Annotated in this window: 99 protein-coding genes, 1 tRNA gene, 5 pseudogenes and 1 CRISPR repeat array (1 of these 106 running past the window's edge); of the genes and pseudogenes, 54 read left to right on the forward strand and 51 right to left on the reverse strand. The window is 41.4% G+C overall.

The annotated features are described in order from the left end of the window. Positions 1–1,313 (forward strand): YadA family autotransporter adhesin (locus tag ABFV72_RS08875; RefSeq protein ID WP_347163260.1); only part of this gene is annotated, 1,313 nt, incomplete at its 5' end. A 345-nt stretch (positions 1,314–1,658) separates the two neighbouring features. On the opposite strand, the gene truC is transcribed toward ABFV72_RS08875, so the two are convergent. After that, positions 1,659–2,432 (reverse strand): tRNA pseudouridine(65) synthase TruC, encoded by a 774-nt coding sequence (gene truC, locus ABFV72_RS08880; protein WP_347163261.1) that lies wholly within the window; start codon positions 2,430–2,432, stop codon positions 1,659–1,661. A 50-nt stretch (positions 2,433–2,482) separates the two neighbouring features. On the opposite strand from truC, the gene ABFV72_RS08885 reads away from it, so the two are divergent. Continuing rightward, positions 2,483–2,830: a pirin-like C-terminal cupin domain-containing protein gene (locus ABFV72_RS08885; RefSeq protein ID WP_347163475.1), complete on the forward strand. Its 348-nt coding sequence runs from the start codon at positions 2,483–2,485 to the stop codon at positions 2,828–2,830. A gap of 227 nt (positions 2,831–3,057) precedes the next feature. Here the strand turns inward: ABFV72_RS08885 and ABFV72_RS08890 are convergent, their stop codons facing one another. Together ABFV72_RS08890 and ABFV72_RS08895 are read right to left on the reverse strand one after the other, a co-directional pair. After that, positions 3,058–3,336, reverse strand: coding sequence for a peptidylprolyl isomerase (locus ABFV72_RS08890; protein ID WP_102078430.1), 279 nt, complete (start codon positions 3,334–3,336; stop codon positions 3,058–3,060). Between the two features lie 273 nt (positions 3,337–3,609). After that, positions 3,610–4,245, reverse strand: coding sequence for a TetR family transcriptional regulator C-terminal domain-containing protein (locus ABFV72_RS08895; protein WP_347163264.1), 636 nt, complete (start codon positions 4,243–4,245; stop codon positions 3,610–3,612). Positions 4,246–4,732: 487 nt separating this feature from the next. On the opposite strand from ABFV72_RS08895, the gene rutA reads away from it, so the two are divergent. The 9 genes and pseudogenes from rutA to ABFV72_RS08940 all read left to right on the forward strand — a co-directional run bounded on the left by rutA (position 4,733) and on the right by ABFV72_RS08940 (position 12,966). After that, a complete protein-coding gene (gene rutA / locus ABFV72_RS08900) occupies positions 4,733–5,836 on the forward strand; it encodes a pyrimidine utilization protein A (RefSeq protein ID WP_191114005.1) in 1,104 nt (367 codons plus the stop codon). 14 nt (positions 5,837–5,850) lie between these two features. Beyond that, a complete protein-coding gene (gene rutB / locus ABFV72_RS08905; RefSeq protein ID WP_347163266.1) occupies positions 5,851–6,570 on the forward strand; it encodes a pyrimidine utilization protein B in 720 nt (239 codons plus the stop codon). Between the two features lie 74 nt (positions 6,571–6,644). After that, positions 6,645–7,028 (forward strand): pyrimidine utilization protein C, encoded by a 384-nt coding sequence (rutC, locus tag ABFV72_RS08910; RefSeq protein WP_057761062.1) that lies wholly within the window; start codon positions 6,645–6,647, stop codon positions 7,026–7,028. Between the two features lie 133 nt (positions 7,029–7,161). Beyond that, a complete protein-coding gene (gene rutF, locus ABFV72_RS08915; protein WP_191114002.1) occupies positions 7,162–7,743 on the forward strand; it encodes an NADH-dependent FMN reductase RutF in 582 nt (193 codons plus the stop codon). 35 nt (positions 7,744–7,778) lie between these two features. Then, positions 7,779–9,137, forward strand: a complete 1,359-nt coding sequence (locus tag ABFV72_RS08920) for a solute carrier family 23 protein (RefSeq protein ID WP_347163269.1) — start codon at positions 7,779–7,781, stop codon at positions 9,135–9,137. 39 nt (positions 9,138–9,176) lie between these two features. Next, positions 9,177–10,676, forward strand: a complete 1,500-nt coding sequence (locus tag ABFV72_RS08925) for a CoA-acylating methylmalonate-semialdehyde dehydrogenase (protein WP_347163270.1) — start codon at positions 9,177–9,179, stop codon at positions 10,674–10,676. 109 nt (positions 10,677–10,785) lie between these two features. Next, positions 10,786–11,463 (forward strand): annotated as a pseudogene (gene ribB / locus ABFV72_RS08930) (3,4-dihydroxy-2-butanone-4-phosphate synthase); the annotation flags it as partial. A gap of 111 nt (positions 11,464–11,574) precedes the next feature. Then, the gene (rutD, locus tag ABFV72_RS08935) at positions 11,575–12,351 is read left to right on the forward strand and encodes a pyrimidine utilization protein D (protein ID WP_347163271.1); all 777 of its coding nucleotides are present in this window, start codon (positions 11,575–11,577) and stop codon (positions 12,349–12,351) included. An 18-nt stretch (positions 12,352–12,369) separates the two neighbouring features. Beyond that, a complete protein-coding gene (locus ABFV72_RS08940) occupies positions 12,370–12,966 on the forward strand; it encodes a malonic semialdehyde reductase (RefSeq protein WP_347163273.1) in 597 nt (198 codons plus the stop codon). A 445-nt stretch (positions 12,967–13,411) separates the two neighbouring features. Here ABFV72_RS08940 and ABFV72_RS08945 read toward each other — a convergent pair whose 3' ends face one another. The 5 genes from ABFV72_RS08945 to ABFV72_RS08965 form a co-directional block, all read right to left on the reverse strand. Further along, positions 13,412–14,185, reverse strand: coding sequence for a sulfite exporter TauE/SafE family protein (locus ABFV72_RS08945; protein WP_347163274.1), 774 nt, complete (start codon positions 14,183–14,185; stop codon positions 13,412–13,414). A 185-nt stretch (positions 14,186–14,370) separates the two neighbouring features. Further along, the gene (locus ABFV72_RS08950) at positions 14,371–15,876 is read right to left on the reverse strand and encodes a tripartite tricarboxylate transporter permease (protein ID WP_347163275.1); all 1,506 of its coding nucleotides are present in this window, start codon (positions 15,874–15,876) and stop codon (positions 14,371–14,373) included. 5 nt (positions 15,877–15,881) lie between these two features. After that, complete coding sequence (locus tag ABFV72_RS08955) at positions 15,882–16,337, reverse strand: tripartite tricarboxylate transporter TctB family protein (RefSeq protein WP_347163277.1); 456 nt, start codon at positions 16,335–16,337, stop codon at positions 15,882–15,884. Between the two features lie 116 nt (positions 16,338–16,453). Beyond that, complete coding sequence (locus ABFV72_RS08960) at positions 16,454–17,467, reverse strand: Bug family tripartite tricarboxylate transporter substrate binding protein (protein ID WP_191113994.1); 1,014 nt, start codon at positions 17,465–17,467, stop codon at positions 16,454–16,456. 578 nt (positions 17,468–18,045) lie between these two features. Continuing rightward, positions 18,046–19,335: an SLC13 family permease gene (locus ABFV72_RS08965; RefSeq protein ID WP_347163279.1), complete on the reverse strand. Its 1,290-nt coding sequence runs from the start codon at positions 19,333–19,335 to the stop codon at positions 18,046–18,048. 337 nt (positions 19,336–19,672) lie between these two features. On the opposite strand from ABFV72_RS08965, the gene ABFV72_RS08970 reads away from it, so the two are divergent. Continuing rightward, positions 19,673–20,398, forward strand: coding sequence for a GntR family transcriptional regulator (locus ABFV72_RS08970; RefSeq protein WP_347163280.1), 726 nt, complete (start codon positions 19,673–19,675; stop codon positions 20,396–20,398). Between the two features lie 271 nt (positions 20,399–20,669). Here ABFV72_RS08970 and ABFV72_RS08975 read toward each other — a convergent pair whose 3' ends face one another. Beyond that, entirely contained in the window at positions 20,670–21,101 is a 432-nt protein-coding gene (locus ABFV72_RS08975) for an Lrp/AsnC family transcriptional regulator (protein WP_057761040.1), read from the reverse strand. A 168-nt stretch (positions 21,102–21,269) separates the two neighbouring features. Here ABFV72_RS08975 and ABFV72_RS08980 point away from each other — a divergent pair, with 168 nt between their 5' ends. From ABFV72_RS08980 to map, 5 genes are all read left to right on the forward strand, one after another. Then, positions 21,270–22,364, forward strand: coding sequence for an ornithine cyclodeaminase (locus ABFV72_RS08980; RefSeq protein ID WP_347163282.1), 1,095 nt, complete (start codon positions 21,270–21,272; stop codon positions 22,362–22,364). 29 nt (positions 22,365–22,393) lie between these two features. Further along, positions 22,394–23,410, forward strand: coding sequence for an arginase (locus tag ABFV72_RS08985; protein WP_347163284.1), 1,017 nt, complete (start codon positions 22,394–22,396; stop codon positions 23,408–23,410). A 96-nt stretch (positions 23,411–23,506) separates the two neighbouring features. Continuing rightward, the gene (locus ABFV72_RS08990) at positions 23,507–24,910 is read left to right on the forward strand and encodes a YjiH family protein (protein ID WP_347163286.1); all 1,404 of its coding nucleotides are present in this window, start codon (positions 23,507–23,509) and stop codon (positions 24,908–24,910) included. Between the two features lie 216 nt (positions 24,911–25,126). Then, positions 25,127–25,333 carry a ParD-like family protein gene (locus ABFV72_RS08995; RefSeq protein WP_347163287.1) on the forward strand — a complete coding sequence of 69 codons (207 nt, stop codon included), beginning with the start codon at positions 25,127–25,129 and terminating at the stop codon, positions 25,331–25,333. Further along, on the forward strand, positions 25,326–26,099 hold the full coding sequence (gene map / locus ABFV72_RS09000) for a type I methionyl aminopeptidase (protein WP_347163289.1): 774 nt from the start codon (positions 25,326–25,328) through the stop codon (positions 26,097–26,099). The genes ABFV72_RS08995 and map overlap by 8 nt, the downstream gene beginning before the upstream one ends. 185 nt (positions 26,100–26,284) lie before the next feature. Here map and ABFV72_RS09005 read toward each other — a convergent pair whose 3' ends face one another. Beyond that, positions 26,285–27,943: an isovaleryl-CoA dehydrogenase gene (locus ABFV72_RS09005; protein ID WP_347163290.1), complete on the reverse strand. Its 1,659-nt coding sequence runs from the start codon at positions 27,941–27,943 to the stop codon at positions 26,285–26,287. A 179-nt stretch (positions 27,944–28,122) separates the two neighbouring features. Here ABFV72_RS09005 and ABFV72_RS09010 point away from each other — a divergent pair, with 179 nt between their 5' ends. Then, positions 28,123–28,926, forward strand: coding sequence for a PaaX family transcriptional regulator (locus ABFV72_RS09010; RefSeq protein ID WP_347163292.1), 804 nt, complete (start codon positions 28,123–28,125; stop codon positions 28,924–28,926). Positions 28,927–29,120: 194 nt separating this feature from the next. Here the strand turns inward: ABFV72_RS09010 and ABFV72_RS09015 are convergent, their stop codons facing one another. After that, positions 29,121–29,345: a hypothetical protein gene (locus ABFV72_RS09015; RefSeq protein ID WP_347163293.1), complete on the reverse strand. Its 225-nt coding sequence runs from the start codon at positions 29,343–29,345 to the stop codon at positions 29,121–29,123. A gap of 79 nt (positions 29,346–29,424) precedes the next feature. Beyond that, on the reverse strand, positions 29,425–30,093 hold the full coding sequence (locus tag ABFV72_RS09020; RefSeq protein WP_347163294.1) for a GntR family transcriptional regulator: 669 nt from the start codon (positions 30,091–30,093) through the stop codon (positions 29,425–29,427). Positions 30,094–30,392: 299 nt separating this feature from the next. Here ABFV72_RS09020 and madL point away from each other — a divergent pair, with 299 nt between their 5' ends. From madL to ABFV72_RS09075, 11 genes are all read left to right on the forward strand, one after another. Further along, positions 30,393–30,800 carry a malonate transporter subunit MadL gene (madL, locus tag ABFV72_RS09025; RefSeq protein ID WP_347163295.1) on the forward strand — a complete coding sequence of 136 codons (408 nt, stop codon included), beginning with the start codon at positions 30,393–30,395 and terminating at the stop codon, positions 30,798–30,800. 67 nt (positions 30,801–30,867) lie between these two features. After that, on the forward strand, positions 30,868–31,626 hold the full coding sequence (madM, locus tag ABFV72_RS09030) for a malonate transporter subunit MadM (protein ID WP_201578663.1): 759 nt from the start codon (positions 30,868–30,870) through the stop codon (positions 31,624–31,626). Between the two features lie 21 nt (positions 31,627–31,647). Then, a complete protein-coding gene (mdcA, locus tag ABFV72_RS09035; RefSeq protein ID WP_347163297.1) occupies positions 31,648–33,303 on the forward strand; it encodes a malonate decarboxylase subunit alpha in 1,656 nt (551 codons plus the stop codon). 27 nt (positions 33,304–33,330) lie between these two features. Beyond that, positions 33,331–33,648: a malonate decarboxylase acyl carrier protein gene (mdcC, locus tag ABFV72_RS09040; RefSeq protein ID WP_201578661.1), complete on the forward strand. Its 318-nt coding sequence runs from the start codon at positions 33,331–33,333 to the stop codon at positions 33,646–33,648. Continuing rightward, complete coding sequence (locus ABFV72_RS09045) at positions 33,641–34,528, forward strand: biotin-independent malonate decarboxylase subunit beta (RefSeq protein WP_347163299.1); 888 nt, start codon at positions 33,641–33,643, stop codon at positions 34,526–34,528. The genes mdcC and ABFV72_RS09045 overlap by 8 nt, the downstream gene beginning before the upstream one ends. Before the next feature lie 4 nt (positions 34,529–34,532). Next, the gene (gene mdcE / locus ABFV72_RS09050; RefSeq protein WP_347163301.1) at positions 34,533–35,249 is read left to right on the forward strand and encodes a biotin-independent malonate decarboxylase subunit gamma; all 717 of its coding nucleotides are present in this window, start codon (positions 34,533–34,535) and stop codon (positions 35,247–35,249) included. A 64-nt stretch (positions 35,250–35,313) separates the two neighbouring features. Continuing rightward, positions 35,314–36,048, forward strand: a complete 735-nt coding sequence (gene mdcG / locus ABFV72_RS09055; protein ID WP_347163303.1) for a malonate decarboxylase holo-[acyl-carrier-protein] synthase — start codon at positions 35,314–35,316, stop codon at positions 36,046–36,048. After that, the gene (mdcB, locus tag ABFV72_RS09060; protein ID WP_347163304.1) at positions 35,972–36,862 is read left to right on the forward strand and encodes a triphosphoribosyl-dephospho-CoA synthase MdcB; all 891 of its coding nucleotides are present in this window, start codon (positions 35,972–35,974) and stop codon (positions 36,860–36,862) included. The genes mdcG and mdcB overlap by 77 nt, the downstream gene beginning before the upstream one ends. After that, positions 36,840–37,763, forward strand: a complete 924-nt coding sequence (gene mdcH / locus ABFV72_RS09065; protein ID WP_347163306.1) for a malonate decarboxylase subunit epsilon — start codon at positions 36,840–36,842, stop codon at positions 37,761–37,763. The genes mdcB and mdcH overlap by 23 nt, the downstream gene beginning before the upstream one ends. A gap of 115 nt (positions 37,764–37,878) precedes the next feature. Continuing rightward, positions 37,879–38,682 carry a sulfite exporter TauE/SafE family protein gene (locus tag ABFV72_RS09070; RefSeq protein ID WP_347163307.1) on the forward strand — a complete coding sequence of 268 codons (804 nt, stop codon included), beginning with the start codon at positions 37,879–37,881 and terminating at the stop codon, positions 38,680–38,682. 1,192 nt (positions 38,683–39,874) lie between these two features. Then, positions 39,875–40,054 (forward strand): hypothetical protein, encoded by a 180-nt coding sequence (locus tag ABFV72_RS09075; protein WP_347163308.1) that lies wholly within the window; start codon positions 39,875–39,877, stop codon positions 40,052–40,054. Between the two features lie 223 nt (positions 40,055–40,277). On the opposite strand, the gene ABFV72_RS09080 is transcribed toward ABFV72_RS09075, so the two are convergent. From ABFV72_RS09080 to ABFV72_RS09095, 4 genes are all read right to left on the reverse strand, one after another. Further along, positions 40,278–40,823, reverse strand: coding sequence for a hypothetical protein (locus ABFV72_RS09080; RefSeq protein WP_347163309.1), 546 nt, complete (start codon positions 40,821–40,823; stop codon positions 40,278–40,280). A gap of 138 nt (positions 40,824–40,961) precedes the next feature. Further along, a complete protein-coding gene (locus tag ABFV72_RS09085) occupies positions 40,962–42,635 on the reverse strand; it encodes an amidohydrolase (protein WP_347163310.1) in 1,674 nt (557 codons plus the stop codon). 133 nt (positions 42,636–42,768) lie between these two features. After that, the gene (nhaC, locus tag ABFV72_RS09090) at positions 42,769–44,193 is read right to left on the reverse strand and encodes a Na+/H+ antiporter NhaC (RefSeq protein ID WP_347163311.1); all 1,425 of its coding nucleotides are present in this window, start codon (positions 44,191–44,193) and stop codon (positions 42,769–42,771) included. Positions 44,194–44,355: 162 nt separating this feature from the next. Beyond that, complete coding sequence (locus ABFV72_RS09095; RefSeq protein ID WP_347163313.1) at positions 44,356–45,432, reverse strand: ornithine cyclodeaminase; 1,077 nt, start codon at positions 45,430–45,432, stop codon at positions 44,356–44,358. Between the two features lie 239 nt (positions 45,433–45,671). Here ABFV72_RS09095 and ABFV72_RS09100 point away from each other — a divergent pair, with 239 nt between their 5' ends. Next, entirely contained in the window at positions 45,672–46,550 is an 879-nt protein-coding gene (locus ABFV72_RS09100) for a LysR family transcriptional regulator (RefSeq protein ID WP_347163314.1), read from the forward strand. 264 nt (positions 46,551–46,814) lie between these two features. On the opposite strand, the gene ABFV72_RS09105 is transcribed toward ABFV72_RS09100, so the two are convergent. Next, positions 46,815–47,249: a PACE efflux transporter gene (locus tag ABFV72_RS09105; protein ID WP_347163316.1), complete on the reverse strand. Its 435-nt coding sequence runs from the start codon at positions 47,247–47,249 to the stop codon at positions 46,815–46,817. 91 nt (positions 47,250–47,340) lie between these two features. On the opposite strand from ABFV72_RS09105, the gene ABFV72_RS09110 reads away from it, so the two are divergent. Then, positions 47,341–48,219, forward strand: a complete 879-nt coding sequence (locus tag ABFV72_RS09110) for a LysR family transcriptional regulator (protein ID WP_347163318.1) — start codon at positions 47,341–47,343, stop codon at positions 48,217–48,219. Positions 48,220–48,240: 21 nt separating this feature from the next. Further along, positions 48,241–48,563: pseudogene (locus ABFV72_RS13110) on the forward strand (SDR family NAD(P)-dependent oxidoreductase). A gap of 67 nt (positions 48,564–48,630) precedes the next feature. Here ABFV72_RS13110 and ABFV72_RS09120 read toward each other — a convergent pair. Both ABFV72_RS09120 and ABFV72_RS09125 read right to left on the reverse strand, forming a co-directional pair. Beyond that, a pseudogene (locus tag ABFV72_RS09120) lies at positions 48,631–49,264 on the reverse strand (IS3 family transposase). 65 nt (positions 49,265–49,329) lie between these two features. Next, positions 49,330–50,241, reverse strand: a complete 912-nt coding sequence (locus ABFV72_RS09125) for a LysR family transcriptional regulator (protein WP_347163321.1) — start codon at positions 50,239–50,241, stop codon at positions 49,330–49,332. Between the two features lie 392 nt (positions 50,242–50,633). On the opposite strand from ABFV72_RS09125, the gene ABFV72_RS09130 reads away from it, so the two are divergent. The 10 genes and pseudogenes from ABFV72_RS09130 to ABFV72_RS09175 all read left to right on the forward strand — a co-directional run bounded on the left by ABFV72_RS09130 (position 50,634) and on the right by ABFV72_RS09175 (position 64,352). Next, a complete protein-coding gene (locus ABFV72_RS09130; protein ID WP_347163323.1) occupies positions 50,634–51,989 on the forward strand; it encodes a YjiH family protein in 1,356 nt (451 codons plus the stop codon). A gap of 209 nt (positions 51,990–52,198) precedes the next feature. Further along, positions 52,199–52,819, forward strand: coding sequence for a cysteine hydrolase (locus ABFV72_RS09135; RefSeq protein WP_347163324.1), 621 nt, complete (start codon positions 52,199–52,201; stop codon positions 52,817–52,819). A 29-nt stretch (positions 52,820–52,848) separates the two neighbouring features. After that, a complete protein-coding gene (locus ABFV72_RS09140; protein ID WP_347163325.1) occupies positions 52,849–53,211 on the forward strand; it encodes a RidA family protein in 363 nt (120 codons plus the stop codon). Between the two features lie 2 nt (positions 53,212–53,213). Further along, positions 53,214–54,161 carry an ornithine cyclodeaminase family protein gene (locus tag ABFV72_RS09145; RefSeq protein WP_347163327.1) on the forward strand — a complete coding sequence of 316 codons (948 nt, stop codon included), beginning with the start codon at positions 53,214–53,216 and terminating at the stop codon, positions 54,159–54,161. A gap of 113 nt (positions 54,162–54,274) precedes the next feature. Further along, positions 54,275–54,465, forward strand: a pseudogene (locus ABFV72_RS13115) (DDE-type integrase/transposase/recombinase); the annotation flags it as partial. 269 nt (positions 54,466–54,734) lie between these two features. Then, positions 54,735–55,829 carry an urea transporter gene (locus tag ABFV72_RS09155; RefSeq protein ID WP_347163328.1) on the forward strand — a complete coding sequence of 365 codons (1,095 nt, stop codon included), beginning with the start codon at positions 54,735–54,737 and terminating at the stop codon, positions 55,827–55,829. Positions 55,830–56,184: 355 nt separating this feature from the next. After that, positions 56,185–56,430, forward strand: a pseudogene (locus tag ABFV72_RS09160) (integrase core domain-containing protein); the annotation flags it as partial. Between the two features lie 582 nt (positions 56,431–57,012). Then, positions 57,013–57,807: a class I SAM-dependent methyltransferase gene (locus ABFV72_RS09165; RefSeq protein WP_347163331.1), complete on the forward strand. Its 795-nt coding sequence runs from the start codon at positions 57,013–57,015 to the stop codon at positions 57,805–57,807. A gap of 964 nt (positions 57,808–58,771) precedes the next feature. Continuing rightward, positions 58,772–61,141 carry a hypothetical protein gene (locus tag ABFV72_RS09170; RefSeq protein ID WP_347163333.1) on the forward strand — a complete coding sequence of 790 codons (2,370 nt, stop codon included), beginning with the start codon at positions 58,772–58,774 and terminating at the stop codon, positions 61,139–61,141. A 1-nt stretch (position 61,142) separates the two neighbouring features. Further along, positions 61,143–64,352 carry a site-specific integrase gene (locus ABFV72_RS09175; protein ID WP_347163334.1) on the forward strand — a complete coding sequence of 1,070 codons (3,210 nt, stop codon included), beginning with the start codon at positions 61,143–61,145 and terminating at the stop codon, positions 64,350–64,352. Positions 64,353–64,682: 330 nt separating this feature from the next. Here the strand turns inward: ABFV72_RS09175 and ABFV72_RS09180 are convergent, their stop codons facing one another. The 12 genes from ABFV72_RS09180 to ABFV72_RS09235 all read right to left on the reverse strand — a co-directional run bounded on the left by ABFV72_RS09180 (position 64,683) and on the right by ABFV72_RS09235 (position 79,880). After that, positions 64,683–66,071 (reverse strand): GntP family permease, encoded by a 1,389-nt coding sequence (locus tag ABFV72_RS09180; RefSeq protein ID WP_347163335.1) that lies wholly within the window; start codon positions 66,069–66,071, stop codon positions 64,683–64,685. A 718-nt stretch (positions 66,072–66,789) separates the two neighbouring features. Continuing rightward, positions 66,790–68,379: a CRISPR direct-repeat array (repeat unit 28 nt; unit sequence TTTCTAAGTCACCTATGCGGTGAGGAAG). A gap of 178 nt (positions 68,380–68,557) precedes the next feature. Continuing rightward, complete coding sequence (gene cas6f / locus ABFV72_RS09185; protein ID WP_347163336.1) at positions 68,558–69,163, reverse strand: type I-F CRISPR-associated endoribonuclease Cas6/Csy4; 606 nt, start codon at positions 69,161–69,163, stop codon at positions 68,558–68,560. Positions 69,164–69,166: 3 nt separating this feature from the next. Continuing rightward, positions 69,167–70,177, reverse strand: coding sequence for a type I-F CRISPR-associated protein Csy3 (gene csy3 / locus ABFV72_RS09190; RefSeq protein WP_347163337.1), 1,011 nt, complete (start codon positions 70,175–70,177; stop codon positions 69,167–69,169). 67 nt (positions 70,178–70,244) lie between these two features. Continuing rightward, the gene (gene csy2 / locus ABFV72_RS09195) at positions 70,245–71,216 is read right to left on the reverse strand and encodes a type I-F CRISPR-associated protein Csy2 (RefSeq protein WP_347163339.1); all 972 of its coding nucleotides are present in this window, start codon (positions 71,214–71,216) and stop codon (positions 70,245–70,247) included. After that, positions 71,213–72,592, reverse strand: coding sequence for a type I-F CRISPR-associated protein Csy1 (gene csy1 / locus ABFV72_RS09200; protein WP_347163340.1), 1,380 nt, complete (start codon positions 72,590–72,592; stop codon positions 71,213–71,215). The genes csy2 and csy1 overlap by 4 nt, the downstream gene beginning before the upstream one ends. A gap of 90 nt (positions 72,593–72,682) precedes the next feature. After that, positions 72,683–72,916: a DUF2188 domain-containing protein gene (locus ABFV72_RS09205; protein ID WP_192524384.1), complete on the reverse strand. Its 234-nt coding sequence runs from the start codon at positions 72,914–72,916 to the stop codon at positions 72,683–72,685. A gap of 262 nt (positions 72,917–73,178) precedes the next feature. Continuing rightward, positions 73,179–76,661, reverse strand: coding sequence for a type I-F CRISPR-associated helicase Cas3f (cas3f, locus tag ABFV72_RS09210; protein ID WP_347163341.1), 3,483 nt, complete (start codon positions 76,659–76,661; stop codon positions 73,179–73,181). A 3-nt stretch (positions 76,662–76,664) separates the two neighbouring features. Beyond that, positions 76,665–77,657 carry a type I-F CRISPR-associated endonuclease Cas1f gene (gene cas1f / locus ABFV72_RS09215; RefSeq protein ID WP_095570167.1) on the reverse strand — a complete coding sequence of 331 codons (993 nt, stop codon included), beginning with the start codon at positions 77,655–77,657 and terminating at the stop codon, positions 76,665–76,667. A gap of 176 nt (positions 77,658–77,833) precedes the next feature. Next, positions 77,834–78,154, reverse strand: a complete 321-nt coding sequence (locus ABFV72_RS09220; protein WP_347163343.1) for a hypothetical protein — start codon at positions 78,152–78,154, stop codon at positions 77,834–77,836. Positions 78,155–78,164: 10 nt separating this feature from the next. Beyond that, a complete protein-coding gene (locus tag ABFV72_RS09225) occupies positions 78,165–78,455 on the reverse strand; it encodes a hypothetical protein (RefSeq protein WP_095570169.1) in 291 nt (96 codons plus the stop codon). After that, a complete protein-coding gene (locus tag ABFV72_RS09230; protein WP_102090996.1) occupies positions 78,442–79,653 on the reverse strand; it encodes an Arm DNA-binding domain-containing protein in 1,212 nt (403 codons plus the stop codon). Before ABFV72_RS09230 ends, ABFV72_RS09225 begins: the two co-directional genes overlap by 14 nt. 11 nt (positions 79,654–79,664) lie before the next feature. Beyond that, positions 79,665–79,880, reverse strand: a complete 216-nt coding sequence (locus tag ABFV72_RS09235; RefSeq protein WP_075107543.1) for a hypothetical protein — start codon at positions 79,878–79,880, stop codon at positions 79,665–79,667. Between the two features lie 150 nt (positions 79,881–80,030). Between ABFV72_RS09235 and ABFV72_RS09240 the strand changes: the two genes are divergently transcribed. Next, the gene (locus ABFV72_RS09240) at positions 80,031–80,255 is read left to right on the forward strand and encodes a helix-turn-helix domain-containing protein (RefSeq protein WP_095570171.1); all 225 of its coding nucleotides are present in this window, start codon (positions 80,031–80,033) and stop codon (positions 80,253–80,255) included. A gap of 241 nt (positions 80,256–80,496) precedes the next feature. Here ABFV72_RS09240 and ABFV72_RS09245 read toward each other — a convergent pair. Further along, positions 80,497–80,573, reverse strand: a tRNA-Val gene (locus ABFV72_RS09245). Between the two features lie 310 nt (positions 80,574–80,883). Between ABFV72_RS09245 and ABFV72_RS09250 the strand changes: the two genes are divergently transcribed. Then, a complete protein-coding gene (locus ABFV72_RS09250; RefSeq protein ID WP_347163345.1) occupies positions 80,884–81,861 on the forward strand; it encodes a glutathione S-transferase family protein in 978 nt (325 codons plus the stop codon). A 90-nt stretch (positions 81,862–81,951) separates the two neighbouring features. On the opposite strand, the gene hemB is transcribed toward ABFV72_RS09250, so the two are convergent. The 5 genes from hemB to ABFV72_RS09275 all read right to left on the reverse strand — a co-directional run bounded on the left by hemB (position 81,952) and on the right by ABFV72_RS09275 (position 91,561). Next, a complete protein-coding gene (gene hemB / locus ABFV72_RS09255; protein WP_347163347.1) occupies positions 81,952–82,959 on the reverse strand; it encodes a porphobilinogen synthase in 1,008 nt (335 codons plus the stop codon). A gap of 268 nt (positions 82,960–83,227) precedes the next feature. Next, on the reverse strand, positions 83,228–85,042 hold the full coding sequence (locus ABFV72_RS09260) for an efflux transporter outer membrane subunit (protein WP_347163348.1): 1,815 nt from the start codon (positions 85,040–85,042) through the stop codon (positions 83,228–83,230). Further along, positions 85,039–88,269 carry an efflux RND transporter permease subunit gene (locus tag ABFV72_RS09265; protein ID WP_347163349.1) on the reverse strand — a complete coding sequence of 1,077 codons (3,231 nt, stop codon included), beginning with the start codon at positions 88,267–88,269 and terminating at the stop codon, positions 85,039–85,041. Before ABFV72_RS09265 ends, ABFV72_RS09260 begins: the two co-directional genes overlap by 4 nt. Before the next feature lie 34 nt (positions 88,270–88,303). Beyond that, on the reverse strand, positions 88,304–89,707 hold the full coding sequence (locus tag ABFV72_RS09270; RefSeq protein WP_347163350.1) for an efflux RND transporter periplasmic adaptor subunit: 1,404 nt from the start codon (positions 89,705–89,707) through the stop codon (positions 88,304–88,306). Positions 89,708–90,535: 828 nt separating this feature from the next. Next, complete coding sequence (locus ABFV72_RS09275) at positions 90,536–91,561, reverse strand: polyprenyl synthetase family protein (RefSeq protein WP_347163351.1); 1,026 nt, start codon at positions 91,559–91,561, stop codon at positions 90,536–90,538. Between the two features lie 569 nt (positions 91,562–92,130). Here ABFV72_RS09275 and rplU point away from each other — a divergent pair. The 3 genes from rplU (at position 92,131) to lolA (ending at position 93,889) form a co-directional block, all read left to right on the forward strand. Further along, positions 92,131–92,442, forward strand: coding sequence for a 50S ribosomal protein L21 (rplU, locus tag ABFV72_RS09280; RefSeq protein ID WP_057761012.1), 312 nt, complete (start codon positions 92,131–92,133; stop codon positions 92,440–92,442). A 91-nt stretch (positions 92,443–92,533) separates the two neighbouring features. Next, the gene (gene rpmA / locus ABFV72_RS09285; protein ID WP_021813611.1) at positions 92,534–92,791 is read left to right on the forward strand and encodes a 50S ribosomal protein L27; all 258 of its coding nucleotides are present in this window, start codon (positions 92,534–92,536) and stop codon (positions 92,789–92,791) included. Positions 92,792–93,202: 411 nt separating this feature from the next. Then, positions 93,203–93,889, forward strand: coding sequence for an outer membrane lipoprotein chaperone LolA (gene lolA / locus ABFV72_RS09290; protein ID WP_347163353.1), 687 nt, complete (start codon positions 93,203–93,205; stop codon positions 93,887–93,889). A 118-nt stretch (positions 93,890–94,007) separates the two neighbouring features. Here lolA and scpB read toward each other — a convergent pair whose 3' ends face one another. The 8 genes from scpB to mrdA form a co-directional block, all read right to left on the reverse strand. Then, positions 94,008–94,568: an SMC-Scp complex subunit ScpB gene (gene scpB, locus ABFV72_RS09295; RefSeq protein ID WP_347163476.1), complete on the reverse strand. Its 561-nt coding sequence runs from the start codon at positions 94,566–94,568 to the stop codon at positions 94,008–94,010. Between the two features lie 124 nt (positions 94,569–94,692). Further along, entirely contained in the window at positions 94,693–95,511 is an 819-nt protein-coding gene (locus tag ABFV72_RS09300; RefSeq protein ID WP_347163478.1) for a segregation and condensation protein A, read from the reverse strand. A 180-nt stretch (positions 95,512–95,691) separates the two neighbouring features. Next, on the reverse strand, positions 95,692–96,777 hold the full coding sequence (locus ABFV72_RS09305; RefSeq protein WP_347163354.1) for a tryptophan--tRNA ligase: 1,086 nt from the start codon (positions 96,775–96,777) through the stop codon (positions 95,692–95,694). A 108-nt stretch (positions 96,778–96,885) separates the two neighbouring features. Continuing rightward, a complete protein-coding gene (locus ABFV72_RS09310) occupies positions 96,886–97,974 on the reverse strand; it encodes a lipid A biosynthesis acyltransferase (protein WP_347163356.1) in 1,089 nt (362 codons plus the stop codon). A gap of 332 nt (positions 97,975–98,306) precedes the next feature. Continuing rightward, a complete protein-coding gene (gene rpsI, locus ABFV72_RS09315) occupies positions 98,307–98,693 on the reverse strand; it encodes a 30S ribosomal protein S9 (protein WP_021813618.1) in 387 nt (128 codons plus the stop codon). A 10-nt stretch (positions 98,694–98,703) separates the two neighbouring features. Beyond that, positions 98,704–99,132: a 50S ribosomal protein L13 gene (gene rplM / locus ABFV72_RS09320; RefSeq protein WP_057761004.1), complete on the reverse strand. Its 429-nt coding sequence runs from the start codon at positions 99,130–99,132 to the stop codon at positions 98,704–98,706. A gap of 210 nt (positions 99,133–99,342) precedes the next feature. Next, the gene (gene rsmD, locus ABFV72_RS09325) at positions 99,343–100,029 is read right to left on the reverse strand and encodes a 16S rRNA (guanine(966)-N(2))-methyltransferase RsmD (protein ID WP_347163358.1); all 687 of its coding nucleotides are present in this window, start codon (positions 100,027–100,029) and stop codon (positions 99,343–99,345) included. 69 nt (positions 100,030–100,098) lie between these two features. Further along, positions 100,099–102,084 (reverse strand): penicillin-binding protein 2, encoded by a 1,986-nt coding sequence (mrdA, locus tag ABFV72_RS09330; protein WP_165597007.1) that lies wholly within the window; start codon positions 102,082–102,084, stop codon positions 100,099–100,101. A 493-nt stretch (positions 102,085–102,577) separates the two neighbouring features. Here mrdA and ABFV72_RS09335 point away from each other — a divergent pair, with 493 nt between their 5' ends. The 6 genes from ABFV72_RS09335 (at position 102,578) to adk (ending at position 109,727) form a co-directional block, all read left to right on the forward strand. Further along, positions 102,578–103,912, forward strand: a complete 1,335-nt coding sequence (locus ABFV72_RS09335) for a hypothetical protein (protein WP_347163360.1) — start codon at positions 102,578–102,580, stop codon at positions 103,910–103,912. 280 nt (positions 103,913–104,192) lie between these two features. Further along, positions 104,193–106,223, forward strand: coding sequence for a heme lyase CcmF/NrfE family subunit (locus ABFV72_RS09340; RefSeq protein WP_179798394.1), 2,031 nt, complete (start codon positions 104,193–104,195; stop codon positions 106,221–106,223). 1 nt (position 106,224) lies between these two features. Continuing rightward, a complete protein-coding gene (locus ABFV72_RS09345) occupies positions 106,225–106,902 on the forward strand; it encodes a DsbE family thiol:disulfide interchange protein (protein WP_347163361.1) in 678 nt (225 codons plus the stop codon). A 65-nt stretch (positions 106,903–106,967) separates the two neighbouring features. Further along, the gene (locus ABFV72_RS09350; protein WP_431192095.1) at positions 106,968–107,456 is read left to right on the forward strand and encodes a cytochrome c-type biogenesis protein; all 489 of its coding nucleotides are present in this window, start codon (positions 106,968–106,970) and stop codon (positions 107,454–107,456) included. Beyond that, positions 107,453–108,733, forward strand: a complete 1,281-nt coding sequence (gene ccmI, locus ABFV72_RS09355; protein WP_298807164.1) for a c-type cytochrome biogenesis protein CcmI — start codon at positions 107,453–107,455, stop codon at positions 108,731–108,733. The genes ABFV72_RS09350 and ccmI overlap by 4 nt, the downstream gene beginning before the upstream one ends. 340 nt (positions 108,734–109,073) lie before the next feature. After that, positions 109,074–109,727: an adenylate kinase gene (adk, locus tag ABFV72_RS09360; RefSeq protein WP_180952604.1), complete on the forward strand. Its 654-nt coding sequence runs from the start codon at positions 109,074–109,076 to the stop codon at positions 109,725–109,727. Positions 109,728–109,919: 192 nt separating this feature from the next. Here the strand turns inward: adk and secB are convergent, their stop codons facing one another. The 4 genes from secB to rsgA all read right to left on the reverse strand — a co-directional run bounded on the left by secB (position 109,920) and on the right by rsgA (position 112,968). After that, a complete protein-coding gene (gene secB, locus ABFV72_RS09365; RefSeq protein WP_057760989.1) occupies positions 109,920–110,372 on the reverse strand; it encodes a protein-export chaperone SecB in 453 nt (150 codons plus the stop codon). 192 nt (positions 110,373–110,564) lie between these two features. Continuing rightward, positions 110,565–110,828, reverse strand: coding sequence for a glutaredoxin 3 (gene grxC, locus ABFV72_RS09370; RefSeq protein ID WP_021813631.1), 264 nt, complete (start codon positions 110,826–110,828; stop codon positions 110,565–110,567). A 359-nt stretch (positions 110,829–111,187) separates the two neighbouring features. Further along, positions 111,188–111,643, reverse strand: a complete 456-nt coding sequence (locus ABFV72_RS09375; RefSeq protein WP_057760987.1) for a rhodanese-like domain-containing protein — start codon at positions 111,641–111,643, stop codon at positions 111,188–111,190. Positions 111,644–111,864: 221 nt separating this feature from the next. Continuing rightward, positions 111,865–112,968, reverse strand: coding sequence for a ribosome small subunit-dependent GTPase A (gene rsgA / locus ABFV72_RS09380; protein WP_102093737.1), 1,104 nt, complete (start codon positions 112,966–112,968; stop codon positions 111,865–111,867). Positions 112,969–113,198: 230 nt separating this feature from the next. Here rsgA and orn point away from each other — a divergent pair, with 230 nt between their 5' ends. Continuing rightward, the gene (gene orn, locus ABFV72_RS09385; RefSeq protein ID WP_057760984.1) at positions 113,199–113,786 is read left to right on the forward strand and encodes an oligoribonuclease; all 588 of its coding nucleotides are present in this window, start codon (positions 113,199–113,201) and stop codon (positions 113,784–113,786) included. Positions 113,787–113,926: 140 nt separating this feature from the next. Here the strand turns inward: orn and ABFV72_RS09390 are convergent, their stop codons facing one another. Then, the gene (locus tag ABFV72_RS09390) at positions 113,927–114,796 is read right to left on the reverse strand and encodes a UDP-2,3-diacylglucosamine diphosphatase (RefSeq protein ID WP_347163364.1); all 870 of its coding nucleotides are present in this window, start codon (positions 114,794–114,796) and stop codon (positions 113,927–113,929) included. A 123-nt stretch (positions 114,797–114,919) separates the two neighbouring features. After that, positions 114,920–115,343, reverse strand: the 3' portion of a protein-coding gene (locus ABFV72_RS09395; protein WP_057760980.1) for a peptidylprolyl isomerase. The gene runs 92 nt beyond the window's last position; 424 of the gene's 516 nt are visible here — the last part of the coding sequence; its start codon lies off the right edge, out of view; the stop codon is at positions 114,920–114,922.

Here is a 115,343-nt window from a genome sequence, read left to right on the forward strand (position 1 = left end):
GCGACATCACTAACGGCGGCAATATCGCTAACACAGGTACTTTAACGAATACTGGCGCTACTGAACTACAAAATACATTAAGCGTTGCGGGACAATCGACTACTAACGGTATCGGTAACACAGGTGATATAGCTAACTCAGGCGACATCACTAACGGCGGCAATATCGCTAACACAGGTGATTTAACTAACGGCGGTAACTTATCTAATACGGGCACTCTAACGAATACTGGTGCAGCGACTTTAGGTAGTACACTAAGTGTTGCAGACCAAACTAGCACCAACGGTTTGGATAACACTGGTCTGCTAGCTAACGATGGTAACATCACAAACACAGGCGATCTAACCAATACTGGCGCTGCCACATTAGGAAGTACGCTAAACGTTGCAGGTCAATCGACTACCAATGGTATTGCTAATACGGGTAATATCAGCACGGATAGCTTGACTACTACTGATTTTACTACTACTAATTTGACAGCAACAGGTCAAACGACTACCAATGGTATCGCTAACACGGGTGCTATCAGTACAGATAGTTTGACGACGACAACTTTGACAGCGACAGGAACCACTACTACCAATGGTATTACCAACACTGGCGCTATCAACACGGATAGTGTGAATACGACTAACCTGACAGCCACAGGAACCACTACTACAAGCGGTATTGGTAATACAGGTGATATAGCCAACTCAGGTGACATCACTAACGGTGGAGATATCACTAACACAGGTCTCTTAACCAATACTGGTGCGGCGACTTTAGGAAGCACTCTAAACGTCGCAGGTGCAACTACAATAGGTACTAGTACTCAGAATGCTGATCTAACAGTAAATGGTAATATCATTACTACTGGTACTTTTATGCCTGATGATATCAGTACGCAAAATCTAGCAGTTTCACAGTCACTTAATGTCAGTCAGGGTGCTGCAGTCAATATGGGCGGTAACGTGGTACAAGGTGTAGCGGCAGGTCAGATTTCTGCTGGCTCAACCGATGCTGTGAACGGTGGTCAATTATTCCAGAGTCAAGCTGCAGCATTTGGCTATACAGATCGTGAGATTAACTCATTAGAAGATCGTCAAAACAAAGGATTGGCCTCGTCATTAGCATTTGCTGGTCTTAAGTATTCAACTGTTCCAGGTAAGTTCAGTGTTGGTTTAGCAGGTGGCACTTGGTCTGGTGAAACTGGTTATGCGCTAGGCGTTAACTACACAACTATAGACGGTAAATTCGGATTCAATAGTGCGTTTGGTGGTAATAGTGACGAGCAAGGTGGTAACGTAGGTTTATCTTTCCTTATTAACTAAGAGTTACTTTTATTGATTAAAGCTAATAGTTTCTAAGCCTAATAGTTAATTGTGCAGAAAATCTAACACTTGACTATTAGGCCTGAACCTAGACTAGCGAAGAATGAGTAAAATAATTTAATCAAACTCTAAAAATGGTGTTGCATATCTTTTAAGTTATGATTGCAGCGCCATTTTTACTATTGCAAATCACACTTATATTTTGTAGTAGTACTATTTAATCTGATACTTATGGTTGTTTGCCTCTAATATTAGTGTTACTTCTATTTGTTTTCATAACGATTGCTGATCAGTTCTTAATCGTTTGATATGACCTTCTAAGATAAGCGCTAAACTTTGCGCGACTTAAACCTCAACACTATCTTCCCAAGAGAACTCTTCTAAGATACGCATCCATTGATTGTCTAATCCCGCTTTTAGTACTAGTGGCTCACCAGTGACGGGGTGGCTGAGTGCCAAAGTCTGAGCATGCAGCAACATACGCGTGCAATCATAGTGAGTACGAAAAAATCGTGTGTGACGTATATCGCCGTGACTGGTATCACCCACGATATGATGGAATACATGTCTCATATGCCGACGCAACTGATGTTTGCGTCCAGTTTCAGGCGTTAAGCGCACCAGACTGTAGCGGCTAGTGGCATGCTTTTTTGATACTGCAAATGGCAGCTCAATTTGTGCCAAACTCTGCCAGTGGGTCACTGCTTCTTGAGCAGGTTTATCTAAGTTGGCAAATTTATCGGCAATGGCATCAGGCTTAAAGCTTAACGCATAGTCAACAGTACCTTGCTCAGACATAAAGCCACGCACCACTGCCAAATATTGCTTGGTCACTTTGCGTTCAGTAAACGCTTCGGTAAGGCTACGTGCCACGGCTGAACTCTTGGCAAACAACAATACACCTGATGTAGGTTTATCTAACCTATGTACTGGAAACACATGGCAGCCTACCGCGTCACGAGTAAGCTGCATGGCAAAGCGTGTCTCACCTTTGTCCAGCCAACTGCGATGCACCAACAGACCAGCTTCTTTATTAATCGCTACTATATACTCATCTTCATAGATAATTTCTATTTGATCAGCAGTATTGCCTTCGATATCCATGTTTTCATTGCTCATATTTTAGATGCGTTAATTATATATTCTTTTGTTAGACCTGTAGTGGCATAATAAATTTAGAGCCAAACTTTGAGTACGGTATTTTGGTTTCAGAAGGGGAAGTAGAGTCCGAAGGCAATATTTGCAAGCAAGACCAGTTATTCCGTTTTCATAATAGCGATATTGCTAATAACAAAAGTATTAAGTTGGCTGCTAAAAAGGGCACACGTATCATGTTCATCGGCGGCGAACCGCTGAATAACCAAGTACTAATGTGGTGGAACTTCGTAGCTGATAACAAAGCTGAGATTGAACAATCTATTGTTGATTGGAATAATGGTCATGAGCGTTTTGGTAATGTTGACTCTGATATGAAGCGCTTGCCCGCGCCTGAATTACCTAAAGGTTTGAAAGGTTGATTACAACTTATCTCGCCCCTCACTATTTGACCTTAACTCGTAGAAAACTGCTTAAGTAAAATACTGCTTAAATAAAACAAGGGGAGTTTGACGTAAGGATTAGAAGGGGTAGGTCGACCAAACATCAAATCCTGATTCGCACATAATTACCACGATATTAAAGCATATGTGAATCAGGACGACATTTGAGATATAGCTCAGGTGGCTTACAATCAGAGCTTCAACGCTTAAGTTCTATAAAGGACTTTTACGACATGCCAGCCAAATTTGGTCTTTACTAAATGCGGGGTAAATAGTTCGCCGGTAAAGCAAACTTTATCGAATGGCCCTACCATATCACCTTTGCCAAACTCGCCTAAGCTGCCACCTTTCTTACCTGATGGGCAGGTTGAGTATCGCTTGGCCAGTACATCAAACTTAGCGCCTTTTTTAAGCTTGGCAATAATGTCCTCAGCTTGTTCTTTATGTTTTACTAAAATGTGCAATGCGCTAGCGGTACGAGCCATAATGTAACCCTTTCATAAAATATCAATTATCAGGACATTATATCACTACTTACCTTGGTTGCTAACCTCACTTGTAGGTGCTGAGTTCTCCCAAGTCATCCTTATATAATCGTGACTATAGGGATTGGAGAAAAGAAGTCTTAGTCATGTAGTGTTTTATTTAAACTATAGTCTTTATTTAAACTACAGCCCTTAAATGACGGACATAAAAAAAGCCTCAATCTTTAGATTGGGGCTTTTCGAATTGGGGATCTGTACTTTACTCATCTCAAATTACGGAATCAAACTATCTACCAAAAGCTGAGTACTAGTGTTTAATGCCTCATTAGCGAACTTTTTATTTCTCAAGCTATGATTACACACTGCTTCAGTTTGCGTAGAAAAATCAGAGTAGTGCTGAGTCACCGCCCAAATATGAAAAATCAAATGGATGGCAGACACGGACTTAATCTTGTTATCTGCAATCCAGCCATCAATCACTGCCACCTTTTCACGAACCAAAGACCTTAAAGGGCCTTTTAATACGGCCATCAAATGAGGTGCCCCTTGTATAATCTCTAACGCATACAGTCTCGATGCTGCAGGCGATTTTTTTGAGATTTTATATTTTTCTTCAATATAGGTCTTAAGGGCAACCCTTGGATCTTGGTTGGCGTTAATCTCACTCAAAGGCGATAGCCACTTACTCAGCACCTTTTCTAAAACAGCAACATACAGAACTTCTTTACTTTGGAAGTAATAAAATATATTCGATTTAGATATGTCAGCTTCTTCGGCAATTTGCTCCATGCGCGCGCCATTCAACCCCTCTTGGGAAAATACGATCAATGCAGCATTAATGATATGTTCTTTCTTTTTTAATATTTTTGCACTCGTCTCTGTCTCTTCTTTTAGTGCGTATTCTTTCACTATATTTTCCCTCATCGTAAAGCCATATGAACCTAATTTTAAATGATAGTTGATTCAATTTAAAAAAGGGTAGAAGTAACCAAATGCAGATGCTATTGGTTAATTAAAACAGATATGCCAACTACTCCAACAGCGAGCAATACCATATCGGTTTACAGGTTCACTGACTAAAGCAACCTGCTGTTGACCAGTCTTTTCTGCTGCTTATTCCACCTTATCTTCATTCAGACCACCATCAAAATGCACTTATAAACAATTTATACATTTGTGCACTATTTTATAACACTTTGCACCAATTTATAACAGCCCGCACTATTTCTCTGCATATTTTTAGACCATATGGTTTAATAATTTTTGTATGGAAATAACATAAGTATTTGATAAATAAGTATTAATTAATTTGGCATAAATTATGCTACATAAAAAACATGAAATAATCTTTATTTCTTTTATCGCTCTTTTCTTCCTCAAACGTATAGGTGAAATCATGGAAATAGGTATTTTTTGTCCGATTGGCAACAACGGCTGGTTAATTTCAAAAAACGCGCCGCAATACAAGCCAACATTTGAGCTAAATAAACAGATTGTGCAACGTGCTGAGCACTATGGTTTTGATTTTGCGCTTTCGATGATCAAACTGCGCGGTTTTGGCGGAGAAACTGAGTTTTGGGATTACAACCTCGAGAGCTTTACCTTGATGGCAGGACTTGCGGCAGTCACGTCTAAGATAAAAATCTATGCTACATCGGCGACGTTGGTTATGCCACCTGCGATCGTAGCGAGAATGGCATCAACGCTTGATAGCATCTCAAACGGGCGTTTTGGATTGAATGTCGTGACTGGCTGGCAAGAAGCAGAATATGGACAGATGGGAATGTGGCCAGGCGATGATTATTTTGGTAAGCGCTATGACTACCTATCTGAATATGTCCAAATTTTGAGAGATCTTTGGGCGACAGGCCAATCTGATTTGAAGGGTGAGTTCTTTCAGATGAATGACTGTCAGGTGAAGCCTATTCCAAAAGCGGATATGAAGATTATCTGTGCAGGTCAATCAGATACAGGCTTGGCGTTCTCTGCAAAATACGCTGACTATAATTTTGTCTTTGGTAAAGGTCTGAACACGCCAACTGCCTATGCCGGTATCAATGATCGCTTAAAAGTACATACGGATCAGACGGGTCGTAACGTTCCGACCTATGTCCTCTTTATGGTCATTGCAGATGAGACCGATGAAAAAGCCCAAGCAAAGTGGCAATCATACAATGATGGCGCGGATTTTGAAGCCATTGATTGGCTGCAGTCACAAGGTGGTAAGGACAAAACCTCAGGCAAAGATACCAACGTTCGCCATATGGCCTCAAGTGTTTCACCAGTCAATATCAACATGGGTACGCTGGTTGGCTCTTTTGAAAATGTCGCCAGTATGTTAGACGAAGTCGCTGAAGTACAAGGTACGGATGGCGTTCTATTGACCTTTGATGATTTCGTGCAAGGCGTGGAAGATTTTGGTAGCAGAATTCAACCACTGATGCAGAGCCGCATCAATGTTGATACACCAGTGGCCAGCCAAGCTGTCAGCGAAGCCTAATAAAAGGAGCAGATATGAATTCGGTTAATACAATTTGTGCAGACTTTACCAAGGAATCATCTCCCGTTTTAAAGTCTTTGCCTGAACCTATCAAGTTAGATCCATCCCAGACGGCGCTGATCGTCGTGGACATGCAAAATGCGTATGCCAGTCAAGGTGGTTATCTAGATTTGGCTGGGTTTGATGTCACAGCGACCAAACCCGTCATCGATAAGATAAAGCAAGCCGTGGATATTGCGCATCAATCTGGCATACAAGTTATCTACTTTAGAAATGGCTGGGACAACAAATATGTGGAGGCTGGTGGTAGCGGATCGCCCAATTATCACAAATCAAATGCCTTAAAAACCATGCGTAAGAATCCTGAAATTGAGGGAACGCTATTGGCAAAAGGTGGCTGGGATTACGAGTTAGTCGACGAGCTTAGCCCTGCGCCTCAAGACATCGTTATAGATAAACCTCGATATAGCGGCTTTGCGAACACCAATTTCGATAGCGTATTGCGATCACGTGGCATACGTAACTTATTGCTCACTGGTATCGCGACCAATGTCTGTGTTGAATCTACGCTTCGAGATGGGTTCTTCCTTGAGTATTTTGGGGTGTTATTAGATGACGCTTGTTATCAAGCAGGACCAGTAGAGGCTCATGACGCCACACTATATAACGTAAAAACCTTTTTTGGTTGGGTGTCTGATGTTGCCAGCATGCAGCAGTGTTTTTCAAATAGTTAATGTTTTACTTAGCCAGCTTTTAGCATCTAAACCAAGAGCTTCATACTTAACCTAACCGCAATAGGAATGTAGATATGTCTAAACAAGTGATTATCCCTGAAGGTACCAGCAAACCATTAGCCCCTTATGTACCAGCGACTAAGGCCGACAACATCGTTTATGTCTCTGGCACTTTGCCTTTCGATGAAAACAACGATGTCGTACATGTGGGTGATGCCGCTGCTCAAACTCGCCATGTGTTAACAACGATTCAAAACGTTATTCAAACCGCTGGCGGCGATATGGATGATGTGACCTTTAATTCGATCTTTGTAAAAGATTGGGCAGATTATGACGCGGTCAATCAAGTCTATGCAGAGTTTTTTCCCAATGAAAAGCCAGCAAGATTTTGCATCCAATGTGGATTGGTAAAACCAGATGCTTTGGTCGAAATCGCGTCCATAGCGCACATTGGATAAAAACCTGTTTAAAAATGACTGCAGTTAGTGAATTTAAAGTTACCTGACATCGAACCCCCCTAGCATTGGACTGTAGTAGGGCGCTTTAGTTGACTACACATGTGGCGGAATATTGTTTAAAAGGAAATGACAGATGAATACAGTAATTAAAGAAAGCCAAGTAACGCAATCCTCATTAATGAAACATAAGTCTAAAGAATCATTCACCTCTACGGCAGGAAACTTAACCGACATGCAGCAGTCTTTTAGAGATGCAATGAGCAAGTTGGCTGCTGCAGTGAACATTATTACCACTGAAGGTCCAGCAGGGCGCGCAGGATTTACAGCCTCGGCGGTGTGCAGTGTCACTGACGAACCGCCAACTCTATTAGTGTGTTTAAACAGAAGCGCTTCTGTGTACAAGTTTTTTAAAGAAAATATGGTGCTATGCGTCAACACACTTGGTCTTGAACATAAAGATCTAAGCGGTGTGTTCGGTGGTAAAAAGGCGCTGGAAGAAAGATTTGAGCAAGGGAATTGGTCCACGCTGTCAACCGGATCGCCTGTGTTAGAGGATGCCAGTATCTCTTTTGATTGCAAAATCAAACTCATCAGCTCGGTGGGGACCCACGATATTCTTATTTGTGAAGTATTGGATATCAAACACAAGCCTGATTGCGAAAGTCTCATCTATTTCAATCGAGACTACCATCAATTAAGTAAGTGCAAAAACTAAGTATCACACCTCTACTTTTTTTAAGGATATTCAAAATGGATAAATGGTTTGTGAAATGGCGTCCCTACACCGGGAACCTAGAAACGACACCGGTAGGTATCAATGAATACTTACCAATGGGTAAAAGTGTGGTGTTAGGCGCACAGCACTCATTCGCAATGTTTGGTGCGACAATCTTAGCTCCCTTACTGATGGGCTTTGATCCTAGCTTGACCATGCTGATTACTGGTATAGGTACGATACTTTTCTTTCTGATTACTGGCGGTCACGTACCCAGTTATTTGGGCTCTAGCTTCGCATTTATTGGAGCGGTCGCAGCAGTGACAGGGTATAGCGGTACTGGTATCAATCCAAATATTGGCATTGCGCTTGGGGGCACACTGGTCTGTGGGGTTTTATACGCATTGATGGGTCTGCTGGTGATGAAGACAGGTGCAGGGTGGATCGAGAACTTGATGCCACCTGTGGTCACTGGGTCCATTGTGATGATTATTGGGTTGAACCTAGCGCCTGTCACCATACAAAGCGTCATTGGCAGTAGCTTTGATTCTTGGATGGCGTTAGTCACCGTATTATGTATCTGTTCAGTCGCCGTCTTTACTAAAGGTATGGTCAGACGTTTGTTACTGTTGATAGGACTAGTCGCCGCCTATTTTATTTATTTCCTATTAACGAATGTGATGGGTATGGGCAAGCCTATTGATTTTGCTCCAATTGCGAATGCCGCGTGGTTCGGTATGCCAACCCTTTACTCTCCTGTCTTTGAGACCAGTGCCATATTAGTGATTGCACCCGTCTTTATCATCTTAATCGCTGAAAACCTTGGTCATTTCAAAGCAGTAGAGGCCATGACTGGCAAAAGTATCTCACCTTATATGGGTAGAGCGTTCTTCGCTGACGGTCTTTGTACCACGCTTTCGGCTTCGGTAGGCGGCACTGGTATGACGACTTATGCAGAAAACATCGGCGTCATGGCAGCGACCAAAATTTACTCTACAGTCGTCTTTGTCATAGCAGGTGTTTTCGCCATTCTATTGGGCTTATCCCCTAAATTTGGCACCTTGGTAAGTACCATTCCTGTGCCTATTTTGACCGGTGCTTCAATCGTTGTCTTTGGTTTAATCACGATCGCTGGTGCGCGTATTTGGATGAATGCAAAAATTGATTTTAGTAAGAATGGCAACATGTTGGTAGCAGCCGTCCCAGTAATCCTAGGCACTGGCAACTATTCACTAAATATTGCCGGCTTTGATTTGGGCGGCATCGGTACTGCTACGTTTTTAGCCATTCTTATGAACCTCGCTTTCAATTTTAAAAACAAACAAAAAGAGGTGAGCGTGACCACTGAGAGAGAAATCGCTACATCAGAGCCGCTCTTAAAACTCAATCCATAAATTTAAACCCTATTTGATATTACCTTAAGGAATCGTGTCATGAATACAGAACCACGCAGCGTACAACAATTGATCAATGGCGAATTTACCGAGTCAACTACCACAGAATGGATTGATATCACCAATCCAGCCACGCAAGAAGTTATCGCCAAGGTACCACAATCAACACCTGCGGAAATCGAGCAAGCTATCAAAACGGCATCTGAGGCTTTTCAGAGTTGGCGTGTCACACCTATCAGTAAACGAGCTCGTGTTTTCTTAAAGTATCAACAACTGATACGTGAAAATATGGATGAGCTGGCAGCGCTACTGACTGAAGAACAAGGTAAGACACTGGCAGATGCTAGAGGTGATGTATTTAGAGGTCTTGAGGTCGTAGAGCACGCATCAGGTATCGGTAACTTGCAACAAGGTGGCTACATCGAAAACGTCGCCAGTAGTGTCGATATGTATACCGTGCAGCAACCAATAGGTGTCTGTGCAGGTATTACCCCCTTTAACTTTCCTGCCATGATTCCCCTATGGATGTTTCCAATGGCCATCGCCACAGGTAACACGTTCATCTTAAAACCTTCTGAACAAAATCCAATCGTTACCATGAGATTGGTCGAGTTGGCGCTTGAGGCAGGTATACCAAAAGGAGTATTAAGTGTCGTTCATGGTGGTAAAGATACAGTGGATGCGCTGTGCGATCACCCTGACATAAAAGCAATATCTTTCGTTGGTTCGACAGCAGTTGGTAAGCATGTCTATGATCGAGCCGGTCAGGCTGGCAAACGTGTGCAATGTATGATGGGTGCGAAAAACCATGCCGTTATCATGCCTGATGCCAATAAAGAACAAAGTCTGAATCAGTTAGCAGGCGCAGCATTTGGTGCAGCAGGTCAGCGATGCATGGCACTGTCTGTCGTGGTATTGGTTGGGGAATCTAAACAGTGGGTTGATGAAATTGTAGAAAAATCAGCACAGCTAGTCGTTGCCGCTGGCAAGGATGACAAGGATTTGGGACCTCTAATATCTAAGCAAGCCAAAGCCCGTGTCGAGCGCTTAATTCAAGCTGGCATAGATGAAGGTGCGCATCTAAGACTAGATGGCCGTGGTTGTCAGGTAGAAGGTTATGAAGAGGGTAACTTTGTTGGTCCAACTATCTTAGATCATGTAACCACTGATATGAGCTGCTATACCGAAGAGATCTTTGGTCCTGTCCTATGCATTATGTATGCCGACACGCTTGAGGAAGCCATTGAGATTATCAATACCAATCCAAATGGTAATGGCACTGCCATTTTTACCCAGTCTGGCGCCCATGCACATAAGTTCCAACAAGATATCGATGTTGGACAAGTTGGCATTAATTTACCAATTCCAGTACCGCTACCTATGTTTTCGTTTACAGGGTCTAGAGCCAGTAAGCTCGGTGACTTAGGTCCTTATGGCAAGCAAGCGGTGCAGTTTTATACACAGACTAAAACAGTGATATCACGTTGGTTTGATGAAGATGCTAGTGAAGGCGTAAATACTACTATCTCTATGAAGTAGCTATACGGCCGTATCAAACGTAGGACGTTATGTAGAGCGTGTGATTAATTGACAACAGGCTCTACATAACAACATACAAAAGCAAATATAAATGCAAATGGTGGATTTTATGAATATCAATACAATACCAGAAATCATTGAAGATATTAAAGCAGGCAAGATGGTCATAATCATGGATGATGAGGATCGGGAAAATGAAGGTGACCTGATTATGGCAGCCAGTTTGGCCAAACCTGATGATATTAATTTTATGATTACACATGCCAGAGGTTTGGTTTGTTTGACCTTGACCTCCGAGCGTTGCAAAAAATTAAAACTACCTCTCATGTGCAAAGACAACCAAGCACCTTATAGTACAAATTTCACCGTTTCCATTGATGCAGCAGAAGGGGTAAGTACCGGTATATCAACGGCAGATAGAGCTCAGACCATCAGAACTGCCGTGTCTCAAGACGTTACCTTTGATGATGTTGTAACCCCAGGACATATTTTTCCATTAGTTGCTAAACAAGGCGGTGTTTTAGAGCGGGCTGGGCATACCGAAGCAGGTTGTGACCTAACGAGACTGGCTGGTTTAGAGCCTGCTGCGGTTATTGTAGAGATTATCAACCAAGATGGTGAAATGGCTCGTAGAAATGATCTGATGAAATTCGCCGATACTCATAATCTAAAGGTCGGCACCATAGACGCGCTAATTAAATATATTAAATCTCAAGAGACCATCGAAAGTAAAGGTGAAAGCGAAGTCGAAAATTTCGAAGAAACTGTAACGTATGAATATGATGAAAGCGATGAGCGTACCGTTGAATTGATTTAATAAATTTAATTTAGCTTGATTTTATAAGCTATTAGATACTTTTACCACAATTTGAATTTTACTAAAATTGGATGAAACCCTATGTTAGTTAAAAAATATCCTTGTAAGAACGACACGACAGAAACGATCGTATTTAGTTCAGGTTTAGGCGGGCATGCTGATTTTTGGTTACCTCAAATTGAGAGTTTTACCGAGCATTATAATGTGATTTGTTATGAACAAGAGGGCGTATCGTCTGATAGTGATCTCTTACCCGATGACTATTCTATGCAAGATTTAGCGGATCAATTAATTGAAATCTTAAAACAAGAAGGGCTGTCTAACTGTCATTTTGTTGGTCACGCACTTGGCGGATTCATTGGTATGGAAGTCGCTTATAAAGCGCCAGAGTTGTTAGATAAACTGGTCATCTTAAATGGTTGGGAAAGCCTCGATCCTCACACTATTAAATGTTTTCATATGCGAACCAGTTTGCTACAAGATACAGGGGTAGAGGCATTTGTACGTGCCCAAGCGATATTTTTGTACCCACCGATCTGGATCTCAGACAACATAGAAGCACTCACGCAAAAAGAAGATAAAGCCATCGCTCACTTTGCGCCAGTCGAGAACGTCTCAACGAGACTAAAAGCCTTGCAGGCTTATCAGCCCCTGATAAATGCCAAGCATATCAAAAACAAAACGCTAGTTTTAAGCAATCTTGATGATGTTTTGGTGCCATGGCAACGCGGTCTGGCTTTGGCCAATAATATGCAGAATGCTCAATTTGAGTTGATGGTGACAGGTGGCCATGCTAGTACAATCACAGAAACCTGCTCAACCAATAGCAAAATCCTTCAATTCTTATCCAAAAATTAATATCAATTAGGACGTACTATGACTGACTCCCTATCGTTATCCTCAGAAGGTCTTGATCAGCTGTTTGGTAAAGCCAGATCTTTTAATGCTTGGCAGAAAAAAGACGTGCCAGATGCACTACTTGAAGAGATCTATCATTTAGTTAAAATGGCGCCTACCTCAGCCAATTGTTCACCGGCACGGTTTGTATTTCTCAGATCTGATGACGCCAAAGCACGCTTAGAGCCAGCACTGTCATCAGGTAATATCGAAAAAACAATGACAGCACCTATCACAGTGATTGTCGCTCATGATAATGAATTTTATGAACAACTTCCCAAATTATTCCCACATACGGATGCCAGATCATGGTTTAACTCTAGCCCTGAACTTATACAAGAGACGGCGTTTAGAAACAGTTCTATGCAAGCAGCTTATCTGATTTTGGCTTGTAGAGCCTTGGGTTTAGACACGGGCCCAATGTCTGGATTTAATAATGAATTGGTAGATAAAACCTTTCTTAAAGATAGTAAATGGACCTCAAATCTACTCATTAATATAGGGTATGGCCAAGAAGATCACTTGTACAGCCGTCTGCCAAGATTGGACTTTGATGAGGCTTGTCAGCTCTTATAAAAACAAGCGATTCATCCATGTGAAAGGGTAGCTGCTTTCGACTGGGTTATTAAGTGAACCATGATGACGTTTAATAACCATTTTTGTTTAAAGATCTCTAAAAATAAAGGTTTTCCGCTACAGCTCTTTTATTGCAGGTACAAAAAAAGCTCCAATTTTCACGATTGGAGCTGTTTAAATTTGGCAAACATAATATGATTCGAACCAATGATCTCTACTATTTTAAAGTAGGTCAACTGAATGTTATGGAGTGACAATATCTTACATGTATTGATTCTATCGAATTATAGGTATTATATGGTTGAACAACAACAATGTAAGTTGTAAGGCAATTAATAAAAATACTGTACGCAGATGTTCAATCGGTAAAAATATATGAGGTGAAAATACTGTCATTGTTTATGAAAATGTACTGTGAATAGTTATGGCATAGAATGGAAATGCTCTAGAACAGCACATTAATATTTCTTACTATCATTATTAAGCCACTGATGACCATTAATATCAGCAGCATGATTCTAAACTGGCTAATACTAATGCCTGCCAAAAAGCGTTTGCCAATAATATTACCAATCACGGCGCCCAGTCCTAATACAAGACCATACGCGCATATCTTGACGGTGAGTATCCCAAAAAAGGTGTAGCTGATGATTTGTACAATACCTACAAAGAAAGAATTAGCTGTTTTGGTCGCAATAAGGCTTTCTTTTTCTAGTCCAGCATTCATATAAAAAGGGTTAAGAATAGGGCCGAGGCCACCCACCAAAGTGCTCATAAAGGCAATGACAAAGCCCACAGGCACAAAACCTACTTTTGGCATATCAAATGTTTTACTTACTTTACCAAACTTGTATTGGAAAATAGTCGAGACTAAAAATGCGCCAACCAATAACTGAATCCAGCCTGCGTCCAAACGACTAAACACCAATGCGGCTAGCCATGCACCTACGATAGCGCTTGGGACATAATATTTGGTCAATGACCAATCAATATCATGCCAAAATAGATAAAGTCGCGAGGCATTACTCAGAAAGGTAGCCACGTTGATCACAGGTGGTGCAATCGCTGTCCCTACCATCGAAGAGGTAACTGGTATCAGCAACATAGCGCCGCCACCACCAGATATAGTGGAGATAATAAAAGCGACCATGCCAGCGATGAACAAACCTACTAAATGCCAAGTTGGAATGGTTTGCAATAAATCTAAAACAAAGAGCACTATAAAATCCTATTTCATAAGTGACATCAAGTAGTGATGTTTTGCTAATTTTGGACAGCTGACAAAAGAGTTAGGAGTATTAAATAACTGTTGCAAGTAGGGTGAAAGTATCTCTAAAAAAACGGTGGCCATACATAGAGTATAACCACCGCCGGAGAGACATTTAGAGACGAACTAGCAAGAACTTATGCAGCAGTCCTCTTAAAGCGCTTACGATACATTTTACGAATGATTGGCATGAATATCATGACAACTACCAGACCCCATAGTGATACGGTGATTGGGCTACTCCATAGAATAGACATTTCACCTTGAGAAATAGACAAGGCACGTCTGAGGTTAGACTCCATTAGCTCTCCTAGTACATAACCTAGAATAAGGGCTGATAGAGGGAAATGTAGTTTGCGTAAGAAGTAACCAAATATCCCAAGTCCTACCATGAATACCATATCAAAGGTCGTGCTGTTGATAGAGTAAACACCAACGAAACTGATAGCAGCAATAGATGGTATCAAGATATAGTTTGGTACATTAAGTAGCTTAGAAAACACACCAACCAAAGGAATATTCATTACTAACAAGATAACGTTACAGATGAATAATGAAGCGATAAGACCCCAAACGATGTCTGGCTGTTCGGTAAATAGCTGCGGACCTGGCGTGATATTATATAAAGTCAACGCACCCATCATGACCGCTGTCGTACCAGAACCAGGAACACCCAAGGTCAACATCGGTACAAATGAACCACATGCTGATGCGTTGTTAGCCGCCTCTGGAGATGCTAAACCACGAAGATCGCCTTCACCAAATTTGCCACTGTCGCCAGCAATTTTGCGTTCACTAGCATAGGTCATCGCACTCGCGATAGTCGCACCTGCACCAGGCAAAATACCAACGAAAAAGCCCATTATGCCACTACGTACCATGGCGCCAATGGTAAAGAGAAATTCTTTTAGGTTGAATAAGCTACGCTTACCTTGCGCGATAATTTTCCCACCAGTACTGGTTCTTTCAAGCAAAATCAAAATTTCACTAACACTGAAAAAGCCAATAACGATCGTTGTGAACTGAATACCATCAGATAAGTTGACTGAATCAAAGGTATAGCGATAGATACCTGTGACCGCATCGACACCAACAGTAGCCAGACCCAAGCCAATTAACGCTGACACTGCTGTTTTGATAGGCTGATCACCAACCAAACCACTCAAACAGCAAATCGCGAATACCATCAATACGAAGTATTCAGCAGGTCCAAACGACACCGCCCAGTTAGCCAATAAAGGTGCGAACAAGACCACACCAATGGTCGCAATCGTAGAACCGATAAATGAAGCAACCGCAGAGATGGACAAGGCGATGCCAGCCTTGCCTTGAACCGCTAGCGGGTTACCATCCAATGAGGTCATAACCGCCGCGGCAGATCCCGGCACGTTCAGTAGAATGGCAGAAATACGACCGCCATATTCGCAACCAAGATAGACAGCCGCTAGTAAGATAAGTGCACTCTCGGGTGGTAGACCAAGGGCAAAGGCAAAAGGCAATAGAATTGCCACACCATTAATAGGGCCAAGGCCAGGCAACATACCGACAACCGTACCAATAAAAGCGCCAATGAGTGCAATCAGTAAGTTTTTGGGCAACATCGCTACGCCAAAACCCTGCATTAAAAAGTCAAAAGTTTCCATAATAGCTATCCCATTATTCCTGATAATATTCCAAGTGGCAGAATCACATCCAAAGCCATGTCAAATAAGACATACAAGGCGATACTGATCACAACTGAAAAGATAAGGCTTTTAATAGGATTTCCGGCAAATAATAAACCAACCGCAAAACACATCAGTGTGGTAGCAACCACAAAACCTAAAGGCTCAAAAATTAAGCTATAAATCAATAATGCGCTGACACACAGCACAAGATTTCTAAGCACTATGTTGTTATAGCCTAAATCGATGACTTTCGTAAATCGTGCTGGACGAAAGGCAATAACCAAGGTCAAAAGTGCCGTAAGTGAGAAAATCAAAATAGGATAGGGTCTAGGGCCGATAGGATCATAGGCAATAGGAGCAACGTAACCAATAGCTAAGTAGACCAAAAATAAGCTAAACAGCCCCATTAATCCAGAAAATGCACGTTCCATTGTCATAGAAGTATTCCTTAAATTCCAAAATAAGAAGGTTGATAGATGTCTCATCTGTCAACCTTCGATAAATACTGTAAAAATCAGTATTCAATCATTAAGGGGATATGATCTGTGTAATGCTACTTAGCTGCAGCATCAACAAGACCGTACTCAGCAGACAACTCACGTAGCTCACCGGTACGTTTATAAACGTATGCTTCTAGCTCATCACCAGTCATAGAGAATGGTAGTAGCTCTTGCTGCTCGCGTAACTCAGCGAATTTTGGATCCGCAAGCATATTATCAAAGCTTGCTTTCCACCAGTCATAAGCGGCAGGACTGACATCTGGACCCATGTAATAACCACGCATGACAGGCCAAGTAACGTCATAGCCTTGCTCTACAGCAGTAGGAATATCGGCCATAGTGCCGCCCAGTCTTTCATCTGCGAATACGGCCAATACACGTAATTTGCCAGCAGTGGCTTGTGGCATGATCTCAGCGATACCAGCACTTACGACAGTCACATGGTTACCCATTACCGCTGTAATAGCCTCGCCGCCACCTTCCATCGCAACATAAGTCATATCGCTAGGATTAACACCAACCGCTTTAGCTAAAATAGCTGTCTGCATCCAGTCCTGACCACCAACACTACCACCAGCGGCGAAACTGATTGCTTTTGGATTTGACTTAAGCTCAGCAACCAATCCTGCTAAATCTTTGATAGGTGAGTCTGCATTGACAGCGATAGCACCATAATCAGTACCAACGGCTGCTAGCCATTTCACGTCTTTTTCAGTGAATTTACCAAATTTACCTTGCGATAGATTTAGGATAGAGCCAGTAGAGAAAGCAATGATTGCATCGTTATTAGCACGATCATTGGCAACGATTTTGTTATAAGCAACAGCACCCACACCGCCTGGCATATAAGTGACTCGCATTGGATCTTCTAATAGGCCAGTATCTCTTAAGCCAGCTTGAGCAAGTTTACAAGTCAAGTCAAAGCCACCGCCTGGTTTTGCTGGGGCGATACATTCTGGACGTGAAGGGGCGTCATAACTGGCATCAGATGCTGCCGTATCAGATTTATTACATGCGGTAAGGGTGAGTACAGAAAGGCCAAGAGCCAAATAGGATAGTTTGTTCACACGACACTCCTTGTGTGTATTTTTAATGAATAGCTCAATAGAATTCTGAGCAAAATAATTAAGTGATGACAGATGAAGTTCAGATCATCCTGACAATAACTACTAAACTTCATAAAAGTAGAGTTTTTAGCGTTTTGCAAAAGTAACAGAATATTATAGAAATAACAAGAAACATATGTATGTATACATGAATTTTATTTTAAGGTACTATCGCAATGACTGATACAAAATTACTTATTGTCTCAATATCAAGAAAGAGATAAGACAGCAAAACCTTCAGAATACAAGATGTTTATTTCAATAAAAACTAATTAATACAATGATTTATAGATATTGGTAATTATGAGAGGTACATTGAAAACGTGCTAGGATATATTGCTGTGGATAAGGAGAAGAGCTAACTCGGTAGATGAAGTCAGTGAGATGAGATTAAGCGCCATGACGGACAATTCATTAGGTATTTAAGAAGTTTGGTTGTATATGTCAGTCAAAAGACAGCTGCTTCAAAACTGTCTTTTGGGAGGGGTTTGCTTAAGGGTAGAGCGTGTTCCCATTCTCAACATAAGAATACATGTTAGTTAAAACAGCAGCTGGATAATGAAAATAGCTAATATACCAATACCAATATCTAAGGGTACCGCTTTGAATAATAGCGCATTAAACAGCTTGTTTTTTTCTATAACTACTTGAGACGCGCCCAACATTAGACTGCCTCCTGATGAGAAAGGAGAGAGTGATGAGCTTTGTGCTCCCACTACAATACAGGTAAATAACAATAGAGGGTTAAGTCCAGAGGCGACGGCTAAAGGCAGCACCATAGGAAATAGAGTAGGAGCGACCACGCCAAGTGTACTAGCAAAGATTGACATGATTGCGCTAATAACAAATACCAAAATTGGTATCATCCAGATAGGAACGTTGGTACTTAGCCATTCTGTTAGCTCGTAAATTATACCGATCTCAACGCCAAGGCCGATTAGCATGCCGACCCCACAAATCATAATAAGTGTATTCCAAGGAATTAAGGCAATTACTGTTTTTTCGTCCCCTAATTTTAATAATAAACTGATTAAGGCAAAAATAATGGCGATAAAACCAATGTCAATCCGAGCGTTTAAAAACTGAATTGCTTCTATGTTAGGCATTAGTAGATTTAAGATGGGTACAATAAGCACGATAGCCATCATTATAAAAATCAGCATAATAGATTGTTTTTGCTTATTATCGAAAGGCTCTGGTACTATCGTTTGAATCGCAATTTTGCTATTTTTGGCATTAAAAAAGCAATAGATACCTAGGACGATCACTGGCATGAGAAAGGTAACTGCGAAGACACCTAAAACATAAGTAAAGGTATTATCATTTGCAACGCCGGCCCCGCGCATCAGCTCTCGAAAGATAACCCCACTTTGTGAGGTGATAAAGTTAGCACCAGCCAATGCACCATAGTTAACAGATAAAGTAGCAATGACAAGATTCAAATTAGTACGTTTAGACAATAACAGAATCATAGGTGCCATCGTGGCTAAGACGGTGTAATAACCAGCTCCTAAGCCAGCAACGATGGTAGCAGCAAAGAAAATAACCAAGGGTAAAAACTCGGGAAAATGACGGCATCTATAGATCAAATGATTCGATAGTTTTTCTAAAGCGCCATTCGCTAAAGGAAAATTATAGAAGAGAGTAACGGCAAAAATAACAAAGAAAATTTTGAGAGGCCACAGCTCAACAATTTCATAAGCGCTCATTCCCATACCGAAACAGCCAATGAGGTATGAAAATGCAATAGCAAATAGACCAATATTGATCTTGGTGGTATAGCCCAAAATAATACATATTACTATTGCGGCTAGAATATAAAGAGTCATTACTGTCCCTTGAGCTTAACTACATGAATTCTATAGAGAACTGTATTAACTTCTATAGGTAAAGAGCATTACGAGAATATTGACAAACAACTTTCTAGATTACAGAATCGTATAAGCCTGAAATGCACGTATAAATAAGTGGAATAATAGCAAAAAAAGTAATATGAATTAGATAAGATTGCCCACAAAGTGCCAGACAGTCGTTAGTATTGCAATGATATATAAGGTTTTCTTAGCGCTTAAGATAGAGTACTCCGTTGTATCCCAATCTCTAGAATGATAACAATGCTTAAAAACAGTCAAACAATTCATAAACCCCTTAAATTGTGGTGAAATAATGCTAAAAAATTTAGAAAAATTTAAAATACCACGGTATGAGCAAGTGCGATGGCACATTTTGACTTTACTGACAGAAAGTAAATGGGACGAAAACACACCTTTACCGACTGAGCAAGAGTTTGCAGATAAGTATCAAGTATCAGTCGGAACCGTTCGAAAAGCGGTTGCAAAGCTGGTCGACGATGGAGTATTAACCAAATATCAAGGCAGAGGTACCTTTCTAAAGCGTCCAGATTTTGAAAGCTCATTATTACGGTTTTTTAAATTTCGTGATAAAGATGCGTGCTATGCGACACCGACAGGCGTGGTCAAAAAGGTCATGGTAATAGAGGGTATTGAAGAGATTAATGAAAAGCTAGATATTGGTAAGAATAAAGCGCTTATTTATATAGAACGTGTGCGCATTATTGAAGGCAAAGTTTCGCTGAGTGAAAAAATTTGGTTACCTAAGAGTCGTTATCAAGCCTTTGTAAATCTAGAGCCTGAAGATTTTGAGAATTTGCTATATCCGTTCTACTATACAAAGTGTGGCCAGTTTGTCTCATCTGCCGTAGAGACACTATTTTTTGTAGCCAATCACGTAGACCCTTATTTAGATAATAATGAGCAAGAAAACCTAGTGAAGGTATGCCGTATTGCTAAGAGTCTAGAAGGTGATCCTATCGAATATAGAGAGTCATATGGAATGGCAGAGAAGTTCAGCTATGAAGTTAATATTATTTAATGAATAGTAAGCTATTAGTAGGTTTCTTGTCTTAAGCTAAGATAAGCTATCGTCTAAGTTAAAGATACCATCGTGTTCTCATACTAAAGAACGTAGTAAAAGATACGTTCTTTAGTTTTATTGTACCAGTCAAATAAAGATTAAAAAATATAGGTTATAAAACGTCAATATATTCTTTTTACGCTTACCTTCAGGCGGCTTAATCACAACATCCTAAGTTAATATCTATCAGATAAACAGCATCGCTTATGTGATTGTGAGTTCAATTACATTACAAACTCGACAGCAGAACACTTGTTTCGCTATTCAAAATGCCATCAATCTCTCTGACTTGGCGCAGCACTTCATCAAATTCCCTCAAGCTTGTCGTGTGTATCTCTCCTACCAAGTCCCACGCCCCGTTGGTTGTATGTAACTTAATCAATTGCGGGATACCTCGCAGTTTCCTAATTACTTGTGAAGTAGACTTTCCTGTTACTTCAATCATCATCATCGCTTTGACTGTTTCTTTATCTAGTGCCTCATGCACTCGAATTGTAAATCCTAAAATAGCACCGTTGTGAATCAGTCTATCCAATCTGTTTTGGACAGTGGCACGAGAGACTTTGAGTTTTTTAGCCAGGTTTGAGATGGTTGCTCGACCATCTTGTCGAAGTTCAGATATCAATTCGCTATCTAGAGAGTCATAAGTGTAATACGCCATAAAAATGCTTCCTTCATTGGATTTTGACATTATGCTAAGTAGCACCTAACAATATGTCAAAAAAATGTCCATATTTGGTAAATTATTGACATTTTAACTGACAATTATAATTGGTAGCATATTAATTGTCGGTTAAATAAATAATATTCATGGAATGGAGCAAAATTAATGTCTAAATTTATCGTATCACAGAAGCAGGGTGTGCCATTTGTTAGCGTACAGGCGATGGCTGAAATCATTAGTAATTATGGTATAGAACAGACGATAAAAGAATTGGTAGATGCTTTAGAACAAGATTTTTCTCGTTGGGATAGTTTTGAAAAATCCAGTCGTTTTGCTTCTCATTCCAAAGACGGCGTCATAGAGTTGATGCCTGTCAGCGATGGTGAAATGTTTGCGTGTAAATATGTCAATGGTCATCCGATCAACACCAAGCGCGATTTGCAGACGGTAGCCGCTTTTGGCTTATTGTCTGATGTCGATACCGGCTATCCCATTCTGCTGACAGAAATGTGTATTTTAACCGCCTTACGTACTGCGGCGACTTCTGCATTGGTTGCCAAACATTGTGCACCCAAAACCGCCCAGACTTTAGCGCTCATCGGTAATGGTGCTCAGGGTGAGTTCCAAGCAATGGGTATGAAGGCAGTCGTGGGTATCTCAAAAGTGCGTTTATATGATGTCGACCCAGCCGCATCTGAAAAAGTAGCGCGTAACCTTGCCGATTCAGGTCTAGAGATTACTATTTGCAAAACGGTAGAAGAAGCGGTGGAAGGTGCAGATATCATCACTACTTGTACCGCAGATAAGAAAAACGCGACCATTCTTCGTGATGATATGGTCAAAAAAGGCGTTTATATCAATGCCATCGGTGGTGACTGCCCTGGCAAAACAGAGCTGGATGCCAACATCCTGTTAAGAGCCGATCATGTGATTGTAGAGTTTGAACCGCAAACCCGTATTGAAGGCGACATTCAACAGCTCTCTCAAGATTTCCCTGTGACAGAGTTTCACCGTATCGTAAACGGTGAAAAAGAAGTACGCACCAATGAAAATAACTTGGTTGTATTTGATGGTGTTGGTTTTGCCTCAGAAGACTTTACGGCTTTGGTATTTTTGCGTGATTTGATCAAAAAGCAGGATGCATATGAGCTGCTTGACTTGATTCCTCAGCAACAAGACCCTAAAAACCTCTATTCGGTCGTAAAAGCTCATAGCAAAGATCGTAGCCTAGAGACGGATGAAGCGATGGCTGCATCATAAGTAATTTAAATATAGAAAATAGAAGTTCAATGCCAGATTTGGACTCAAATGATGAAAAAATTGTTTTATTTAATAGAGACAAAATAATGAATGATTTAATGAAAAACGTGCGAATAGTAGAAGTTTATTCAGACGTCGCAGGGCATAAAAAAGGCGCGTCACTAGGAATCGATGCGTTGCGCGCGTCATCAAAAGAAATGAACGCAGATTACTATGAAAAATTGCAACTTGATAGTATAAAAAATGAATATATACATGAAGAAGAGTCGCCATTTAAGCATGCAAAATACGCTGATGTGATTGAACCTGTTATTTCTAAATTGGCTCATAAAATCAAAGATATAAGAAATGAGAATCAATTTCCGATTGTTATCGCAGGTGATCATTCTAGCTGTGCAGGCACGATGCATGGCCTAAAAATGGCGCATCCTGATGCTGAAATTGGCGTGGTTTATATAGATGCACACGCCGATTTTCACTCACCATATACCAGTGGATCAGGAAATATGCATGGCATGCCTTTGGCAATGGCTTGTGCCATTGATAATTTGGAATGTCAGCGTAACGATCTTTCTGAGAAAGAAAAAGAGTATTGGGAAAAATTGAAGTTTATGGCATCAAGCGAGCCATCAATTAAGCCAGAAAATGTGGTTTTTTGTGCGGTTAGAGACTATCAAGAAGAAGAGATGGATCTAATTAGAAGACATAAAATCCCTTTATATAGCGTGGCTGAGATAACCCAAAAAGGTATCAGTTCTACTGTAGAGGAAATCTTCAAAAAACTAGAATACTGTGATCATATCTATGTGTCGTTCGATGTTGATAGTGTCGACCCTTTATATGTGCCAGGAACCGGTACGCCTGCAATGAACGGCCTGTCATACGAGCAAGCGATGCAACTTAACATAGAGCTGATCAAGAACAAGAAAGTATGCTGCTGGGAAATGGCAGAGATAAATCCTTTGTACAATAACTCAAAAGATGACTCGACCAGAATATTTAAGATTTTAGAAAAAGTGACCCACACACTTTTGAGCAATTACTAGTACTGAATATTCAAAATGAGTAAAAGAAGCTAGCCTAAAGGGATTCGTTAAAACCTTCTTTAGGTTGGTTAAAAAGGGACTGCGAGTAAAAATAATATGGACATTATTAAAGCCAGCGCTGCAAGTCGAGATATTAGCGGTATCAATATCAGACAGTTTTTGAAGTTCTTTATACCCTCTATTATAGGTTTGATGCTTTTCGTATTTCCAATTCCCTATGTGGATGGTAAGTTTGTCACCTATGCAGAAGGGTTTACCATTCCTATATCTGTATTAAAGGATTATATACAGGGTTATATCGGTGACCTTTTGCCGCTATTGGTTGTCACCTCAATCATGATTACCTTGTGTTGTACCTTATATACTAAAATCATGAAACCTGCATTTATTGTAAATAATGCGTTTCTAAATAATTTATTAAACGTTACAACGCCTTGGCTTATTATTAGGATGCTTGGTGCATTTTTCGTTGTCGTGACCTATTTTAAATTTGGGTTTGAGGCAATATATTCAGACAATATTGGCGGCTTAATATTATATGAATTAATGCCAATACTTTTTATCGTGTTTTTCTTGGCTGGACTGCTGCTACCGTTATTGCTTGATTTTGGCTTATTAGAATTTTTTGGGGTTCTACTAAGCAAAGTAATGAGACCTTTATTTGGTTTACCAGGTAGGTCATCTGTAGATTGTCTAACGTCATGGTTGGGCGATGGCACTATCGGTGTCTTATTAACCGATAAACAATTGGAAGGTGGGTTCTATACTAAAAAAGAAGCGGCAATTATCGCTACAAGTTTTTCAGCAGTATCGATTACATTCTGTTTGGTTGTCATCTCTCAGGTTAAGCTCGAAAGCTACTTTATCAATATGATTGGGGTTGTTGCTTTATGCGGAATTGTTTGTGCGCTAATAGTACCAAGGTTATTACCTTTATCTAGAATTGAAGATACTTATACTATCGAAAACAGTGATAGAGATCATGAAACCATTCCCGAAGGAAAAACACTATTTACCCACAGTTTACATAAAGCCGTTCAAAAAGCAGACAAGAGTCCAAGTTTTCTTACTTTCTTAAGAGATGGCCTAAAAAATATTTTGGATATGTGGATTGGGATACTGCCTGTCGTTATGGCAATCGGCACTATGGGATTAATCGTTGCAGAAGAAACACCTGTATTTGATTATTTAGGTATGCCTTTTATTCCATTCTTAGAGTTATTGAACATACCTTTTGCTGCAGAAATGTCAAAAACGATTATGGTAGGTTTTGCCGATATGTTCTTACCGGCTATTATCGGTTCTTCAATCGAGTCAGAGTTAACGCGATTTGTTATCGCTTGTTTGTCAGTGTCTCAATTGATCTATATGTCAGAAGTCGGCGGATTGATTTTAGGGACAAAAATCCCAGTGAGCTTTTTTCAACTATTAGTCATTTTTCTACTAAGAACAATCATCTCATTACCGATCATTGCGGTATGTGCTCATATGATTTTCTAAATAGAACTTATTAAAAGTTAGCTACACCACGTTTGAACAGAGAGTCAGCAGCAAAAAACCACCTTGATAGGTGGTTTTTTACTATCAGTATTAAGCTATAGTTTAGCTCAAATAATTTCAATATAAGGAAATCGAGTTCAAGCGATATATTATTTCTTGCAACCATACAAAAATAGATATACGATTCATATACGTTTCGTATATTAAGGTGTTTTTATGGGTATTGTTAAAATTGATGATGAACTGCATGAAGATATTCGTAAAGCAAGTGCCGTCATGGTGCGCTCCATCAACGCACAAGCTGAATATTGGGTGAAGATAGGCATGCTCGCTGAAGCCAACCCTAATATGTCTTACAACCAAATTATCAATGAGCAGATGCGACAAGCTGATGTCAATGTAAGGAACCTTATAGATGGATAAGGTCATACTTAAAAGCGCAGCGGAATTGGAAATCATGCGCGAGTCTGGAAGACTTCTAGCCTCTGTCTTTGATTATCTTGATGAACAAATTACAGTCGGTATTTCTACGATGGACATCAATAACCTTGCTGAGCATTATATTGTCGATCAGTTAGGTGCACGTCCAGCCAGTAAAGGTCAGTATGGTTATCAGTATGCATTGAATACTTCAGTGAATAACGTGGTCTGTCATGGTATTCCTTCAGATCATCAAATACTCAAATCGGGTAATATTGTAAATGTGGATATTACCCTAGAACAAGGGGCTTTTATCGCTGATTCTAGCAAAATGTATTTGATAGGTGAGGTGTTGCCCCTTGCAAAACGCTTGGTTAATCAGACCTATGAAGCCATGTGGGAAGGAATACAAGTGGTGAAACCTGGAGCAACGCTGGGTGATGTTGGTCATGCCATCCAAAGTTACGCTGAGCAGCAAGGCTACTCTGTAGTGAGAGAGTATTGCGGCCACGGTATTGGACGCGAAATGCATGAGGGACCGCAAGTTTTGCATTACGGATATCAAGGAAAAGGTCTAGTCCTACAAGAAGGTATGACATTTACCATTGAACCGATGGTCAACCAAGGTAAAGCCAAAGTTAAGGTCAAAAAAGATGGTTGGACCGTAATCACCAATGATAAAAAATTATCTGCTCAGTGGGAGCATACAATTGCGGTTACTTCTGACGGCTATGAAGTTCTTACTCTACGAAACGATGAAATACTTTAAGCGATTTGATATTTGAACGACGATTCGGTAAGGCGCTTTTATAATTCAGAAGGGCATTTTTTCGGGATGTCATGTGACCGTTTTTTAGCGAGTTATGGCTGAGAAGAAAGTGACTGACATCAAGGATAAAAGCCTCTGCTACGTCAACAATCAGTAGCAAAGGACTATTTTATATATAAAGATACCTAGAGAACTGCTTTGGTCGCGCCAGCCGCCCGTTCGATCAATAAATCCACGGGAGCATCAGGACTTAATGTACCAAAGGCCAGCCCATGCTCATTCCCAATCCTAGAACGACAGAATGCCTGAGCTATCTCCGTATGTTCAGTCTGTAGTAGTATCGAAGCTTGTAGCATCAATGCTAGGCGCTCAATCACGTAGCGACTACGGAACTCCAAGGTTTGAGTGTCCTCAAATCGCTCTATTAGTAGGTTTAATTCTGCATCATAATCAGCATTTTTTCCTGCTGCTTGCTGTAGTTCCTTAAATAAAGCTCGCTGAGTTTCTGGTTCTTTCTTTAATGCACGCAGCACATCTAGACACTGCACATTGCCACTGCCTTCCCAGATTGAGTTTAGCGGCGCTTGCCTGTACAGACGCGGCATAATAGTCTCTTCGACATAGCCATTACCACCCAAACATTCTTGTGCCTCATTGATAAGAACGGGGGCACGTTTGCATATCCAATACTTCCCAATTGCTGTCGCGATACGAGCAAGTGCGGCTTCATGAGGATCTGTTTCTATCCTATCAACAGCGTGCGCAATACGCATTGTTAGGGCCAAAGCCGCTTCTGACTCTAATGCTAAGTCTGCCAGCACATTACGCATAATAGGCTGGTTGACTAATAATTTACCAAAGGCTTCGCGTTGACTGGTGTGATGAATCGCTTGAACGATCGCTTGGCGCATTTGGGCTGAGGAGCCAATCATACAGTCAAGACGGGTTAGCGCGACCATCTCGATAATGGTAGGGATACCGCGACCTTCAATGCCCACTAACTCACCGAATGCGCCTTGAAACTCTACCTCGGAGGAAGCGTTTGCCCAATCTCCTAATTTGTCTTTTAAACGTTGAACTTGTACGGCATTGCGTGTCCCATCAGGCCGAAAGCGTGGTACTAAAAAACAACTAGGTCCACTGTCAGATTGGGCCAAGACGAGATGAGCATCACACATTGGCGCTGAGAAAAACCATTTATGCCCAATGATTTCATAAGAGCCATCTTCTTGCTGTATAGCCCGAGTCGTATTGCGACGTAAGTCTGACCCACCTTGTTTTTCTGTCATGCCCATGCCCATCGTACAGCCTAGTTTTTCTTCCATGGGCAAGCTGCGTAGATCATAGTGTTCGGATAATAGTTTGGGCAGCCATTTTTCAGCCAGCGCTGGCGAATGACGTAGGGCAGGGATAGCGGCATAGCTCATAGACATAGGACAACCAAACCCAGCTTCGGGCTGTGAGCCGAGATACATGACTGCCGCTCGAGCCACGTGGGCACTATCACGATCTTGATTGCGCCAAGCAAAGTTGCTCATGCCGTATTTCATTCCTGCATGCATCAAATCATGGTAAGCCGGATGAAACTCTACTTCATCTATACGCCGACCATAGCTATCAAAGTTGCGTAATTTAGGCTTGTTTTCGTTGGCTAAGAATCCGCTGTTGATCAATTCTCCACCAGTCAGTGCCCCAAACTCTTTTAAGTGACTTGCTGCCCAAGCAGCACCCTCTCGTGCGACAGCTTCTTTGAGCGCTGTATCTGTTTCCCATGCATTATAATTGGCTAAGGCAAAGGGTTGATTCTGCACCTCATGGGTCTTAAATTGATTTACAATCGACATGATGATTATCTTCCCTGATTTTGAATGTCATTTACTAATTTTCAGTAGTTCAGTAGTTCAGTAGTTCAGTAGTTCAGTAGTTCAGTAGTTCAGTAGTTCAGTAGTTCAGTAGTTCAGTAGTTCAGTAACTTACACGATCAGTATTACATATAAAAAACAATTCCGTCAATAGGTGTAATATGAACAAACCAACGCCTCGTTTATTGCTTTTACGCTTACTTATGGTGGCAGAGGCAAACATACTTAGTGCCTCCGAAGCGGTGCTGGCAGGCTCTATCTTTGATATGACAGAAAATAGTATACGTGTGACGTTGGCTCGTCTGATCCAAGCGGATCTTGCAGAGTCGATTGGTCTTGCCACCTACAAGCTCGGACCGAAAGCTCAAAAATTGGGCGCCGATGTGGCCTTATGGCAGACAGCGGATAAAAGAACGATAAAATCCGATGGCTCATGGATAGCGGTAGCGACTGGTGGGTTACCTCGCAGTGATCGTAAAGCGCTGCGTGCCCGTGCTCGTGCTTTATCATTATTAGGGTTTCGTGAACTCGATAAGGGGCTTTATCTGCGCCCCAATAATTTATTAGGCGGTGTTGATGTCGTCCGTAAGCGTCTATTGGACTTAGGACTAGAAGAGGAAGCTGCGGTTTTTAAAGCCAACGAATTTGATGAGGTTAGGCAGAAAAAAGCAAGAGCACTTTGGTCAGACATGCATCTTGAAAAGCATTATAAAGAGCAGTCGCAGCAGCTCACTGACTGGCTAAGTGGTTTGGCTGACTTGCCGTCCCACGTGGCGCTTCGAGAAATATTCATGCTTGGAGATGCAGGTATCCGCAGTGTTGTTTTTGACCCATTACTTCCTGCTCCCTTAGTAGATGAGGACGCACGGCAAAAGTATTTTGAGACGGTGCGGCGTATTAATGAGGAGGGTAGGCGTTTATGGTTCGCCTTTTTTGAAAAGGCTAAATCGTTAGAATCCGTTTAGCCAAGTCATTAGAAACAGTTTAAATAGGATAAAGTGCGACGATAATCGATAACTAGAGTTTAGCAAGGCTAGAATACAGGTCACTTTTAATCTTGTTTAAAGCAGCGTAATTCAGGTGTTCTTGACCTGCAAAAACCCTAAAGCATTGATATCAAATCTGTGTATCAGTACCAACGATATTGATTGAGCATATTTTATGTACGTAAAAAATTCAATAACGCTGGCACGTTTCCTCTCGCACTTCGCTCAGCCACGACCAGCATGGCAGAACCAGGGCCTGCCCAGTTGCCATAACCGAACAACCATAAGCATGGTTCTTTGATCACTTGTCCCTGTGCTACTTGTACTTTTCTATCAACTTCACTCCAAATAATAGCAGTAGGAAGGTTTGTCGCATTGTAAAGGCGAGCGCAAGACATTGTTTTAGTGCTCAGGCAAATGCATTACAAAAGCGCGTACTGCATTCGTCACAGATTGTCAAAAAAGACGCTTCTTAATTTAAGAGTTGTCCGGATTCATAGTAGCAACCAAGTCAGTAAAACGCTCTCCTTGGACTGACACATGCGCTTTAATTAGACGTTCAGCTAAGTCCTCATCACCATTAATCACGGCATCCACAATGTTTTGATGTTCCTCAAACGAATGCTGCATACGATTGTTTACCCGCAATTGCAAGCGTCTATACGGGTGTAAACGGTTGTGTAGATTGCTGGCTTGCTCGATCAAAAAACTGTTATGGCTTAGCTGATATAAGAAAAAGTGAAACTTTTTATTCGCTTCATAATAGCTCTCTGAATTGTTTTCCATTAAGTATTGCTTGCACTGATCGTGCAGGTGCAGCAATTCAACCTTCTCTTCTGCATTGATTCGTCTAGCGGCTAATCTTCCACACATACCCTCAAGGTAAGCCATCACTTCGAACATTTCAAACAAAGTCACGATATTCAAAGTAGGTATTATCGCACCTCTACGCGGCCGAATTTCAACCAAACCTTCAGATGCCAAAAGCTTCAAGGCCTCACGAATAGGCGTTCTTGACACCTCATACTTTTCACAAAGTGTGGCTTCATCAAGTTTGGTACCAGGTGGAAGACGACCATAAATGATGTCGTCTTCTATTTTTTTGCTTACCTGAACTGATAAAGGTAGATCATCAATCAAACTCATAATTTCTCCAATTGTATACAATATCTAATTTAATAAGTACAATTTTGTTGCCATTTAAAACCAATTGTATTAGATTATATCAAACAAGTCGGTAATACGTGATAAATCATGCTACGGACTTGGAAATATATTAAAGGTTATATCTCATATAAATAGAGAGGTGGACAAGAACATTCAAGAAAAGTATTTGATTAGTGCCTAAGGATATTTGTTATTGGCACATACTTTTATTTTATACGGCTCATATATCAAGATGGATATTATTGAAGCAGCCGTAATCATAACCAAGGAAGGTTTCTATGATCATATATGGCACTGCTTTATTAGCAGTATGTTATTTACTCGGCGTTTATCTGGGCGGTCTATTAGGGCAGATACTAGGTGTTGACGCTAACATTGGCGGTGTTGCTATCGCCATGATTCTATTGATTGTCGGTAAAGAGATGCTGGCCAAAAGAGGCTTACTGCCAAAGTCTACTCAATTTGGTGTTTTGTATTGGGCAGGCATGTATATTCCAATCGTTGTTGCGATGGCAGCAGGACAAAACGTCGTTGCAGCACTGTCTGGTGGTTTGGTCGCCGCCGTTGTCTCAATTATTGCGCTTACCGCTACGGTTATCGTTGTCCGTTGGCTTAACAACATGGCCGATGATTACGACACCTTCACATGGGATGAGGATCAGCCCGTGATTGACCAGCTGTCTTAAAGGTCATCATCATTTCATTGACCAGACAACGAAACCCACTAATTTAAGCGCAATAAGGAATAATTAAATGGACTTAATTATACAGACGCTCACTAAAAATAGTTTTGTTACTGCCATCGCAGTGACAGGTCTTGTGATGCTGCTCTCTCAAGTACTATCTAAATATCTCACTAAAGGCAAGCTGCAGTCTTCTGCGATAGCGATCACGCTCGGCTTGATTGCTGCCTATTTTGCAGGTCTATATACCACTGGTAGTAAGGGTATTTCTGATATCGAAATTTTTTCAGGCTTCGCGCTCTTAGGTGGTGCGATGCTGCGAGATCTTGCTATCTCATCCACGGCTTTTGAGGTCGATGTTAAAGAAATAAAGAGTGCTGGCAAGATTGGCATGATTGCCTTGTTATTAGGATGTGTTATTCCTTTTGTAGTGGGCGCTGCTGTGGCATGGACACTGGGTTATAGAGATGCTGTTTCCATGACGACGATTGGTGCAGGTGCGATGACTTATATTGTAGGCCCGATCACAGGCACTGCTATTGGTGCAAGCTCAGAGGTTATAGCCTTATCTATTGCCATTGGTTTGATCAAAGCTGTGTTCTTTATGATTTCAACACCACTACTTGCCAAATTCATGCGCCTCAAAAGCCCGCGCTCTGCCATGATTTTTGGTGGCTTGGTCGGTACGACGAGTGGGGTCGCCGCTGGATTGGCAGGGACGGATGTCAGGCTAGTGCCATATGGTGCATTAGTGGCGACTTTTTATACAGGACTGGGCGCGCTATTGGGGCCATCTGTATTCTTCTTGACCGTCAATGCATTCTTTTAATGATCAGAGAAAGGAAGTCTTATGAAAGCGAATACTGAAGAAAAAATCTGGAACTTACAAAAAATACGCCGTGATAAAAAGCTCGATGCTGCCAAAACCAAAGGGTTAGAAAAGCTTGTCCCGAACAACCGTGCTATTGAATTACTAGAAACCGTCCTGTCTCCTGAAGATAGAGTATGCATCGAGGGTAACAATCAAAAACAAGCGGATTTTTTGTCTGAATGTCTGTCTCAGTGCAATAGTGATGTCTTAAACAACTTACACATATTGCAGTCAGTCTTGGCACTACCTAGCCACATTGATATCTTTGATAAAGGTATTGCTAGTAAAGTTGACTTCTCTTTTGCAGGGCCACAAGCATTGAGACTGGCAAAACTGGTTCAGAACCAAAAAATCCAAATTGGTTCTATTCATACGTACCTAGAGTTGTATGGTCGATACTTTATCGATTTAACCCCCAATGTCTGCCTGATTACCGCACACTCTGCGGATGCAGAAGGCAACCTTTATACCGGTCCGAATACTGAAGATACTCCAGCGATTGTAGAAGCGACGGCTTTCAAAAGTGGCATCGTCATTGTGCAGGTCAATGAGCTAGTTGACAGCGTACCACGCGTGGATATCCCTGCAGACTGGGTCGATTTCTTTATCGTGGCACCGCGTCCTAACTATATTGAGCCGTTATTTACCCGCGACCCTGCACAGATTACCGAAGTGCAGATATTGATGGCGATGATGGTGATTAAGGGTATTTATGAACCATACCAAATCAAACGCTTGAATCATGGTATTGGCTTCAACACCGCTGCTATTGAATTGCTGTTACCTACCTATGGTGCAGAATTGAACCTAAAAGGCAAAATTTGTACCAATTGGGCGCTCAATCCACATCCGACAATGATTCCAGCTATAGAAAGTGGCTTTGTTGAAAGTGTTCATAGCTTTGGCTCTGAAGTTGGCATGGATGAATATATAGAAAATCGCTCTGATGTATTTTTCACTGGTAAAGATGGCAGCATGCGATCGAACCGTGCCTTTAGTCAGACCGCAGGCTTGTATGCATGTGATTTATTTATTGGTTCAACCTTACAGATTGACTTACAAGGCAATAGCTCGACCGCGACGGTTGATCGCATTGCTGGTTTTGGCGGTGCACCTAACATGGGCTCAGACCCTCATGGACGCAGGCATTCTAGCTATGCCTATCTCAAAGCGGGTCAAGAGGCGACAGATGGACGCGTAGTAAAGGGACGTAAGTTGGTGGTACAAATGGTCGAAACCTATCGCGAACAGATGGATTCGGTGTTTGTTGAAGAGCTTGATGCGTGGCAGCTACAAGAAAAAATGGGCAGTGATTTACCGCCTATCATGATATACGGCGACGATGTGACACATATTGTGACAGAAGAGGGTATTGCAAACTTGCTGCTGTGCCGTACGCCAGAGGAGCGAGAACAAGCGATTCGCGGTGTCGCAGGCTATACACCTGTCGGAATAAAACGCGATCATGAACAAGTAAAAGCGCTAAGAGCGCGCGGGATTATCCAAAGACCAGAAGACTTAGGTATTGATGCCTCAAAAGCGACGAGAGATTTGCTAGCGGCAAAATCCATTAAAGATTTGGTGAAATGGTCTAATGGCACCTACTCGCCACCAAGTCGCTTTAGAAACTGGTAAAACAATACAAAAAATAAGGACACAACGATGAATGTACTTAATTTTAATTTCGATTCACAGCCTATCAAAGACGCCAAAAAAGAAGTGATTTGCGGTGTGGTCGGTTCTGGTAATTTAGAAGTGCTGGTATCACCGCTGGCTGATAGCGCCAAAAGTAATTTTATTATCGATACCTCCGTGACGGGCTTCGATCATATCTGGAAAGCGGTGCTACAAGACTTCTCTGATCGTTATGCTGTAGGTGGTCTGGAGTTTAAAATCAATGATATGGGGGCGACGCCTGCCGTAGTGAGCTTACGCTTGAGCCAAGCGATTAATATCTTGGAGGACGAATTACATGGATAACTCATATATTCAAAAGAGCTTTTATGAAAAAACGGCGCGTAATCGTATTGCCAGCATCGTTGACCAGAGCAGTTTTCAAGAAATACTGAAACCCGGTAGCATACCAGTAAGTCCAAACCTTGCTTCACTCGATATTGTCGGTAGTTTTGACGATGGGGTGATTATTGGACAAGCAACTATTCAAGACGAACCTATATACATCATCGCTCAAGAAGGGAAGTTCATGGGCGGCGCGGTAGGAGAGATTCACGGCGCAAAAATCGTTGGTACGCTACTCAAAGCAATCGAAAACAAGCCCAAAGCCGTGGTGTTTTTTGTGGACTCAGGCGGTGTACGTTTGCACGAGGCAAATGCAGGGCTTATCACTATTTCCGAGATTATGCGTGCGATGCTCAAAGTGCGTGATGCAGGCATTCCGATTATCACTGTCATTGGCGGTACGAATGGTGCCTTTGGTGGTATGGGAATCTGTGCATGCTTGAGTACGCATGTCATCATGACAGAAGAAGGGCGTTTAGCGCTTTCAGGTCCTGAAGTGATTGAAACCATTAAAGGTGTTGAAGAGTTTGATTCTAAAGACCGCGCGCTGGTCTGGCGCGTGACAGGTGGCAAAACACGTTACTTGCTCGATCACGTCGATTTTTTAGTAGAAGATGATGTAGATGATATCAAGCAAGGGATTATGGAAGCATTGGCTCAGCCTGCCATAGAGTTGGATTTGGCTTATTTGCAGCAGCGCCAAGCCGGATTGCAGCAGCAGTATGATCAATGGTTTGGGCAAAAAGACAGCATACCTATTTGGCAGGCCATGCATATTGATAACCCTGACTCTATTTCCCTACTAAGCGCTCAGCAGATCAGAGACATTAAAAAAGGATAACATCATGCAAACTCAAACCGTTTTAGAGACTCTGTTTCCAAATCAGCTCAATTACCAAATCAATAACTCAATGATACGCGGTAGTGCCGAAACCAAATTGGGTAAAGTTGAAATCATCGGCACAGTCGACTCTGCTGCGATGAATCAGTTCATCGCCATGACGCTAGCCAATGAGATTTTGGATGTCATTGCTCAAGATCAGAAGACACCCATCGTATTTATCGTCGATACTTTAGGACAAGACTCCTCACGAGCAGATGAGCTGTTATGCCTTAATAGAACCTTTGCGCATCTGGCGTCTTGTGTCGATTTGCTCAGGCGCAGTGGTCATCCCAATCTCGCCATTGTGTTGGGCGAGGCCGTTAGTGGTGGTTTCTTGTCTTATGGTCTGATGACCAATCAAGCATTTGCACTAGAGTCGAGCCAAGTCAAAGTGATGGATCTACAAGCGATGTCACGAGTGACCAAGATACCGCTAGATAAGCTAAAATCCTTGTCACAGACCTCTGCCATTTTTGCCCCTGGGGTAGAAAACTATCATGCAATGGGCGCTGTCAATGACATTTGGACGACGTTAGATGCGCATTTGGTCGAAAATGCCCTAGCCTCACAGATGGGTCACACAGATAGTTTTCTCACAGATGATCGCCGGAAAATAGCAGAAGATAGAGAAGGGCGTGTTTTGTGTAATGAGATCGTCGAAGCAGTTTTAATGGCTTAGTGTGATAGAAGTATGTGCTTTTAGTAGGTATATATAGTTTCAATCGAGGTATAAGGAGAGCATCATGCAGCGTCATGATTTGGTTTATTTACAAGCGCATGAATCATACAGTTTTCTGAATGCCTCTCTGCCTGCCTCGGTGACGTTGGCTGTTGACGACATGATTTACTCTCAGCAGCCACTCACAGTATGTCGACAAGATATGGACAATGTCACCAAAGTCGCGACCAGCTATATCGAAGACGGTCGCAAATATAGGTTGGCGCTGACCTTACCTAAACTACCGCAAGTCGTGACTACACCGCTAGCGCTTGCCACTTTAATCCCTCAATTGCCTACGGCGATTCAACAACACGCACAAAAATTTATCAATTGCTGTACCCGCTTAGAATGCGAGGTATATGCCTATGGCTCATTTGCCAACCAATACTTTACAGGATTATCCTTTGTCAGACCGACTTCAGATTTAGATCTATTGATCATTGCCAATAACAATAATATTGCGCCAATACTATTAGAAATCGCCGCGTTCAATCGTTTTGCGAGTGCTGAGGTTGATTTAAAAATTGATGGAGAGATCAGACTACAAGGAGGTAGTGACATCTCTTTCAATGAGCTTACCTATGCCATTATGTTTGATATCCCAACCGTCTTAGTAAAGACCTTAGATGATATCAAGCTTCAAAATATAGACGTATTACTAGGATGGAGTACCGATGACTATGAGCACTTTGTTAAATCAAACACAGCATCTGCAAGTATCGCAGCGACCTCAGCAGGCCATTTGGCAGCACATTGATGCCTTGGCATGTGAAGCCCTATATGATGAGCTGAGCTTGGAAAACAAACCCGGTTTGGTCTGCCCATCAAGTAATGGTAGCCATATCGACATGAATCATCAGACGTTTATAGATAGCATCACTTCATTAAAAGGTTATTTTGCGACCTTGAGCCAGTTTGGCTATGAAGATAGGCATTTTGATGACATCAAAAACCAAGGTATCTTTCAAGAAAAAAAGATGCGGCAGGCCACCCATAGTATCAATACCCACAAAGGCGCTATATTTAATCTAGGTTTTGTCTGCGCTGCTATTGGTCGATGCATACAAGTAGAAATACCTTTGACCGCTAAGAATATTTGCGCACAATTGGTGGAGCACTGGCGAGTTGATTTGAACACACGCCTAGCCCGTGACCCAAATAGTCATGGGCAAATAATGTTCAAACAGTATGGTATTACTGGTGCGATTGAAATGGTTGCTAACGGTTTTGAAGTCATTCAGGATCAGATATTGCCTTGTTTTTACGAGACTATATATCGTACGCAAGACTTTGAAAAATCTAGCATGCAGACGTTGATGCTGCTGATATCTGTGCTATCAGATACCAATATTGTCTGGCGCGGCGGCATAGACAGTTTAAGAAATGCGCAGCGATTGTCCACGCAATTTTTGCAAGCAGGTGGCGTATATCAGAGCGACTGGCGACAACAAGTAAACGAGATCAATCAGTACTTCATTCAGCATAACCTCAGCCCAGGTGGCAGTGCTGATCTACTCGCGGTCACGATTTTTTTGTATAAGGTAGAAAATGAATTTAATTATCCTATTTAGCGGGCAGGGGCTACAGAGCCAAGCGCATGTCGATGAAATACTGAGTAAGATGTCGAGTGATGAGCAATCTTTATTAGCCTCAGTAGTACCTGAGTTGTTTGCTGACCCAGTTGATGACAATCAACTGCTTGAGAGTCGACTGTTTGACAATCAAGTTGCGCAGCCATTTATTTATACTCTGCAGTATTATCGCTGGCACCGTCTTCAGCAGATGATAGGCATGCCAATGGCTTTTTCTGGATACTCTCTGGGCGAGGTCAGTGCTTTTTGCTGCAGTAGTCAGCTCAGCTATGCCGCTGGTCTAGATATGGTAAATAAAAGAGCTAACCTTATGCAAGATGTGGTCACAGAGTCTAGTGGATTACTGTCCATCAAAGGTGTGCCCGATAGTAAACTTGCTTACCTACTTGTAGAAAGCCAAACCCATTTATCCATCAAGATTAATAGAGACCAATTCATTATCGCTGGCAATAGCGAAAACCTTGAGCAGGCCACTCAAATTGCTCAGACCTTAGGTGCTCAAAATATTCAACGACTGAAGGTATCCGTGCCCTCACATACGGTCATGATGCAAGCTGCTGCAGACGCGTTTGGTAGCTATACACAGTCTCTGACGCTGTCTCCAATGCAGATACCTATTATTAGTGCTACTGAAGGAACAAGATATAGCGACACTGAACAAGGTTTACGCATCTTATCGCAGCAAGTTGATCACCCTTTAGATTGGTATCTATGTCTGGAAACGCTTGAAGAGTATCAGCCGAACATGGTCATAGAGATAGGGCCAGGCAGCGCACTGTCCAAGATGGTCAATAATGTGATGCCACATATTCCATGTAGAAGCTGGGACGATTTTCGTAATATCGATGGGTTACAAGCGTGGATCGATAGAAACCGATAGGATTTAATTGGGTTAATGCTTGCTGATTGTATTCTCAGTATGCTTGCCCAGATTGTGTTACAGAGCAGTTATCATATTTATTTACGACTGAGAATCACTAAAAGGTAGGCGTTACATGTTGTATGTGTGGTTTATCATTGCTGGTGCCTTTGCAGGTCTCAGCGCAGGTTTGTTCGGCATCGGTGGTGGCATGATTATCGTGCCAGTGCTGGTATGGATTTTTACGGCGTACGCCTTTCCTCCTGAGGTGGTCACACATTTAGCGATTGGCACTTCCTTAGCAACAATTGCCGTCACTTCTCTCAGCTCATTGATGGCACATCATAAGCATGACAGCGTGCGCTGGGAAGTTTGGCGCAATATGGCTCTAGGGCTAGTCATTGGTAGTTTGGTCGGTGCTGGTATTGCTGACATGATTGATGGTCAGATACTACAAATGATTATCGGTGTGGGTGCTTTATTAATGGCGCTAAAAATGCTGTTTTTATCGAACAAAGATCAGATGGTTAAGCCACTACCTCCTGCGAGTTTACAGTTTGGTGCCGGCACCGGTATTGGGCTAGCATCATCTATTTTTGGTATTGGTGGTGGTAGTCTAACGGTGCCATTTTTGAATTGGTCAGGATTATCGATGAGACAATCCGTCGGTACCTCTGCAGCATGTGGTTTACCCATCGCGTTGGCTGGCGCGGCTGGCTTTGCTTGGTTTGGTCAAGACGTTGTCAATATGCCTGAAGGCACGATAGGCTTTATACATGTTACTGGTTTTATATGTATTTCTGTGGCCAGCTTTGCGATGGCAAAAGTAGGGGCAAAGCTTGCGCATGTATTACCTGCGTTGACGTTAAAGAGATTATTTGGCGTATTACTACTCGTTGCTGGTGGGCAGCTGTTTTTAAGTGGGCTTGGTGTTTTGTAGCAACTCTAGGCACTATCTTTTATTCGAAAAGTAAGTCAGGATTTTGCGTCGCATGTTCTAGTCTATGCACAATAGATAGTTTTTCATCTATAATCAGCATCATGTGCACAAAAAACCGTAGTAGGGGCGAGTATTGCCATTTATTCGTTTGTTGGATCCCAATACCGCGCTTAGTAGTAATATCGGTAACCTCGCTCGCACATATCATTAACATATATCCCTCATAGGTCTGTAGTCATAGTTAAACTCGGATCAGACCATTTGGTCACCGTCACTTTTTTAAATGATTTAAATCTGATTGTATAATCATGACTATGAGTCGATGAAGACAAGTATTTTCCGCTACAGCCTATATTTTACGGACAAAAAAAGCCCCAATCTTAAGATTGGGGCTTTTCGAATCTGGTAGGCGTAATCGGATTCGAACCAACGACCTCTACCATGTCAAAGTTGCTCGACTAAAATGTATATTATGTCAATATCTTACGTATATTGACATTTATAGCCTGTAGGTATTATATAGTCAAATAATCGCGATGTAAATTGTAATCTAATAAAGTTTAACTCGTATTTAGGCACTGTATTCTTATAGTATTTTTACCTCTACTCTATTGTCGGATCAGACCAAAAATATTGAAAGTGAATCCCTAAATGATAAGTAAGTAGAGCCTCCTATTGCTTGATATTCAAAGAATGGTGACAGGAGGACTAGCTACTGCTTTTGAGAGTGATATGGCAATGGAGACTATTCAGTCGATGATAGTATTAGATATCTATAGTTTGAGGACCAAAAAATAGACTATGGTCTAGCCTGTTTTCTACAGTGATGAGAGGATTAGTTACTACGAGATTTTAATGATTTGATAGAGAAGGGCATGATGAAAAATTCAGGACGTAGTACGAGCTATAAGGTATTTATGGGATTAAGCTAGTCTTTAGTGTACTGTCGATGAATCCATCAGCATATTACGGTAAAAAATATTTAGATAATAATTAAGAAAAGTGCTTAATTCTCAGTTAGTATGACGAGTTTTATCTTATTGAAATCAGACGCATCTGGCAATATAGTAAATGTTGCTATGGTTATGGCAGCATTCATTCAAACAATAGTAGATAAGAATAAGTCCCAAAACGTGATTCATCATGGTAATAGAAGAAGATTCCGTATTTATCTATCCGCTACGCTTCTAGTATGACTGTCTCTGGCATTAACGCTTCTTTAAGTGTGACTGGTGATTCTTATGACAATGCATTAGCTGAAACGGTCAACGTGCTTCATAAGTCTGAGTTGATTAATTATTTGAAAGAAAGCTGGAATGATGCTAATAATGTTGAACTGACAACCTTTCAATGGGTGGATTGGTTTAATTAAAAACGATTGCGCTGTACGATTAGTTATGTGTAATCCTTTTAGTTTGAAAGACAGTATTGTGATAATTGACTCCTGTCAGGCTTAAATAAATTAGCCCCGATATACTCGGAGCAGTTTACGTTTTAGAAGAATCTCAGTTGAGGAAGGTACCTTATTTGGTTCATGAAAGGTATGCTATTTGTTGAATCTTTAACATACATAGCAACTCACAAATTATATTTTGTTACGTAATTTCATAGTCGTTTTCAACTAATATTTGATAAATTTCTAGAACCTCATCTAGAATTTTTGTAGCCATAGTATCATCTTTCATCATTTCCCATGGCGTACTAGAGCTGCTCCAATTAAAAGGCTCAAACCTATCTTTAGCTACCCACCAGTTGGAGCTCTTAAACTGTTTATTTTGGATACTATCGTTTAATAAGCTGTTTATTCTATTTTTATGTTCGTTAGCATACTCGGAATTCCTGTACTTACCCGAGAACCTTATGCCTAAACTTGGTTTATTATAATAATCTTGAAATTCAAAACAAATAATTCCAATGTTCTTTACATTTCCAAAGCTGAACTTCTCATATTTATTGTCTACTCTCATATTTCTTAGAACAAGATTTCGAGAATGATTTTTGACGTTTATACGTAAATCTAACTTAAGCTTTTCGACAAAACTTTTTTTCATTTTTCCAATATTGTTATAGAGAGCTAGACTGGTTTCTAGGTTATTCTGCTTTAAACTCATAACATCTACAGTTTTGTTATCCTCGTTCATGTTTACATTCTCCGTAAAATTTTTACCGTTGTACTACTTCAGCCTTATAAAAGTCGACCGAACTTTTTCAGCATCTAAATAAACAGGCCATATTATTAATATGGCCCCACTTCACCTAGCTTTGAGCATGAAACCCGTTTATTGCATAGATTGATATACAACTTCACCGTCAATAATTGTATTTAATACTTTAATATCCTTTATTTTTTCAGGAAGAACTTTACGAGGATCTGCAGATAAGATAACGAGGTCTGCGCGTTTTCCCTTTTCAAGAGTTCCTGACATTTTTTCCTCAAATCCGGCATATGCGTTGGCAGATGTATAAGCAGTCAACGCTTCTTCAACCGTTATTTTCTCCTCAGGTAACCAACCTTCAGGGTTAACATTATCAGTAGTACGACGTGTCACAGCAGCATATATGCCATCTAATGGTGACAGTGGTGCAACAGGCCAGTCTGAACCAAAAGTAAGAATAGCGCCGCTATCAAGAATATTCCGGAAGGCATACGTTGTTTTTATCCTTTTGCTACCAATACTTTCTTCGGCCCAGCGACCATCGTCAATTGCATGGTATGGTTGAGCAGAAGCAATAACTTTGTATTTACCAATAGTATCAATAGCTTCTTGGTTAGGATGTTGAAAATGTTCTATTCGGAAACGTAAAGATTCAATATTGTCGCCACCAATCTCTTGATAGTCAGTAAGTACGTTGTCAATTGCTTTATCACCAATGGCGTGAATAGCTAGTCGTAAATCTGCTTCAACAGCATCTGACATCATTTTTTTCAATTGTGTAGGATTAGTAAGTGGCGCACCGCTGCTATTAGGATTGTTGAGATAAGGGTTGTAAAACCAAGCAGTTGCCGCACCTAAAGAACCATCAGCGAAACCTTTTACACCACCCCAACCAAGTTGTTCATCACCTCGGCCTTCTTTCTTAACTAGAGCGTCTAAGTCTTGCCAGTGTTCAATTGGCGTATAAACATACGCTCTAAGCTTCATTAGTCCTTGTGCTTTAGCTAAACGAAAATTATCTAGCATTGTTGCTTCTGTTTCATTAGCAGTCATAGCGAAGACTTTGGTCAACCCAACGCTTAAAGCTTGTGCTTGTGCAAGCTTAAACGCTTCTAACATTTCTTGCTCTGATGGTGAAGGAATGATTGAAAGTACGAGATTTAATGCATTACCTTTCAGTATTCCTGTAAGCTCTCCATTTTCATCTTTTTCAATTGTTCCACCCTCTGGTGCTTTTGTATATTTGGTAATACCAGCTTTAGCGAGGGCTGCAGAGTTAACTAAGGCCATATGACCATCTAAACGAATAACAAAGACGGGATTATCTTTGGTTGAACTATCAATCCAGTTCTTATTGGGTAGCTTACCTCCCCAGTTTTCGTGATCCCAATTGCCGTTGAGTATCCATCGACCTTTTTGGCTTTTTCGTGAGAAATCTGCAATACGATTTGTGAACTGCTCTGGTGATGCTGCGTCGCGTAAATCAACACTTGCTAGAGCAAACCCACCTTCGAAGAAATGTACATGATTATCAATAAAGCCTGGCATAGCGAAAGTACCTTTTAGGTCGACTACTTGTGTTTGAGGACCAGAAAATTCTGCTAAGCTTTTAGATGAACCAACCGCAACAATTTTCTTATCCTTAATAGCAATTGCTGATGCTGAAGTTTGAGAAGGTACGCCAGTCCAAACTGTCCCATTTTTATATATGACGTCAGCAAACTCTGCATAGCAACTCATACTAGACACCAGAGAGATAGTACAAAATAGTACCTGCTTGATGGTTATTTTCTTCATTGTTTTTCATCCTGAAAAATTATTTTTTGAGAGTTGATTTGTTGACTTTAAAGTTTCTTATTCTAGAACCCGTTATTTCATAAATATCTTTGTATTATTAAAATAAGTTCATAAGATAAGCCTTGAATCCTATCTAGTTAGTGGCCTTAACCATTGGCTTTGACTGAATATGCTGATCTGATTTTAGTTTCGTAATCGAAAACCCTGTAATGGCATATATTATTGAAATAATCGGTACAGAATAATTAAGAATGGCGTAAGGAGCGAAGTCTAAAACACCTACACCTAAAGTCGCTAAAATAAAGACTCCGCACGTATTCCAAGGTATGAACACAGAAGTTAGTGTACCTCCATCTTCTAAAGCTCTTGAAAGGTTTTTTGAATCTAGGCCACGTTCACGATATACACTAGAAAACATACGTGCTGGTACAACAACAGAGATGTATTGCTCAGAACAAGTTGCATTGGTTATAAAACAAGAAGCGATAGTAGTTGGGATAAGTGTTTTCGCAGATTTAGTCATACCTGACATTTTTTCTACGATAGATTTGAGCATGCCTGTGTTTTCAAGAACACCTCCAAAGGTCATTGCTACAATAGTCATGGAGACCGTATACATCATTGACTCAATTCCACCACGACTAAACAAGGAGTCAATAAAGGTATTACCAGTATCAATTATGTAGCCGTTTTGCAAGGCACTAATGGAAGATGCAACAGTACCTCCCTGTACAAAGATTTGACAAAGAAAACCAAGAAACACGCCAAAAGTTAGAGCTGGTATTGCAGGTATTTTACAACCAACCATAATAATAACTGTTAGAGGCACCAGTAAAAGCCATGGTGATATAAAAAAACTATTCTGAATTAATGTCATAGTATTATTGATGTTTGTCAGCTCAGCTTCAGTGCTTACAAAGCTAGAACCCAAGTACCAATAAGCTACCAGTGCAATCAAAATCCCTGGAACAGTGGTATAAACCATGTTTTTAATATGGACAAATAAGTCAGTATTTGTGAGTCCAGCAGCCAGGTTGGTTGTATCTGACAGAGGGGACATTTTGTCGCCAAAATAAGCTCCAGATATGACTGCACCAGCTACCATTCCAGCTGGAATTCCCATGCTAGCACCTATGCCCATCCCAGCAATTCCTATTGTTCCCATTGTCGACCAGGAACTTCCAATTGCTATAGAAACTACAGCACACATCAGTGTTATAGATACTAAAAATAGATCAGGTCTTAATAAGCTGAGACCGTAGTAAACCATAGTAGCGACTATACCTCCTCCCATCCAAGAACCAATAATCATACCAACTAAAATGATGATTACTACAGCGGGTAGTGCTAAGCGAATACCATCATAAATACTATCCTCTATTTTTTTCCAACTAAAACCCTGTTTCCAAGCTACTAGTGATGCGATAATTGTACCTAGAGCCAGTGGAATATGGGGCGCACCCTTGAAGACTACGATGGTAATTATCATGGCAGATACCATTATTAAAATTGGCATTAATGCCAAAAAAAATGGTATTTTTTTGTCTTCTTTTATCATTAATATCGTCCTTGATTATTAGGTTTCAGAATTTATTTATTAGTTTTTACACTCTTTATAAAATGCTTTTCGCATATAAGATTGAAGATAGCGATTATCATTTTTTAAAAGTTGATACAAAATAATGGAAAAATAATACTATTTTGTATCAATAGACGATGATTAACCCATAGCAGCAGCTGGCGCTCTGCTGTAGCTATTTACTATTGAATAAAGGTTTTTAGGATCAGGCTGTTGAGCGATCATATCTAAAAGCTCATATCCTTTCTGTTTGCTAATCAAGTCTCGTAAGAAGACCAAAGCTGTGAAGTCTTCTGATGCGAATCCTACACCATCAAACACTACAAGATCATTAGCTGAGGTACGAGCAGGTACTTCGCCTTTAAGAATTCTATGAAATTCGACAACAGGAAAGTCACTTGATAGTTGTTGGATATCACCTTCAATACGTGTCTGAGGTTCAAACTCAACGATCACACGATCTGCTCTCATTAATATGTTCTTATCTAGCTCTGTCTTACCAGGACAATCACCACCTATTGCATTAATGAATACGCCCTCTGTAACTATGTTATCTCGTAAAATCGTTGCATTTCTTTTATCTGCTGTACATGTAGTAATAATTTCTGCACCTAGAACCGCTTCCTCTAACGTATTACAGATAACTATTTTTAAACCTGAATTTGATAAGTTATCAGCAGTTTTCTTCGATGCGGCTGGGTCAACATCATATAAACGAACTTCGGAAATTCCTATTATTGCTTTCATACCTAATGCTTGGAATTCAGATTGAGCTCCGTTACCTATCAAGGCCAGTGTATCAGCCCCTTTAGGGGCACAGTATTTGGCTAACATAGCTGATGTAGCCGCGGTACGTAATGCTGTAAGAATACACATTTCTGTAAGTAAAATAGGGTAGCCAGTTTCAACATCAGACAAGATTCCCATAGCCGCCACAGTCTGCAAATCTCGCTTAGTATTGATTGGATGACCATTTACATATTTACAGGCAAACATATTCCCATCGCTTACCGGCATTAACTCTATAACACCATCTTTAGAATGTGATGCAAAACGAGAAGACTTTTCAAACTTTTCCCACCTAAGAAAATCTTGCTCTAAAGCATCTACTAAATCTGTGATACATTGCTCAACACCATAATCGGAAATTATTTTAGCCATCGTCTGCACACTAATGAAAGGTATTCCTTGCTTGGGTGGTACGATAAAATTCAACATATTTTCTTACTCCTAGATTGTTTCGTGATTGATATGAAATATCTTTGCAAGAACAAATGTTGGTTAAAATATAAAAAAACTATAAAATAACCATTATTATCTTGCAGCCTGGCTTATAGCGAATACGATCTTTAGTAGTACGCATTAAGCCTCGTAGGTAAATAAATAATTTATTTATCGAACTATTGTATTTGTGGAAGTTTAATAACCAAGTTGGAACCTATAGGATATACAGATAGATGAATTTTTCATTAGAGCAACTAAAAGCTTTCGTAACGACTGTAGAAACAGGCTCTTTCTCCTCTGCTGCGCGTAAGTTGGGTAAAGCCCAGTCTGTTATTAGCACCGCTGTCTCCAATCTAGAAATTGATTTGGATAATAGTTTATTTATACGTAGCGGACGTTATCCAAAACTGACCCCAGCTGGAGAAAGATTATTAATGGAAGCTCAGGTAATACTTGAGCGTTATGAGCATTTTCGAGGAGTTGCACAAAGCTTAGGAGAAGGAATAGAGAGGCGTCTTGTAGTAGCTATTGATGACCTTTATTCCGATGCACAGCTTGGTGCTTTAATGAAAGAGTTTTCCTATCATTTCCCTAGTGTAGAGCTAGAACTCTTGTTCCCTTCAATGGAAGATGTCAGCAGTTTAGTGTTAGAAAACCGTGCTGATTTAGGCATCATGTGGCGTCAAGAAATACTGCCTTCAGTGTTAAACTTTCATACGCTTGATTGGGTATCCTTAATACTGGTATGTGCACCAGAGCATGAACTCGCCCAACAGTCTGTAGAATGGGAAGAGTTAAAGCGTTATAGGCAATTAATGGTATCCACACGTAGTCATAGTGAAGAAAAAGCGCGGTTGCGAGTAGCTTCGGATGTTTGGTGGGTTGAGAGTCAATGGGTAATCGTTGAATTGCTAAAATGCAATTTAGGTTGGGCATTTGTACCTGAGCATGTGGTTGCTAGTGCACTAAAAAATGGTTATCTAGTTGCACCAACATTGGCTTTTGATCAGCACGATTGGCCAGTTGCATTAGAAATAGTCTGGCATAAACAACGTTCTTTGGGGAAAGCGGCCCTTTGGTTGAAAGCTGCAGCAATTGCTTCAAATAGATAGTTTCAATATCTCAACCTATACTTCAATATATTTAGTTTTCTCTGAAAACTAAGATTTTGTACCGATACTAAGCACCAATAGAGTGGCGAAGTCATATTTCGTTAGTATGTAAACTAATGGCATTGGTGGCTGTGTTCACTAAAACAGTCAAAATGTACTTCGTAATGTATCTATCATACGTATTCTATTCGTTGTTAGTGCGCTATACAGGTATCGAACTACTAGTGCTAGATATACATTATAGATCGTCTATTTTTGTAATATTTATGTCTTAGATTGGGATGATGTTTTTTGGATAGCAAAGACCTTATCGTAGCCCCAGTTATAGATAAACGCATGGACTAAATAAAAAATAGCCATCGTGATATCCATAATGAAAGCTTGCCAAAGGCTAATACTTAAGTACCATGCAATCATTGGTAAGAACAATATTAGTAGACCCCCTTCGAACATAAAAGCGTGCAGAACCCGCATCGGTAGAGTCTTGTGAACATCGCCATATCGCTTCAACATAAAATGGTCGTATAGTAGGTTATAAAAATAATTCCAAATGGTTGCTATGATAGAGCCAAAGACTGCAATAGGGCCTATCGCATGCATGTTGAAATCAAACAACCAGCTGATCAGGGTTACTAGAACCGCTAGACCAATTAACTCAAAACCTAAAGTATGACGAATACGATCTTTAGTAGTACGCATAAATATTTCTAACTTGTTTTAGTAATTTATCAACTTATTGTATCTGTTAAAATAAGATAAAAAAGTAAGGTCCTATAGGATATATAGATAGATGGACGTATCATTAGAGCAACTAAAAGCTTTCGTAACGACTGTAGAAACAGGCTCTTTCTCTTCTGCTGCGCGTAAGCTGGGTAAAGCCCAGTCTGTTATTAGCACCGCTGTCTCCAATTTAGAAATTGATTTGGATAATAGTTTATTTATACGTAGCGGACGTTATCCAAAACTGACCCCAGCTGGAGAAAAACTTCTGGTAGAGGCCAGAATTATAATTGAGCGTTGTGAATACTTTCGAGGAGTTGCGCATAGTTTGAGCGATGGGGTGGAAGGAAAGTTGGTACTGGCAGTCGATGAGCTTTATCCCGAAGAGCAACTGGGTACTTTAATGAAAGAGTTTTCCTATCATTTCCCTAGTGTAGAGCTAGAACTCTTGTTCCCTTCAATGGAAGATGTCAGCAGTTTAGTGTTAGAAAACCGTGCTGATTTAGGCATCATGTGGCGTCAAGAAATACTGCCTTCAGTGTTAAACTTTCATACGCTTGATTGGGTATCCTTAATACTGGTATGTGCACCAGAGCATGAACTCGCCCAACAGTCTGTAGAATGGGAAGAGTTAAAGCGTTATAGGCAATTAATGGTATCCACACGTAGTCATAGTGAAGAAAAAGCGCGGTTGCGAGTAGCTTCGGATGTTTGGTGGGTTGAGAGTCAATGGGTAATCGTTGAATTGCTAAAATGCAATTTAGGTTGGGCATTTGTACCTGAGCATGTGGTTGCTAGTGCACTAAAAAATGGTTATCTAGTTGCACCAACATTGGCTTTTGATCAGCACGATTGGCCAGTTGCATTAGAAATAGTCTGGCATAAACAACGTTCTTTGGGGAAAGCGGCCCTTTGGTTGAAAGCTGCAGCAATTGCTTCAAATAGATAGTTTCAATATCTCAACCTATATTTGGCATTTATAGGTTACGTAAAGCGTGCAGCATATTGTGCAAGTAAAGGAGGTCTAGTTCAGCTAATAAAAGCTCTAGCTGTAGAATGGGCAAAGGAGGGTATACACGTTAATGCTGTGGCACCGACTTTCATTGAAGCTGAGCTGACAGAAAAATGTTTAAAGATGAAGCTTTTAAAAAAGATGTCGATAGTAGAATTTTGCTGAACGGGTTATCCCAGTCGGAAGATATTTCGGGAGCAGGATTATATTTGGCATCAAATCTTGCTAGTTTTGTAAATGGTGAAACCATCAATGTTGACGGTGGTTGGACAGCTATATAAGTGAATACCTTTCTTCAGTATTGACCCCTGCTGTCAAATCTGTACAGTTAAACTTGGGAGATTTTAGTTACGCAGCCTGACAATAAAGGTCAAACCACATCTGCCTTAGCCACCTATAGCCTAAACCCCTTTGAATCCTAGTTTGGTTGTAATACAGCTCTATGTATTGTGTGATCTCGTTGATCGCTGTAAACCTTGTTTTATATTTTTGATGATATACAAGCTCATTTTTTAACGTACCTCAGAAGCTTTCTATATGAGCATTATCAAGGCAATTGCCTTTACCACTCATTGAAGCTCTAAAATGATGCTGCTTGATAATTTTGTGATAGGCATGACTGCAATACTGGCTGCCTCTATTAAAATGCACAACCAGCCCTTGGCTTGGCTTTCTATTCTTAATTGCCATATTCAGTGCATGACAGACTAAATCGGCGGTCATGCGCTTACCTATGGCATATCCAACAAGCTCTTTGGTGTAGAGATCTTTAACACATGCTAAGTATAGCCAAAAGCTCAAGGTCATACTGCTCAGTTCTTAAAAGCTTGCCTTAATTGGCTTTGTTCTGCCAATTGGGTAACGTTTGCATCGCTATACCAAGTTGCTTGGCAGTGGCTGAAATATTGCCGTTGTTGTCTGCTATCTTCTTAACGGCTTCTGCTTTAAATTTTGTGCTGTAAGTTTTGATTTTCTTGGTCACGGTAAACTCCTCATCGAGTCGTTAGTTTACCAAGTTTATCTCTACGGCTTCTTCCGCATAGCTCACTATAAAGAATGACTAAGTTCCAGTTCAGAAATAAAATGCTCTATCACTTTAGACGAAGATTTTCCAGCTTTATAGACGGCCAGTATATCAGCACTCGCCATGGTGCTTTCAGGCTTCAAAATTCGCATTTTTCCTGAACGAATCCAAGGGTAAGCAAAGTGTACTGGGAGGTTCGCAATATATTGACCAGACAACACTAATAGCGCCAATCCTTCAATATTATAATGGGAGTTAGATTTCTCTGTATGTAGATTAAGGTCCAATTTTAACCCTTTAATGGATTCCAAATACCCTCTATCAATGCACCTAGAATTGGCAATTTCCAGATCGGTGATTTCACTATCATCTAGGTTAAAAAAATCATGCTTCGAGCCACAAAAAAGAGCATGTTGTGAAGAGTATAGTTTCTTATATTCCAAGGATATATTTAGTTGGTTAAACAGGCCTATCCCAACGTGTAAGCTACCATCCAATAATTTAGATTCTAGCTCGGAAGGATCGCCAATTGTGATATTAATATGCACGGATGGGGCAGATTCTATAAAGTTTGCAATGGCAACATCCACATGAGAGTTAGAGTTACTGATAGCATTGTCAATGATACCTAGATTAAGAGTCCCCGTTAGTTCCCCGCCCAAGCTGGATGAAACATTCTGAAATTCATCCAGTGCAGAAAACAACTGTTCGGAAGCAGCAATAATAGTCTCTCCATCCTCTGTGAGCTTAAAACCAGAAGCGCCTCGCTCGCAAAGCCTTGCGCCCAATCGTCCTTCTAGCTTAGACATTTTTGCACTAATGTTGGCCTGACTAATCCCTAAAGCCAGTTGAGCCTGAGTAAAACCACCATATTCATAAATAGCATAAAATACTCTAAGTAGCTTTATATCCACATCGTATAAATGTCTTAACATAACACTCCCAACTCATTAAATTATATTTTTGTTCTGAGAATCACTTTCGATTGCGTCGTCTTATAGAAAGGTACGACAAAGTTTACCACTTTCCAGTGAAAATGATAGTTGGTTGAAATTTTAAGCACAGAGTTAATATGTTTAAAGAATTCCCAACGTTAATATGTTTAAAGAATTCCCAACTTTTTTAAAAGCTAAGCGTTCCTGAAAACACACTATTTTTTACTTATGGATATATAAAAAAAACAATATTCTACATTGTATTGTAATTGTGAATAATAGATCGAGTAGAGAAGGCAAGGAAGGCAAGGAAGGCAAGGAAGGCAAGGAAGGCAAGGAAGGCAACTATCGAAAATAGAATTCCTAACAAAAAATATAAATGAGAGTTATCAATGAACAAAAAAGTAGAGAAGTTTAGCACTCAAGAAGTATTGAAATTCATAATACCCTCTTTAATTGGGGCTATGCTTTTTATGCTACCCATTAAACTTGAAGATAGATTCACTGTCCCTATCGCGGTATTAATCGATGCTTTAAATGATATGATATCGCCATATATGCTGGCCATATCTCTTATTGTTGCTGTCATCCCCTCTGTCATTAGCTTAATAATCACTCTTTTCAACTTATGGCCAAACAGCACTAATCGAATCGTAAACATATTTAAACCAGGTTTGATTTGGTCTATTGTTCGAATTCTAGGGGCTATCACAATGGTCCTAGTGTATTTCAAAGTAGGACCAGAATGGATTTGGAACGAATACACAGGTGGCGTACTTTTAAACGAAGTCGCACCAATACTACTGGCACTGTATTTTGTGAGTGCTATCTTGTTACCACTTTTAACTGAATTTGGTTTAATGGAATTCGTAGGTACCCTATTAAATAAAACCTTCAGTAAAGCATTTGGTTTGCCTGGCAACGCTGCCATCGACAGCATGGCATCATGGTTATCTGCTACCAGCTTAGGTGTCATTTTGACTACTCAACAATACCGAGGTGGCCATTACACAAAACGTGAAGCCGCCGCCATTATGACAAGCTTTTCGGTCGTATCTGTAGGCTTCTCTTACGTGGTGTTGAAGTTTGTAAAAATGGAAGATTTCTTTATTCCTTGGTACTTTTCTGTGGTTTTGGCTGGCATATGCTGTGCTTTAATCATTCCTCGATTACCACCTCTTCGTAATATTCCAAGCGAATATATGGAGGGAGTCAAGCGCCCAAATATTGACAACGTTCAAGAAGAGGGAGAGTCCCTATTTGGCTGGGCATTCCGTCGAGCTCTTCTACGTGCTAAAAGTGCCGATCCAATATCAAAACAGATTTCTGATGGTGTCTATACGGCAACCGATCTCGCGATTACGGTATACCCTTCCATGATGATTGTCGGTGTTCTAGGGCTCTCCTTAATAGAATACACCAATATAATGTCATACATTTCGATCCCTCTTGTACCAATTTTAGAATTGCTACAACTGCCTGAAGCGGATGCCGCTGCCATCGCCATTATGTCAGGTTTCATCGATTTGTTAATGCCCGTTATTATAGGTTCTAGCATTGAAAGTGAATTAACGCGATTTGTTATTGCTGGCGTTACTGTTAACTCTATTATTTTCTTATCAGAAGTGGCCCTCATAATGATGAAAGCCCAAATTGGACTTAACGTTTGGCGACTCTTCGTAATTTGGGTTCTGAGGTTGATGATTGCGCTCCCTATTATGACTATCATGGGCAATCTCATAATATAAGCACGCCTAATGAAAAACACTTTCAATGAAACTTTATTTACTGCTGCCACGTTGTAAGAAAAATAGCTTGGTGGCCATTCCAAAAACAATACATTTTTAAAATATAAATATAAAAAAGTTAATATTTTAAAAATTAAACAAAACAATCAGAATTAGTTTCAGTATCCAATGAAACAAACAATAAACATTCAAATTGAAGAGACTATTTTATGACGAATTCAAACTCTCAAAAAAAGAAACTTATCGAAGGCCGACCAGCTCTAATCGTTATTGATATCCAAGCCGGCGCTTTTATTCCACAAGATATCCGAGCTATTCCTCATATGCCTAACTATACAGAGAGATTAGCCAAGTCGAGGCTTGCCATAGATAAAGCTAGAGAGCACGGCATTCCTGTCATTTTCATACAGGAAGTACATCGTCCAAACCTAGTAGATTTTGGTCGAGAATTAGATGGTAGCGAAAGTGTACATTGCATCGAAGGCAACCCTAACACTGAAATTGCAGTAGAAATCACCGGCTTCAGAGAAGATGACTATCTTATTAAAAAGCGTCGTTACTCCGCATTTTTTGGTACCGATTTTGAAATTTTACTTAAAGGGTTAAAAGTAGACACTCTCTTACTTTGTGGCGGCTTAACCGATGTTTGCGTTCATTACACCTTTGTGGATGGCCATCAATCTGATTATTTCTGCCGTGTTATTGAAGATTGTGTTGCTGGTTCAGGCACAGAAGCTCATGACTCTGCTCTGAATGCCATGGAGTATCTACAATCTGGTGCACGTCGTACATTGCAAGAAACACTTGATGCGTTTGACGAATATAAATAACGACTCACCACACTACCTTGGAGAATAAAATGACCATTCGCTACCATAAAAGCAATTCACGTATGAGTGAATTGGTAATCCATGAAAACACTGTATATGGAGCAGGACAAGTAGCTGATGACTACTGCGCGGACGCAAAGACTCAAACACAACAGATATTAGCTAACATTGAGTCTTTATTAGCCGATGTTGGCTCCTCTAAAGAACACATTCTATCGGTTCAAATTTGGCTTTCTGATTTGAGTTACTTCGATCAACTAAACGAAGTATGGGACGCATGGGTAGTAGAAGACCGCCAGCCAGCTAGAGCCTGCGTCGAATCCAAATTGGCTAATCCAAATTGGAAAGTGGAAATGATGTTTACAGCAGCTCTACCTAAACCTAAGGTGTAATTATGAAAATGATTTCTGCAGAACAAGTTGCTTCAGCGTTAACTTGGCCGACAATGATAGAACGGCTACGCCGAACTTTTATTGAGGGTGTGACTTCCCCTAAAAGGCATCATCATGAAATGATGAGACCAGACGGCGAAGCAACAATGTTAATCATGCCCGCATGGGAAAATCATGGTTACATAGGCGTTAAAGTCATTAATGTGTTTCCTCAAAATACCGCCCATAACCTCCCTGCGATATCCGGTGTTTATCTATTGAGTGAGGGTCAACATGGTTCACCTTTAGCTTGCATCGATGGCAATGAATTAACTAGAAGGCGCACTGCTGCAGCTTCTGCGTTGGCTGCCAAAATGCTGGCTCGTAAGAATGCAAAAACCTTATTGCTTGTGGGTTCAGGTAAAGTGGCCTCAATGCTGCTCGAAGCACACTCGTCCATCTTCGACTTTGAACAAGTGCTAGTTTGGGGCTATAACAAAGACGAGGCAAAACAGCTAATAGAGCGTTACGAAAACAAATTTAATATACGCTTAGTAGATGAGTTAGAAGAGGCTTCTAAGCATGCTGATATTATTAGTTGTGCAACATTCTCCAGTACAGCATTGATCAAAGGAGAATGGTTGAAACCCGGCACACACTTAGACCTTGTAGGCTCATTTCGATCTGATATGCGCGAATCAGATGGTAACGCCATGGCTCGAGCCAGTATTTTTGTTGATACATATGAAGGCGCTAAAAACGAAGCTGGCGATATAATCAATGCTATCAATGAAAATTTTATCTCCTTCTCAGACATAAAAGCTGACCTTTTTGAACTCACTAGAGGGGAAAAAATAGGCCGTGCTAATGACGCTGAAATTACGGTTTTCAAATCTGTTGGCACCTCGCTAGAAGATTTAGCAGCAGCCATTGAAGTATGGGAACAAGTTTCCCTAAAGGAACTAGACTAGGCACCAGAACAAAAAAGAACAGCGTCCAGTCAGGCTCGATTCTGTTCTTTCATATCAGCTAAATTCTAGGTTGTGTCGCAAAGTTTACCTGATTATTGGATAATATCTAATTTTCTTGGAGAATTGATGAAACATATATCAAAGTCAAAGGATCATGGTATTACTACTATCGAGCCATCGATAAGTTCGGTGCTACTTTAGACTTTATGTTATCAGAACACTGCAATGAAGATCCCGCTACCCGTTGTTTTGAAAAACGATAGAAAATAATGGTTGGCCAGACAAGGTCGTTATCGATAAAAATTATCTTAAAGGAAAAATAAATACAAGCCCTGCAAAATTTGACTTGGTTGAAGGTCGTGCGGAATTAGTTGTTATTGATATTCAAAAGAGTACATGTCTTAAAAAAGAAGTGCCATCAATTGCTCATATACCTGAGTATGAGGTCCGTATGGCGCATCCAAGAGAGGCTGTAAATTTGATACTCTGATGAGCATAAGGGCAAGATTTATTCCTAAGGTGTTCCTCTTACTGATAGCTGACTTAGTTACAGCCTGATTTGGGTGTTGTGTGATGAAAAATATTAAGCATGCAATTTTGTATGCTTTGAAAATATGGCTTTCCTATTTTTTGTTATTTAGTGGCTCTATGGCTTGGCTTAATGACAGGCTTATTCCGCTGGGAGGACTAGACTTTTTCAATAGTGTATTAAGAGGTATTAGTCAGGTTATTTTTATTAATAATCCTGTCTCTGGATTATTAATAATAATTGTTATAACTGTGCATTATCCATACTTGGGGGTTATGGGGTTAATTGGTTGTTGTATGACAACTTTTCTGGCTATAAGATCTGGTTTTTCGATAACTGACATTAGAAATGGCATATATGGATTTGGAGGCGCACTGATTGGTTTTGCGTTATCCGCTTTAGCTGTAAATTTTTCGGAAGAAAGGTACTACTATATTGTTTTCATCATGCTTGTTTGTTTATTATCGTATTTTAATATTGTAATCATCAAACGACTGGGTTTCTGGTTTTCAAATAAAACCAGACTTCCTTTTTTTACACTACCATATAATTTTTCAGTATTTTTTCTGATAGTTCTGCTGTTGATGTTATATCCAGATTTTATAAAGGGTGGTTCATTGCATTTTAATGATGGCGACCATATTAGCCCCACTGAGATAATTGAAGCCACTTTTATTACATTTGGACAGGTATTTTTTGTAGGGGGTGTTGATTCATCAATACTTTTGTTCTTCATTACCGTTATTTTCTCACCGGTTTCTGCTATCTGCGCAGTGCTGGGCGCCGCAATTTTTGTGTTAATTGCACTGTTTGTCGGTTTCGACAATGCACTAATTCTTAGTGGTGTCATAGGTTATAATGTCGTTTTAACAGCGCTTGTTGTCGGTGCTGTAGTTCATTTATTCTCTATTAAATCTGTACTCATCTCGATAGCGGCCGCTATATGGTCGGCAATGGTTTCTTTGGGACTGGCTAGTGTTTTGGTGCCGCTCGGTTTACCTGTACTCACTTTGCCGTTCTGTGTGGCTACCATATCGTTCTTATTTGTTTTGTGGAAATTTTATCCTGATCTACTGATCTATACACCGTATAAATATAGCTCCCCAGAAGAAAACATTTATTCATCAAGATACGTTTAAAACGAAAGCCTTCTTGGTCTGCTATTCGAGTGATGAATAAGTTGATCATTCAGGTTGTGTCGCAACGTTTCAATTTAGCCTGAAAACACTAATCCTTAGACGTGATGATGCGACAAGTTCTAAAAATTGATGATTATCCGAAAGATTTGGGTTCTTGAACTGTTTCTGTCTAATCATGTAAGCCAGTTCAAGTACATCTAGCTCTCCCAACACTTTCTTAACTAGATCAGCGCTACAGATGGCGTATCATACTAGATTGAAACCAAGCGGTGTGCTGTTCTATTCTGACGAAGGGTCGTACTACACCAGTGAGAAGTTTGCTGACGCGATAGCTGACTGTGAGAGTATGACATAAAGTATGAGCCGTCGTGGTAATTGTTGGGATAACGCACCCAATGAGCGCTTCTTTAGAAGCTTTAAAACAGAATGGATGCCAAAGAGGGGCTATGAGAATATAGCTGAAGCGTCAAGTGCTATTAGCGATTATATCTGGGGTTACTACCAAACAGTGAGACCTCATAGCTTCAACAATTATTTACCGCCAGCTGAAAAAGAAAGGCGTTACTTTAATCAAAGCCTTTTATCAGGTGTCCTAAATTAGTTAACCATCAGAGTTTAGAAATTCTGGATTTGCAAATGAAAACAAAGATAGAATAAATCAGTTACTAAACAAAAATATCGACAATAAGTATTTTAGAAGTTCTAGCTGGTGGCCAGCTAAAGCCAATTTTGAGCCTTTCAACTGGGAAAGCTCTAGTAGATTACGGCAAATGATGAAAGATGACACTATGGTTATAAAGATACTACACGGAGTTCTAGAAAATTACGAAGTGCTAGTTAAAAATGTCTAGGAAATTACATAGTAGAACATCGTGACATATAGCCAGTTTCTTATATTAGTTATCGGTGCAATATGCAGGTATCAGCCTCTAGGCTTTGTCCTTATTTTTTTAGGTTCTAGCTATATAGTTCTAACAAAATGATCAGCAAATTGTCTTAAAACCTAGTAATTATTGAAAACTATTAGTTATAAATAACAACTTAATACATCATTATTAATTCCAAATAGTATCATGTATATTAGTGTTTGTTCTAGCAGTTAATGCCTATTACATAGTTAATAGAGTGCTACCTAATTTTTTAACTTTCTTTAAAATAAACTACCTTATAAGAGCAATGCATTATGAATACCACAAACAAAAAGCAGCCAAAGGTTGAGTCTAAAACTCATAACCATTTGGTAAATGAGCAATTTGGTTCACAAGCTGAAATGTATCTAAAAAGTAGTGTACACGCTTTTGGACAGGAATTTATTGAGGCAGAAAATTTGGTACAACAATTTGACAGTCCCTACGTACTGGATTTAGGTAGTGGTGCTGGGCACATTAGTTTTTATACTGCACCCTTTGCTCAACAAGTTACCGCTTACGATTTGTCTGAGGATATGCTAAAAATTGTCGCTGATTCAGCTAAACAAAAACACTTGGATAATATTATAACTGTTAAAGGCATTGCAGAGTCATTACCTTTTGCTGATAATTATTTTGATGTTGTGATTAGCCGTTTTTCTGCACATCATTGGCAGGATGTACCCCTCGCTTTACGCGAAATGCGCCGCGTATGTAAGCCTAATGGAAAGGTAATGATGATAGACATCATTGCACCAGCAAGTCCGCTCTGTGATACTTTTTTACAGACGATAGAGGTATTACGTGATAATAGCCATGTGCGTGACTACTCAAGCAGCGAATGGCAACAGATGTTCTATCAATCAGGCTTTAATGTCAGTCAGACACAAACTCATAAACTCAAGTTAGAATTTAACAGCTGGATAACCCGTATGCGTACACCAGATCTCTATGTTACTGCTATACGCGAACTACAACAGAATATTGGTCAGGAAGTGAAAAGTTATTTTAATATACAAGCAGACGGTACATTTACTACGGACGTATTTACGTTAATTGCCACTGTCTAGTGTAAAAGCTTACCAATCTATTATTTAATAAATTTTCTGGCTTGCTATGCCTATGCCGACAGAGGCTATAAAAAATTCATCCCAGTCCCACTGTAACTTTTTAATATTGGACTGACTATAGCAGTTTTTTGGCAATCTATTCTTTCTAAAAAATAATTTAATATAAAAGCTACGACTCTATATGAATCGTAGCTTTTTGCGTTTATCGATATTATTAGCTACGCCAACCCTCTTATGGCAGGATGGTTATCATTTATTTTTAAAGTATGTAGTGTAGAAACTAAGCTCAGATGAAATAGGTATATCCTGGTATATACTGGTATAAGTAACTGAAATTACTTAATATTTTCCAATAATTGCTTGCAATTTCTGTAGATGATAGTAGATTGATTTATATAAGATTTCAGCAAGTATGATTGGATTTAACTATTTATGATAAAGACTTACTTAAACGATATAAAGCAAAAAAAGCTGAGTGTTCATAAAGCTAATATTGGCTACTATAAAATATTTAATCACCTTATCTTACCTTACATGTTAAAGAGTGATATTGAGTTTTGGACTCGAATTCAGTGTTCGCAAGTTTTTCAAGTGGAAAAGCAAGGTAGTAGAGGATATTTATTCTACGACAATTTTTTTATTCTAAATTATTGTCTAATTACCGATATACAAGATATCAGTATCTATGAATCCGAATTAAATTTTAGCGTTAGTAAAAAGTTAACTGACTCTCAAATTAAGTCTTATGCTTTTAATGAGATAATATTTTTTATCACCAGATATAAGGGTGTATTAAATTTAGTTGACTGTTATCAGCAATTAAAGAGGCAGCTATCTGAGGATGATTGTATAAGGTTGTTTAACAGTGTGAAATTAACGACAAAGGTATTTGTCAACTTAATTGGACTCTCAGAAGCCGGTTACTACAATTCGCACAAAAAAACTCCTTTAGAGGAGTCGTACGATGAATGAAGTTGAAATCGATTTTGGAATACAGCAGTTGCTACCGCATGGTATTTCGTACGACAACATAGATGAGCCCAAGCTGATTAAATCTATCTTTTATCATTACCATTCGAACACTCATCAGTGCTTAGACTTCAACGCTTTAGTTTCTACTCTTCCAAATTATGATAGACCCAGAAGAAATCATAAGAGAGCAGATATTCACTGGTTACTGGCCCTTATTAAACATAATTTTGAAGATTTAACTGACTATAATACTAACTATGCGCTGATTAGAGAATGGTTAGGGTTCGCCATTTATCTTAGTGTGTTATCACACATTCATCTAAACCCAATACAAGCCAAGAGCATATTAAAGAAATTTAAAATATATGGATATACACAAACTGCAGACTATCAGTGGTTTTGGAGTCATGATTTTTTTCAAACTATATTACCACTCTCAAGGCTAGAGTTTGACTCGCAATATTTACAAGCCTTAATAGATGACCTTAATGAGCGTGCTGAAGTATTAGCGAATGCACGGTGGGAACAAAACGATACTAACAACTATAAGAAACGTGCGCGTCAGATAGAGCAAATCCATCAGATAATAGAATGGGCCTACTATCCTGAAAGAAAACATAAACGAAGTAGTAAAAAAGACAAAGAGCAAGTAGGGACGAGTGATAATAGCAACTCTAAGTCAGATAAACCTGACAAAATAAAAGACAAACCTTTGCAAAATATTAAAGCTGAACCTATACCTGTTAACGCGCAGCCTCATTTTCATGGATTTTTCAATACTGACAACGTGTCTGATCCTATTGATAATAATCCAATAGAATTAATACCTTTTTGTGAAAAGCCATCTCTTTCTGAGGAAAGTGTTTCTGTTGAAGAGTTGGTAGATGCTTATAATTCAGATTATTTTTTCAGCTATCCACAGCCTGATCTCTCTAAACGTATCGCACCACTTCATAACTATGAAGAATCGGTACAGCAAACCTACATGGCAGCGCATGATTTTGAGCTTGCTACTAATGTTCGCTATCTTTCAAAAATGAGCTGTCAGGCAGTGTTTAATCATTTAGTAACCTACAGCGAACAACCGGTAGCAGCTCTCCTGCTATTTTCTCTGATCACTGGTTTACCTATCAAAACATTATTGATTCCTGATTTTTTTAGCAAAAGTACGTTGCTTGAGTACGATAACGAGCAGATATTTATTATGCATAGGTTAGGCGTAAGTGATAGGGCAGAGCTTAAGACTTCTTGTTTTGAAAATAAGTCAGATCTCATTTATCTACCACTACCTATAGGTTTGACCTGCAAGTTAGCAGAGGTTAGTGCGTCAGAGCTAACGATGGAGAAGGTAAAAGAGTTTATTAAAGCCATGAAAGGTCAGCTGGAGATTGTTTATCTTACTGATACTCGCATATCAAAAATATTACATATGTATATCCGCCGATTTACACCATCAGGTAATGAGCATTATGCAGATTTAATTTGCCGTACACCTGCCTCTATCGCACCTGCAATTTATTACAGTAGCCATTCAAACGATGACATCGTTTCTGTTTATAAAGATTGTTTGATCTCATTAAGTGCAGGGTCAACTTACAATCTTAGCTACTTTGACAAGCCAGTACCACATTTCTCTACAGGTAGCATGCAGGTGCTCAACATTAAACATGTCAAAAACCTAGTCTTAGATTTAATGTTATGGGTTTCTGGCAGTGAAACAGCATTTGAGCTATTTAATCGATATAGTATCTATACATGGTATGCCATTTGTTTGTCCACAGGTATTCGAGCTAATAACGGTATTCCAGGTTCAGTCAATCAAATAGATGAAGAAATGGGCTGGTTGATCGTAGATGACAAGCCTAATCGTAGTAGTAAGACAGATCGATTAATACCTCTATGTGCAAGTGCCAAACAACTAATAATAGACTACAAAATTTTTTTACGAACCTTTAGGGTGACCTTTATTGAAAATAGAGAGTTATCTAATCTTATTACCGAGACGCTAGATGATAATGTTGAATCAACAGTTATTAATCTTTTAGAGTCTATGCACCAGTTAAACCCTATTAAACGTGGAGATATTACTAAAGCGACGCCTCATGAGCTAGATATTGATCCCTATTGGGTTCGGCATTTTGTGCGTACTCAGCTAGAGAGACTTAGCACCCCAATACCGCTGATCAATGCAATTATTGGCCACGAAAAGCGTGATCAAGAGGCGTTGAACAAGTATTCTTCAATCTCTAAGCAGCAGATCCATAAAGTAGGTCCTACTCTTGAAATTATTGCACAAACTATTGGCATAAAATCATTAGCCTCTATCGTAGAAGAGCGCTTAAAACAACTGAGAGCTGATTAACATGTCTGATATTCAAACCACAGAACCTAGCGTTTGGATAAATCCAAACGGACGAATTACTGATAAATTTTTCATCAAATTATCTACAGGTTATCAATTAATTGATTCAGAGAGTCGGCTAACACCTTTAGAGTTAAACAAACGTAGCCTACTACTAATGTTTCAAGAAAATTGGGATACTTTGTTCGATAAGGCCAAAATGTGTTCAATAACTAAAGGCCAGCGAATAACTAATACAAATCTGGAAGTGTTTTATAGTCAGATGACGTCGAGTATCCCTACCTACTGCTATCAAGGATATCCTTTAACACAGGCCTATACACTGCTGAATGAATTTATCGCTTACCAAAATAATAATTTTCAGACCCAAACGACTGCATATCCAATGCCTCCAAAAGCAGTTAAAGCTAAGGTCAATACCTTAAGTATTGAATCTGACTGGATCAAAAATGGTAAGAAAGTGAGTAGTATTTTGACAGTTGTTGGTCGCCATTGGCTAGATACGGATTGCTATACGGAAACCCAGATTATAGGGTGGCTAATATTTTCAGCAATGATATATGGAGGAATCAATGATAAAAAGACGCTTGTAAGCTACATAAATACTATTAGAGAACCGACAAAACGCCAGCCTTTTATAAATTTTAATATTATTAGTCAGGGGCACTATAAGAACAGAAAATATGGCAACGAGTATATTACTGATAATTTGTATTGCAATCAGCAAATTGTTTTAGACCCCGTCACACGGTGTTGGTTGATAAGGTTAAATGACTGTCATAGTAAAGCTAGGATGATATCAGCGCTTGATGAGCTGATACACGAAACGCTGACTGAAACGAGTATTGAAAGTATATTAAAAACTACTTTAACTCCACTGCTAGTTAAGCAGAGTATCAAGACACCAACGTTGGCATTCATGCTCTCTAATAGCAGTTATATTTGGGAGATGCTACCTGATGTGAATGTAGATCAGGCATTAGTAACCGTTATGAAAGGCAAGCAGGATACCGTTGGACTCACAAAAAAATCGTTTGAACGATTACTTCATCAGAAGTACCAGCCTATTCAAAAAGTATATGAGAACAAAGAGTTTTTGGATCTTGAAATCATTGCTTCCAACGGTGAAGATGAAAAGAAATCCTCTCGCCGTCAGGCAGATGATGAGCTTGATCTTATTAAAGCGCTTAAAAATATACTACACAAAAAGTATGAGCATCAGAATAAGTCCAAGTCTCAAAGCAACATAATCGACGAACTATTAAAAATATCGCATGACTCTTCAAGTTTGAGCTATAAAATATTAATACGTTGGGTATTATCTCTTGTAGAAAAAAAGGGAATTAATAATGAGTCTATCAGCAAATATATAACCGCTATAGGTTATGAATGGCTAACGTTTACCAAAGACCAACCGCTTGAGAGTTGGACAACTGAATATTTCGAAGAGCTATATGATGAAATACTTGATGATATGGCTGTCAAAGATTTAAGTTACCCGGCAAAACGTCTACAAGCAATACATAAGTTTGCTGAAGTAGAATATGGATTCCCAAAGGTTAAAGTGCCTCTTACGTCATCGCAGCGTAAAATTCGCTCTGAATGGTTTTCTCCACAACTATTTTCAGCACTTATAGAACAAATGCGTATTGGCATTGATATTGTTGAAGCCGATATGCTCACTATTTTATTCACTATCGCGTATCGTACTGGCATGCGTAAAAAAGAGATCTTAGGTCTTAAATATGCCGATATCGAGGGAATGCAGCGTGACAAACCGTCAGTTATGATACGTCCAAATCATTATCGTTCAATCAAAACAGACAAAAGCATCAGAGAGGTACCGCTATTTGCACTGTTAAAGCCATCTGAATTGGCATTGTTTATTAAGTTTATTACTATTAACAAGACGAAGAATGATCAGCGTTTTATTTTTACACTGTCATCCTCACATATACCTCTTGCTGACCATGTTCCAATCAAGCTGCTCAAGCTATTGCATAAAGATATAGGGGGATCTGATCATATAGGTATGACGTTTCATGGATTTAGGCATACAGCGATGACTAATCTAGCATTAGTAATGCAAGGTCATCCTGACTTAGTCATGAGTATGACTGACTACAATGAAGAGGATATTGAACGTATTAAAAAGGGATTACTGGGTGAAAATACTTGTGGTTCAGATTTGTGGTATAGCTGCGCTCATCTTTTTGGACACTTATCACCTGATAGAGGTTTCGAATATTACAATCATACCGCATGGCTAATGGCGTCTTATAGTCTTAGTCAAGCTAGTATTCGATTGCCTTATAGCACATTTAAAAATATTACTGGTATAGATAAAAAGCGATTAAAAGAGAATGGATATAAAGGTGATACCAATAACATAGATCTGCAAAAGATACGAAAACTATTGTATCGACAAGTATTGAATAAAGATTATAGAAGTCCAAAGCAGTTTGCTATCCAAGAAAATATTAATAATGCAGTAGTAGCGAATGCACAAGATGATAGTAGAAACATGCTATTACAGCGGTATGGTCTACGAAGGATTATTGGGTTTTTAGAAGATATGGTAGAGGATAAAAACGTTGATAACGTAGCTGCAAAATACGATATTAATAGATTACATGCACAGCAGTATTTTGATAATGCTATGAATGTCCATAACATACTATCAACAAAAGGCCAAAAGCGGTTTTTCGCTGAAACAGATACTATTAAGTTAACCCCATCATTACTGAAGAGTGGTCGTGAGCAGAAGATCTTAAGTCAGTTCTTTACGAACGCTACTACAGTTAGAGACCAAAAAAATGAACAATGGAATCAGTTTATTATGGTGGCGGCTTCTAAAATGAGCACTTCGCGTCCTAGTATCAACTTCTCTATAAAAGATATGAATGCAGCAGTAGATTTTATAAAGCTTGGGGCTGAACTTATAGGAGATAAGTACTGGCTTGTAAGAGGTAATGAAGAGATAATTTCACTATTTAAAAAAGAGCTATCAGGCTATTCTGACTTAAAATTCGAAACGTATAAGCCAGATAATATTATTAGTCTAGGTATACATAACCCGAACAGCAAAAAGAATTCAAAGAAAAATAGCAACATTGAAGTCTCCAATTACGAGTATTCGCCCTTATTGAGGTTTGCTATACATTTAACTTTAATCTTGGATTTGGATAATCAGTTTTTGAGAATGATGTGAATTTAGATTGGAAAGTATTTTTGGATGAGGTTGTGGTGGGCATGCTATCAAAATAGTGAAACCGTTATCTGCTCAAAACTATATACAGGACCAATCATTGAGCCCTTATGGTGATGTATGCTTATAGAGTATAAAAAGAAAAGTAATCAATGAAGCGGTAGTGATTCTGGTGTCTAACTGTGAATATTTATAAATGTGATTAATGAGTCCAGTAAGGACTCATAAAAATAGCGCCCAATTCAGGCGCTATTTTTATTTAATTTTTATGATGCAAGACTAAGACTGCAGTAGTAATCAACCCTTCCATAGTGTAGATAGTGATCTTTCTTTTTAAAAAGAACCAAACAGAGTGCCGAGTATAATCACTAGGACAAGAGCAATTAAAGGAATGACCACAGCAGTCGCAAATATATCTTTATAAGACTCTCTATGAGTCAAACCACAAATAGTTAGCATTGTTATTATTGCCCCATTATGTGGTAATGAATCCAAACCGCCGGAAGCCAAAGAAGCAATACGATGCATTAATTCGGGGTCAATATTATATTGTTCTGCCAATTGCATATAGCTTGCACCCATGATTTCTAATGCTATACCCAAACCACCGGAAGCTGATCCTGTAATACCTGCCAGAACATTAATCATAATGGCTTCTGATATGAGAGGGTTTCCAGGCGCAATTCCCATAAGAGACTGTTTGATAATAGCGAAACCTGCAAGCGTTGCAATCACGGAGCCATAGCCTACTTCTGAAGCTGTATTAAAAATAGGCAGTAAAGATCCGGTAGCACCTTTGTTTAAACTTTCTGCCACACTATCTATTCTTTTGAAACTCGAAGCAATCACAAATATACAAGCTAAAAACAACGATAAAATAATGGCCCATATACCAATAACTGAGCTCAAGGCTACGCCACCAAATTTTTCGTCAGCTAAGTAACTGTTGTTCCATAACGGTATTATAATTTTTGAAAAAGCATAGTTGCCTATTATTACAATGAGAATAGGCGATAATGCGAGCCAAAAATTGGGTATGTCGATACCTGAATGAGGCTCTTTTTCATTTAACGTATGATTTCCATAACCTTCATTATTTGCACTTGCAATACGCGTTTGGCGATTCATCCACAACATACCTCCGCCTAGCATGACTATCGAGGCAATAATGCCTAAACCAGGAGCTGCAAATGCATCGGTCTCAAAATAAGGCATCGGTATAACATTATGAATGGCAGGTGAACCTGGCAATGCCGTCATGGTTAAGGTTAGGGCACCAATACAGATGGCTCCAGGTATCAGTCTTTTAGGTATGTTCGTCTGCTTAAATAAGGCGGCAGCAATGGGATATATTGCGAAAGTAACGACAAAGGCTGATACACCTCCATAAGTCAAGATTGAACATGCTAAGACTACGGCTAACAAAGCATGTTTGTCTCCCAGTTTATCCACTATATTGCGTGCGATGCTATAGGCATAACCAGAGTCTTCCATCAACTTGCCAAAGATAGCACCTAAGATAAATAGCGGGAAATATTTCACAGCAAAGCCACCAAGTCCCTGCATAAATACTTCAGTATAAATCCCCATGGTTTGACTGCTATCACCATTTAAAACAACAGCTAAGATAGCGAGTAAGGGCGCTAAAACTAATACGCTAACCCCTCTATAAGCAAAATATATCAAGAGTGATAAAGACAAAAAAATTGCAAAAATACTCATAGTTTAAATTCCCTTCCATGGAAAAATACGCTGTAAAATTATACTTTGTGAATAAGATAATGCTTCTAATAAGCAGAATTTAGTCTGGTTATTACGCGATAAAAATTTCTAGGCTCTTCTTCGTAGTTGCTATTTAGACAGGAACCTGTCGTAGTGAGTAACGAATGGATGAAAATATCTTATGCCATAGCGTAAAGGGTTACTAATATCTAACCATTTCTTAGATAGAGCATTAGGGCTAATGCCTAGTATATTTATAGAGATATATATGACTCGAATTCTTCTCGATATCAAAGCGTACTCATACATTAAACACACCACTAGGGCTTTATAGCTTAAGTTAATACTATTTGATCGGTGCCTGAAGAGGTTTGGCTTATAAGAGTGAATTGATTGAATGGTTGTTCATAATTGCTATCCTTAGCATGAATGAAATACGATTAATACAACTGCTATGACAATGTGATGTGCAAACACTGAAAGGTTTGCCATTGTTTAAATACAGTTATATATAAAACGATACATTATGTATCGAGTTAAAATCTAACAGAGATATAAACAAATATCAACTACTAAACCTTAGTAGTCATTAGATAGTTTCAGTGGTTTACTCTGAAAAATAAGACGGTACTATATTGAAGCGATCGTAGAGACAAATTTGATAAATTGATGATACAGTGATGAATGTGCTCTACTTGATTTGCTTGTAATAGGTCACTTTCTAAGTCACCTATGCGGTGAGGAAGATAGCCTTAACCTCGTCTTGCATACCTTCGTATTTCTAAGTCACCTATGCGGTGAGGAAGAACCACTGATAGAAACATTAACCATTCTAGAATTTCTAAGTCACCTATGCGGTGAGGAAGGGCGCTATTGGCAAGCCTGACTGCTCTACGATTTTCTAAGTCACCTATGCGGTGAGGAAGGTCCGTTTCGCTGCCTGGTTGTACTGGTGTGTTTTCTAAGTCACCTATGCGGTGAGGAAGATTCCTGAGTTGTATTAGTTGGTGGGTAGGCTTTTCTAAGTCACCTATGCGGTGAGGAAGTCCCCAAAAGAGACACCGCTTGCCCTGAGGCTTTTCTAAGTCACCTATGCGGTGAGGAAGACTTACTCCAACAGTGACTCAAGACGATTTGATTTCTAAGTCACCTATGCGGTGAGGAAGCAGGTTACAACGTCGCTGTATTACCCGTCAGTTTTCTAAGTCACCTATGCGGTGAGGAAGATTAAATTGATGCCGATGTTATTCGTACGTAGTTTTCTAAGTCACCTATGCGGTGAGGAAGACAAAGCAGGTTATTGGGTATCAGCAATTGATTTTCTAAGTCACCTATGCGGTGAGGAAGACAGTGCTTCAGATACTTTTGGGCGATTTCTTTTTCTAAGTCACCTATGCGGTGAGGAAGATATTTTCTGCCATCACATACCCTCCATTGGTTTTCTAAGTCACCTATGCGGTGAGGAAGAAACGGTTACATTCGTAAAATCCAAAGAGTAATTTCTAAGTCACCTATGCGGTGAGGAAGATAGTGAGTGTGCAAAGTATCTTGATACGTTTTTTCTAAGTCACCTATGCGGTGAGGAAGTAAGCCTGAACGCTACTTTGATGCTTGGCAGTTTTCTAAGTCACCTATGCGGTGAGGAAGGTCACAGACTACGAGCCAAAGATTGAGGGCGCTTTCTAAGTCACCTATGCGGTGAGGAAGAAGCAAGAACACATGGATGCGATGTGGGCTATGTTTCTAAGTCACCTATGCGGTGAGGAAGTACGGTCCACCTTGTCGTTGCCGTCTAGTCCTTTTCTAAGTCACCTATGCGGTGAGGAAGGAAGTAGGTTACTACGACAACGGCGTTTACATTTTCTAAGTCACCTATGCGGTGAGGAAGTTTATCGATACCAACGTTTGACGTAATGTCTATTTCTAAGTCACCTATGCGGTGAGGAAGCTACTAGGTGCTGAGGTGTGCCCCATCTTAATTTTCTAAGTCACCTATGCGGTGAGGAAGAGCTTCAGCAGTTGAGAAAGGCGTTCGACCTTTTTCTAAGTCACCTATGCGGTGAGGAAGACCCCGTGTCATTGTTCACAGGTGGTAAGCAATTTCTAAGTCACCTATGCGGTGAGGAAGCATCAGCCACCTCTGCTTCCTGCTCGTTAGCATTTCTAAGTCACCTATGCGGTGAGGAAGCATCTCACGTTCTACGTCAGCAGGAACTACACTTTCTAAGTCACCTATGCGGTGAGGAAGGCTCCACCATTGCCATACGTGCAAATACATCATTTCTAAGTCACCTATGCGGTGAGGAAGAGGAATTATACCTCAAAAAATTCAGTTACAACAAGGCATGGAGGTCAAAATACCCTATTTTACCCTCCATTTTTCACCCTATCGTAACTGATTGATTTTATTACAAGTTTTTAAATAGCTCAAAAAAAGGGTTTTTTGTCCCAATTTTTGGGTAATTCGTCATTACCTTATAAGTAGCTTACCAATGAGGCACAGTAACCTTATTTGCCGCATTGTTAATGCCATAGCTGTTAAACGACCCTTGAGTTTCGTTATTTGCTATTTCTTGAATGATGGATAATGCGTAGGGTTGATTGTTGCTGATGCTCCTTAAATTAATATACGGATAGGGCTTGTTATCCTGCTTGTGTTTGGCGCAGTGTATCAGTGCCGCCTCCAGCGTAATGCCTTTGTGCTCAGCGAATGCTTCAGCTTGCTTAAGCACGTTTTTATAGCGGTAGCGTCTAATCACAACGTGCCCTTTGGCTTTGTCGCCAACTTCATTGATGCGCTTCACATGCACATAGTCCGTCAATCGCTCTAGCCATTTATCGAGATCTAGAGTCTTTAAATCCTCTTTACTGGGAGCAAAGACTCGAAGTTTTAGACCAAGCTTGGATGATCTACCCTTTTCGTCATAATGATAATCAGGAAAGCTGACACCGACGGAGTCGATGCCGTGCTCATTTTTCATCTCTGCTAATGCAATATGAAATTGGGTAAATAGTTTGCTCCAGATGAAGTAAGGGGCAATCTCAGGGTCAGGGATGAGGGTGACTTCTTGAAAATGGGACATCTGACTCATAAGTTACTCCTTGCCGCTGGCACCGAATACGCCGCCACGGATAAGTACGCCCATGACATAATGCTGCTGGTTTACGTCTGGCGATTCACCTTTTAATACCCAGTTATCAAACAGGCTGTAGAAGTCCATTTTATCTTTAGGTTGACGAAACGCTGTACCCAAAGTCGTGACTGCACCATAAGGTTCGATAGCAATAGGGAATTCGGCTTCAGGATACCAGTCATCGATAGTGCGAATGGCATTGCTGACTTTTTGAGAATGCATGCCTGCTTTGCCATTAATCTCATACAAGATTTTACTTTTGCTCTTGCCCGTATCGAGTACCAGTTCTTGCGAGGGATAAACTTCTTGACCGTAACCCATTATGGCAGCGGCTTTGACGTATAAAATGATAAAAGCGTTGCCATTTAAGCCCTTTTCAATCAGCTTAGCCAATTCATTGATTTTGCTATCGTCTGTATTGAAGTCTTTTAGTGAAATGGACTTTGCATCAAATTCGAAGTCGTGTTCAGTGCCATCAATATCACATTTAACATTAACCTTAATGCTTTCAGCGCCTACACGATTGCGCCATAACCAGCGGGCATTGGCAATATTACTAGCGTAGCGACGAGCCAACTCATTAACGCCTTGGTTATCCAAATAATCCTGTACCGTTGAGACTAAGGCCTGTTGATAATCTTGGTCGTTACAGACGCTTGGTTTACCGGTGAACGGCAACACCTTACAGCTCCACGTTACAATCAGAGTATCATTGGTTTCATCTAATGAGGCTGAATCTACCGTTTGTAGATTGGCTTTTTGAATCTCGGCATCGAGCTTGGCAGGGTCTTTAGCAATGGCGCTTTTTTGACGGTTGCTAATCGTACCTCTGACAGATTTTTCGTTAATGGTTACAGGACTAATTTTAGCGTTAGCAGTTTGGCTGTCTGTTTGTGCAAAGAAACCATCTGAGATATCAAGGTTACGCTCAAAGGCTAGGACGGATGCAGTTTTTAGGGCTGTTTTTGACATATTACTCTCCATGATTGTAAGAAATTAAAAGTTAATTGAATGGGTTATTGATTAGAACAAAGTAAAATTAAAACTCTCGATTTTGAGTGACTAAATAAAGTGATTCATCAGCATCATAACGGTAACGCCAAAACGCATTAGCAATATCATTATCACCGCCGACACTATTTAGACGCTGCGGATAAACCCACTTACCAAGGCTATATATAGCTTCCACATATTGACTAGGATATTCAGGATTGCGCACGTTTTGCATCATGCCAGCGTCATATAAATCAGAGATACCTTGATAACCTATCGGCATAGGCACTAGCCAGCCGTGTCCGCTTTTACGTGAGGTAGTTAGCCACTTTATATCGCCGTTTTTTTGGGTTTCAGGAATATGATGTAGTGTACAAACATCTATCAAAGCGTCTAGTGGCGTCGCGTCTGGGTTGCCTGCTTGCACCTTATCGATAATCTCGGCAAAGTCGTCCTGCGCGTCCATTAACACAAAAGCAGGCAGTAATTGCGCAGTAATAGAGCTGACGTCATCTTTACCAAAGAATTGCACGGGCTCAAACCTTGCTAAGCCCCTTACGCTACCACCAGCCATACGCTGCTGCTGTAGCCACTGCTTGGTTTTTTGGATGGCATAATCTTGCTGCTCATTAGTTAAGGTATCTGTACCTAATATCTCGACTACGAATGTCATCACCAATCGGCATTTGCCTTCTTCAATTATAGAGGCGGTTTTGCCATCTTTTTTGATGGGATTGCGTGTTTGATTAAAAGTGTAGTTGTTATAACTATTAGGACGATACATTTGTGGTTGGCAGTCGTGACAGGCAAGCAGTACACCGCCTAAACAGACATCAGAGAGCAGCTCATCATCTACCATTTTTCGTGACATCGCATGAAAGCTACCCAAAAACCCAGTGATAGCGGGGAAGCCATAAGTCAGCGGACTTGAGATAGTATTCGCTCCTTCAATGACGACCTTTTTAAACATCAAATAGCCAACTACACCAATAATATTGTCATCATCTATGCGACTCATAAAAATACTCCTTTGCCTGCGCGCTCGTAGCGTTTTTTCATATCCTCAATCTCACGCTCCCACTCCAAATGCTCAGCATCACCAAAATCGCTAGCAATGTGCTTAAATTCAGCTTGCATTAAGGTATTGAGCCAACGCGCAAAACGGTGAACGATTTGACTATGCCAAGCGTCATCTTCTTCACGTTCTGCTTTGAACTCAGCTTGACCATCAAGGTCGGCGCGTTTGGGATCTAGCCAAAGCTTCTCAATGTGGTCAAGCTCATAGTCTGTTGACCAGCCAGCATGTAGGGTAGTGCGTATATCTTCTGCTGCGGCAAATATCTGATATAACACTTCATCGATAGCTCGTTTGCGCGCGTCTCTGACATCGACAATATTGCGCGTATCATTAATGGACTTAAAAATATTTTGGATGGCTTCGCGGGCGTTATATTCCATGCCAGTGCTAAAGATACTATTAGCAAATTTAGACAACTTAAAAGCGCGGTCTTGTTTAATGATGGGAGGCAGAGAGGGGAGGAGGTAATTACGGCCACCTTGTTTACTCATGAGCAGGCTGACGTTTTGCGGCTTAGTGCCACCAAGCTGAACGGTTGCTAAATTATTCAAGCTCACATAAGGACGCTGTTCGGCAGTTTTCTTAAAGCGATTATCGCGTGCGGCTTTATTGTCATCAGAAAATTTAAGATGATTGATGCGTTGGTAAACTTCATGGGTAAGTACAGAAGGATAAAGCGGGACGATATTAATATAATTAAGCTGCTCAATATCGGTCTCTTCATAAGCGTTAATGACCCATAAGGTCTGTTTGTTACGCTCATGAGTGACTGGCTCAGTAATGTTATTTTGCAAAGCCTCTTTAAAGGTTTGGTGGTAAGTATTTGCAAGAGTTTGGTCACTGTTAAGTGAAGCAACAAAGTCAGTATTATCTGCTAAGATAAAGTCACGAATTTTAGTTGTCTCATTTATTTCAAAATCGAAAAAAGCGGCCAGGGGCAGGGCAGCGGCATTGCCATTGGCATCGATATAGCTACTATCTATTGAGTGCGTACCGACGATGGTTTTGGGTAAATTATTTATGACTTCAAAACTAACGTTATCGCCCTTGGCGTCAGGGTGTACCCCTTTTGAGATATGCGTACCAAAATTTAATTGCTTTGCCATGCGCGTTGCAGCGTCAGCAATCCAATTATTGACGCTATATTTATCTTTAGCATCTGCTAAGGTTTCTTTTAACTCTGAAGCCTTTTCATGCTCCTTATCTTCAATGGCTTTAGCGAGCTGTTTTTGCTCGGTTTCAGTCTTTTTGTCGTATTGGCTAGCAAGAAAGGCGTTGACCGCATTGCTTGCTAGCTCTGGGGGTATGTCAGTCATAGATTGTATCCTAAATAACGTTTAGTAATATTCTGAGGATGGCGTATAGATATGAAATACCTATACGCCTTACAGTATCAGAAAATAAGTTTATCGCTTATCTTTAGGGGGATAAGGATCATTACCATGGCTATCAGCATTGCTGATTCTGCCATCTTTATTATGAATAACTAATTCAGACTCTTGATTGCGACTGATTCCACGCGCATGGTCAACTGCATCTGTTTTGCGCTCATGATGTTTAATGGCACGTTTGCTACCACCACCTTTAACATCCCAGCCACCTTCCGAATTTGGCACAACATGATGTGTTTTTCTCGCCATAATCAATTACCTCGTATGAACCTATAAGTAAAAGCCAACATCAGTATTGAATAGTTGACTAAAGCATTAAAGCATAAGCTTAAATTATAATAAACCATGTCATACATAATATTAAATTTATATTATTGATTTGTTATTATAGTACACCATTGCTTAAATGGCTTAGAAAATGTCATACACAATATTAAATTTCACCACCGCATAGGTGGATTGGCTCAATCAAGAAGCACGGTTAACGCCGTGCTTTTTTCATGCCAATAACTCACTCACGCACAAAGCCAAAAAACTCATAAAACGCCCAGCCTCGACTGTTATTAGCCTTGATGCTATCAAGAGATACCGAGGAGTAGGTAATGGCTAACGAACGCAAGCTCTTATCAGGCTGTGCCACTTGTAGATCCTGCAAGACGTCATTCAATGAAGTACTCAACCACGGCTTTATTTGCGCGTGCTCAAAATTAAAGTCTAGCGGCTGAATGGTTTTATTATGAATGGTAGATTTAACTAAACCTTTTTCAAATACATCTTCTGCATAGTAAGCATCAAACCCTGTCGTTGGCACATCAGTTTCTTCATCATCATTGACCATGCGCGGAATTAATAACCAATCGTCTTGCGGAGCGCCCGCTCGAAAAGGACTGATTTGCTGTAGATGAGTATGCGTACGATTGGCTGTGGCTTTGCTATCCCAGTAAGCATTGACATAGTTAAGCTTAGGGTTGTTAAGTAGATGCCGCATAACTTGGTGTTCGAGGTCGCTCAGCGTTTCTACTGTTTTATCATGAGCTGCTTTAATTCTAGGTCTGGCATCAACTTGTGCTAATTGTTCTGCTGTCATTAGCTCATTCAAATCGTAGCTTGGTGGTTTAAACAGCGTGGTCTCAAACCCTGGATGGGTAAAGATAGGGCGCTTGCCATTAGGGTGCTTAAAGTAGCGAATATTGTATTGCAGCAGCAGGATATTTGGCTCATTAGCAACCTTGTCAGGACGATGTCGCCAGACACGCCCAGCCAGCTGGATGATAGAGCGCATAGAGGAAGGTTCTACGATTGCCCAGTCATAATCATGGTCGCGCCCGACTTCTGCGACAGGAGTAGCCAGTACCATAAAGATATGATTTTTATTAGGGTTATTAGCAATGGCTTGCTTAATCTCAGAATGATCAAAAATGCCAACTTTACTATCGCTACGGTCTAAAATTCTATCCAGCTTATTCTCCAAAGCATTGCGCAGTAGTAAAAGCTGCTTAGCGTGATAGCACGCTACATGTATAACCGTGTCATCTGGCACCGTTATGCTGTCTGCTTTAAATAACTGCATAGCGATACTGGTAATGTTGTTAATATTGGCAACGCGAATGAGTCCAATGCTTACCCGCACATCTTTATCAGCTTGAAGCTTATTATCAGACACTTCATGATACTTATAGTGCAAGCCTATGGCAGCATCAACCAAAGTCTGTGCCAAAGTGCTATAAAACTGCGACGCTTTATCCTTTGTATAGTTAGCTGAAAAAGGCAGTATTTCTGCCTTACGTCTGATAGGTTGCTGGGCTAAATAGCTGGCACGTTTTTCACAAAATTGTTTATGACTGTTTTGAAAGCCATTAACGTCGCTGCATTGTTCCGATAGCATCGCTTTGGGCTGTTCATCGAACCATGCGCAAACTACTTTTGGCGTAGGTTTATTCTGACTTTGATTAAATAGTTTTCGCCCCTCCATATAGGCTTCAAACAGTCCTGTCACCAAGTCAGGGGTCAAGGTTGCAGATGAAAGCAGCACTCGCGTACCAAAAAGTCCTGCTAGATGCACTAAACGCGACAGCGCAGGCAAGTCAGCTTGATCAAAGTCATCAGGTTCATCGAGTATTAAGTCACTACTGAGCAGTCGCAGTATGGGGGCAATATATTTACCACCACGTTTGCACTCAGAGGCTTGGATAATATGGTCAACGGTGCAGGTCACGATAGGCGCAAATATTAAATCGCGTGCTTTAGGGCTAGCGATGACCGTATCGAGATTCAGCGCCTCATAGTCTTGATAGTCAATGTCGCTATCGACGATTTCATCTAACAAATCTTCGCTGGACTCACTACCGAAAGTTTCAGACTCATTATCAGGCTCATCGTCCTTTTTATATTCACCGATAATGTCAGTAATATCATTAGTCTTGTTATCGTATGCCAGCTCAAACAATTTTTTATTGGCACTACCACCGACTAATATGGCTAACTGGTCACCTGCCAATTTTAAGTTTTTACGAAAGCTTAAACCGGTTTGCAAGGTTAGAATCCGCAGTCCTAAAGCGATAGTAAAGCGCGCTCCTTTTTTTGGGTCAGCTAGAGCGTACATGATACGTGCATTACCGATGGTTTTACCTGCGCCTGTCGATGCCATATTAACTCCAAAAAACCCATGCTCGCGCGTGGCTTCTTGCAAACCATAAGTCATCTTGAAAGCTTGATTCTGCCATTTAAAACGTTCAATCCCAGTAGGTTTAGCTAATGGATCATGATTACGTAGTGTTGGCATTTCACTGGCAATGATAGGAAGTGCACGACAAAAATGTGCTGTAAAAGCTCCGACACCTAATAGATGCTCCTCAAGAGATTGCTTAACGGTTGGCGTGCTGGCGGTTCGGTCGGTATTAGCGGCTAAATTTTTAAAGCTGCTATCGACTGTGATACAGCGAGAGTCGTCTTCTTTGAGACTAGAGTAATTGTGGTCACCTACCATTAAACACAGACGTGATAAATGTAATAAAAACGGGTCGCTGATGGCTTTCTTATCCTCAGAAGCTTGTTGACTTAATTGCATTAAGGTCGCGTCATTTAAGGCTTTTTTAGACCAACGCTTGATATTCTTTTGCCAAGCTGGACTATTAATGACTAAATGCTCAAATTGCCAAAAGTCCTTTAATTGTGCTTTGGTCATCTCCTCTAACGACTTAGGGTTTTTTACCCAATAGTCGAAAGGCTCAATTTTTCCATAAAACTGATTTAAGTCTCTTTTAATCTCTAACGTATTTTGAGGTAATTGCAAACGTTGAATATCTTTGTAAGGGTAAAAAACCTTTTTGATAGGTGGCAAGCGGTGATGAGTGACAATCAGCCAAGCAACCCACTGTGCTAGGGGCGGCATAGCTTTTATATTGACGACATCTTTATTAGCATTAGATAGTAGATTGTCTATATTGTTATTTTCTAACCATTCATTTAAATTCATTAAATGGTCAAGCCATGCTTCGTCAGTGCTGCAATCGCCAATCATCAGCTCAAACAGTTTTAATGATATCCATTCATGCCGATAAGAGTCGCCTTGTTTACTACCGACAAGGAGTTTCTTTTGAAAACCAACCGTTGATTTGCCAATGTCGTGCAGTAGCGCAGCAATGGTAGCAATGATTTGGATACTACTGGCATACGTCCAATCATTCTCCCATTCACTGTGTAAGATATTACGCTTAGTACGGTTCACAGGAACCACACCAACCTCATTAAACCGCCGCTTATTACCCACAATCCATACCAACTCCGTCAGCTGACGAGTCTTATTACGATGACAGCTGACCGCCGTAGATTTGGTCGCTGACTTACGCAAGAGCTGCTTAACCGTCTGTAGCCCATCCTCAGTAATAGCCGTCTGCCAAACGTTATCACCAATGCGGTTAGCAAAGGAGTCTAAGATACGCCGTGTACGCTTAAGTGATTTCTTCTCACATTGAGAGACAAAGGTAACAATCATTTTCTACACTTTCCACTTAGTCATCGCCAACTGTTTAACCACCTCAAACTGATAATCCAGCGCTTTGTGCTTGGTAAACATATTAATGCACTCTTGACGAAACTCTTGCTCGCTCATGTTTTCGCTAGCGCAGATAAAGGCGAGGGGTAGCACCAGTGCGTCCTTGATAATATCGGCAATATCGAACACCAAGGCACCGCGCCGTGTCTTACCATGCATCACCGCAAAACCGTGCGGAATGCCAAGCGTCCATGAGGTCGTGGCACCGAGACCGTACGCCAGATAGTTGCCATGATTTAAGAAGCCGTTAGCTTTATCGATACCATCGTGCTCACGGGTAAAGCCATCATAACCCGTATTTTTGGCAGCTAGCTTATACAGTTGCTTGGTCAGGCGGGCTTCCAATTGCAATAAATGCATAACCTCTGTCTGCTTATCGATTTGCTGAATATTATCATTGAGCAGTTTCTGTATCGCATCGATATTGCTGTCAAAACCCCACCGTTTAAGGTCGCTGTCTTTATTCCATACCGCTTGCAGATAAGCAACGCGAGCTATTTGCAACTGCTTGGCTGCAGCAAGGCGTTTATCATCATCCCACCACCAGCTCATCCAACCTTGAATATATCCAGTCGGTCGATACTCGCTTTGCGGAGTCATCCACTCAACATAGACCTCACGCTCTGTGCCCATAAATAACGGCATACCACCACCGCCGCAAAAGCCAACTAACACGCCTGCTTGTGATAGAAGGCGCATCGCCGCTTGAGTAATGGAGGTGCCTGTACCAAGTAGAATGGAGGTAGTGTTAGCGATAGGAATATTATAATAGAGGTTAGCTTTGTCATCTTCAGTAAGATATAACACACGTCCGTTCTTTTGCATGACTCGGCAATGCGACAGGTAGTAGATATTGGCACGTTTGGAGTGCAAAATGGTTTTGAGATCTGAAGAGACAAAGCTATTGTCGGTATAGGCATTATTGGGTTTCGCCATTATAGTTCCGTCTATTAACAGTGATAAAAAATTGAATATGAATTCACTTTAACGAAACTTTGTTGACAAAACAATATTTAAAAGGACATTAGCGACAACAGATGTCGTTAAAGTTTTAAAAAGCAATAAGAAACCAGACAACCTAAGTTGTCTGGCAATAAATTTTTTCTAAAAACCTATCTGTCTACAATAAGCTGTCCACCAGAAAAGCTAATACACCCCTCACAAAACCAAGAATTTAATCTCCTTGCATAAGGTACATCTGCTGGGACATCTAATTGATAGGGACGACCACAGTACTCACAGTGTACGTCATCTAAATAAACCTGACATTTTGCAAGTGTAGCAAATAAAACATCAGTCTCCGTGTTGTGGTCATAACAAAGCAGTTCTAAATGCGCTATATAATCACTGGGCGATGCATAGGACCAATACTTATAGCACAGACGCTTTGCTGTATCCTCCAGAGCTGAATCAAAGACGAAGTTCATACTCATAATACCCTCCTTAGTATCCATAGCCAGTTTGAGGTAGGAGCTCGTAAAGCTTACTCTGTAGCTGACTACACATATCATCAACGACATAGTCAGGATTGGCCTCTAAGCGCATTTGAACCCATATGCGCAGCGCCATATGATTATCAAAGCAACTATCAATACTTAGGAACCTAGCCAAACCAGTACCTGACTGAATGCAGAGCTCACAGATGAGGTAGTTAGCAATATTATCTGCGCCATTACTGACATAGCCACTAGGTTTAAACGTCGCATGCAGTTTATCGTAATCAATCATTTTCATTGTGAGGCCCCTTATCGGTAGATACCTGAGCAATCTGACTGCGATTGACCAATGCTTCAAACGCACTACCGTCCTGCCTAGTCATGTTCGGTACGTAACGGCTATATGTGTTGAATAGCATCTTGGTTGTAGAGTGTCCCATTTGACTGGCAATCCATTCAGGACTTTCGCCAGCAGCCAACCATAGCGTTGCTGCGGTATGACGGGTCTGATAAGCATTGCGCTTCTTCAGACCTAAAATCTTAAGAGTAGGGTGCCAAACACGCTTATTCACATTGTTGTAATCAAGTGGCTCACCCGTATGTGCGCAAAACACATAGTCAGATCGCTTATAAGTGATGGTCTGCTGTTCCTTCAGAGCATCGTAGACCCAAGGTGACATTTGAATTGCACGATAAGACTCTTGAGTTTTAGGAGGAACAATTTTGCCTTTAACATAAGCTTGTTTGATCACAATCTCACGTCGATTAAAGTCAATGTTCTCCCACGTTAACCCATCAATCTCACTCGTACGCATACCTGTAAAAAAACGTACCAGATAATAATTGCGATAGTCTGCTCTCACCCCATTAATAAACGTCCAAACCTCACTTAGTGTGAATGGTTGGATATCCGTTTTAGGTTGCTTGAGCGCATTGATATCGTAGTAAGGATTATCAAATTTATAGCGTTTAGCCGCTTCTTTTAGTATCATACCCAAAGGTACCATTATCGAATTGATGCGTGCCGCTGACAGATGTTTGTTAGCTTTTCCGTACGTTACTTTGGCGAGCGATGAACGGAAGGCTAATACATCTGTCTTTTTTATGAGATGAATGGGCTTAGTCCCAAACTTAACAATCAAGTACATATCAATAATCTCCTTTATTTTGCGCTTGTAAGTATCACGCCATTCAATTTCTTTTTCAGCAAACCATAATTCTGCAAACTGTTCAAAAGAAGGCGTATCGGTACTAATGCATTCCTTGCGGTCGTTTAACGCTACCATCTGTGCCGCTTTATCACTTTTTGGAAAGTACTTAGCGTAGTTGAACAGTCCTAAGATGATTTCTGCTTCCATCTTCTCAATCACTTTTTCAAGCTTCTTGCGATTTGCTGGTGTGTCTGTTAGGTTTGTCGTCTCCCGACAGCGTATACCCATGTAATAAAAATCGACAAATAGCATATTGCTCCCTCTACGGGTTCTAATACTAGCCATCCTATTCCTCCTTATTGTAGTGCCATGGCATTGACGCTACCGGCAATGCCAGTGCGCATATCTTTTTCAATCTCTTCCCAAATGTACAAAATTTTACGACCACCGAATGGGCGTATATAATGAATGCCTTCGATAAGCACGCTATCTTTGAGCTCATTACGGATAGTACGAGGGTTATATTTGATGAGCTCAGAAAGCTCTTGGGTAGTTAGGTAGGTATGTGACATAATAAATTCCCTGTAAGCCAATTAAATAACTAGGTTGTTTTATCGAGATAACAAATAGTTTTATAAAAGTAATTTGTTGTTCGATAGAAGTAATTTACTAGCTATTGTTAGTTGATGCAAGTACTTTTTTAGTCTATTAAGGAATTATTAATGATTTTATGTAATTTACCAGTGCTACTAGCTGAACGACGTATGAAGGTGGCAGATCTAATAAGGATGACAGGAATTAGTAAGTCGACAGTGCACAAGATCTATAACGAACAGACTTCAAGAATAGATTTTGACACTATGGATAAAATTTGTGAGGCACTAGATATTGAAGTAGGTGATTTATTTACTTATGTACCTAACGAGTCGCTAGATAAAGAGAAGTAAATCAATTTTGAGATTGCTTTAGATAGTTTAGGGTAGAGGTCAAAAGTGCTACTCTGAAAGAAAGGCGAAATAGATAGCAGGCGCAACTTAGGCACAATTTGGGCACACACGTTTTTTGATGATGTTTGCTGAAAGTGAGAAAAGAGGTAATTTGAATCGACGTATAGTTTCCTTTTCCGCTACAGCCCATATTTCACGGACAAAAAAAAGCCCCAATCTTAAGATTGGGGCTTTTCGAATCTGGTAGGCGTAATCGGATTCGAACCAACGACCTCTACCATGTCAAGGTAGCGCTCTAACCAACTGAGCTATACGCCTATTTAGGTTGAGCATTTTAGCAAGTTTCCCAGACTTTGCAAGTCTTTTTTAGCATAAACCTCTTTTATTGTCATAATATCTGCTATTCAGGCTTATATTAGTTAACTGGATATATTTTTGTGTATATCTACTAAACATTAAATTTAAACAGTTTAGTTTTTATTGTTAATAAGTTGGTGATGCTAATGATTAAACTCTTATAACTGGTATGATATCTTTCTAATTGATGTAATCATCATGATAATAATGGCTTCAAGTCAGTCATGCTGAGTAAGCGTTAAACAAATATTAAAAACAGTTGGAGAATAACATGGGTCTCTTGGTAGATGGGCAGTGGCAAGACAAGTGGTATGAGACAAAAGAGACTGGCGGCCGCTTTCAGCGTGAAGATGCTGGTTTTAGAAACTGGGTAACGGTAGATGGTAGTGCAGGGCCTACAGGTATTGAGGGCTTTAAAGCCGAACCTGACCGCTATCATCTATACGTGTCGCTAGCCTGTCCTTGGGCACACCGTACCCTTATCTACCGCAAGCTTAAAGGCTTAGAAGACATCATTCCGTTGTCTGTAGTACATCCATATATGGGTGAGTATGGTTGGACGTTTGCAGAAGGTGCAGGTGTCATTGCTGATCCAGTTATCAATGCAGACTATGCCTATGAGCTGTATACCAAGGCCAAACCAGATTATACCGGCCGTGTCACCGTACCTATCTTGTGGGATAAAAAAACAAATACAATCGTGAGTAATGAATCATCTGAAATTATCCGCATGTTTAACTCTGCCTTTGATGAGGTTGGGGCACTAGCAGGTAATTTTGTGCCTTCAGAGTTATTACAAGAAATTGATGATATCAATACCTTTGTCTATTCAACTATCAACAATGGCGTGTACAAAACAGGATTCTCTACCACACAAGAGGCTTACGAAGAGGCCGTGATTGAGCTATTTGCGGCATTAGATACACTTGAGACGCGCTTGGCGCATCAGCGTTATCTAACAGGTAGCACTATAACTGAGGCCGATTGGCGACTGTTTACGACGTTGGTTCGTTTTGATGCTGTCTATGTTGGGCACTTTAAATGCAATCTGCGCCGTATCGTTGACTATCCAAACCTTTGGGGCTATCTGCGTGACTTATATCAGGTACCTGGCATTGCAGATACGGTAAATATGAATCATATCAAGCAGCATTATTACACCAGTCATGCCAATATCAATCCCACGCGTATTGTCCCTGCTGGCCCAGTGCTTGATTTTAATGAACCACATGACCGTGCACGTCTATAGTTTTATTTTAATAGAGTAACCGCATAAAAAAGCCCCAGCTACTAATATATAGCTGGGGCTTTCACATTATAAAAGGTAATGTAATTACTATTAGGCATTGTTTAGCTGGCGGGCCGCTTCTAGAGCGAAGTAGGTCAAGATGCCATCAGCACCAGCACGGCGGAAGCCAATCAGCGACTCTAAAATCACTGCATCACTTAACCAGCCGTTCTGAATGGCTGCCATATGCATAGCATATTCGCCTGAGACTTGATACGCAAAGGTTGGTACGCCAAAGGTATCTTTGACTTCACGAATCAAATCAAGATAAGGCTGACCTGGTTTGATCATGACCATATCCGCGCCTTCATTGATATCCATAGCCACTTCATGTAGCGCCTCAGCACGATTACCAAAGTCCATCTGATACTGTTTCTTATGGCCACCTTTTAGGTTGCCAGCACTGCCAACGGCATCACGAAATGGACCGTAGTAAGCAGAAGCATATTTGGCTGAGTAAGCCATGATAGCCGTATTCACAAAACCTTCTGCTTCAAACGCATCACGCATGGCCTTGATACGGCCGTCCATCATGTCACTAGGAGAGATGATATCTGCACCGGCACGCGCATGTACCAGCGCTTGCTTGACCAATACTTCGATGGTTGCATCATTGATGACGTAACCGCTGTCATCAAGTAGACCATCTTGACCATGTGAGGTATAAGGGTCTAGCGCTACATCAGTCATAACGACCATCTCTGGCACAGCATCTTTGACCGCTTTTATCGTACGTGCAGTCAAGGCGTTTTCGTCATAAGCGGCGCTACCGTCCGGTGTTTTCAAAGCGTTATCGATCACAGGGAAAAGGTCGATGGTTGTGACACCTTCTGCTAATAGCTCTTTGGCATAGTTGATTAGTAAATCAATCGATAAGCGTTCAACGCCCGGCATACTAGCAATGGTTTCGCGCTGGTTTTCGCCTTCTAATACAAAGACAGGGGCAATAAAGTGCTTAGGATGCAGCTCTACTTCACGAATCATTGAACGTACACTGTCATTGTAGCGCAGACGACGTAAGCGAGTAGCAGGGTACTGACGGTTAAAGGTATAGCTCATAATAATTCCTTATGATTGTTCTAATAGTTATCATGTTACATGGTTAAAATAATATCGCTATAAGCGGTATTTTACAGAATTAGCTTATCAAAATCTGTGCTGTATAAGTGGCTGTATGTAAAGCGACCTTATATAAAGTGAGCCTACTATAACCAAAAGACGTCAATAAAAGCAAAAAGCCCCACCACGTTAAGTCGGTAGGGCTGATAGTACGTATCGACTGTCAATATGATGATAGAGCTGTGTCATCAGATTAAGATTGGGTCACTTAAGGCTCAACAATCTGGGTCACAGGAACTTGCTCAACACTATTGTTATTGAAGCGAGTCTCTTCAGTGACCACGCCGACAGCGGCATCCTTTTTACCATCATCATTCACATCGACAATAGCAGTCGGTTCAAAAGTAGTCGTTTCTACCGCTTGCGACTGCTTAATGGCGACAGCTTCTTGCGGGGTAGTCACACGCGCTGAACCAGCTGCTTTAATGGCATTTGTCGCTTTGGTTTTTGCACTAGTAGCAGTTCCAGTGACAATCTGCGCCAAGTTGGTGTGCTGTGGTACAGGGATGACGGTCGGTACATCAAGGTTCGCACCGCCACCAAGCGCTTGGTACAGCTCGATCTGGCTAACGATTTTCTGTAGCTCTAAATCTAGAATACCTTGCTGAGTAGAGAACAGTGAACGCTGCGCGTCAAGTACGTCTAAGTAATTGTCTAGACCTGCTTTAAAGCGCGCATCTGCTATCTGATATGTCTGCTCAAAATTATCTTGCAGACGATACTGCGCCTCTAACTGCTCACCAAGTGTTGCACGCGTGGCAAGTACATCTGACACTTCGCGGAATGCCGTTTGAATAGAGCTCTCATAACTAGCAAGCGTTTGCTCACGTTCGATTTGAGCCACATCATAGTTGGCATCTAAACGGCCTGCATCAAAGATAGGAACGCTAACGCTAGGTCCAAACGACCAGCCAACGGCACCATTTTTAAACAAGTCATTTAGGCTGCCGCTACTGACACCCACACTACTGGTCAAGCTAATAGATGGGAAGTAAGAGGCACGAGCCACTTCGATATTCGCACCAGCAGCTTTTAAGTTGTATTCTGCTTGTAGCACGTCAGGACGATAACGTAGTAATTCACTTGGTAGACCGGCATTGAATATCTGCTGGCTAGTGATATTACTGACAGCAGGTGTTGGGATGAGCTCGTTTGGAATAGCGCCACCAACCAAGTATTGCAATGCATTGCGTGATTGGAGAACGCTGGTCTGTGCACGTAATACCGCAAGCTTGGCATTCTCTAATGAGGCAGAAGACTGTAATGAAGGTAGCTTAGGATCGATACCTGCTTCAAAACGTTTATCCGCGATAAATAGCGAGCGCTCACGACTCTCGACTGTAGCTTCAGCCAGTTTTAACTGCGCTAAGCTATAGCTTAGGTTGGCGTAGCTTTGGGCAATATTACTAATCAAGCTGATTTGGGTCGCATCTTTGGCTGCTGTGGTCGCCAAGAAATTCTGCAATGCTTGATCTTTTAAGCTTGAGATTTTACCCCAAAAGTCGAGCTCATAATTGGCAAGACCTAAATTGACGCTGTAGCTACTATTAGGGTTTCGATCAGTACGGTTCTGTGCTGAACGAGTATAACCAGCACTGCCATTGATAGCGGGCAAGTCATTAATATCGGTAATCTGATACTGTGCACGTGCTTTTTCAATAGCTAGGCGCGCACTCTCAAAGTCTTTGTTTTTTTCAAGACCGAGAGCAATCAGACCTTTTAGGCGCTCATCGCTATAAAAATTCTGCCAGCGTTGACTGGCAATGCTTGCTTGGTCAGCACTACTGACAGTCTCTTTGTCAAATGCACCGTAAGATTGCTGCATAGGAATATTTGGCTCTGCTAGCACAGGACGCATATCCGCTTTTGGAATGGTGTTACAAGCGGCCATGCTGATTGCCAATGCAGTCAGCCCTAACAGGCGGCCACTGTTTTTGCGTAAACGAGATAGTGCTGGCTGCGCATCGATAGCTGTCATAGCTACCGATGACGAGTTGATGATAGATGTTTTTTGAGCACTCATTGTGTATTGTCTCCAAGACTTGCAGGCTGATAACTCTCAGAAGGTGTTGGGTTATGCGAGTTAGGCGTACCATTGCCACCATCTTTATCATTGGGTGTGTTGTTCTCATATTTATGCGGGAACGCACTACGCACCCAGATATAGAACATTGGGATAAAGAAGATACCTAAGAGGGTTGCTGTGATTACCCCACCAACAACACTAGTACCAATAGCGTTTTGACTGCCTGAACCTGGCCCATTCGCCAAGAATAATGGCACAACACCCAGACCAAAGGCAAGCGAGGTCATGATAATCGGACGCAAACGCTGGCGTGCTGCGGTCATGACGGCTTCTCTGAGACTGTAACCTTCCTCTTGGTGTTCTTTTGCAAATTCGATAATCAAAATAGCGTTTTTGGCGGATAGACCAACGACAGTCAGTAGACCAACTTGCAAGTAGATATCATTGGCAAAACCACGTAGCCAGGTAAATATCACTGCACCCAATACGCCAAGTGGAATCACTAGTAGCACAGAGAAAGGAATCGACCAGCTCTCATACAAAGCCGCCAAACATAAGAAGACAACTAGAATTGAAAGCGCATAAAGCATCGGCGCTTGGGCACCTGATTTTTGCTCTTCCAATGACATACCTGTCCACTCGTAACTGATACCTTCAGGTAACTTGTCTATCATCGCTTCCATCGAGCTCATTGCTTCACCAGTACTTAGTCCTGGTGCGGCGCTACCTTGGATGTTCATGGACGGTAGGCTGTTGTAACGAGTAAGACGCGGTGAGCCTGACTGCCACTCACTACTAGAGAATGCATCGAACGAAATCATATCGTTCATGTCATTTCGTACATACCATTTACCAATATCATCAGGGTTGGTACGGCTACTGGCTTCACCTTGTACATAGACGCGTTTGATACGGCCACGATCGATAAAGTCATTAACGTAGCTTGAGCCCCACGCTGTTGAGATGACGCTATTGATATTGCTTAGTGACAGGCCATAAGCCGCCGCTTGTTCTTGATTGATATTTATTTTAAGTTGTGGCGAGTCTTCTTGACCGTTAGGACGTACGCCAGCTACTTGATCGTTCTGTGCGGCCATGCCTAAGAGCATATTTCGAGCTTCAAGTAGCCCATCATGTCCGAGGTTGCCACTGTCTTGAATCATTAAGTCAAAACCACTGGCATTACCAAGCTCGGTAATCGCTGGTGGGACGATGGCAAATACTTGTGCTTCGTTTAACTGAGTAAAGAAGTACCCCATCGCCCGACCAGCGACAGCTTGAGCGGTGTTTTCATCGCCCGAGCGTTCCTCCCAGTCTGATAAGCGCACAAACGCCAGACCCATATTCTGACCCTGACCTGCAAAACTAAAGCCTGCAATGGTAAAGACCGAAGCGATATTATCGGTCTCTTGGGTGTCGTAATAGTTTCTAACTTTATCCAATACGTCTTGTGTCTCATCTAACGTAGAGCCAGCTGGGAGCTGAACCAAGGTAAACATAATGCCTTGATCTTCTTCTGGTAAAAACGAGCCTGGAATACGTAAGAATACGACCGCCATGATACCAATGATGGCTGCGTAGCCAATCATGTATAACCATTTAAAACGAATACTTTTGCCGACAAAGTTTTCGTACGAACGGCTAAGTTTAAAGAAGCCGCGGTTGAACCAACCAAAGAAGCCTTTTTGCTTTTCGGTACTACCTTTTTCATGACTTTTGCCACGTTTTAGCAAGGTCACACATAGGGCAGGGGTGAACACAAGCGCGACCATGGCAGAGAGCACCATGCTGGTAATCAGTGTGATAGAGAACTGACGATAAATCACACCTGTTGAGCCACCAAAGAAGGCCATCGGTACGAATACTGCGGATAAGATAAGCGCAATACCAATAACAATTTTACTGATTTCGCCCATCGACTGGGTAGTTGCATCTTTGATAGAGATGTGAGGATCTTCTTCTAGTATTCGCTCGACGTTCTCTACGACGACGATCGCATCATCGACTAGTAGACCGATGGACAATACCATGGCAAACATGGTCAACACGTTGATACTAAAGCCAGCAACGTATAGCACTGCAAAGGTACCTAATAGAACCACAGGTACTGCAAGCGTTGGAATAATGGTTGCGCGCCAGTTCTGTAAGAAAATGAACATGACGATAAATACTAAGACAATAGCCTCAATAAGTGTATGTACTACTTGCTCGATAGAAAGCTTCACGAATGGCGTTGTGTCATAAGGAACAACTGATGCTAGACCTGTTGGGAAGTTTTTCTCAAGCTCTGCCATACGCGTGGCAACCGCTTCGCGAGTTTCAAGCGCGTTAGCACCACCCGCAAGCGAAATACCTAGACCAGCGGCTTCTTGTCCATTATATAAAGACAAAATACTATAGTTTTCACTACCGATTTCGACATCTGCTACATCGCCCAAACGTACTTGCGCACCAGAAGTATCCGTTTTTAGTAGAATGTTTTTAAATTCTTCAGGCGTTTGTAGATAGCTTTGAACAGTAACAGTAGCGTTGATAACCTGTTGGTCTGTGTCGGCAGGTGCTTGACCTAATTGACCAGCAGATACCTGAGCATTTTGTGCTTGTATAGCACCTACCACATCTGAAGGTGTCATGTTGTAGCTACGCAAGCGTGCAGGATCAAGCCAAACGCGCATGGCATAAGTAGAACCGAAGACCTGAACTTCACCCACACCTTCGACACGACTGATCGAATCGAGGACGTTAGAGTTGATATAATCGCCAATATCGGCCCGATCCATACTGCCGTCTTCAGAGATAAACGCCTGTACCATCATAAAACTGCTGGATGATTTGTTGACGTTGACACCTTGACGCTGCACTGATTCAGGTAGGGCGCTCATCGCGGCTTGTAGTTTATTCTGTACCTGTACTTGTGCAGTATCAGAATCGGTACCGTTTTCAAAGGTTAGCGTCACAGACGCACTACCACTTGACGAGCTCGACGATGACATATACATCAGGCCATCTAGACCTTTCATACGCTGCTCAATAACCTGAATTACTGAGTTTTCTACGGTTTGCGCATTGGCACCAGGATAGCTTGCACTGACTGAAATCGTTGGTGGTGCGATACGTGGATATTGTTCAATCGGTAGATTAAGAACGGATATCACCCCGATGAGCATGACCAAAACAGCCAGCACCCATGCAAAAATAGGGCGATTAATAAAAAAACGTGACATAGTGTATCCCTAAGTCTTCCTGTCTTGAATGGAATTAGTTGGCAGCGGCTTCTGTTGGTTTTTTGGTAGAAGTCTCATCGCCAGCTGGCTTTTTATCCATCGTTTTTGCGGCTTGCTGCGGCGTTTTGGTGTTAGGCGCATTCTTTGCAGCAGCTGGTGCTGGATTTGCACTTTCTAGTGGTTTGGCGACCACCTCTTGGTCAGGCTTGACCTTAGCACCGCCAATCACAACCACTTTGTCACCCGCTTTCAAGCCTTCAGTGACGACCCATTGTCCATCATAAGTACCATTAATGGTGACCGGACGTACTTGGATTTTATTATTTTCGTCAACGATATAGACTTGCGTCTCACTCTTAGGCGTACGGGTGACCGCACTTTGCGGGACGAGAGCTGCGTTGGTAATAACGCTCTGCGTCAAACGTGCCGAGACATACATACCTGGTAGCAGGATGTTATTGCTGTTTGGAAAAATAGCACGCAAGGTGACAGCGCCTGTTGACTCATCAACTTTGGCTTCAGACAGTGCAAGCTTACCGCGTACTGGATAGACAGAACCATCTTCTAGTACCAATTCAACTGAGTTCATACCTGGCTGAGCAGTACCATCTGCTATCTGCTGACGAAGCTTCAGCAATTCAGAAGAAGACTGGCTGATATCAACGTAGATAGGGTCTAAGCGTGAAATAGTCACCAATGGATCTGCTTGACCAGCACTGACCAGAGTACCAGCAGTGACGCTAGAGCGATCAGTACGACCGGTTAGCGGTGCGCGTACGATTGTACGGTTTAGATCTAAGGTACTGGCTTCCAAACCTGCTTTTGCGGTCTGAATGCCTGCTTTTGCACTCTCAATACCTGCTTGAGTTTGACCGACAGCGGCGGCGGCGCTTTGTACTGCTGCTTGTGCTGTACGTACGGCTGTTTGTGCTTGATCGTACTGCTGCTTTGAGATGGCATCAATACTGACCAGACCTTGCAGACGTTGTAAGTCATTTTGCGCTTGTGCTAATGACGCTTGACGACTGACCAACTCAGCTTTTGCATTGGCATTGTTTGCCACAGCAGTTTGATAGTTAGCCTGTGATTGCTGTACGGCAGCTTGGCCACTCGTTACAGATGAGGCATAGTTGTCAGTGTTGATGCGATACAGTGGCTGACCTTTTTTGACGTTGCTTCCTTCACGGAATAGTACTTCGTCAATCACACCGTTGACCTGTGGGCGGACGTCGGCAGTTTGATAAGCTGCAGTACGACCAGAAAAAGTTTGTACTTGAGGGACGGTATCGAGAGTGACTGTCTGAACGTTGACAACCGCAGGCGGCATTTGCTGCTGTGCGGCTTGCTCACCAGCGGCGTCCTCGTTGTTGTCACAGCCAACCAGTACAGCTCCAGATAGTACAGATGCTATTACAAGCGCAAGATAAGAGTGCTTCATCAATGTCCTCGGCAATATATATAAATAGTGACAGTATAAAAATCGATCAATAAGTTTGGAGTACTGAATATAAGGGTCTTGCTAATACTAAATAACTTGCTAATGCTAAATAAAGAACATAAATAGCCTAAGCTAGCACTATTTACTCCAATTTTAGATGATTCCGTTAGCGAAATATGACTAATAGAAAATCTGACATCGATATGGATTAAGTATCGAAAGGATTCTTTAGCATTCATTGTTTAAGCAAACCACAGAATGGATTAATAAATTTAATGAGTCATTATAAACTATTGGGGTAACCCCACAGTCAAGTAGTTTGCAATATGAGCTGGACCGAAAAGCGGTAATATTACAGTTTACGAATTAATAGATTACCGTCATAGTAAGCGTCGTCTCTATTAACAGCTAATAGAACCATGCACAACCTAGTATCAAAATATATTGTAAACTTTTGTTATAATTCTAAAGCCCTATAGTGATTAAGGTTTTTAAACGATAGAAAATCGACTTTGTCAACAAAATGACAATTTTAGCAACCCCTAATTACAGTCATAAAAAATAACTATCGCTATATCCCTAACAAACGTCATCAAACTTTGACCGACTGTCCAAAAAGCCTTATACGATTATAGTACTGCAAGGATGTATGAAACTTAAAGAAAGGTAACGATTTGGCTGACAGGCTAGTTTTTGAAAAGGTAGTTTTTAATTTGCGGGCTTTTATTTATCAATTGCTAAAGAAATTTGCTAAAAAGCCATGCTAAAAAATTCTATTAAAAAAAGAGTCGTCTTAATTAGTTAATAACCTAGACGACTCAGCTTTAATTATACTAGTCGGGCGCTAGCGAGTTCAGTCAATTGATATAAGCCTGTACGATAACGGTTGTTTGGTAGCGTACTCAGTGCATCTTGTGCCAGTTTAGTTTCTTCCAGCGCGCGCTGCTTACAATAAGCCAATGAGCCAGAACTACGTACCAATTCAATCAGCTGCTCAGCGTTTGGTGTCTTACCTGTCTGAACGGCGATACGTAACTGCTCATAGCCTTCAGTGTCGCTGTCTTTGAGTAGCTCGAGTGCTTTGATAGTCGGTAGGGTAGGTTTGCCTTCAGCAAGGTCGTCGCCTAGGTTTTTACCCATCACCTCACTATCGCCACTATAGTCGAGCACATCATCGATAATCTGGAACGCATTACCAAAATGCTGTCCGAAATCGCCCAATGCCGTCATATATTCTGTCTTATCTTGCAAGATAGCAGCACCTTGGGTCGCCATCATGAAAAGGCGCGAAGTTTTGCCATCGATAATGCGTAAGTAATCTTCCTCTGTCGCGGCAGGGTTATGCTGATGCTGTAGTTGCAATACTTCACCTTCGGCAATATCACAAGTCCCATCAGAGAACACTTGCAACAATGGTAGGCTTTGAAAACCAACCAATAGGTTGAACGCACGGGCAATCAAATAATCACCGACTAACACTGCAGTGGCATTGTCCCACGTCGCATTTGCCGTCGGCTTTCCACGGCGTTGCCCTGACTCATCGATGACATCGTCATGAACTAGGGTAGCGGTGTGTAGCATTTCAGTGATAGCAGCTAGATGCATGGCCTTTTCTGATGGATTGTCATCAAACATACGTGCGCAGAGCAAGGTAATCAGCGGACGCATACGCTTGCCACCAGCATTGATCACATGTTGCGAGACGCTCATGACGAGTTGTACTTTTGAGTTCAAACTGCCAAACACTTGCTTGTCCATTACCTCAAAGTCATTGGCTACAATACTTTGAATATCAGCATAGCTAGGCGTCGATTGAGAGGCAGGCACGGTATTATTTAAAGAGGTACTAGTCATAATAAATAGTCATATTAATAAGAGTAAAGAGAGTTGGTATAACCTTGACTTTATCTATCTATAGGTAAGGTATTATTTCGCTTATGATAGCATAGCTGTCTGCTTAAATTGTTGGTTAAAGTATATAGCACAAGTAGGTCAAGCGTATGATATACAGGGCTTACTATGCCTATTGAATAGAATAAAAACGATAAGAAATGTCTTATGTTTTACAGATATATTCTCTAGCGCATTTTAAGCTTATTGGTCACATAAATGATTCATAAAAGGCTGTAAGTAACTGATTGCATAAGTTATAATGGCCGCTGTTGGGCTTAATCTATCACTTATCATTACTATTTCTCATGTTTATATTCGTATTGTCGTTTATCGACTTTCTTTGATGAGCAGCCGTTATAGCTAAATGAGAGATGGTCATTAGTGTAACCACCTTGCAAAAACAAGAGGCGCGGCTTGCTTTTATAAGCAAAAAGCCGTAAAATCTTGCCTTTAATTTTTCCCTGTCGTGTTCGTCGTAAAAGCGTTGGTATAACATCAGCCACGGCACACGGGTTAAACGGAGTCATACAATGTACGCAGTAATCAAAACTGGTGGTAAACAGCACCGTGTAGTCGTCGATGAGTTGCTTAAAGTTGAACTACTAAAAGCAGAAAAAGGCGAAACAATCAAATTTGAAGACGTGTTGATGGTTGTTGACGGCGATAACGTCAAAATCGGTCAGCCTGTTGTTGACGGCGCTAGCGTAGAAGTTGAAGTTGTTGAGCATGGTCGCGGCGAAAAAATCCGTATCATCAAGCACAACCGTCGTAAGCATTATCACAAAGAACAAGGTCACCGCCAATGGTACACCTTGTTAAAAATCAAAGCGATTAATGCCTAATTATCCATTTAGCAATTATTGCTAAATAGCGCACTAAATGCTTAAGAGTTATCGCATCAGCGATAAGTCAAATTAACAAGGAGATTTTCTCATGGCACATAAAAAAGCTGCCGGTTCGAGCCGTAACGGTCGTGATTCAAACCCAAAAATGCTAGGCGTAAAAATCTTTGGTGGCCAAGCTATCACAGCTGGTAACATCATCGTTCGTCAACGTGGTACTGAATTCCACGCAGGCGAAGGCGTTGGCATGGGTCGTGACCATACTTTATTTGCACTGAATGACGGTGTTGTAAAGTTTGCGACCAAAGGTAAATTTAACCGTCGTTATGTTACGGTTGAAAACGCATAATTATCTATTTAGATCGTTTTATTCTTTGGATAGAATGATCAGATAATTAAAAAAGCCCTTACTACCTTATGGTAGTAGGGGCTTTTTACGTTTGTAGAGTATCGTAAGGTAATGATGATTCTTCTAAGCGATATTTTTAAGGCCACTATTAGCGTAATTACTATGGCTAAGAGTTCTAACTGCAAACTTTTACCGTGTAACTGCATTGGTTACAAGCGTGTATGGCAGCCGTAGTAAAGATTGCAAATCATGACTAGGCGCGTAATAAAAAAACTGGCACACTGTTGCCATTGCTGATGGTTACCAGTTTTAACTTGGTAAAATCAGTATTTATAGAAAACAAGAATTTCAATAGAACATTTTATTTTTAGTGACAACTTTAAAGCGATTATGCTTTTTTAGAGAGGATTTATGATGAACTTATCTACGAAAAAATCAACCAAACAAAAAATGATGAGTGGTGCTTTAGCAGGTGTATTAATGACATCGCTAGGTATCGCAGCGCCAATGATGGCATTGACTCAAACGGCTACCGCAGCTCCTGCTGACAACCTAACAGCAGCTAAACGTTTGAATAAATTGCTGACCAACACCAAGAGTATGACAGCCAATTTTAGTCAAACAACTGAAGGCGCGAGTAGTGGTACATTTAAAGGCTCTATGAGTGTCCAACGTCCAAATAATTTCCGTTGGGAAACTAAGTCACCATCAGAGCAGTTAATCGTTGCTAATGGTAACTCTATGTGGGTTTATGACAAGGATTTAGAGCAAGCAACTAAGCAGAATGTTGACAGCCAAGTAGGTAATACACCAGCTTTGCTACTGTCGGGTGATCCGAGTAAAATTGATCAAAACTTCAAGATCACTCAGCCATATGACAACAAAAACTACTATGTGCTCTATCCTAAGTCAGACAGCGCAAGTTTCAAAAGTCTTTCAATAAGCTTTAGTGGTGGCAAACCTGTCATGATGGTATTGAATGATACTTTGGGTCAAACAACTTCTATCAAGTTTAGCGGTATTAAGATGAACCCAAGTATTGGTAGCAGTCAGTTTAAATTTACACCACCAAAGGGTGTTGACGTTATTAACCAGTAATTAACCGATATGTTGCTAGGTTTTGATATCAGTTCAAAATCAGCAACGTAATAAAAAGGACAGATCCTATGCGGTCTGTCCTTTTTTATGAGCAGCCATAATTTAGTCAGCAGAAAACTTAAGACATAGATCGTATGGTTGCGATATCTGGCATAGGTGGTAGTTCATCTAGATGGCTTAATCCAAACGCATCTAAAAACTGCGCAGTAGTATGAAGCAATGCAGGACGGCCTAGAGTATCTTTAAAACCTTTCTCCACAATCCATCCTTTATCAAATAACTGGCGCAGTATATTGCTCGATAATGTCACTCCGCGCACATGCTCGATATCACTGCGTGTCACAGGTTGTTTATAAGCAATGACACTTAGGGTTTCAAGTAAAGCTTGGCTCAGGCGTTCCTGACGCTGCGGAAAAGTACGCTGGATTAGACTGCTATAGTCATCAGATATTTGTAAGCGATAACCGCTGGCTGTCTCATGTAGCCTAAGCACACCTGTATCTAAGCGTTGTTGCAGCACTTCCAAGGTTTGCTTTAATTCTTTAGTAGATAATGACAAATGTTTTTTTAATGCGTGAGCGGTCAGCGGTGCCTCTGACGCATGCAACAGCACCTCGATATGTTTACTCATCTCTTCAAGAGAATTATGCTGCGCTTCAGCTGATGGTGATGTAGTCATAGTTGTTGATTCTTGGGTTTCGTCATGTTGCTTTGGGTCTTCAATATCTACCATCTAAAGTATGCTCTTATTTCAATATTGTGATTTTAATAGAGAATGGGCTAGGAGACAGTCTTAGAGCCTACTAGGCTAACCACTGTAACGTAAGTGCGGTAGGCTCACTATCCGTATCAGGTAGTTCGTCATTGGAAACAGATTTGACGATATCGCTATCTGTCTCAATGTTAACCACACCAACCAACTGCCGCTTTATAAGCTCAAGTACGGCGACGAAACTTACAACCACGCCTATTTTACCTTGTGCCTTGTCTAGTAGCTCATAAAAGGAGCGCGCCCCGTCCGTACTTAATTGCCTGCTGATACTGGCAATACGATCGGCAAGTGGTACTGCATCAACTTTGATCGTATGCATTTGATAGTCAGGCTGTAGCTGCATTTTAAATAAACTATCAATCAGCAAGTTAGGTGAGTAGCTTGGCAGTTCCGCATTCATAACGTCTTGACCAGGCATACTAACCATGGCCAAAAAAACATCGCGCTCTAAGCGTACTAGATTGTCTAGGCGCTGACTGACCACTTTGATTTGCGCGTATTCTTCGAGGCGCTCGATCAGTTCTGCTTTTGGATCACGCTCGTCGGTTGGGGTATCAGGGGCAGGTAATAGCAGTTCGGTTTTGATAGCGATGAGCGTTGATGCCATTAGCAGATAATCACCCGCTAATTCAAAGTGCTCGGTATCCAATTCACCGATATAAGCTAAGTATTGCTCAGTGATGGGCAGAATGGGCATTTGGGTCAAATCGACGTTGTTTTTTTTGACCAAATACAACAGAAAATCCAATGGACCAGCAAATTGCTCTAACCAAATAGCAAAGGCTTGCGGTGGTACATACAGGTCTTCTGGCAAATGCTGCACAGGCGTTTGATAGATACGTAGCGACATATCATGGTTGACTGATTCATCATGCTCGCTCTGATTGTATGTAAGTTCGGAGGTTGAATCAGCCATAGCAGATAAGGCGACTTTAGATAAAGCCGCCTGTTTGGTGTTTGGTTCAGTTTGCACGTTTAGCACCCGCTTTGATAATAAGTTGCGCCAGTGAAACGACTATTCCAGCAACGATTATTTAAGCCTAGCAAGCGGACGGATGCCGATAGCACGGCGAGCTTTGTCTAGTTGCTTACGACTATGGCGACGGGCTTTATTCGCACCCATCTGCAAGATTTCTTCTAGCTCTTTTGGATTGGCCATCAGCTCTTCGTAACGTGCACGGAATGGCGCGATTTCTTCATTAATCTTATCAAACAAAGCTTGCTTAGCGTCGCCCCAACCAATACCAGCGGCATAACGCGCACGCATATCAGCAATCTCTTCAGCGGTCGCAAATGCTTTATAAATCTCAAAGATAGCTGAATCATCAGGATCTTTTGGCTCATCAGGTAGCTGTGAGTTAGTCACAATTTTCATGATGGCTTTATGCATTTGTTTTTCAGGACTAACTTGCGGGTTTGGCTCACCGAATAGGGGAATCGTATTGCTATAGCTCTTACTCATCTTGCGGCCATCAAGCCCAGTAAGCAGCGGTATATCGTTATCAACGACTGCTGACGGTAGCGTGAAAAGCGACTTATAACGATGATTAAAAGTACCTGCGATATCACGCGCCATCTCGATATGCTGCACTTGGTCACGACCAACAGGCACATGGGTCGCATTAAACATCAAGATATCAGCCGCCATTAGCACGGGATAACCGAATAGACCCATGGTGACACCTTGATCAGGATCGACATCGGCTTTTTCTGTATTGATATCAACGGCCGCTTTGTAGGCATGGGCGCGGTTCATCAAACCTTTAGCGCATGAGCAGTTCAAAATCCAAGCGAGCTCTGGAATTTCAGGCACGTCTGACTGACGATAGAACGTAACACGCTCAGGGTCTAGGCCACAAGCAATCCATGTGGCGGCAATGGCTCTCGTCGATTCATGAATGATAGCAGGATCATAACAGCCGATGATGCCATGGTAATCTGCCAAAAAGAAAAACGCTTCATGATCACTATTTTGAATAGACTCAATCGCTGGACGAATCGCGCCAACATAGTTACCTAAGTGTGGAATACCAGTTGGCTTGATACCAGTCAGGATGCGCTTGGCTTCGGTTGAAGTATCAGAAGTTTGATTGTCAGGAGTACTGTTATTGCTCATGGAAAATCCGTTATTTTGTTTATCAAATTATTATCAGTGCACAGCTAAAATGCAAAATATTAGCCGCAAAGTATAGCAAACTTCACCAGTATTTTTGGGAATAAAGACTTACTTATAGATATCAGTACGACCATTTGGCCCATGTTTGAAGCGGCGATGAAACCACATCCACTGTGTAGGATCAATACGAATGAGTCCTTCTAAAACTTCATTGACCCGAGTGGCATCAGCGACTTCATCTTTACTTGGATAATTATCTAATTCTGGCGTAATCGTTAAATGATAATGTGGGCGTTTACCACGCGGCAAGTTGTCAGGCGTTTGCCGATAAGTATGCAGTGCCATGACAGCTGGTGGCTTTGCTTTGCTACCCAGTTTCGCCATGCGACGCGATGCAGTAATCGTTGCAGCAAGTACACCGAAAAATGGCGCCATGACACCTTGCTTGAGACCATAGTCTTGATCAGGAGAGTACCAGATGACGTGTCCTGCTTTGATAGAGGTAACTAAGCTTCGCATATCACGACTAGAGATTTGCTTACCAAAAATATTGGTACGACCATTATAAATAAACCAGTCTAATAAAGGATTGTTTTGCGTACGATACATACAGTCTACAGGGAAAAACTGCGCACATAATAGGCCACCCAAATCTAGCATCGTATAATGTGCACCTAGCAGGATAACTGGTCGCTGCTCATTTTGCGCATTAACAATATGCTGTAACCCTGAGATGGATACAGTTCTAGTAAATATATTGGGCCTGAACCAAGCGCATAACGTTTCAAACACGCCAATGCCTTGATTGACAAATACTTGCTTGGCCATTAGTTCACGTTCAGCTTCGGGCTTTTCTGGAAATGCCAGCTTCAGATTGATTAGCGTATCGCGTCTACGTGAGCCAGCAGCTTTATAAATCAATATACCGAGCTTACGACCTAGCCAAAACTGCCAGCGTAATGGCAGATATATCATGGGTAGCATTATCAAGAATAATAACCAAATGCCCCAATTCTTGGGTAATAAGAACTGCCACTGAAATGGCTTGTTATCTGCTTGCGCTGTACGCTTATGGTTTTGGGTAATCGTCGGTGTGCCAGCAGGTATCGCAGGCGACTTAGCCGACTGTTTCATGCTAGGCGGCACGCTGCTATTGGCAGATGGCTTGCTAGGGTCGAATTGTTCTGGCGCTTTCATAATATCCTTCTGCGGCACGGTTTGAGGCATCATGGCTAATAATAAAAAGTTACTGATATGATGGGGTAGCGTTTAATGCTTTGCAAGTTAGAATTTCTACAGACGCTCTACTTTGTAGTATCGAAACAAGGCACTCATGTTAGTTATTGCCGTAAAACAAAGCTGGTTTGAGGAAGACCGTTAGATAATCAACACGCTATCAGTAGGCATAAAAAAACCTTATAAGCTGTGACCAGCTTATAAGGTTTTGCAAAACCAGACTCTTATTTAACTTTGCTACTGAAGCTCTGAGAAAAAGACAACAGCAGCAAAAATATAAGAGATAGTTTTGATTAACGTTTTGAGAACTGTGGACGTTTACGTGCTTTACGTAGACCCAGTTTCTTACGTTCAACTTGACGTGAATCACGAGTAACAAAACCAGCTGCTTTTAGAGCAGGTTTTAAAGTTTCGTCAGCTTCGATTAATGCACGTGTGATGCCGTGGCGGATTGCGCCAGCTTGACCACTAATACCACCGCCTGCAACAGTTACATATAAGTCATATGCGTTAGCAGAGTCTAGTAGTTCTAATGGCTGACGTACAACCATGCGTGAAGTTTCACGGCTGAAGTATTCGTCAAGTGGCTTACCGTTAACAACGATACTACCAGTACCTTTTGATAAAAATACACGAGCAGTAGACGTCTTGCGGCGACCAGTTCCGTAATTGCGTTCCATAAGTATATCCTTAGATGTCTAGTTCTTTAGGTTGCTGTGCAGTATGTGGATGATCAGTACCCGCATAAAGTTTCAGCTTCTTGATCATCGCATAGCCAAGAGGGCCCTTTGGAAGCATACCCTTAACTGCTTTGTGTAGAACATCTTCAGGCTTATGTGCAAGCAACTTATTGAAGTTGGTTTCTTTAATACCACCTGGGTAGCCACTGTGACGATAGTACTTTTTGTCTTGTGCTTTTTTACCCGTTACCGTGATTTTGTCAGCATTGATGACAACAATAAAGTCACCAGTATCAACGTGCGGAGTAAAAGAAGGCTTGTGCTTGCCACGTAAGCGAGTTGCGATTTGAGTGGCTAAGCGACCAAGGGTTTTGCCGTCAGCATCTACGACATACCAGTCATGGGTCACTTCAGCTGGTTTTGCACTAAGTGTTTTCATGATAAAACCTTAAAATTAGAATTCGTTGAGAGTTTAGCTGGGAACGGGGCTCTCAAAAAACAGACTGCACATTATAAGCAGTAGCGCCTACGCTTGCAAGCTGCATTGGGGTTTATTTTCGCCTTATATACATTAAACTGCAGCGTCGGCCAGTTTTTAGCGGTTCTAAACATTTGTAAAATACGTTAACGGCTTTCATTAACCCGACAATTATGACGATGATAGACGATAAAGTCCAGCGACAACTTGTCCGACTTTGGTTTGTTTCAAGCATTCAAAAGCGATTGGTTGCTGAGTAACGCTTGATTGGAGGTCTAAATTCTCATTTAGCGACGCCTCCAACTGCTTAAGCTGTGCTGACAAATCTTTATCAGCTTCTAAATAAATCAGTGTTTCAGTATTTATTAAGGCATTGGTAATAAGCGCAGTCAAAATAGGCTGCCATAAATCCTGAGCATAAGGTGGATCGATAAATACGATATCAAAAGGGCGTGCAGTCAGATGCTCTTGACGCAATACTTGCTCAGCAGTGCCAGTGATGATTTGGTAAGCAGTAGACTCAAGACGTAATTGCTCAGCGCTCTGACGTAGCATGTTACTTTGTGCTGGATTGATTTCGATAAATGTCGTGTGAGCTGCACCGCGAGATAGCGCTTCAAACCCTAGTACGCCACTGCCAGCACAGCTATCGAGCACATGGGCATCATGAATGTCAGCGAGTAGCCAGTTAAATAAAGTCTCCCGCAAGCGATCTGGGGTCGGGCGCAGGCCATCTGCATCGATGAAACTTACAATACGGCGCTTAAACTGACCACCGATAATGCGTACATCACCCGCTGCCGCACTTTTCGCCTTACGGTTATTCTTTGGTGCGCGTCCATTTGAGGCTTTTTTCATTATTGTGTCTCGCTTACCAATTCTTTGCTAGGTTTTGCTTTTTATACTATTAATCACTTAAAGGTCTAGTTACTCAGACGTCGCTGCTGCCGCTTCAGCTTCCGCGGCTTCTTTTTCTTCTAACGCTTTTGCTTCTTTATCACGAATGGCATCACGCATCGCTTTTTCAAAAGCCTTTTGGCGTTTAATAACTTTTAGCTCGTCAGCAGAAGGTGGTAGCACAGGATCTGTCTTGCGTTGTAATACCCAGTAATCAAATAGAGCACGGCCAATAGGTGCTGCAACAGCACTACCACCGCCGCCATTTTCGACCAATACCGCAAGGGCAATCTGCGGGTCTTCTACTGGGGCAAAACCATTAAACCAAGCGTGATCCCAGTGGCGCTTATCAATCGCTGACTTGTCATAACGTTTGCCCTGCGCGATGGACTTCACCTGTGCAGTACCTGTTTTACCAGCGATACGATAGCGCGGGGTATAGATACCGCGTCCTGTACCGTTTTCTACCACGCTTTCCATCGCATCATGCATACGCAACCAGTCGGACGGCTTACCGTTATAGTCGATTTTGCCATCTGGCTTAGTGATGATTTTGACGTCCGCAGCGCCGTCACTGCTCTTTAATAAATGTGGGGTGATGTGCTGCCCTTTACTGGCAGTCATGGCCGTAGCATTGGCAATCTGTAATGGTGTTGCCAAGAAATACCCTTGTCCAATACTGACCGAGATCGTTTCGCCCGGTAGCCAATCTTTATCATAAGTGTCTTTTTTCCATTTTGGTGATGGCATGATGCCTGATTTTTCATTAGGCAAATCAATACCAGTATCCTCACCAAAACCAAAACGCACCATCCAGTCGTGCAGACGCTGAATGCCCATCTCGTAAGCCAACTTATAATAATAAGTATCAACCGACATCGCGATGGATTTTTTTAGATCTACTGTGCCATGACCGCCACGTTTCCAGTCGCGGAATCGATGGCTGTCTCCAGGTAAGCTAAAATAACCAGGGTCATAGATAGTGCTGTTCCAATCACGTAGACCATAATGAATACCGCCCAAACCCTCAAATGGCTTGATAGTAGAGCCAGGTGGGTAGGTACCTTGTAGTGCACGGTTATACAAGGGCTGATCCAAATCTTCACGTAGATCGTCGTAATCTTTAAAAGAAATACCTGATATAAAAGGATTAGGGTCGTAGCTTGGATTACTAACAAATGCCAAGACGTCACCGTTTTTGGGATCTATCGCAACGATTGCACCGCGGCGTCCATCGAGCTGCTGTTGGGCGATGGTTTGCAAACCATAATCCAAGCTCAACGTAATATCGTTACCCGCTATCGGCGGCTTGGTATCCAGTTGACGCAAAATATTGCCATGTGCGTCTGTTTCTACCGATTGATAACCCGGTTGCCCAAGCAAAATATCTTCATAGTAGTCCTCAATACCAATCTTACCAATTAGATCGGTACCAGCGTAACGGTCTTTATCGATACGCTTTGACTCTTTGTCATTGATACGTCCGACATAGCCAATGACATGGGCAAACAGCTCATCGTAAGGATAAGAGCGCGTAAGTTTGCTTTGGATAGATACCCCGCGGAAGAATGGCTTACGCTCACTAAACTGTGCCAACTGTGCTTCTGTTAAATCGATCTTAATCGTCACAGGGTCGTTTTTATTTTTACTTAGACGCGCCAAGATGTCAGTGATATCTGTATCGGTTAAATCAAAAATCGGCGCGAGTAGATGCAACGTGCGTTCAGGATTTTCGACCTCATCAGGACTGAGCATCGCTGTAAAGACTGGCTGGTTGTCTGCCAGTATTACCCCGTTACGATCATAGATATACCCACGACTAGGCGGCGCAGATATCAGTTTGATACGGTTGTTATCGGCTTGCGTTGTGTACTGATCATGAGCGTAGACTTGCAAATACCCATAGCGTGTTATCAAACCGCCCAAACCAATCAATATTATAATCCCAAAGATGATAATACGATTAGTAAAGGTGCTGTTGACCTGTTCGGTATTGGGAGTTATCGGTTTATTCATAGAAGATCAGAGCCCAAACGGTCAGTGAGTCAATAAAAGAAAAATAAGAGGGCAGGTTGGTTAACCAAAGTGCGGTGAGTCTAAAAGATAATGCAAATGGTTTCAATCACATAGAAGGGTATGGGGTGAAATCGTTATGCAGTCATTTATACGCAGGTAGTCTTTGTTATTGCACTACAAATTATAACAGAACAAATGAGCAGGCGCAGTACTCAGTCATATATTTTGTCTTGATTATCTACTGACCAAGCACTAGCTTATATTTAGGTTTTTGTTGGTTAGCAGACGATATGAACCATGTCATCTTTAGTCACAACTTGCCGCTGGTCTATATGTGCTAATAAATGGCAAGTATGCTAAAATCAGGCGATTTATTTCATAGTAGTTATTATGGGCGGAGCGTCTTTTGAAACGTTCTCATTTTGCTAAAGTGTCGCTATCAGTAACGACAGTATTAGCAACGACAATCAACCTGTCAGGGACTAGATAAGTCATGGACGTAAATTCATTATGGCAGACGATAGCTGAACACCCAGAGTTCTTTGCCATGCTGACCATCCCACCAGTGACGGCATTCGTCACTTGGGTACATGTGTGGATGGCGCTCAAGATGCTGTTCTATCCGGTCAAGTTCTGGGGTATTCGTATTCCTAACTTCCCATTTTTTGGGTTACCAGGTATTGGTTGGCAAGGTATCGTTCCGCGCAAAGCGGGCAAAATATCAGGGGTTATCGTTGACCAGACGCTCTCAAAACTCGGTTCACTTGATGAGTTTTTTAAGGCGATGGAACCTGAGCAAATGGCGATATTTGTCACTGATACGGTGGACAAAAACCTTGAGCCATTGATTGATGAGATTATGCTGGATCACTCGCCAGCATTGTGGGGCAATCTGCCTTACGCCCTAAAGCGCCGTGTCTATGCGCAAGCCCATAAAGAGCTACCTAGTATTATGCAGTCGCTTGTGACAGATTTGACTTATCATGTCGAAGACTTGGTCGATATGCGTAAAATGATTGTCAACACCATGGAAAATGATCGTCGTTTGATGGTCAATATGTTTTTAAAGGTCGGTCAAAAAGAGATCGACTTTATCTGGCACATTAGTGCTTTGATTGGTCTGGTATTTGGTATTATCCAGATGTTTATATTTTTGGTGGTGCCGCAGCATTGGACCGTACCATTCTTTGCCGCGATTTGGGGTTTTCTCACCAATTGGATTGCCATTTGGATGGTGTTTAATCCAGTAGAGCCGCGCTTTATCCCTTATTTGAAGTTATTTACGGTGCAAAGTCGCTTTCCATTTATCAAACCCGTCATACCGCATATCGCAAAGTATCGTTTGCAAGGCGGCTTTATGAAGCGCCAAGAGGAAGTTTCTGAGGTTTTTGCTGAGATTGTGGTAAAGGATTTGGTCACTCTAGAAAACATCATGAATGAGATGATGTATGGTGATCGCTCAGCGCAAACGCGTGACTTGATGAAATCGCATCTATATACGGTACTAGAGTCACCAGTGATTAGCACGACACTACGTGTGGGGTTGGGACGCCGCGATTATGGCCAACTCAAAAATACCATTATCGACAAATCTATTGTCGCAACGATGGTGCCACTGCGGGATCCTGAGCTAAATGAAAGCCGAGCCAGTAAGATATTTGGTCTGTTTCGCGATAGAATACGTGCGCTCACGCCAAATGAGTTTCAAAATCTGTTGCGTCCCGCTTTCCGTGAGGATGAGATGACGTTGATTGTTCTGGGCGGTTTGACTGGTTTTCTAGCAGGTTGGTTGCATTTAGTGTTAGTATTTTTCCCCTCGATGCAATAATGCATCAATAAGTATTTTTAATTAGTCATGAACGGCTGTATTGAATAAGCTTTGAATAACTAAAAAATGTAAAATTAACAACAGATAAGCATTTTGTATCAATCATTCATATTGATACGTCACAATGATAGTAGCGGGTTTTATGTGCTTCTACAGCAATTGAAACCTCAGTTTTTAACCGTAAACTATGACCGCATAAAGGACTATTAGCGTTTGCCAGTGGCTAGCAATGCCATCGGTGAACCCTTAATTGTATCCAAGGTAAACAAGGTTAGACCGTATGTTAATCACAGAATTGGGTTATTTTGCCTTGCTGGCCGCTTTTATATTGGCGATTTTGCAGGTGGTATTACCAACCATTGGCGTCATGCGTGACCACGTCGCTTGGCAGCGTTTGGCGCCAAGTCTGGCATGGGCACAATTTGCGGCAATGATTACCTCATTTGCTGCGCTGATGGCAGGCTTTTATTACAACGATTTTAGTCTCGTCTACGTCACTCAGCATTCCAATACATTGCTGCCTTGGTATTACAAGCTGTCGGCGACATGGGGCGGACATGAAGGCTCGCTACTACTGTGGATGACCATCATGGCCACTTGGTGTGCGCTGGTCTCTTACTTCAGTCGTGGGTTGCCGTTGTCCATGCGTGCGCGAGTGCTGGTGATATTGGCAGGCGTGCAGATGATGATGCTAGCGATGCTTATCTTTACCTCATCACCATTTGATCGCACACTACCCAATCTACCTGTTGATGGCGCGGATCTAAACCCTGTATTGCAAGATTTTGGTCTGATCATTCACCCACCGATGCTTTATATGGGCTACGTAGGCATGGTAGTACCATTTGCGTTTTGTATGGCAGCACTGTGGGAAGGGCGTTTGGATGCGGTATGGACACGCTGGTCGCGTCCATGGGCATTAGCTGCTTGGGGTTTCTTAACAGTCGGTATCGCGCTTGGCTCATGGTGGGCTTATTATGAGCTTGGCTGGGGCGGTTGGTGGTTCTGGGATCCAGTAGAGAACGCCTCATTGATGCCGTGGTTGGCAGGAACGGCGCTACTGCATTCACTTGCTGTCACCGAAAAACGCGGTGTATTTAAAGCATGGACAATCATGCTCGCGATCTTTGCTTTTGCGCTTAGTCTGCTTGGTACGTTCTTAGTACGTTCAGGTGTCATCACGTCAGTGCATTCGTTTGCCGCTGATCCGACGCGTGGTCTAGTGATTTTAGTCATCCTCGGTATCATTGTCGGCGGTGGTCTATTGATGTTTGCTGTACGTGGTTGGCGTTTGACGGTCGAGAGTCAGTATCGACTCATCTCACGTGAATCATTTTTGGTGATTAACAACGTTATTATTCTAATTTCAACCTTAGTGGTACTACTTGGTACGCTATATCCTATTATTGCTGATGCCTTTAATTTAGGTCAGGTATCTGTTGGCCCTCCATACTTTAACGCTCTATTTGTGCCGTTGACATGGCTGCTACTGGTAGCGATGGGTATGGGCTCTAATATCCGCTGGAAACAAGACAGCCGCCCGTTATTGGGTGCTGGTATGGTTATCGCGGTGAGCAGTTTGGTATTGGCTGCCATTATCACCTATTTTACCAGTCCATCAGCGATGCTAAATATCGGTGTCACATTGGCTGTGAGCTTTTGGGTGTTGTTATGGATGGTTGTCGATTTCAAAGACAAGACCAAAAATGCACCAAGTCGTTTAAACGGCTTACGTCAGTTGCGTCTAAGCTACTGGGGTCAGCAAACCGCTCATATTGGCGTCATCATTGCAGTTATCGGCGTGGCATTTACCACTACGTTGAGCATTGAGCGCGATGTGGCATTAGGGCCTAATGACAGTGTCAACGTGCAAGGCTATGACTTTACGGTAAAAGGCTTTAGTGAAGTAAAAGGCAGTAACTTTGACGCTACGCAAGCAGAAGTAACAGTCAGTAAAGACGGTCAAGAAGTGACCACGTTATATCCTGAAAAGCGTAACTATATTATCAGTATGATGCCGATGACAGAAGCTGCGATTGATGCCAATCTGATGCGCGATGTCTATGTAGCACTTGGTGAGCCAATTGCTGAAGATAGCAATGAATGGGCTTTCCGTATCTATGTCAAACCGCTTATCCGCTGGATATGGTTGGGTGCGCTTATCATGGCGTTTGGCGCATTGCTCAGTATGCTAGACAATCGTTACCGTATCAAAAAAACCAAAACACCTGCACAAATCGCGGCCAAAAAATCAGGCTTTGCGACGGTTGCAGATTTGGATACGTCAGCTACAAAGATAGGGGAGCGTTAATATGACTACCTCAAACAATGAACCTGATAAAAAAGCTCAGCAAGAAGCGGTTAACGGGATTAAAGCGCCAAGCAGCAATAAAGTAAAAACTAAGAAAAAACTTAAAATTGGGTTTTTGTTTCCACTGGTCATCTTTATTGGTTTGGTCGCTATGCTCTATATGCGTTTGGGCAAACCGACTGATATCGTGACCAATACAGCGCTTGAGCGTCCAGTACCTGCTTTTGAGTTGCCATTATTATCAGATACCAGTCGTATCATGACCAATGACAACTTGCCAGATAAGCCATTCCTCATGAATGTTTGGGGCTCTTGGTGTCCAACTTGTATCATTGAGCATCCTTTTTTGATGAAGCTAGAAGAGCGCGGTGTTAACTTAGTAGGCGTAAACTACAAAGATGATATTGGGGATGCATTAGGGTATCTGAATCGCGGTGGTGACCCGTTCTCTATGTCTATTCAGGACTTATCAGGGCAGTTCGCTCTAGACTTAGGTCTGACTGGTGCGCCTGAGACTTTCATCGTCGATGGTGATGGGATTATTCGTCAGCATATCATCGGTGAGATCAATGAGAGCAATTGGCAAAGTCGTATCACGCCTTGCTTGATGGTACTCAATGACGCTAGTAATAATGGTGTCAGTCCAGATCCGAGCCAAGTTGCGGAGGCGTGCAAATGATAGCCTACCAAATAAGAAACGCGACCATAAAGTTAGTAAGCTTGTTTATCGCTTGTCTATTCAGCATGGCAAGCTTTGCTGCCATTGATGTCTACGATTTTGATTCTGTGCAACAAGAAGCCCAGTATCGCGGTCTTATCGAAGAGCTGCGCTGTCCAAAATGTCAAAACCAAAACTTGGCAGGGTCTGATGCACCCATTGCCCAAGACTTAAAGCAAAAAACCTATGACTTGATAAAAGATGGTCGTAGTGATGGCGAAATTCGAGCCTATATGCAAGAGCGTTATGGTGATTTTATAAGTTATAAGCCGCCAGTACGTCCTTCAACATGGATTTTATGGTTTTTCCCACCATTATTATTGATCGTTTTATTGGTCGGTTGGTTTTGGCATAGTAAACGCCGTCAGCTTGTCGCCAGCGGCGAGAGTGGTGTAGCAGTAGACAACGATGTCAAAGCGTTGTCTGCCGCTGAAAAAGCAGAACTTGATCGCTTATTGTCACGAGTCACTAACGATGACAAAGACGACACTACAAGCCTTGGGGGCAAAAAATGACCATATTTTCTACTGTTGGCTTATTTATTGCGCTAAGTTTACTTGTCGCTCTACTATTGGGCATTATCACCATTAAGCCGTGGTTAAGAGCACCGCGTTCGCATAGTAAGCCTGTGGACAATCAACTGCTGGATATCAACGTTGCTGTGTTTCGTGAGCGACTAGCAGAGCTGAAAACAGACAAAGACAGTGGTATCATTGATGACCATCACTATCAAAACCAGAAGCTTGAGCTTGAGCGTCAGCTTTTGGACGCCCAGCGTGAAGTGTCACCAATGGTCACACCAGGTATCAAAAGCCGATTGATTATTATGGTTTGGGTACCTGTATTAACTGCCATGGCATATCTGATGGTCGGTGATCGCACACCTGTATTTGAGCTGTGGGCTGCTGAGGACAAAGTCGGTCAAGTGGCAGATGATTTATTGACAGGTAGAATCGATCAGCCACCTGCTTGGGCAATTGAGGATGGCAATCAGCTGATTAGTGCCATGCAGACTAACGTCTATCGTCATGCCAGTGACTACAATCGCTGGATGCGCCTATCGGAGCTGTTCTTGTCATTAGAGGCGACTGATTCGGCATTGGAGGCCTTGTCGCGCGCTTATCGTCTATCACCTGATAACGAAGAGATTGCGACCACTTATGCGCAGATCAGTTTCTTTGCTAATAAGGGTCAGTTAGATGCCAATAGCCGCCGAGTGTTAGAAAACATACTGGTCACAAACCCAGAGCACGAGGGCGCACAGATGCTTATGGCGATGGGTGAAGCTCGTGCTAGTAACTTCGATCAAGCGCAAGGCTGGATTAAACGTCTGCGTGACAGTATCGCTGCCAAACCGGGTGATCATACGCAAGCGCTATCAAGTCTAGATGAGCTTAGTGCTAATGTGGTGATGCAGCAGCAGCAGGCCTCTGAAGGCGTCGAGGTGACAGTTAAAATAAATGCTAGTCTGTTACCATTGGTAAAAGCTGACGATACGCTATTCGTAGCGATACGTGACGTGAAAGGTGGTCCACCATTTGCCGCGAAGCGTCTACCAATTAGCAATATCAAACAAGGCGAAGCAGTTATTAGTTTAAGTGATCTTGATGCTATGATGCCAGAGCGTACCTTAGGATCGGCTCGTTCTGATAAAGTACAGTTAGCGGTCATCGCTCGTATCAGCCATAGTGGCAATGCTACCGCAGAGTCAGGCGACCTCTCAGGCAATCCAGTGGTTATCAGCGCAGAACAAAATCAGGTCAACGTGGAAATCAATCAGCAAGTTCCATAGTCATAGTAGTAATATAAATACTGGACGCTAATGGTATGTAGTATACAGGCGCTGTTGCTCGGTAGGGACGCGAGCAACGGTGCTATGATTGTTCTAATTTGAAAGAGATATGAAGTGAAGATGACCCAGATATATAAATGGGCATTTTAAACGCAGTCAATGCTGCTGCTTTTTATCTTGAATTGACCATGTATGAACAGATAAGTCATGCCAACTTATCACATCAATAATGAAAATACTTGAGCTTTGCAGGGCCACAAGGTAAGGTAGCTTTGCAAACAACTAATCCCAGAGTTTTATTAATCCCAAAATCCTATCTATTAAGGAGAGTCGTGTAATGATGCGTATTATTTTACTAGGACCACCAGGCGCCGGTAAAGGTACCCAAGCCCAGTTTATTTCTAAAGAATATGATATTCCACAGATCTCAACTGGCGACATGCTACGTGCAGCAATTAAAGAAGGTAGCGAGCTTGGCAAAAAAGCCAAAGATATCATGAATGCTGGTGGTTTGGTTTCTGATGACCTCATTATCAACCTAGTGAAAGAGCGTATCGCTAAGCCTGATTGTGTGAATGGTTGTATCCTAGATGGTTTCCCGCGCACTATTCCTCAAGCGCAAGCACTTGCAGACGCTGATGTTGCTATTGACCATGTTATCGAAATCAGTGTACCTGATGACGAAATCGTGAGCCGTTTGTCTGGCCGTCGTCAGCATCCAGGTTCAGGTCGTGTTTATCATGTCGATCACAATCCACCAAAGGTTGAAGGCATCGATGACGTCACTGGTGAAGCGCTTATCCAGCGTGAAGATGACCAAGAAGCGACTATCCGTGACCGTCTATCTACTTATCATGAGCAAACGTCAGCATTGGTTGGTTTTTACCAAGACAAAGCTAAAGAAGGCGATGATGCGCCTAACTATGACAAGTTTGATGGTACGCAAGGTATCGATGACGTTAAGCAGCAAATTTTGTCTGCACTAAAAGGCTAATTATCGATGTTAGCTAATTGATTTAGCCAGTCGATGTAGTCGTTGAAGACCCTGTTTGATAACAGGGTTTTTTTATGGCTGATGATTTTATGCCTCATAAAACACACCCACAAAAAAACCGCTTACTCATTATAAGTAAACGGCCTTTTATCAAATATACGACTGATAAAGCTCATATATTTTAATTAATGCTTACGCATTACCTTGAGCATCAACTTGTGCTTGCTGCTGGCTCTGTGCATACGCTTGATCAAAGTTCACAGGTGCTAGTAGCAATTGTGGGAAGCTACCACGCGTCACGATGTCACTGATGACTTCACGAGCATATGGGAACAACACGTTAGGGCAGTATGCGCCTAGGATTTGACCGATTTGATCTTCTGGAATGTCTTTTAGTAAGAAGATACCTGCTTGATGCACTTCAGCGATAAATGCTGCTTCTTCCGCATTTTTGGCAGTAACGCTCACAGTTAGGATGATTTGATAATGATCGTCATCTAGTTTTTCAGCGTTGCTAGACAAATTGATATCAAGCTCTGGGTTCCACTCTTTGGTGAATACGCTAGCGCCTGGGACTTCAAGTGACATGTCTTTTACGTAGATGCGTTCTAGTGCCAATTGTGGTTGTGCTTGTTCTTCAGCCATGGTAAATCCTCTAAAATTAAATCAAATGATTGGGCAAATCGTCATTTTAATAAAAGTTCATTGTAATACAAATCGAGACTATTTTTTGGTATTGTCTCGATATTTTTTATCATTACTTCTTACTGCTCTATTAAAACCTGCCACTGTCTATCTTTACATAAGTAAAGACAGACAGTAAAGAAAGGTAGCAGATTAACCTGCCAATAGCTCGTCAAGTTTGCCTTGCTGGTTCATTTGGTTAAGTTCATCAAAACCACCAACAAAGGTTTCACCAACGAAGATTTGCGGCACAGTGCGGTAGTTATTGGTTTTTTTCATCAGTGCTTGGCGCTCTTCGCTGCTCATATCGTGCATGCCGATTTCTTCATAATCAACGCCTTTAGTCTTTAGTAGTTGTTTGGCGTTTGAGCAGTATGGGCAGATAGGGGTAGTGTAAACTTTTACAGATACAGTCATGGTAAATCCTTATTTATAAATTTATGGGATAACAAACGTATTATAAAGAGCATGATAAATTATCATAGTCTAAGCGTTGGTATAGTCTGTTATCAACGAGTAAAGTAAAAATGCATTCGATAATGCTCATTACTAAAGTGGGGATGGGCATAACAAATTCAAGCCGTTTTGGCGCAAAACGTATTTTAGTGTTGTAAAACCTGATAAATAGAACATAAAAAATAAACCACAAAAAAAGACACCTGATAAAAAGGTGTCTTCTTGATAGCATTAGTAGCACTGATAACGTCAGTCAGGTCACACAAACATCAGCTAAGCGATGTGTATAAATGCTTCACTTAAGCGCCTATACAGGTCTATTACTTGCTTAGACTTGGTTTTGTTTTACCTTTAGCCTTTGCTTTGGCGTCTTTTACACCAACCAATGGCATGCCAGCGCCTTGCCAGCCGCCAATACCGCCCTCTAAGCGATAGACACTATCTTTACCAATCATCTGAATCGCAGCGCCTGCTTGGACGCCCATGTCGCAGATGATAATCACTGGCTGCTCAATCGCGCGAATCTCTTCTAAGCGGTCTTTGAGGTCAGTGAATGGTATGTTACGGCTGCCTTGAATATAGCCTGATTCAAACTTCTTCTTAGCGCGAATATCGATAAGCTGCGCGTTTTGAGAGTTGACCATCATGCCAAGCGTGTTAGGCGATATTTTTCTACCGCTACGTTTGTTTTCAATCGTAAAAAACAGTATAGCAAGTACGGCTAATATACCAAATAAAAACGGGTGGTTGCCCACAAATTCCAGCGCACGATCCAAACCATACCTCCAAAAAAATAAGTGTTCTATTAAGCTGAGAAGACAGCCCAATGATAATGAACAAGGCGCTATTATACCGATAAGGCCATCTATAGTAAACGGGCGATGACATGGGCAATAATTGGGCGGTTATTGTACTTATCTATGGATCTTCTCAGCCTAATAAAAATATCTACTCACAAGACCGTGTTTAATTAAAGCGAACAGTAACAAGCCAAATATTAATAAGGCTTCGTATCTGCCTCTTCTCGTAGCGTGACGAGGTTTTCAACGCGGCGCTGCAATACTTCACCATCAGCTACTGCTTGCCATAGCGCGCAGCCTTTGCTGTTGTGAGTATGGCGACAGTCACGGAATTGGCAACCGCCGGCCAATGGTGCTAACTCAACGAAGCCTGAAATAATATCATCAGGGGTGAGGTGCCAAATGCCATACTCACGAATCCCTGGTGTATCGACGATACCGCCTTGGGTGAGGTCTTCGGGGTTAAATGGCAGCAGTCTACTGGTCGTCGTGGTGTGCTGACCGAGCTTAGAGTTTTGTGAGATGATATTGACGCTCTGTCCAGAGTCAGGCAGAAGGGCGTTAATTAGACTGCTTTTGCCGACACCAGATTGACCCGCGAAGATCACCAGCTTTTTATCTATATAGCGTTTTAGTTCATCAAGGCCTTCTTGCTCATCGCTCTCAGCGATATTTTCAGGGCAGTCGACCGAAGTTAGAACACTTTCATAGCCAAGCGCGGCATATTGTGCCAATAATTCATTGGTGTCCACGCCATTTTCTGCTGCCAACAGATCGGCTTTGTTGAGTACCAATAGTGGTTTGACACCTGCATGATGGCATACCACGAGATAGCGATCGATCAACGTTGGCGCGGCGGCAGGCAGTGGTGCAAAAACAATCGCCAAAATATCGACATTCGCGGCAACAGGTTTGAGCTTATGGTAGCGGTCAGGACGAGAAACCAGCGATGTACGCGGTTTGACCGCTTCGATACGTCCAAAGCCAGTATTAGAGTCGGCATTCCAGCGTACTTGATCGCCAGCAGCTAGCATCGGTAGATTGGTACGCACATGACAGCGCCAAATATCATTCAATTCAAGCGTTTGCCAAAACGGCTCAGGATCATCAGGTGCAATCTCTGGCTGCTCAGGTATGACAGCTGGCAGGCTAGTGACTTGTACTTCTAGTTGCTTACCATAATGCGCCATGACCACGCCATCCATCAAACTGTCATCAATACTATCTTGATTGGACAGTTGCTGCTTGTCGATGCGACGAATCTGTTGTTTAGTCAGTTTGCGTTGCCGGATTAATGCCATGGGTTTTTGACCTATTATAAAAATATTGCTAAGTGTAGCGTGAAAATTTGCTAACATACAGCCTAAAGCGTCTGCGGCAGACAGTGGTTTTGTAATATTTTGGCTGCTTGCTAAATTTTTTGAATCAATCAGTGCATTGCAATGCTGTCTGAATATGAGTATTCAACCGTAATACGTTTTTTAAATTATGTTTAAAACTGTCCCAAAATTTAATGACCATAGGATATTGTATGACTACCGGTGACCATCCCAATAAGATTAAAATCAAAAATCAAGGCAAAAAAGGGCTGGTGTGGATTGATTTAGAAATGACCGGACTTGATACCTTAAACGATGAGATTATCGAGATTGCTACTGTCGTTACTGACGAAGATTTGAATGTACTTGCTGAAGGGCCTGTGTTTGCTATCAAAGTATCGGATCAAGTCTTAAATAAGATGGATGACTGGAATACCAAGCAGCATGGTCAATCAGGATTGGTCGATCGTGTACGTCGTAGTACGGTGACATTGGCAGAAGCCGAAGCGGAGACCATCAAGTTCCTGAATAAATGGGTTGATAGTGGTAAGTCACCAATGTGCGGTAACTCTATCTGCCAAGATCGTCGATTTATGGCGCGCCAAATGCCAGAGCTTGAGCGATTCTTCCATTATCGCAATCTTGACGTGTCATCAATTAAAGAGCTTTGTTTCCGCTGGCGTCCTGATATCTTAAAGAATTTTGAGAAAGGTGGCAGTCATTTAGCCCTAGACGATATTCGTGACTCTATTCGTGAGCTAAAGCATTACCGTCAGCATTTCTTTAAGCTAATACCTTAAGTAAATAGCAAGCAAGCGATAAGCTATTTAAAAGTGTAGTAAATTAAAAGTGTAGGCAAAGAATTATAGTAAAAAATAAAAAGGGTCTGTTGATATTTCAACAGACCCTTTTTATTTTTAAGCTAGATTCAACGATAAAATCAAACAAGCATTGTAAACTCAAACAATTCAAACTTAGCATCATTACTGCTTAAATCGTTACTATTCAAACCGTCATTTGAATGCTCGTCGCCTGTTACTGCACCAATCACAGCACTGACTTTAGGCTGGCGGGTGTCTTGATCTAACAATCGCCAGTCGCCAAGCACGTAGCGCTTTTTATCATTAGTTGCCTGATGAATGTCTGGACGATGAGTATGTCCGTGCAACAACGCATCGCTAGTAGCAATAGCTTGACGTACGGCTTTATCATTTACATCCATGATATGCGCAGCTTTGTTCGCATTGTTCTGTTGGCTTTTTTTGCGCATATTATCTGCTATGGCTAAGCGTTTTTCTAATGACTTATTAAGCAAATACCACTGAGTTAGACGATTGCGCATAATTTTGCGAAAGAACTGATATTTTTTATCATCAGTACAGAGTGCATCACCGTGTTCTAAGCGGTAATTTTGTGCTCCAACGGCTAAAGCGTATGGCTCATAAATTAGCTCACCACCGAACATATTACAAAACGGCTGACCCAACAGAAAGTCACGGTTACCGTGCATGACCAATATTTCACAGCCATTGATACGTAGCTGCTTGAGTTTGGTGATAAGTGGAGTCAACCAGTGCGCTATCTTCTCGTCTTCTGACAACGATAAATACGTATCATCACCTAGCCATACCTCAAACCAATCACCCAATATAAAGAGGCGTTTGAGCGCAGGCAGGGCGAGACAGTCATCTAATAGCGCCAAAAAAGCCTGCACTAAGGCAGGCTCCTGAGGCGATAAATGCAAATCGCTAATCAATACTTGCCGCACTTGATGAGGGCGGGTCGTGATTAAGTGATTAAAACTTTGCATTTATCTTGGTCCTCGTGACTTATCGTATAGCGAGCATGATTTAATAAACTCTATTAAATCATGCTCGCTCATTCACAGCTATCGCTAAGTAACTATTACTGACTAGCTGCTATTGAATGACTATTACTGAGTAATGATGGTTGCTGAGTTGATAACAACTGGCTCTTTTGGCACATCAGCATGCATGCCGAAACGACCAGTTGGTACGCTGCGCATTTTTTCGATAACGTCCATACCGCTTGTTACTTTACCAAATACGGTGTAACCCCAACCTTGCATGTTTTTGCCAGAGTGGTTTAGGAAGTCGTTGTCTTTTACGTTGATGAAGAACTGGCTAGTCGCTGAATGCGGATCTTGGGTACGCGCCATTGCGATAGTACCTTTGTCATTTTTCAGACCGTTGTCCGCTTCGTTTTCGATAGGCGCGTTGGTTGGTTTTTCATTCATCTCAGCGTCCATTCCGCCACCTTGAATCATGAAACCATCAATGATGCGATGGAAAATTGTACCGTCATACTGACCAGATTTTACGTAGTTTAAAAAGTTC

The organism is Psychrobacter proteolyticus (genome assembly GCF_039762275.1).
GTDB classification, from domain to species: Bacteria; Pseudomonadota; Gammaproteobacteria; order Pseudomonadales; family Moraxellaceae; genus Psychrobacter; species Psychrobacter proteolyticus_C.

What these genes read in the sequence shown, in the direction of transcription:
- rplU (WP_057761012.1), top strand. Translation starts at nt 92,131, where the DNA reads ATGTACGCAGTAATCAAAACTGGTGGTAAACAGCACCGTGTAGTCGTC.
- scpB (WP_347163476.1), bottom strand. Translation starts at nt 94,568, where the DNA reads ATGACTACATCACCATCAGCTGAAGCGCAGCATAATTCTCTTGAAGAG.
- ABFV72_RS09075 (WP_347163308.1), top strand. Translation starts at nt 39,875, where the DNA reads ATGACTGTCTCTGGCATTAACGCTTCTTTAAGTGTGACTGGTGATTCT.
- truC (WP_347163261.1), bottom strand. Translation starts at nt 2,432, where the DNA reads ATGAGCAATGAAAACATGGATATCGAAGGCAATACTGCTGATCAAATA.
- ABFV72_RS08975 (WP_057761040.1), bottom strand. Translation starts at nt 21,101, where the DNA reads ATGGCGTATTACACTTATGACTCTCTAGATAGCGAATTGATATCTGAA.
- grxC (WP_021813631.1), bottom strand. Translation starts at nt 110,828, where the DNA reads ATGACTGTATCTGTAAAAGTTTACACTACCCCTATCTGCCCATACTGC.
- ABFV72_RS08985 (WP_347163284.1), top strand. Translation starts at nt 22,394, where the DNA reads ATGCCAGATTTGGACTCAAATGATGAAAAAATTGTTTTATTTAATAGA.
- mdcC (WP_201578661.1), top strand. Translation starts at nt 33,331, where the DNA reads ATGAATGTACTTAATTTTAATTTCGATTCACAGCCTATCAAAGACGCC.
- rutD (WP_347163271.1), top strand. Translation starts at nt 11,575, where the DNA reads ATGTTAGTTAAAAAATATCCTTGTAAGAACGACACGACAGAAACGATC.
- ABFV72_RS09105 (WP_347163316.1), bottom strand. Translation starts at nt 47,249, where the DNA reads ATGCGTACTACTAAAGATCGTATTCGTCATACTTTAGGTTTTGAGTTA.
- ABFV72_RS09310 (WP_347163356.1), bottom strand. Translation starts at nt 97,974, where the DNA reads ATGAAAGCGCCAGAACAATTCGACCCTAGCAAGCCATCTGCCAATAGC.
- ABFV72_RS09110 (WP_347163318.1), top strand. Translation starts at nt 47,341, where the DNA reads ATGGACGTATCATTAGAGCAACTAAAAGCTTTCGTAACGACTGTAGAA.
- ABFV72_RS09300 (WP_347163478.1), bottom strand. Translation starts at nt 95,511, where the DNA reads ATGTCGCTACGTATCTATCAAACGCCTGTGCAGCATTTGCCAGAAGAC.
- ABFV72_RS08955 (WP_347163277.1), bottom strand. Translation starts at nt 16,337, where the DNA reads ATGACAATGGAACGTGCATTTTCTGGATTAATGGGGCTGTTTAGCTTA.
- ABFV72_RS09270 (WP_347163350.1), bottom strand. Translation starts at nt 89,707, where the DNA reads ATGAAGCACTCTTATCTTGCGCTTGTAATAGCATCTGTACTATCTGGA.
- ABFV72_RS09080 (WP_347163309.1), bottom strand. Translation starts at nt 40,823, where the DNA reads ATGAACGAGGATAACAAAACTGTAGATGTTATGAGTTTAAAGCAGAAT.
- ABFV72_RS08995 (WP_347163287.1), top strand. Translation starts at nt 25,127, where the DNA reads ATGGGTATTGTTAAAATTGATGATGAACTGCATGAAGATATTCGTAAA.
- madM (WP_201578663.1), top strand. Translation starts at nt 30,868, where the DNA reads ATGGACTTAATTATACAGACGCTCACTAAAAATAGTTTTGTTACTGCC.
- ABFV72_RS09165 (WP_347163331.1), top strand. Translation starts at nt 57,013, where the DNA reads ATGAATACCACAAACAAAAAGCAGCCAAAGGTTGAGTCTAAAACTCAT.
- ABFV72_RS09155 (WP_347163328.1), top strand. Translation starts at nt 54,735, where the DNA reads ATGAAAAATATTAAGCATGCAATTTTGTATGCTTTGAAAATATGGCTT.
- ABFV72_RS09205 (WP_192524384.1), bottom strand. Translation starts at nt 72,916, where the DNA reads ATGGCGAGAAAAACACATCATGTTGTGCCAAATTCGGAAGGTGGCTGG.
- ABFV72_RS09085 (WP_347163310.1), bottom strand. Translation starts at nt 42,635, where the DNA reads ATGAAGAAAATAACCATCAAGCAGGTACTATTTTGTACTATCTCTCTG.
- ABFV72_RS09170 (WP_347163333.1), top strand. Translation starts at nt 58,772, where the DNA reads ATGAATGAAGTTGAAATCGATTTTGGAATACAGCAGTTGCTACCGCAT.
- ABFV72_RS09005 (WP_347163290.1), bottom strand. Translation starts at nt 27,943, where the DNA reads ATGTCGATTGTAAATCAATTTAAGACCCATGAGGTGCAGAATCAACCC.
- csy1 (WP_347163340.1), bottom strand. Translation starts at nt 72,592, where the DNA reads ATGACTGACATACCCCCAGAGCTAGCAAGCAATGCGGTCAACGCCTTT.
- ABFV72_RS08965 (WP_347163279.1), bottom strand. Translation starts at nt 19,335, where the DNA reads ATGACTCTTTATATTCTAGCCGCAATAGTAATATGTATTATTTTGGGC.
- madL (WP_347163295.1), top strand. Translation starts at nt 30,393, where the DNA reads ATGATCATATATGGCACTGCTTTATTAGCAGTATGTTATTTACTCGGC.
- mdcH (WP_347163306.1), top strand. Translation starts at nt 36,840, where the DNA reads ATGAATTTAATTATCCTATTTAGCGGGCAGGGGCTACAGAGCCAAGCG.
- ABFV72_RS09010 (WP_347163292.1), top strand. Translation starts at nt 28,123, where the DNA reads ATGAACAAACCAACGCCTCGTTTATTGCTTTTACGCTTACTTATGGTG.
- ABFV72_RS08925 (WP_347163270.1), top strand. Translation starts at nt 9,177, where the DNA reads ATGAATACAGAACCACGCAGCGTACAACAATTGATCAATGGCGAATTT.
- mrdA (WP_165597007.1), bottom strand. Translation starts at nt 102,084, where the DNA reads ATGAATAAACCGATAACTCCCAATACCGAACAGGTCAACAGCACCTTT.
- cas3f (WP_347163341.1), bottom strand. Translation starts at nt 76,661, where the DNA reads ATGATTGTTACCTTTGTCTCTCAATGTGAGAAGAAATCACTTAAGCGT.
- rplM (WP_057761004.1), bottom strand. Translation starts at nt 99,132, where the DNA reads ATGAAAACACTTAGTGCAAAACCAGCTGAAGTGACCCATGACTGGTAT.
- ABFV72_RS09175 (WP_347163334.1), top strand. Translation starts at nt 61,143, where the DNA reads ATGTCTGATATTCAAACCACAGAACCTAGCGTTTGGATAAATCCAAAC.
- ABFV72_RS09340 (WP_179798394.1), top strand. Translation starts at nt 104,193, where the DNA reads ATGTTAATCACAGAATTGGGTTATTTTGCCTTGCTGGCCGCTTTTATA.
- ABFV72_RS08950 (WP_347163275.1), bottom strand. Translation starts at nt 15,876, where the DNA reads ATGGAAACTTTTGACTTTTTAATGCAGGGTTTTGGCGTAGCGATGTTG.
- ABFV72_RS08890 (WP_102078430.1), bottom strand. Translation starts at nt 3,336, where the DNA reads ATGGCTCGTACCGCTAGCGCATTGCACATTTTAGTAAAACATAAAGAA.
- ABFV72_RS09250 (WP_347163345.1), top strand. Translation starts at nt 80,884, where the DNA reads ATGGGTCTCTTGGTAGATGGGCAGTGGCAAGACAAGTGGTATGAGACA.
- ABFV72_RS09135 (WP_347163324.1), top strand. Translation starts at nt 52,199, where the DNA reads ATGACGAATTCAAACTCTCAAAAAAAGAAACTTATCGAAGGCCGACCA.
- rutA (WP_191114005.1), top strand. Translation starts at nt 4,733, where the DNA reads ATGGAAATAGGTATTTTTTGTCCGATTGGCAACAACGGCTGGTTAATT.
- ABFV72_RS09260 (WP_347163348.1), bottom strand. Translation starts at nt 85,042, where the DNA reads ATGAGTGCTCAAAAAACATCTATCATCAACTCGTCATCGGTAGCTATG.
- cas1f (WP_095570167.1), bottom strand. Translation starts at nt 77,657, where the DNA reads ATGGCGAAACCCAATAATGCCTATACCGACAATAGCTTTGTCTCTTCA.
- ABFV72_RS09145 (WP_347163327.1), top strand. Translation starts at nt 53,214, where the DNA reads ATGAAAATGATTTCTGCAGAACAAGTTGCTTCAGCGTTAACTTGGCCG.
- ABFV72_RS09345 (WP_347163361.1), top strand. Translation starts at nt 106,225, where the DNA reads ATGACTACCTCAAACAATGAACCTGATAAAAAAGCTCAGCAAGAAGCG.
- ABFV72_RS09095 (WP_347163313.1), bottom strand. Translation starts at nt 45,432, where the DNA reads ATGTTGAATTTTATCGTACCACCCAAGCAAGGAATACCTTTCATTAGT.
- ABFV72_RS08970 (WP_347163280.1), top strand. Translation starts at nt 19,673, where the DNA reads ATGCTAAAAAATTTAGAAAAATTTAAAATACCACGGTATGAGCAAGTG.
- ABFV72_RS09220 (WP_347163343.1), bottom strand. Translation starts at nt 78,154, where the DNA reads ATGAGTATGAACTTCGTCTTTGATTCAGCTCTGGAGGATACAGCAAAG.
- adk (WP_180952604.1), top strand. Translation starts at nt 109,074, where the DNA reads ATGCGTATTATTTTACTAGGACCACCAGGCGCCGGTAAAGGTACCCAA.
- mdcB (WP_347163304.1), top strand. Translation starts at nt 35,972, where the DNA reads ATGAGCACTTTGTTAAATCAAACACAGCATCTGCAAGTATCGCAGCGA.
- lolA (WP_347163353.1), top strand. Translation starts at nt 93,203, where the DNA reads ATGATGAACTTATCTACGAAAAAATCAACCAAACAAAAAATGATGAGT.
- csy3 (WP_347163337.1), bottom strand. Translation starts at nt 70,177, where the DNA reads ATGTCAAAAACAGCCCTAAAAACTGCATCCGTCCTAGCCTTTGAGCGT.
- ABFV72_RS08990 (WP_347163286.1), top strand. Translation starts at nt 23,507, where the DNA reads ATGGACATTATTAAAGCCAGCGCTGCAAGTCGAGATATTAGCGGTATC.
- ccmI (WP_298807164.1), top strand. Translation starts at nt 107,453, where the DNA reads ATGACCATATTTTCTACTGTTGGCTTATTTATTGCGCTAAGTTTACTT.
- ABFV72_RS09070 (WP_347163307.1), top strand. Translation starts at nt 37,879, where the DNA reads ATGTTGTATGTGTGGTTTATCATTGCTGGTGCCTTTGCAGGTCTCAGC.
- ABFV72_RS09100 (WP_347163314.1), top strand. Translation starts at nt 45,672, where the DNA reads ATGAATTTTTCATTAGAGCAACTAAAAGCTTTCGTAACGACTGTAGAA.
- ABFV72_RS09390 (WP_347163364.1), bottom strand. Translation starts at nt 114,796, where the DNA reads ATGCAAAGTTTTAATCACTTAATCACGACCCGCCCTCATCAAGTGCGG.
- ABFV72_RS09305 (WP_347163354.1), bottom strand. Translation starts at nt 96,777, where the DNA reads ATGAGCAATAACAGTACTCCTGACAATCAAACTTCTGATACTTCAACC.
- hemB (WP_347163347.1), bottom strand. Translation starts at nt 82,959, where the DNA reads ATGAGCTATACCTTTAACCGTCAGTACCCTGCTACTCGCTTACGTCGT.
- csy2 (WP_347163339.1), bottom strand. Translation starts at nt 71,216, where the DNA reads ATGAGTCGCATAGATGATGACAATATTATTGGTGTAGTTGGCTATTTG.
- rutF (WP_191114002.1), top strand. Translation starts at nt 7,162, where the DNA reads ATGAATACAGTAATTAAAGAAAGCCAAGTAACGCAATCCTCATTAATG.
- rpsI (WP_021813618.1), bottom strand. Translation starts at nt 98,693, where the DNA reads ATGGAACGCAATTACGGAACTGGTCGCCGCAAGACGTCTACTGCTCGT.
- ABFV72_RS09335 (WP_347163360.1), top strand. Translation starts at nt 102,578, where the DNA reads ATGGACGTAAATTCATTATGGCAGACGATAGCTGAACACCCAGAGTTC.
- ABFV72_RS09180 (WP_347163335.1), bottom strand. Translation starts at nt 66,071, where the DNA reads ATGAGTATTTTTGCAATTTTTTTGTCTTTATCACTCTTGATATATTTT.
- ABFV72_RS09015 (WP_347163293.1), bottom strand. Translation starts at nt 29,345, where the DNA reads ATGTCTTGCGCTCGCCTTTACAATGCGACAAACCTTCCTACTGCTATT.
- rsmD (WP_347163358.1), bottom strand. Translation starts at nt 100,029, where the DNA reads ATGAAAAAAGCCTCAAATGGACGCGCACCAAAGAATAACCGTAAGGCG.
- ABFV72_RS08980 (WP_347163282.1), top strand. Translation starts at nt 21,270, where the DNA reads ATGTCTAAATTTATCGTATCACAGAAGCAGGGTGTGCCATTTGTTAGC.
- ABFV72_RS09240 (WP_095570171.1), top strand. Translation starts at nt 80,031, where the DNA reads ATGATTTTATGTAATTTACCAGTGCTACTAGCTGAACGACGTATGAAG.
- ABFV72_RS09045 (WP_347163299.1), top strand. Translation starts at nt 33,641, where the DNA reads ATGGATAACTCATATATTCAAAAGAGCTTTTATGAAAAAACGGCGCGT.
- nhaC (WP_347163311.1), bottom strand. Translation starts at nt 44,193, where the DNA reads ATGATAAAAGAAGACAAAAAAATACCATTTTTTTTGGCATTAATGCCA.
- orn (WP_057760984.1), top strand. Translation starts at nt 113,199, where the DNA reads ATGACTACCGGTGACCATCCCAATAAGATTAAAATCAAAAATCAAGGC.
- ABFV72_RS09140 (WP_347163325.1), top strand. Translation starts at nt 52,849, where the DNA reads ATGACCATTCGCTACCATAAAAGCAATTCACGTATGAGTGAATTGGTA.
- ABFV72_RS09230 (WP_102090996.1), bottom strand. Translation starts at nt 79,653, where the DNA reads ATGGCTAGTATTAGAACCCGTAGAGGGAGCAATATGCTATTTGTCGAT.
- secB (WP_057760989.1), bottom strand. Translation starts at nt 110,372, where the DNA reads ATGGCTGAAGAACAAGCACAACCACAATTGGCACTAGAACGCATCTAC.
- ABFV72_RS09130 (WP_347163323.1), top strand. Translation starts at nt 50,634, where the DNA reads ATGAACAAAAAAGTAGAGAAGTTTAGCACTCAAGAAGTATTGAAATTC.
- ABFV72_RS09350 (WP_431192095.1), top strand. Translation starts at nt 106,968, where the DNA reads ATGGCAAGCTTTGCTGCCATTGATGTCTACGATTTTGATTCTGTGCAA.
- rutC (WP_057761062.1), top strand. Translation starts at nt 6,645, where the DNA reads ATGTCTAAACAAGTGATTATCCCTGAAGGTACCAGCAAACCATTAGCC.
- ABFV72_RS09020 (WP_347163294.1), bottom strand. Translation starts at nt 30,093, where the DNA reads ATGAGTTTGATTGATGATCTACCTTTATCAGTTCAGGTAAGCAAAAAA.
- rpmA (WP_021813611.1), top strand. Translation starts at nt 92,534, where the DNA reads ATGGCACATAAAAAAGCTGCCGGTTCGAGCCGTAACGGTCGTGATTCA.
- ABFV72_RS09125 (WP_347163321.1), bottom strand. Translation starts at nt 50,241, where the DNA reads ATGTTAAGACATTTATACGATGTGGATATAAAGCTACTTAGAGTATTT.
- ABFV72_RS08920 (WP_347163269.1), top strand. Translation starts at nt 7,779, where the DNA reads ATGGATAAATGGTTTGTGAAATGGCGTCCCTACACCGGGAACCTAGAA.
- mdcE (WP_347163301.1), top strand. Translation starts at nt 34,533, where the DNA reads ATGCAAACTCAAACCGTTTTAGAGACTCTGTTTCCAAATCAGCTCAAT.
- ABFV72_RS08940 (WP_347163273.1), top strand. Translation starts at nt 12,370, where the DNA reads ATGACTGACTCCCTATCGTTATCCTCAGAAGGTCTTGATCAGCTGTTT.
- ABFV72_RS09265 (WP_347163349.1), bottom strand. Translation starts at nt 88,269, where the DNA reads ATGTCACGTTTTTTTATTAATCGCCCTATTTTTGCATGGGTGCTGGCT.
- ABFV72_RS09235 (WP_075107543.1), bottom strand. Translation starts at nt 79,880, where the DNA reads ATGTCACATACCTACCTAACTACCCAAGAGCTTTCTGAGCTCATCAAA.
- ABFV72_RS09225 (WP_095570169.1), bottom strand. Translation starts at nt 78,455, where the DNA reads ATGAAAATGATTGATTACGATAAACTGCATGCGACGTTTAAACCTAGT.
- map (WP_347163289.1), top strand. Translation starts at nt 25,326, where the DNA reads ATGGATAAGGTCATACTTAAAAGCGCAGCGGAATTGGAAATCATGCGC.
- mdcA (WP_347163297.1), top strand. Translation starts at nt 31,648, where the DNA reads ATGAAAGCGAATACTGAAGAAAAAATCTGGAACTTACAAAAAATACGC.
- mdcG (WP_347163303.1), top strand. Translation starts at nt 35,314, where the DNA reads ATGCAGCGTCATGATTTGGTTTATTTACAAGCGCATGAATCATACAGT.
- cas6f (WP_347163336.1), bottom strand. Translation starts at nt 69,163, where the DNA reads ATGAGTCAGATGTCCCATTTTCAAGAAGTCACCCTCATCCCTGACCCT.
- rutB (WP_347163266.1), top strand. Translation starts at nt 5,851, where the DNA reads ATGAATTCGGTTAATACAATTTGTGCAGACTTTACCAAGGAATCATCT.
- rsgA (WP_102093737.1), bottom strand. Translation starts at nt 112,968, where the DNA reads ATGGCATTAATCCGGCAACGCAAACTGACTAAACAACAGATTCGTCGC.
- ABFV72_RS09275 (WP_347163351.1), bottom strand. Translation starts at nt 91,561, where the DNA reads ATGACTAGTACCTCTTTAAATAATACCGTGCCTGCCTCTCAATCGACG.